The 114343-nt window shown below is 62.3% G+C and carries 106 protein-coding genes and 2 tRNA genes (1 of these 108 cut by a window edge); 76 read left to right on the top strand and 32 right to left on the bottom strand.

Annotation, left to right across the window (positions count from 1 at the left end; genetic code table 11):
• The 23 genes from RTP54_RS03015 to RTP54_RS03125 all read left to right on the top strand — a co-directional run.
• Positions 1-809, top strand: partial view of a flagellin gene (locus RTP54_RS03015; protein WP_312360867.1) — the 3' portion only. The gene continues 121 nt to the left of window position 1, outside the view; 809 of the gene's 930 nt are visible here — the last part of the coding sequence; its start codon lies beyond the left edge, outside the window; the stop codon is at positions 807-809.
• A gap of 261 nt (positions 810-1070) precedes the next feature.
• Positions 1071-1991, top strand: a complete 921-nt coding sequence (locus RTP54_RS03020) for a flagellin (RefSeq protein WP_312360869.1) — start codon at positions 1071-1073, stop codon at positions 1989-1991.
• A 263-nt stretch (positions 1992-2254) separates the two neighbouring features.
• On the top strand, positions 2255-3178 hold the full coding sequence (locus tag RTP54_RS03025) for a flagellin (RefSeq protein WP_312360871.1): 924 nt from the start codon (positions 2255-2257) through the stop codon (positions 3176-3178).
• Between the two features lie 376 nt (positions 3179-3554).
• Positions 3555-4520, top strand: a complete 966-nt coding sequence (locus tag RTP54_RS03030) for a flagellin (protein WP_112808891.1) — start codon at positions 3555-3557, stop codon at positions 4518-4520.
• A 446-nt stretch (positions 4521-4966) separates the two neighbouring features.
• On the top strand, positions 4967-5620 hold the full coding sequence (locus RTP54_RS03035) for a hypothetical protein (RefSeq protein WP_312363151.1): 654 nt from the start codon (positions 4967-4969) through the stop codon (positions 5618-5620).
• Entirely contained in the window at positions 5617-6849 is a 1233-nt protein-coding gene (locus tag RTP54_RS03040) for a MotB family protein (RefSeq protein WP_312360874.1), read from the top strand. Before RTP54_RS03035 ends, RTP54_RS03040 begins: the two co-directional genes overlap by 4 nt.
• Positions 6850-6854: 5 nt before the next feature.
• Positions 6855-8165 (top strand): chemotaxis protein MotC, encoded by a 1311-nt coding sequence (motC, locus tag RTP54_RS03045; RefSeq protein ID WP_312360876.1) that lies wholly within the window; start codon positions 6855-6857, stop codon positions 8163-8165.
• On the top strand, positions 8162-9625 hold the full coding sequence (locus RTP54_RS03050; RefSeq protein ID WP_312360878.1) for a flagellar hook-length control protein FliK: 1464 nt from the start codon (positions 8162-8164) through the stop codon (positions 9623-9625). Before motC ends, RTP54_RS03050 begins: the two co-directional genes overlap by 4 nt.
• On the top strand, positions 9576-10133 hold the full coding sequence (locus tag RTP54_RS03055) for a transglycosylase SLT domain-containing protein (protein WP_162704319.1): 558 nt from the start codon (positions 9576-9578) through the stop codon (positions 10131-10133). Before RTP54_RS03050 ends, RTP54_RS03055 begins: the two co-directional genes overlap by 50 nt.
• A 270-nt stretch (positions 10134-10403) precedes the next feature.
• Positions 10404-11075, top strand: a complete 672-nt coding sequence (gene rem, locus RTP54_RS03060) for a transcriptional activator Rem (RefSeq protein WP_025425938.1) — start codon at positions 10404-10406, stop codon at positions 11073-11075.
• A gap of 92 nt (positions 11076-11167) precedes the next feature.
• Positions 11168-12397 (top strand): flagellar hook protein FlgE, encoded by a 1230-nt coding sequence (locus RTP54_RS03065; RefSeq protein WP_312360879.1) that lies wholly within the window; start codon positions 11168-11170, stop codon positions 12395-12397.
• A 23-nt stretch (positions 12398-12420) separates the two neighbouring features.
• Positions 12421-13836, top strand: a complete 1416-nt coding sequence (gene flgK / locus RTP54_RS03070; protein WP_312360880.1) for a flagellar hook-associated protein FlgK — start codon at positions 12421-12423, stop codon at positions 13834-13836.
• A 2-nt stretch (positions 13837-13838) separates the two neighbouring features.
• Positions 13839-14891 (top strand): flagellar hook-associated family protein, encoded by a 1053-nt coding sequence (locus tag RTP54_RS03075; RefSeq protein WP_312360882.1) that lies wholly within the window; start codon positions 13839-13841, stop codon positions 14889-14891.
• Positions 14892-14926: 35 nt separating this feature from the next.
• A complete protein-coding gene (gene flaF / locus RTP54_RS03080) occupies positions 14927-15274 on the top strand; it encodes a flagellar biosynthesis regulator FlaF (protein WP_025425942.1) in 348 nt (115 codons plus the stop codon).
• Complete coding sequence (gene flbT, locus RTP54_RS03085; RefSeq protein ID WP_112808883.1) at positions 15271-15720, top strand: flagellar biosynthesis repressor FlbT; 450 nt, start codon at positions 15271-15273, stop codon at positions 15718-15720. Before flaF ends, flbT begins: the two co-directional genes overlap by 4 nt.
• Complete coding sequence (gene flgD, locus RTP54_RS03090; protein ID WP_112808882.1) at positions 15711-16121, top strand: flagellar hook assembly protein FlgD; 411 nt, start codon at positions 15711-15713, stop codon at positions 16119-16121. The genes flbT and flgD overlap by 10 nt, the downstream gene beginning before the upstream one ends.
• A gap of 7 nt (positions 16122-16128) precedes the next feature.
• Positions 16129-16395, top strand: coding sequence for a flagellar biosynthesis protein FliQ (gene fliQ / locus RTP54_RS03095; protein ID WP_025425945.1), 267 nt, complete (start codon positions 16129-16131; stop codon positions 16393-16395).
• Between the two features lie 113 nt (positions 16396-16508).
• The gene (gene flhA / locus RTP54_RS03100; RefSeq protein WP_112816868.1) at positions 16509-18596 is read left to right on the top strand and encodes a flagellar biosynthesis protein FlhA; all 2088 of its coding nucleotides are present in this window, start codon (positions 16509-16511) and stop codon (positions 18594-18596) included.
• Positions 18593-19345 (top strand): flagellar biosynthetic protein FliR, encoded by a 753-nt coding sequence (gene fliR / locus RTP54_RS03105; protein ID WP_112808880.1) that lies wholly within the window; start codon positions 18593-18595, stop codon positions 19343-19345. The genes flhA and fliR overlap by 4 nt, the downstream gene beginning before the upstream one ends.
• 5 nt (positions 19346-19350) lie before the next feature.
• Positions 19351-19764, top strand: a complete 414-nt coding sequence (locus RTP54_RS03110; RefSeq protein WP_112816867.1) for a hypothetical protein — start codon at positions 19351-19353, stop codon at positions 19762-19764.
• Positions 19765-19876: 112 nt separating this feature from the next.
• Entirely contained in the window at positions 19877-20428 is a 552-nt protein-coding gene (locus RTP54_RS03115) for a rod-binding protein (RefSeq protein WP_112808878.1), read from the top strand.
• Positions 20429-20443: 15 nt separating this feature from the next.
• On the top strand, positions 20444-20812 hold the full coding sequence (locus tag RTP54_RS03120; RefSeq protein ID WP_065795538.1) for a hypothetical protein: 369 nt from the start codon (positions 20444-20446) through the stop codon (positions 20810-20812).
• Positions 20812-21381, top strand: coding sequence for a hypothetical protein (locus RTP54_RS03125; protein WP_312360889.1), 570 nt, complete (start codon positions 20812-20814; stop codon positions 21379-21381). The genes RTP54_RS03120 and RTP54_RS03125 overlap by 1 nt, the downstream gene beginning before the upstream one ends.
• 7 nt (positions 21382-21388) lie before the next feature.
• Here RTP54_RS03125 and RTP54_RS03130 read toward each other — a convergent pair whose 3' ends face one another.
• Complete coding sequence (locus tag RTP54_RS03130) at positions 21389-22378, bottom strand: glycosyltransferase (RefSeq protein WP_312360890.1); 990 nt, start codon at positions 22376-22378, stop codon at positions 21389-21391.
• A 159-nt stretch (positions 22379-22537) separates the two neighbouring features.
• Between RTP54_RS03130 and RTP54_RS03135 the strand changes: the two genes are divergently transcribed.
• The 3 genes from RTP54_RS03135 to RTP54_RS03145 are packed head-to-tail and all read left to right on the top strand — an operon-like array spanning position 22538 to position 25472.
• Positions 22538-23767 carry a glycosyltransferase family 4 protein gene (locus RTP54_RS03135; protein ID WP_312360891.1) on the top strand — a complete coding sequence of 410 codons (1230 nt, stop codon included), beginning with the start codon at positions 22538-22540 and terminating at the stop codon, positions 23765-23767.
• A gap of 2 nt (positions 23768-23769) precedes the next feature.
• Positions 23770-24582 (top strand): WecB/TagA/CpsF family glycosyltransferase, encoded by an 813-nt coding sequence (locus RTP54_RS03140; protein WP_312360893.1) that lies wholly within the window; start codon positions 23770-23772, stop codon positions 24580-24582.
• Complete coding sequence (locus tag RTP54_RS03145) at positions 24579-25472, top strand: DUF6492 family protein (protein WP_312360895.1); 894 nt, start codon at positions 24579-24581, stop codon at positions 25470-25472. Before RTP54_RS03140 ends, RTP54_RS03145 begins: the two co-directional genes overlap by 4 nt.
• Positions 25473-25484: 12 nt before the next feature.
• Here the strand turns inward: RTP54_RS03145 and RTP54_RS03150 are convergent, their stop codons facing one another.
• Entirely contained in the window at positions 25485-26750 is a 1266-nt protein-coding gene (locus RTP54_RS03150; RefSeq protein ID WP_312360897.1) for a lipopolysaccharide biosynthesis protein, read from the bottom strand.
• A gap of 498 nt (positions 26751-27248) precedes the next feature.
• Here RTP54_RS03150 and RTP54_RS03155 point away from each other — a divergent pair, with 498 nt between their 5' ends.
• Both RTP54_RS03155 and folD read left to right on the top strand, forming a co-directional pair.
• Entirely contained in the window at positions 27249-28976 is a 1728-nt protein-coding gene (locus tag RTP54_RS03155; RefSeq protein WP_312360899.1) for a GNVR domain-containing protein, read from the top strand.
• Positions 28977-29173: 197 nt separating this feature from the next.
• Positions 29174-30073, top strand: a complete 900-nt coding sequence (gene folD / locus RTP54_RS03160; RefSeq protein ID WP_312360901.1) for a bifunctional methylenetetrahydrofolate dehydrogenase/methenyltetrahydrofolate cyclohydrolase FolD — start codon at positions 29174-29176, stop codon at positions 30071-30073.
• 50 nt (positions 30074-30123) lie between these two features.
• On the opposite strand, the gene RTP54_RS03165 is transcribed toward folD, so the two are convergent.
• A complete protein-coding gene (locus RTP54_RS03165) occupies positions 30124-31155 on the bottom strand; it encodes a substrate-binding domain-containing protein (RefSeq protein ID WP_112808871.1) in 1032 nt (343 codons plus the stop codon).
• A 290-nt stretch (positions 31156-31445) separates the two neighbouring features.
• Here RTP54_RS03165 and RTP54_RS03170 point away from each other — a divergent pair, with 290 nt between their 5' ends.
• The 7 genes from RTP54_RS03170 to RTP54_RS03200 all read left to right on the top strand — a co-directional run bounded on the left by RTP54_RS03170 (position 31446) and on the right by RTP54_RS03200 (position 39008).
• Positions 31446-32804: an ABC transporter substrate-binding protein gene (locus RTP54_RS03170; protein WP_112808870.1), complete on the top strand. Its 1359-nt coding sequence runs from the start codon at positions 31446-31448 to the stop codon at positions 32802-32804.
• A gap of 138 nt (positions 32805-32942) precedes the next feature.
• Positions 32943-33953: a carbohydrate ABC transporter permease gene (locus RTP54_RS03175; protein WP_112808869.1), complete on the top strand. Its 1011-nt coding sequence runs from the start codon at positions 32943-32945 to the stop codon at positions 33951-33953.
• Between the two features lies 1 nt (position 33954).
• Positions 33955-35103 (top strand): carbohydrate ABC transporter permease, encoded by a 1149-nt coding sequence (locus tag RTP54_RS03180; RefSeq protein ID WP_112808868.1) that lies wholly within the window; start codon positions 33955-33957, stop codon positions 35101-35103.
• A 29-nt stretch (positions 35104-35132) separates the two neighbouring features.
• Positions 35133-36785, top strand: coding sequence for an alpha-glucosidase family protein (locus RTP54_RS03185; protein WP_409517110.1), 1653 nt, complete (start codon positions 35133-35135; stop codon positions 36783-36785).
• 58 nt (positions 36786-36843) lie between these two features.
• Positions 36844-37932: a sn-glycerol-3-phosphate ABC transporter ATP-binding protein UgpC gene (locus RTP54_RS03190; RefSeq protein ID WP_312360909.1), complete on the top strand. Its 1089-nt coding sequence runs from the start codon at positions 36844-36846 to the stop codon at positions 37930-37932.
• A 129-nt stretch (positions 37933-38061) separates the two neighbouring features.
• Entirely contained in the window at positions 38062-38472 is a 411-nt protein-coding gene (locus tag RTP54_RS03195) for a hypothetical protein (RefSeq protein WP_112808865.1), read from the top strand.
• Between the two features lie 170 nt (positions 38473-38642).
• The gene (locus RTP54_RS03200; RefSeq protein WP_312360912.1) at positions 38643-39008 is read left to right on the top strand and encodes a GFA family protein; all 366 of its coding nucleotides are present in this window, start codon (positions 38643-38645) and stop codon (positions 39006-39008) included.
• An 83-nt stretch (positions 39009-39091) separates the two neighbouring features.
• Here RTP54_RS03200 and edd read toward each other — a convergent pair whose 3' ends face one another.
• The 5 genes from edd to RTP54_RS03225 all read right to left on the bottom strand — a co-directional run bounded on the left by edd (position 39092) and on the right by RTP54_RS03225 (position 46110).
• Positions 39092-40912 (bottom strand): phosphogluconate dehydratase, encoded by a 1821-nt coding sequence (gene edd / locus RTP54_RS03205; RefSeq protein ID WP_112808864.1) that lies wholly within the window; start codon positions 40910-40912, stop codon positions 39092-39094.
• Positions 40913-41089: 177 nt separating this feature from the next.
• Positions 41090-41788, bottom strand: coding sequence for a 6-phosphogluconolactonase (gene pgl, locus RTP54_RS03210; RefSeq protein WP_112808863.1), 699 nt, complete (start codon positions 41786-41788; stop codon positions 41090-41092).
• Positions 41789-41796: 8 nt separating this feature from the next.
• Positions 41797-43272, bottom strand: coding sequence for a glucose-6-phosphate dehydrogenase (zwf, locus tag RTP54_RS03215; protein WP_112808862.1), 1476 nt, complete (start codon positions 43270-43272; stop codon positions 41797-41799).
• Between the two features lie 98 nt (positions 43273-43370).
• Entirely contained in the window at positions 43371-44657 is a 1287-nt protein-coding gene (locus RTP54_RS03220; RefSeq protein ID WP_312360913.1) for an FAD-binding oxidoreductase, read from the bottom strand.
• 16 nt (positions 44658-44673) lie between these two features.
• Positions 44674-46110: a glutamine synthetase family protein gene (locus RTP54_RS03225; protein WP_112808860.1), complete on the bottom strand. Its 1437-nt coding sequence runs from the start codon at positions 46108-46110 to the stop codon at positions 44674-44676.
• Positions 46111-46234: 124 nt separating this feature from the next.
• Here RTP54_RS03225 and RTP54_RS03230 point away from each other — a divergent pair, with 124 nt between their 5' ends.
• The 4 genes from RTP54_RS03230 to RTP54_RS03245 all read left to right on the top strand — a co-directional run bounded on the left by RTP54_RS03230 (position 46235) and on the right by RTP54_RS03245 (position 51871).
• Positions 46235-47419: an NAD(P)/FAD-dependent oxidoreductase gene (locus tag RTP54_RS03230; RefSeq protein WP_312360916.1), complete on the top strand. Its 1185-nt coding sequence runs from the start codon at positions 46235-46237 to the stop codon at positions 47417-47419.
• 234 nt (positions 47420-47653) lie between these two features.
• Positions 47654-47800 (top strand): hypothetical protein, encoded by a 147-nt coding sequence (locus RTP54_RS03235; protein ID WP_312360917.1) that lies wholly within the window; start codon positions 47654-47656, stop codon positions 47798-47800.
• Between the two features lie 353 nt (positions 47801-48153).
• Positions 48154-50679, top strand: a complete 2526-nt coding sequence (locus RTP54_RS03240; protein WP_312360918.1) for a methyl-accepting chemotaxis protein — start codon at positions 48154-48156, stop codon at positions 50677-50679.
• Between the two features lie 322 nt (positions 50680-51001).
• A complete protein-coding gene (locus tag RTP54_RS03245; RefSeq protein ID WP_112808858.1) occupies positions 51002-51871 on the top strand; it encodes a LysR family transcriptional regulator in 870 nt (289 codons plus the stop codon).
• A gap of 5 nt (positions 51872-51876) precedes the next feature.
• On the opposite strand, the gene RTP54_RS03250 is transcribed toward RTP54_RS03245, so the two are convergent.
• The 3 genes from RTP54_RS03250 to aceA form a co-directional block, all read right to left on the bottom strand.
• Entirely contained in the window at positions 51877-52983 is a 1107-nt protein-coding gene (locus RTP54_RS03250; protein ID WP_312360921.1) for a helix-turn-helix transcriptional regulator, read from the bottom strand.
• A 264-nt stretch (positions 52984-53247) separates the two neighbouring features.
• A complete protein-coding gene (locus RTP54_RS03255; protein ID WP_025425977.1) occupies positions 53248-53487 on the bottom strand; it encodes a hypothetical protein in 240 nt (79 codons plus the stop codon).
• 82 nt (positions 53488-53569) lie between these two features.
• Positions 53570-54859: an isocitrate lyase gene (gene aceA, locus RTP54_RS03260; RefSeq protein WP_112816907.1), complete on the bottom strand. Its 1290-nt coding sequence runs from the start codon at positions 54857-54859 to the stop codon at positions 53570-53572.
• 229 nt (positions 54860-55088) lie between these two features.
• On the opposite strand from aceA, the gene RTP54_RS03265 reads away from it, so the two are divergent.
• Positions 55089-56498: a short-chain fatty acyl-CoA regulator family protein gene (locus RTP54_RS03265; RefSeq protein ID WP_312360923.1), complete on the top strand. Its 1410-nt coding sequence runs from the start codon at positions 55089-55091 to the stop codon at positions 56496-56498.
• A gap of 11 nt (positions 56499-56509) precedes the next feature.
• Here the strand turns inward: RTP54_RS03265 and RTP54_RS03270 are convergent, their stop codons facing one another.
• A complete protein-coding gene (locus RTP54_RS03270; RefSeq protein WP_312360925.1) occupies positions 56510-57463 on the bottom strand; it encodes a fatty acid desaturase family protein in 954 nt (317 codons plus the stop codon).
• Between the two features lie 338 nt (positions 57464-57801).
• Between RTP54_RS03270 and RTP54_RS03275 the strand changes: the two genes are divergently transcribed.
• The 4 genes from RTP54_RS03275 to RTP54_RS03290 all read left to right on the top strand — a co-directional run bounded on the left by RTP54_RS03275 (position 57802) and on the right by RTP54_RS03290 (position 61878).
• Positions 57802-58896 (top strand): polyamine ABC transporter substrate-binding protein, encoded by a 1095-nt coding sequence (locus RTP54_RS03275; RefSeq protein WP_112808853.1) that lies wholly within the window; start codon positions 57802-57804, stop codon positions 58894-58896.
• Between the two features lie 104 nt (positions 58897-59000).
• Positions 59001-60143 carry an ABC transporter ATP-binding protein gene (locus RTP54_RS03280; protein ID WP_162703465.1) on the top strand — a complete coding sequence of 381 codons (1143 nt, stop codon included), beginning with the start codon at positions 59001-59003 and terminating at the stop codon, positions 60141-60143.
• 4 nt (positions 60144-60147) lie between these two features.
• A complete protein-coding gene (locus RTP54_RS03285; protein WP_312360926.1) occupies positions 60148-61059 on the top strand; it encodes an ABC transporter permease subunit in 912 nt (303 codons plus the stop codon).
• A gap of 3 nt (positions 61060-61062) precedes the next feature.
• Positions 61063-61878, top strand: coding sequence for an ABC transporter permease (locus tag RTP54_RS03290; protein WP_112808850.1), 816 nt, complete (start codon positions 61063-61065; stop codon positions 61876-61878).
• Positions 61879-61929: 51 nt separating this feature from the next.
• Here RTP54_RS03290 and RTP54_RS03295 read toward each other — a convergent pair whose 3' ends face one another.
• Positions 61930-63753, bottom strand: coding sequence for an AsmA family protein (locus RTP54_RS03295; RefSeq protein ID WP_312360929.1), 1824 nt, complete (start codon positions 63751-63753; stop codon positions 61930-61932).
• Between the two features lie 176 nt (positions 63754-63929).
• Here RTP54_RS03295 and RTP54_RS03300 point away from each other — a divergent pair, with 176 nt between their 5' ends.
• Positions 63930-65882, top strand: a complete 1953-nt coding sequence (locus tag RTP54_RS03300; protein WP_312360930.1) for an acetoacetate--CoA ligase — start codon at positions 63930-63932, stop codon at positions 65880-65882.
• 267 nt (positions 65883-66149) lie between these two features.
• On the opposite strand, the gene RTP54_RS03305 is transcribed toward RTP54_RS03300, so the two are convergent.
• Both RTP54_RS03305 and RTP54_RS03310 read right to left on the bottom strand, forming a co-directional pair.
• Positions 66150-67832 (bottom strand): iron ABC transporter permease, encoded by a 1683-nt coding sequence (locus tag RTP54_RS03305; RefSeq protein WP_312360932.1) that lies wholly within the window; start codon positions 67830-67832, stop codon positions 66150-66152.
• A gap of 91 nt (positions 67833-67923) precedes the next feature.
• Complete coding sequence (locus RTP54_RS03310) at positions 67924-71652, bottom strand: PAS domain S-box protein (RefSeq protein ID WP_312360934.1); 3729 nt, start codon at positions 71650-71652, stop codon at positions 67924-67926.
• 230 nt (positions 71653-71882) lie between these two features.
• Between RTP54_RS03310 and RTP54_RS03315 the strand changes: the two genes are divergently transcribed.
• Positions 71883-72332: a phasin gene (locus tag RTP54_RS03315; RefSeq protein WP_112808848.1), complete on the top strand. Its 450-nt coding sequence runs from the start codon at positions 71883-71885 to the stop codon at positions 72330-72332.
• 148 nt (positions 72333-72480) lie between these two features.
• A tRNA-His gene (locus RTP54_RS03320) sits at positions 72481-72557 on the top strand.
• Positions 72558-72703: 146 nt separating this feature from the next.
• Here RTP54_RS03320 and RTP54_RS03325 read toward each other — a convergent pair.
• Together RTP54_RS03325 and RTP54_RS03330 are read right to left on the bottom strand one after the other, a co-directional pair.
• Complete coding sequence (locus RTP54_RS03325; RefSeq protein ID WP_312360939.1) at positions 72704-73675, bottom strand: hypothetical protein; 972 nt, start codon at positions 73673-73675, stop codon at positions 72704-72706.
• Positions 73676-73885: 210 nt separating this feature from the next.
• The gene (locus RTP54_RS03330; protein WP_112808846.1) at positions 73886-74767 is read right to left on the bottom strand and encodes a LysR family transcriptional regulator; all 882 of its coding nucleotides are present in this window, start codon (positions 74765-74767) and stop codon (positions 73886-73888) included.
• Positions 74768-74883: 116 nt separating this feature from the next.
• On the opposite strand from RTP54_RS03330, the gene RTP54_RS03335 reads away from it, so the two are divergent.
• The 3 genes from RTP54_RS03335 (at position 74884) to RTP54_RS03345 (ending at position 78862) form a co-directional block, all read left to right on the top strand.
• On the top strand, positions 74884-76380 hold the full coding sequence (locus RTP54_RS03335) for a CoA-acylating methylmalonate-semialdehyde dehydrogenase (RefSeq protein WP_112808845.1): 1497 nt from the start codon (positions 74884-74886) through the stop codon (positions 76378-76380).
• 354 nt (positions 76381-76734) lie between these two features.
• Positions 76735-77817 (top strand): YjgN family protein, encoded by a 1083-nt coding sequence (locus RTP54_RS03340; protein WP_312363154.1) that lies wholly within the window; start codon positions 76735-76737, stop codon positions 77815-77817.
• Positions 77807-78862 carry a M48 family metallopeptidase gene (locus RTP54_RS03345; protein ID WP_312360943.1) on the top strand — a complete coding sequence of 352 codons (1056 nt, stop codon included), beginning with the start codon at positions 77807-77809 and terminating at the stop codon, positions 78860-78862. Before RTP54_RS03340 ends, RTP54_RS03345 begins: the two co-directional genes overlap by 11 nt.
• 97 nt (positions 78863-78959) lie before the next feature.
• On the opposite strand, the gene RTP54_RS03350 is transcribed toward RTP54_RS03345, so the two are convergent.
• Positions 78960-79979, bottom strand: a complete 1020-nt coding sequence (locus RTP54_RS03350; RefSeq protein WP_409517111.1) for a Fe(3+) ABC transporter substrate-binding protein — start codon at positions 79977-79979, stop codon at positions 78960-78962.
• A gap of 214 nt (positions 79980-80193) precedes the next feature.
• On the opposite strand from RTP54_RS03350, the gene rirA reads away from it, so the two are divergent.
• Positions 80194-80658, top strand: coding sequence for an iron-responsive transcriptional regulator RirA (rirA, locus tag RTP54_RS03355; protein WP_112808842.1), 465 nt, complete (start codon positions 80194-80196; stop codon positions 80656-80658).
• Positions 80659-80736: 78 nt separating this feature from the next.
• Here rirA and RTP54_RS03360 read toward each other — a convergent pair whose 3' ends face one another.
• Entirely contained in the window at positions 80737-81126 is a 390-nt protein-coding gene (locus RTP54_RS03360; RefSeq protein WP_112808841.1) for a response regulator, read from the bottom strand.
• 142 nt (positions 81127-81268) lie between these two features.
• On the bottom strand, positions 81269-81982 hold the full coding sequence (locus tag RTP54_RS03365; RefSeq protein ID WP_162703459.1) for a helix-turn-helix transcriptional regulator: 714 nt from the start codon (positions 81980-81982) through the stop codon (positions 81269-81271).
• Between the two features lie 621 nt (positions 81983-82603).
• Here RTP54_RS03365 and RTP54_RS03370 point away from each other — a divergent pair.
• From RTP54_RS03370 to RTP54_RS03405, 8 genes are all read left to right on the top strand, one after another.
• A complete protein-coding gene (locus tag RTP54_RS03370) occupies positions 82604-84199 on the top strand; it encodes an ABC transporter substrate-binding protein (RefSeq protein WP_112808839.1) in 1596 nt (531 codons plus the stop codon).
• Positions 84200-84403: 204 nt separating this feature from the next.
• A complete protein-coding gene (locus tag RTP54_RS03375; protein WP_112808838.1) occupies positions 84404-85408 on the top strand; it encodes an ABC transporter permease subunit in 1005 nt (334 codons plus the stop codon).
• A 10-nt stretch (positions 85409-85418) separates the two neighbouring features.
• Positions 85419-86327 (top strand): ABC transporter permease subunit, encoded by a 909-nt coding sequence (locus tag RTP54_RS03380; RefSeq protein WP_034800846.1) that lies wholly within the window; start codon positions 85419-85421, stop codon positions 86325-86327.
• Between the two features lie 2 nt (positions 86328-86329).
• The gene (locus RTP54_RS03385; RefSeq protein WP_112808837.1) at positions 86330-87172 is read left to right on the top strand and encodes an ABC transporter ATP-binding protein; all 843 of its coding nucleotides are present in this window, start codon (positions 86330-86332) and stop codon (positions 87170-87172) included.
• Positions 87169-87999 (top strand): ABC transporter ATP-binding protein, encoded by an 831-nt coding sequence (locus tag RTP54_RS03390; protein WP_112808836.1) that lies wholly within the window; start codon positions 87169-87171, stop codon positions 87997-87999. The genes RTP54_RS03385 and RTP54_RS03390 overlap by 4 nt, the downstream gene beginning before the upstream one ends.
• A gap of 176 nt (positions 88000-88175) precedes the next feature.
• Positions 88176-88523, top strand: coding sequence for a RidA family protein (locus tag RTP54_RS03395; protein WP_025426006.1), 348 nt, complete (start codon positions 88176-88178; stop codon positions 88521-88523).
• Between the two features lie 168 nt (positions 88524-88691).
• Positions 88692-88862 (top strand): hypothetical protein, encoded by a 171-nt coding sequence (locus RTP54_RS03400; RefSeq protein ID WP_312360962.1) that lies wholly within the window; start codon positions 88692-88694, stop codon positions 88860-88862.
• Positions 88863-88912: 50 nt separating this feature from the next.
• Entirely contained in the window at positions 88913-90043 is a 1131-nt protein-coding gene (locus RTP54_RS03405; protein WP_162703524.1) for an AI-2E family transporter, read from the top strand.
• Positions 90044-90059: 16 nt separating this feature from the next.
• Here the strand turns inward: RTP54_RS03405 and RTP54_RS03410 are convergent, their stop codons facing one another.
• Entirely contained in the window at positions 90060-90860 is an 801-nt protein-coding gene (locus tag RTP54_RS03410; RefSeq protein WP_312360966.1) for a response regulator, read from the bottom strand.
• Between the two features lie 164 nt (positions 90861-91024).
• Between RTP54_RS03410 and RTP54_RS03415 the strand changes: the two genes are divergently transcribed.
• Positions 91025-91243 carry a NepR family anti-sigma factor gene (locus RTP54_RS03415; RefSeq protein ID WP_312360969.1) on the top strand — a complete coding sequence of 73 codons (219 nt, stop codon included), beginning with the start codon at positions 91025-91027 and terminating at the stop codon, positions 91241-91243.
• 60 nt (positions 91244-91303) lie between these two features.
• On the opposite strand, the gene RTP54_RS03420 is transcribed toward RTP54_RS03415, so the two are convergent.
• Complete coding sequence (locus RTP54_RS03420; RefSeq protein WP_112808832.1) at positions 91304-91552, bottom strand: YMGG-like glycine zipper-containing protein; 249 nt, start codon at positions 91550-91552, stop codon at positions 91304-91306.
• 453 nt (positions 91553-92005) lie between these two features.
• On the opposite strand from RTP54_RS03420, the gene RTP54_RS03425 reads away from it, so the two are divergent.
• Positions 92006-92329 carry a hypothetical protein gene (locus tag RTP54_RS03425; protein ID WP_112808831.1) on the top strand — a complete coding sequence of 108 codons (324 nt, stop codon included), beginning with the start codon at positions 92006-92008 and terminating at the stop codon, positions 92327-92329.
• Positions 92330-92456: 127 nt separating this feature from the next.
• Here the strand turns inward: RTP54_RS03425 and RTP54_RS03430 are convergent, their stop codons facing one another.
• Positions 92457-92651, bottom strand: a complete 195-nt coding sequence (locus RTP54_RS03430; RefSeq protein ID WP_312360976.1) for a hypothetical protein — start codon at positions 92649-92651, stop codon at positions 92457-92459.
• A gap of 229 nt (positions 92652-92880) precedes the next feature.
• Between RTP54_RS03430 and RTP54_RS03435 the strand changes: the two genes are divergently transcribed.
• The 3 genes from RTP54_RS03435 to RTP54_RS03445 all read left to right on the top strand — a co-directional run bounded on the left by RTP54_RS03435 (position 92881) and on the right by RTP54_RS03445 (position 95029).
• Entirely contained in the window at positions 92881-93045 is a 165-nt protein-coding gene (locus RTP54_RS03435; protein WP_037105882.1) for a DUF1328 domain-containing protein, read from the top strand.
• A gap of 166 nt (positions 93046-93211) precedes the next feature.
• Complete coding sequence (locus tag RTP54_RS03440) at positions 93212-93715, top strand: TIGR00645 family protein (protein ID WP_112809440.1); 504 nt, start codon at positions 93212-93214, stop codon at positions 93713-93715.
• Positions 93716-93775: 60 nt separating this feature from the next.
• Positions 93776-95029 carry an NAD(P)/FAD-dependent oxidoreductase gene (locus RTP54_RS03445; RefSeq protein WP_112808829.1) on the top strand — a complete coding sequence of 418 codons (1254 nt, stop codon included), beginning with the start codon at positions 93776-93778 and terminating at the stop codon, positions 95027-95029.
• Positions 95030-95103: 74 nt separating this feature from the next.
• Here the strand turns inward: RTP54_RS03445 and RTP54_RS03450 are convergent, their stop codons facing one another.
• Positions 95104-95850 (bottom strand): SDR family NAD(P)-dependent oxidoreductase, encoded by a 747-nt coding sequence (locus tag RTP54_RS03450; protein ID WP_312363155.1) that lies wholly within the window; start codon positions 95848-95850, stop codon positions 95104-95106.
• A gap of 97 nt (positions 95851-95947) precedes the next feature.
• Between RTP54_RS03450 and RTP54_RS03455 the strand changes: the two genes are divergently transcribed.
• Positions 95948-96571, top strand: a complete 624-nt coding sequence (locus RTP54_RS03455; RefSeq protein WP_112808827.1) for a TetR/AcrR family transcriptional regulator — start codon at positions 95948-95950, stop codon at positions 96569-96571.
• A 175-nt stretch (positions 96572-96746) separates the two neighbouring features.
• On the opposite strand, the gene RTP54_RS03460 is transcribed toward RTP54_RS03455, so the two are convergent.
• Positions 96747-97157, bottom strand: coding sequence for a hypothetical protein (locus RTP54_RS03460; protein ID WP_112808826.1), 411 nt, complete (start codon positions 97155-97157; stop codon positions 96747-96749).
• A gap of 227 nt (positions 97158-97384) precedes the next feature.
• Between RTP54_RS03460 and RTP54_RS03465 the strand changes: the two genes are divergently transcribed.
• Positions 97385-98524 carry a fumarylacetoacetate hydrolase family protein gene (locus RTP54_RS03465; protein ID WP_312360991.1) on the top strand — a complete coding sequence of 380 codons (1140 nt, stop codon included), beginning with the start codon at positions 97385-97387 and terminating at the stop codon, positions 98522-98524.
• A gap of 90 nt (positions 98525-98614) precedes the next feature.
• On the opposite strand, the gene RTP54_RS03470 is transcribed toward RTP54_RS03465, so the two are convergent.
• From RTP54_RS03470 to RTP54_RS03485, 4 genes are all read right to left on the bottom strand, one after another.
• Entirely contained in the window at positions 98615-98797 is a 183-nt protein-coding gene (locus tag RTP54_RS03470) for a YegP family protein (protein ID WP_025426020.1), read from the bottom strand.
• A gap of 194 nt (positions 98798-98991) precedes the next feature.
• On the bottom strand, positions 98992-99807 hold the full coding sequence (locus RTP54_RS03475; RefSeq protein ID WP_312360994.1) for a hypothetical protein: 816 nt from the start codon (positions 99805-99807) through the stop codon (positions 98992-98994).
• Between the two features lie 217 nt (positions 99808-100024).
• A tRNA-Gln gene (locus RTP54_RS03480) sits at positions 100025-100098 on the bottom strand.
• Positions 100089-100427 (bottom strand): hypothetical protein, encoded by a 339-nt coding sequence (locus RTP54_RS03485; protein WP_312360996.1) that lies wholly within the window; start codon positions 100425-100427, stop codon positions 100089-100091. Before RTP54_RS03485 ends, RTP54_RS03480 begins: the two co-directional genes overlap by 10 nt.
• Between RTP54_RS03485 and RTP54_RS03490 the strand changes: the two genes are divergently transcribed.
• From RTP54_RS03490 to RTP54_RS03505, 4 genes are all read left to right on the top strand, one after another.
• A complete protein-coding gene (locus RTP54_RS03490; protein ID WP_312360999.1) occupies positions 100428-101975 on the top strand; it encodes a Ppx/GppA phosphatase family protein in 1548 nt (515 codons plus the stop codon).
• 112 nt (positions 101976-102087) lie between these two features.
• Positions 102088-102825, top strand: a complete 738-nt coding sequence (locus tag RTP54_RS03495; RefSeq protein ID WP_112808817.1) for an RlmE family RNA methyltransferase — start codon at positions 102088-102090, stop codon at positions 102823-102825.
• 3 nt (positions 102826-102828) lie between these two features.
• Positions 102829-103212, top strand: a complete 384-nt coding sequence (locus tag RTP54_RS03500; RefSeq protein WP_312361003.1) for a VOC family protein — start codon at positions 102829-102831, stop codon at positions 103210-103212.
• 370 nt (positions 103213-103582) lie between these two features.
• A complete protein-coding gene (locus RTP54_RS03505; protein ID WP_409517112.1) occupies positions 103583-105265 on the top strand; it encodes a peptidoglycan D,D-transpeptidase FtsI family protein in 1683 nt (560 codons plus the stop codon).
• Between the two features lie 55 nt (positions 105266-105320).
• On the opposite strand, the gene RTP54_RS03510 is transcribed toward RTP54_RS03505, so the two are convergent.
• Positions 105321-106730 (bottom strand): DHA2 family efflux MFS transporter permease subunit, encoded by a 1410-nt coding sequence (locus tag RTP54_RS03510; protein ID WP_312361009.1) that lies wholly within the window; start codon positions 106728-106730, stop codon positions 105321-105323.
• A 131-nt stretch (positions 106731-106861) separates the two neighbouring features.
• Positions 106862-106990, bottom strand: a complete 129-nt coding sequence (locus tag RTP54_RS03515; RefSeq protein WP_312363265.1) for a hypothetical protein — start codon at positions 106988-106990, stop codon at positions 106862-106864.
• Between RTP54_RS03515 and RTP54_RS03520 the strand changes: the two genes are divergently transcribed.
• From RTP54_RS03520 to RTP54_RS03540, 5 genes are all read left to right on the top strand, one after another.
• Complete coding sequence (locus RTP54_RS03520; RefSeq protein WP_312363156.1) at positions 106929-107903, top strand: MBL fold metallo-hydrolase; 975 nt, start codon at positions 106929-106931, stop codon at positions 107901-107903. The two genes, RTP54_RS03515 and RTP54_RS03520, sit on opposite strands and share 62 nt — an antisense overlap.
• 193 nt (positions 107904-108096) lie before the next feature.
• Positions 108097-109599, top strand: coding sequence for an IMP dehydrogenase (guaB, locus tag RTP54_RS03525; RefSeq protein WP_112808814.1), 1503 nt, complete (start codon positions 108097-108099; stop codon positions 109597-109599).
• A 107-nt stretch (positions 109600-109706) separates the two neighbouring features.
• Positions 109707-110123, top strand: a complete 417-nt coding sequence (locus RTP54_RS03530; RefSeq protein WP_112816817.1) for an MAPEG family protein — start codon at positions 109707-109709, stop codon at positions 110121-110123.
• A 238-nt stretch (positions 110124-110361) separates the two neighbouring features.
• Positions 110362-111390 carry an alcohol dehydrogenase AdhP gene (gene adhP / locus RTP54_RS03535; RefSeq protein WP_077504248.1) on the top strand — a complete coding sequence of 343 codons (1029 nt, stop codon included), beginning with the start codon at positions 110362-110364 and terminating at the stop codon, positions 111388-111390.
• Positions 111391-111531: 141 nt separating this feature from the next.
• Positions 111532-112407 (top strand): dienelactone hydrolase family protein, encoded by an 876-nt coding sequence (locus RTP54_RS03540; RefSeq protein WP_312361016.1) that lies wholly within the window; start codon positions 111532-111534, stop codon positions 112405-112407.
• 114 nt (positions 112408-112521) lie between these two features.
• Here the strand turns inward: RTP54_RS03540 and RTP54_RS03545 are convergent, their stop codons facing one another.
• Positions 112522-113472: a LysR substrate-binding domain-containing protein gene (locus tag RTP54_RS03545; RefSeq protein WP_112809434.1), complete on the bottom strand. Its 951-nt coding sequence runs from the start codon at positions 113470-113472 to the stop codon at positions 112522-112524.
• A gap of 210 nt (positions 113473-113682) precedes the next feature.
• Here RTP54_RS03545 and RTP54_RS03550 point away from each other — a divergent pair, with 210 nt between their 5' ends.
• Positions 113683-113979, top strand: coding sequence for a DUF1127 domain-containing protein (locus RTP54_RS03550; RefSeq protein ID WP_112808811.1), 297 nt, complete (start codon positions 113683-113685; stop codon positions 113977-113979).
• The last annotated feature ends 364 nt before the right edge of the window (positions 113980-114343 follow it).

Consider the following 114343-nt stretch of genomic DNA (forward strand, 5'->3'; position numbering starts at 1 on the left):
CCGACAACGCTGCTTACTGGTCGATCGCGACGACCATGCGTTCGGACAACAAGGCCCTCGGCACGGTTCAGGACGCACTCGGCCTCGGCGCTGCCAAGACCGACGTTGCCTACACCGGCATCAAGGCTGCGATCTCGGTCGTCGACGAAATCAAGGCAAAGCTGGTTGCTGCCAGCGAGCCGGGCGTTGACAAGTCCAAGGTCCAGAAGGAAATCGACCAGCTTCAGGATCAGCTGAAGAGCGTCGTCAAGTCGGCATCGTTCTCCGGCGAAAACTGGCTCTACACCGCCTCTGGCGCGACTGCACCGGGCACGAAGTCGATCGTCGGTTCGTTCAACCGCGATGCTTCCGGCAATGTCAGCCTGACCACGCTCGACGTCGACACGACCAAGACCATGCTGATCGACGAAACCAGCACTTCGGGCACGAACGGCCTTCTGACTGCCGACATCAAGGACTCCGCTGGCTCGGCCATCACTGGCGTCAGCGTCCTGAACCTCGACATCAGCGGCACTGCCGTCACCTCGACGACGCTCTCCAACTACCTCTCGGGTGTTGACAGCGTTCTGAAGAGCATGACCAACGCTGCTGCCGACCTCGGCGCCGTCAACAAGCGCGTCGACCTGCAGAAGGACTTCGTCGACAACCTGATGGACTCGATCGAATCGGGCGTCGGCAAGCTGGTTGACGCTGACATGAACGAAGAGTCGACCCGCCTGAAGGCTCTGCAGACGCAGCAGCAGCTCGGCATCCAGGCTCTCTCGATCGCCAACAGCAGCTCGCAGAACATCCTGTCGCTGTTCCGTTAATCGGACCCGACACCGGCGACTTCGGTCCCGGATCGCAAATTGGAAAACCGCGCCTCGCTCGAGGCGCGGTTTTTCTTTTGTCGGAGACGGTATTGGCTCCGCCGCTTCAAGCTTCATTAACCATCTTGGTGTTTCCTGTCCTTATCGAAACGGCGGGTTAACCAACAAGATTAACGCGTTAGCAGGCATGATGCTGGCCGCCATTTCCCGGTAATCCCGGAATGTCCCTTTCAATCGATTTTCCCAAGGGGCACCCAGCCAATGACATCCATCATGACCAACAACGCGGCAATGGCCGCACTTTCCACGCTGCGTTCGATCAATTCCGCGATGGAAACGACGCAGGACCGGATCTCGTCCGGCTACCGCGTTGGCAACGCTTCCGACAACGCCGCCTACTGGTCGATCGCAACGACCATGCGTTCGGACAACAAGGCCCTCGGCACGGTTCAGGACGCACTCGGCCTCGGCGCTGCCAAGACCGACGTTGCCTACACCGGCATCAAGGCTGCGATCTCGGTCGTCGACGAAATCAAGGCAAAGCTGGTTGCTGCCAGCGAGCCGGGCGTTGACAAGTCCAAGGTCCAGAAGGAAATCGACCAGCTTCAGGATCAGCTGAAGAGCGTCGTCAAGTCGGCATCGTTCTCCGGCGAAAACTGGCTCTACACCGCCTCTGGCGCGACGCCTCCGGGCACGAAGTCGATCGTCGGTTCGTTCAACCGCGACGCTTCCGGCAATGTCAGCCTGACCACGCTCGACGTCGACACCACCAAGACCATGCTGATCGACGAGGCCAATGCCACCAATGGCCTGCTCACCGACTACCTCGTCGGCACGAACGGCACGGCCATCGGTACGGTCAGCATTCTGACCCTCGACATCAGCACTGGCGTCACCTCGACGACGCTTGCCAATTACCTTTCCGGCGTTGAAGACGTCCTGCAGAGCATGACCAACGCAGCTTCGGACCTCGGCGCCGTCAACAAGCGCGTCGATCTGCAGAAGGACTTCGTCGACAACCTGATGGACTCGATCGAATCGGGCGTCGGCAAGCTGGTTGACGCTGACATGAACGAAGAATCGACCCGCCTGAAGGCTCTGCAGACGCAGCAGCAGCTCGGCATCCAGGCGCTGACGATCGCCAACACGAACTCGCAGAATATCCTGTCGCTGTTCCGTTAACCGGACCCGACACCGGCGACTTCGGTCCCGGATCGAAGCATCAAAACCGCGTCTCGTCAGAGGCGCGGTTTTTTTCTTTAGTCCGAACTGATTTTTGGTATTTCCGCTTCAAACTTCATTAACCATCTTCGTGTTTTCTGTGGCCAACGAAACGGCGGGTTAACCAACAAGATTAACGCGTTAGCAGGCATGAAGCTGGCCGCCGTCTCCCGGTAATCCCGGAATGTCCCTTTCATCTCGCATTCCCAAGGGGCACTCAGCCAATGACGTCCATCATGACCAACAACGCGGCAATGGCCGCACTTTCCACGCTGCGTTCGATCAATTCCGCGATGGAAACGACGCAGGACCGGATCTCGTCCGGCTACCGCGTTGGCAACGCTTCCGACAACGCCGCCTACTGGTCGATCGCAACGACCATGCGTTCGGACAACAAGGCCCTCGGCACGGTTCAGGACGCACTCGGCCTCGGCGCTGCCAAGACCGACGTTGCCTACACCGGCATCAAGGCTGCGATCTCGGTCGTCGACGAAATCAAGGCAAAGCTGGTTGCTGCCAGCGAGCCGGGCGTTGACAAGTCCAAGGTCCAGAAGGAAATCGACCAGCTTCAGGATCAGCTGAAGAGCGTCGTCAAGTCGGCATCGTTCTCCGGCGAAAACTGGCTCTACACCGCCTCTGGCGCGACTGCACCGGGCACGAAGTCGATCGTCGGTTCGTTCAACCGCGATGCTTCCGGCAATGTCAGCCTGACCACGCTCGACGTCGACACGACCAAGACCATGCTGATTGACGAAAACGGCACCGGCGCCAATGGCCTGCTGACTGCCGATCTCAAGGACTCGGGCGGCACGGCGATCGCCGGTGTCAGCATCCTCAAGCTCGACATCAGCACCGGCGTCACCTCGACGACGCTCTCCAACTACCTCTCGGGCGTCGAAAACGTACTGCAGAGCATGACCAACGCGGCTTCGGACCTCGGTGCCGTCAACAAGCGTGTCGACCTGCAGAAGGACTTCGTCGACAACCTGATGGACTCGATCGAATCGGGCGTCGGCAAGCTGGTTGATGCGGACATGAACGAAGAGTCGACCCGCCTGAAGGCACTGCAGACACAGCAGCAGCTCGGCATCCAGGCGCTGACGATCGCCAACACCAACTCGCAGAACATCCTGTCGCTGTTCAAGTAAGCGGCTGGCGGGGCAGGGCGCCACGACCGCGCCCGGCCGCATCGGATCTTCACGAAACCGCGTCGCTCGAAAGGGCGGCGCGGTTTTTCCGTCGTCGGGGCATGGACGCCGCAGTTCCATCGCGCCGCCCAATCGCGCTTCAGGCCGACGCGCCCAAGCGGTAACGCTTGCTTCATGAATGTTTATTTTTGTTCACCTTGGTTACCGACTTATGAATGGCGTTAACCGTTTGTTAACCAAACAATCGTTACACCTTCGTTAAGAGCGAAGGGTCGCCCCCAGGGCAAAACAGGGGCGGTTCGCATGACGCTGGTCCCGTCGCTGCCGGTCACGCACTCCGGAATGTTCTCAGACAATCATTCGGGGCAAGTGACCAATGACCAGCATCATGACCAATACGGCCGCCATGGCCGCACTCCAGACGTTGCGCTCGATCAACACCAACATGGCCGAAGTGCAGGACCGGATCTCGTCCGGCTACCGCGTTCAGACCGCAGCAGACAACGCTGCCTACTGGTCGATCGCGACGACCATGCGCTCCGACAACGCCGCGCTGTCCACCGTCCAGGACGCGCTTGGTCTCGGTGCGGCAAAGGTCGATACCGCCTATGCAGCGATGAAGACGTCGATCGATGTCGTCACTGAAATCAAGACCAAGCTCGTGGCCGCCCGCGAGCCCGGCGTCGACAAGCTCAAGATCAACAAGGAAATCACCGAGCTGAAGAACCAGCTCATGTCGGCTGCCCAGTCGGCATCCTTCTCCAGCGAAAACTGGCTCTACAACACCAATTCCGCAGCCGTCGGAACGAAGTCGATCGTTGCCTCCTTCAACCGGGATGGCAACGGCAATGTGTCGATCACGACGCTCGACTTCGACACGTCGCAATCGATGCTGATCGACACCGGCAGTGCAGCGCGCGGCCTGCTGACGCGGGACTATGACGCTGACCAGCTGTTGCAGACCCCGACGGGCACCGCCGCACCATACCGCCTCATTGTCATCCCGCCGACCGGCACTGGCGGCACGGAAATCAAGCTGACGGCAACGACCACACCGGCCGAGATGGACGCGATGATCCGCGTCGTCGACAAGATCCTCGGTCAGCTGACCGACGCCGGTTCGACGCTCGGTGCCATCACCAAGCGTATCGACATGCAGGAAAGCTTTGTCGCTAACCTGATGGATACGATCGACAAGGGCGTCGGGCGTCTTGTCGATGCCGACATGAACGAGGAATCGACGCGGTTGAAGGCGCTGCAGACACAGCAGCAGCTGGGTATCCAGGCGCTGTCGATCGCCAACACCAACTCCGAAAATATCCTGCGCCTGTTCCAGCAGTAAGGTTTTCGAGCGGGCGGCGCTTCGACGCCGCCGGCCTGAAACGGTTCCTCCGCGACAGCGGCGGAAATCGGAACGGCTTGAATTCTGCCACGTCGTCGGTCACGGCACCCGGTGGAAACGGTTGGACCGCGCTATTTGCCCTGGCGCGGTCCAACACATTCATTTTCGCACAAGTTTGACCGAATAGCCTTCCCTCGCAGTCCTGTCGGATGACTGCCGGCCAATATGAGATTTGCGCCGCCGCCTGCACCGGTCCGTCGCTGGAAGGAAAATTCCCCTACGGCCGTTGTAAGTCCAAGAATGCAGGGTTCTTCGCTCCAGGCGAATGGACCCGAGGGAGACATTTCAGCAGTGTCACGATCATGGGAATTCTGCGCCGTCGGGCGGCGCCTGTCGGGCAGACGGGTAGCGCCTTCTATCGAGCTGCGCGCATCGAGGTTCCTGCCATGAGCGCCATGCTGTCCCGCTATCTCAAGGATTTCAGCGCGCCCAAGGTCGAGTTGTCGATGATGCCGCCGAAGTACTTTCCCGATCTCGATACCGACTACGCCGACAGCGACCGTCTCGCTCTGCGATCGGCTACGCCGCAGGTCGATGTCGAAGCCGAGCGCCGCGAGGCGTTTGAACAGGGTCGCGCCGAGGCAACCGCCGAGCTTGTCTTCGAACATGGCAATGAGATCGCCGATCTCCAGGCCGCTCACGCAGCTGAAATCCAGTCTCTGACGAGGCGCCTCGAAGAGGAGGCGGCAGGCCGCATGGCCGCGCAGTTCCAGGAAATGACGGAGCAACTGGCCGTTGCCCTCGGCGATCAGACCGCGCGCGTGCTTGCGCCTGTCATGGAAGAGGCGCTCGTCCAGCGCGCTGTCGCCGATATGGCAGAGATGATCCGCCAGGGAATTATCGCCGGCGAAGGCTGTGCGATCACCGTCAGGGGGCCGCTGCACCTGCTGGAAGCATTGAAAAGCAGCCTCGGCGACGACATGCCGGTGTTCCGCCACGTTGAAACCGACGACATCGATCTCGCCATCGAAATGGATGAGACGATCCTCGTTACAAGAATGGCGGCCTGGGCCGACACCGTCCGGAAGGTTCTGGCATGAGCGACGAAAGCCACCATAACGGCAAGAACGAAATCATCATCGTCAAACGCGTAAGCGGCGGTCACGAAGGCCACCACGGCGGCGGGTGGAAGATCGCCTATGCCGACTTCATGACCGCGATGATGGCCTTCTTCCTGGTCATGTGGCTGATCAATGCCGCCAACGAGGAAACCAAGGCGGCAATCGCCTCCTATTTCAATCCGGTACAGCTGACCGATCAGAAGCCCGCCGAACGTGGCCTGAAGGATCCGGCCAAGGATGCGCAGGGCGAGGAAACGCAGCAGCGGTCCAAGGTCGACGGCGAACAGGAAAAATCCGGCGGCTCCGCCAAGACGGGCGACCAGATGACGGCCACCTCGGGTGAGGAGACGAAATATTCCGACGCCGATTTCTTCGAGAATCCCTATTCGGTGCTCTCGGAAATCGCGCAGGAAGTCGGCCAGCAGGCCAATATCAGCGTCAAGGGCGATGGCGGTGCTGCGCAGTCCGGTCCGTCGACCGGTGCTGAAGGCGGCGAGGCCTATCGCGATCCTTTCGATCCCGACTTCTGGACCAAGCAGGTCGAAGTCAAGGATGCGGGCAATACCACCGAAAAGGATGTCGCCCTCGCGTCCAAGGCAGCCATGGGGAGCGGTGCCGCACTGGTGAAGAAGGCCGGTGAAGACCAGAAGGCTGTCGAAGAACAAGCTGCCAAAGCCGGGGCGACACCTGGCGATGCCGGTAAGACAGAAGCCGAAAAGGCCGAGCTTGCCAGCCAAGATCCGGCAGCGCAGGCAGAGGCGCTCAAGGCCGAGATCAAGAAGGAACTGGGCGGCGATACAGGCAAGCTGGCAGAGGGCCTCGTCGTGACGCCGGCCGAAGGCGGCCTGCTGGTCACGATCAGCGAACAGACGGATGCGCAGATGTTTGCCGTCGGCTCTGCCGTACCGCAGAAGGAACTCGTCACCGCCATGGAAAAGATCGGCCGGCTTCTGTCCGCGCGCCAGGGCGCCGTGGCCATTCGCGGCCACACGGATGGCCGACCGTTCAAGGACGGCACCTATGACAACTGGCGTCTGTCGGCCGCGCGCGCCCAGAGCGCCTACTACATGCTCGTGCGTGGTGGCCTGAAGGAGGATCGCGTCAGCCAGATCACCGGCTTTGCCGACCGGCGGCTGCAGATCCCCGACGACCCCTATGCGCCTGGCAACCGGCGTATCGAAATCCTGTTGCAGTCGGCAAAGGGCTGAAACCGATGCTGCTACGCCTCAGATCCGCCCTGATGCGGTCGGTGCTGGTCCTGCCGGTGATGGCAGGCATGGCGCATGCCAACGACCTTGAGGCGCTGGCACCTTTCAAGATGATCCGGTCGCTGCAATATGTGCAGGATTCGGTTGTGCTCGGCGATCACTCGGCGATCGAGATGCAACGTTTCATGCTCGGCGCGATCGACAAGCGCTTGCGAGCCGCCGATACCTCCGTCTTCGCCGATCCGCGCAACGTCGATGCGGCGCTCGTCTACGCCATGAGCGGTGGCAACCCGGAAACGCTCAATTACCTCGCCGACCGCGACGTGGCGGGCAATTTCGATACGCGCGTCACGGATGCGCTGCGCCAGTACCTGAGCGGCAAGGGCGGGTTGATCGTCGAGAGCCTGTCAAAAGCAGCGCCCGAGTACCGCAATTCCCGCGTCGGCCCCTATCTCTTCCTGATCCTGGGCAATGCGCTATCGCAGCAGGACCCGGTCGAGGCGATGAAATACTACGACTGGGCGCGGCTGACGGCGCCGGGAACGATCATAGAGGAGGCGGCGCTGCGTCGCTCGGTCTTCCTCGCGGTGCAGGCGAATTTGCCAGAAAAGGGCTTTCGCTACGCGCTGAACTACGCCCGGCGCTACCTGACGTCGCCCTATGCCAGCCAATTCGCCGACGTCTTTGTTGAACTGGCCGTTGGCCATTTCGACGAGGCGGCGCAGGAGCGGATTTCCGAGATCCTGACATTCATGGATGTGCCGCGCCAGCGCGAGGTTTATCTTCGCGTCGCCAGGCGTGCGGCCATCAGCGGCAAGCAGCCGCTGGCGAAGCTCGCCTCGGAAAGAGCAGAACAGCTGGCCGCCGATGGCGCCACCGAGCCGAGCGTGCTTGCCAATTTTTATGCCGGGCTTGCCGCGGTTCCGTCCTCGGACGTCTTCGCTGCGACCCGGAGCATTGCGGCGATCCCGGATGCCGAACTTTCGCCGCGGGACCGCGCGCTGCGCGACGCGGCCAGGGCAGTTGCAGATGCGGTCACCAGACCACCTGACGATGAAAGCCTCACGCAAGCGTTCTCCGATAGACCGATCAGACCAGCCACGCCGCCGGTAGAGGCCGAAGACGGGGAAACCGGCAGCGGCCTGAGCCCGTTCGGCGAACCGGCAGCCAAGGCCGGCGTCCGCGCTGCTGGCGAGACGAAACAAGCCAGCGTCGACACGGCCGACGCCTCCGACCCGGCCCATGACGGTTTCGTCGCCAAGGGCCGGTCGAAGGTCGAGGAGATCGACGCGTTGCTAAGGGGGGAAGGCCAATGAGAGCTCTTGACGAAAGCTTGCGCGCACCGCCTCCGCCTCAAGCGGGCAAGGCAGGCGCGCGCGCCGGCGGCAAGGAGCAGGCCCCTGGCGCATTCGAGGACGCTGTCGCAACCGCAGGGCGCCAGAAGGCGAACGGTCAGGGTGGACAGGGTTCGAGCGGCGAGAATGGCGATGCAGGCGCCGGCGAAAATTCGGGAGCTTCTGCCTTGATCGGAAACGGTGGCATCAAAGGCGGCGACGCGACGATCTCGATCTCCAAGTCTGCGCGCAATCGCGCGCCGGGTGATCTCGAGGATCCGTCGCTCGAAAACCATGAGGCAGGCAAGGAGCGGTTCTCGCTCGCCGAGCGCGAAAAGGACGCCAAGCGTCTTGCATCCAAAGCAGCGCTGGCGCTCGCGAATGCGCGAGCCTCCAACCAGGCCGGCGAAACGGACGACCTTGCGGGGCGCATCGCAGCGCTGACGCGCGAGATTGCCAAAACCAAAGCTGGCAATGCGCAGGGCGGTGACAGCAATGGCGAGGCAACAGACGTCGCTGCGTCCGATGGCAAGTCGTCGCCTAACGGCAGCGTGGACGACCTGCTGACGCTGCTTGGCGGCGACACCTTGCCGTCGCTGCATGCGGACGCGAAGGGCGCCGATGCCGGCAAGGCTGGCGTTCAGACGCTTGCCGAGCGCGCCGCGCAGGTTGCCGCCCATGGCGACATGGCCGAGGCGGCTGGCGCAAACGGCGAGGGCGCCGATGGCGCGCAGGAATCCGATCGATTGTTCCACTTTGCCCGTGCCGACGGCAAGGGCCAGGCAATCTCGATGAGCATCTCGAACGACGGTGAACGCGCGACGGTCGACGTCGCGCGGTCCTCGGCCAAGGCGGAAAATGTGACCGTGCTCGAAGCGCGCCGGTATCTCGGCATTGCGCTGAACACCAACGCCGCCAATGTCACGAGCGCGATCGCCGGCGACGCGGGCTTCGCCCAGTCGCTGCAGCCGAGCGCGGCACTCGGTCAACCCGATGCCTGGGCGCAGGCCGGCAAGACGCTGAACACGCTGAAGATCCAGCTGCATCCGATCGAGCTCGGCCTCGTCACCGCGACGTTGCGGCTGAAGGACGATGAGTTGCAGGTCGAGCTGAAGGTCGAAAACGGCGAAGCGTTCCGCCAGCTGCGTGACGACCAGGGCGAAATGGTCAGGGCGTTGCGGGCCCAGGGCTTCGCGGTCGATCAGATCAACGTGGTGTTCAATTCGGGCAGCGACAGCTCGAATGGTGGCAGCAGCACGCAGCAGCAGGCGCAGCCTGGCCAGCAGGGCCGTGAGCGTGCCGGAGACGGCGGCGGGCAGGGACGACAGCGCCAGGATGGCGATAGCCAGGCTTCAGGCTCAGAAAGGCGAGTTGGCAATGGCGGTACGGAAGATGCGGTTGCCGGTTCTGAGCGTTCTCGCACTGGCCACGTCTACATGTAGCGCCTTCGCCAGTGCCAGCACGGGCGTGTGCGAGCGCGAAATCATCTCGGCTGCATCGAAGTATGGCGTCCCCGCCGGGATCCTCTATTCGGTCGGCCTGACGGAAACCGGCCGCAAGGGATCGCTTCAACCCTATGCGATGAACATCGAGGGAAAGGCCTATTTCGGGGCCAGCACCGAGGACGTTCTCGTCCGATTTGCCAGCGCCCGGGCCGAGGGCGCCAAGCTCATCGATCTCGGTTGCATGCAGATCAATTACTACTTCCATGGCGATCAGTTCGCATCGCCGACGGAGATGCTTGACCCACGAAAGAATGTCGAATATGCCGCGCGCTTCCTGTCCAATCTTCGCGCGAAGCACGAGAGCTGGACCATGGCGGTTGCCCGGTATCATGCCGGCCCGAACAACGACCCGGCACAGAAGAAATATGTCTGTCGGGTGATCGCGAATCTGGTCGCGACCGGCTACGGCAAGTGGACGCCGAACGCCACGCAGTTCTGCCAATAAACAACCATTGATTGATTGACCGCGGGTCATTCCGCATTGTGGCGACAATGCGCGGAGAATGTGACGGCAAGTGGTTTTGTCGCATGCCGTTAACTTTTCCACATTATTTTAGTGCGGCACTGAGGCGTGAGCCACTAGATGTAGTGCAAATCGGACCGACATGGTTAATCAATTATTAATTCCACCCAGTAACTTCCTCTAGTTGTTCATGAATCCCTCGATTCGTACCTCTCAATCAGTGCGGTGCCATACTGATTCGGAGGCGGACGAATGATCGTAGTGGTTGATGATAGAGAACTCGTGAAAGACGGCTATACGTCGCTTTTCGGGCGTGAAGGAATTCCCTCGACGGGCTTTGATCCCAAGGAGTTCGGCGAGTGGGTAAATGCGGCTGCGGATTCGGATATCGACGCGGTCGAAGCGTTTCTGATCGGCCAGGGTGACAGCACCTTTGCGCTGCCGCGCGCGATCCGCGACCGGTCGATGGCGCCGGTCATCGCGGTCAGCGACACGCCTTCGCTGGAAAATACGCTGGCTCTGTTTGACTGCGGCGTCGACGACGTCGTGCGCAAGCCTGTTCACCCCCGGGAAATCCTGGCGCGGGTAGCGGCGATCCGCCGGCGCCTGAAGGCCATCAACAACTACACCGACATCGGTCCGATCCGCGTCTTTGCTGACGGCCGCGATCCCGAGATCAACGGCGACGTGTTTGCGCTTCCGCGCCGCGAGCGCCGCATCCTGGAATACCTGGTCTCGAACCGCGGTCGCAGGGTCTCCAAGTCTCAGATCTTCAACGCGATCTACGGCATTTTCGACGAAGACGTCGAGGAAAACGTCGTCGAGAGCCACATCAGCAAACTGCGCAAGAAACTGCGCAAGAAGCTCGGCTTCGACCCGATCGATTCCAAGCGTTTCCTTGGCTACTGCATCGACTGGAACTAAGGCGCGCTCGGGCGGGCGGATGCGGCACCTAAGACAGGTTCACGCAAGGCCCGCTTCCTAGTGTCGCTGCAACATGGAAATGAGGATCCGATATGAGTCTCTATGGCAGCATGAGAACGGGCGTCTCCGGTATGAACGCTCAGTCGAACCGTCTCGGCACTGTGGCTGAAAACATCGCCAATTCGAACACGACGGGCTACAAGCGCGCCTCGACGGAATTCTCTTCGATGATCCTGCCCTCGGGCGGCGGCAACTATAATTCCGGTGGCGTCGAGACCCAGGTGCGCTACAGCATCTCGCAGCAGGGCGGCACCAGCTACACCACGTCGGCAAGCGACCTCGCGATCAACGGCGGCGGTTTCTTCATCGTGCAGGGCAATGGCGGCGAGAACTTTCTGACGCGTGCCGGCTCCTTCGTTCCCGACAAGGACGGCAACCTCGTCAACACCGCCGGCTTCAAGCTGATGGGCTATGAGTACAAGGCCGGTGCCGACCCGACCGTGGTCGTCAATGGCTTCGACGGCCTGACGGAAGTCAAGCTCAAGGACGAGGGCTTGGTCGCGGCCGGTTCGACGAAGGGCGCAATGGAAGCCAATCTGCCTTCCGGCGCCGCGATAGGTGATGAGAAGCCGACCTCGTTGGTCGTCTATGACAGCCAGGGCAACACCCGCATCCTCGATTTCGTCTACAAGAAGACGGCTGCCAACACCTGGTCGCTGGAAGTGCGCGACCGGGCAAGCTACACACCGGGCCCGCCAGCCGTTGGCGTCATTGGTACGCAGAACTTGGCGTTCGACACTGCTGGCAAGCTGACGACGACGCCGACGAAGTTGACGACGACGCCGATCAACAACCTGCCGGGCACCGGCGCAAACCTTGGCGCCTTGACGATCGACTTCACCAAGACGACACAGCTCGGCGGTGAGTTCACCAGCACCGGCGGTGGCATCGACGGTTCGAAGCCGAGCAAGATGTCGGGCTTCGAGATCGACAAGGAAGGCATCGTCTACGTCAAGTACGGCGACGGCAACCTGGTCCCCAAGTTCCGCATCGCGCTTGCGACCGTCCAGAGTCCGGACAAGCTCCTTCCGCAGTCTGGCAACGTCTACTCGCAGGGCACGGATTCCGGCGTCATCGTCACCGGGTTTGCCGGCTCGGGTGCGTTCGGCAACATCCAGTCCAAGGCGCTGGAAAACTCCAACGTCGATATCGCCAACGAACTGACCTCAATGATCGAGGCGCAGCGCAACTACACGGCAAACTCCAAGGTGTTCCAGACCGCTTCGGACCTGCTTGAAGTTCTGGTCAACCTGAAACGGTAATTGAAAGAGATACGGTCCGCGTCATGTCGCTGTCCTCCGCAATATCCATCGCACAACAGGCCTTCAGCAACACGGCGCAGCAAACCGCAACCGTGTCGAAGAACATCGCGAACGCGGGCAACGCCGACTATTCCCGTCGGCTTGCCCTGCTCGGGAGCACGGCGAATGGCGCGCAGGTCGTATCCATCTACCGTGCCCAGAACGAGGCGCTGCTCAAGCAGAGCATCGCCGGCATGGGCGAAGCCTCCGGTCAGGCAAGACTGAGGGAAGGCCTGGAGCTGATGAAGTCGGCGCTCGGCGGCAACAGCTACGAGACGGCGCCTTCCAAGCTGCTGGCCGATTTCCGCAACAGCCTCCAGACCTTTGCCGCAACCCCCGGCAACAAGACGATCGCCGCGGCTGCGGTATCGGATGCCGGGGACCTGGCGGATTCGCTCAACAAGGCGTCGCGGTCCGTCCAGGACATGCGCGAAAATGCCGACAAGGAAATGGCGCTTGAAGTCGACAAGCTGAATGGCCTGCTGGCGGAATTCGAGAAGGCCAACAACGCCGTCAAGGCCGCCACGGCTCAGGGGTCCGATCCGAACGACGCGCTCGATCAGCGCGACAAGATCCTGAAGCAGGTTTCGGAGATCATCGGCATCTCGACGACCACGCGCGCCAACAACGACACGGTCATCTTCACCACGGATGGAACCGTTCTGTTCGAGACGCTCCCGCGCGCGGTCACTTTTGCGCCGCAAAACACCTATGACGCGGCGACCGTCGGCAACAAGATCTATGTCGACGGTGTGCCGATCGCGGCCGGAAGCGGCGCCGACACGACGGCCAAGGGCAAGCTCGCGGCGCTGGTGCAGCTGCGCGACGACGTCGGGCCGAAGTTCCAGTCGCAACTCGACGAGATCGCCCGTGGCCTGGTGACGATGTTCCAGGAAGGCGGCCAGACCGGCCTGTTTACCTGGGTACCGGGTGGCATTCCGCCTGTCGGTATCGTGAAAGGTCTGGCGTCGACAATCACGGTCGACGCACGTGCCAAGGCCGACCCCTTGATGCTGCGCGACGGTGGCTTCGACGGCACCTCGAATAACCCGACCGGCAGTGCCGGCTACACCACGCTGCTCGACGGCTTCATCAACAAGATGAGCGAGAACATGGCGTTCGACCCGGCGTCGGGTCTCGACAGCAGCAGCAACATCCTGAATTTCGCGACCAGTTCGGTCGGCTGGCTGGAGCAGTTCCGCAAGACGGCATCGACCGCCGACGACAACAAGTCGGCGCTCCTGACGCGCACGGCGGAAGCGCTGAGCAAGCAGACGGGCGTCAGCATCGACGAGGAATTGTCGCTGCTGCTCGATCTCGAACAATCCTACAAAGCATCGGCCAAGCTGGTCAGCACCGTGGACGCCATGATGGCGGCCCTTATGGAAGCTGTGAGGTAATCATGAAGACATCCTTCGTTTCAAACCTGGCGATTCAAACCGCCATGCGCCTGACGATCCAGCAGACTCAAGCCGAGTTGATGCGGCGGACCCAGGAAAGCACGACCGGCATCCACTACGACATCGGGCTCACGCTCGGCGCATCGACGGCGCGCTCGCTCAACCTGCAGCGCGAGATGGACCGTATGGCGTCGATGAAGGGCACCAACGCGGTCGTCACGCAGAGGCTTTCCGCCTCGCAGGGCGCGCTGGAGACGATGCAGAAGGCGGCCGAGAAGGTGCGCGACACGCTTGTCACCTACAAGGGCAACGACAGCGTCGACGCGATGAAGATCCTGAAGTCCGAAGTCAACGGCGCGCTGCAGATCTTCACGTCGGCGGCCAACACCTCCTTCAATGGCGAGTTCCTGTTTTCGGGCATCAACACCGACGTCAAGCCGCTGGCCGACTACAATTCCGTGCCGACGTCGGCGGCGAAAGCCGCCTTCGATATGGCGCTGAGCGACTACAAGACTGCAAACGGCATTACTGACATGAGCCAGTTCACGCCGACGCAGATGCAGGATTTCATCACGACCAAGCTCGAACCGATGTTCATGGGCGCGGATTGGGATACCAACTGGTCCGACGCGTCGAACCAGAACATGACGAGCCGCATCAGCGCCAGCGAAGTGATCGAAAGCTCGACCAATGCCAACACCAAGAGCTTCCGCATGTTCGCGCTTGCGAGCGTGATCTCGTCGGAACTCATGGACGAGAACGTCAATTCGCAGGTCCGCGCCACGCTCAACACTGCCGCCTTCGGCTACATGGAGCAGGCCATCGCTGGCCTCAATGGCGAACGCAGCTCGCTCGGCATCTCGGAATCGCGCGTCAAGAAGGCGACGACCTCGATCGAGGCGCAGGAAAAGCTCGTCAAGACGCACATCATTGATGTCAACGGCATCGACCAGGAAGAAAATGCGACACGCGTGAACCTGTTGAAGACCCAGCTCGATACATCCTACGCGCTGACGTCGAGACTGCAGCAGATGAGCTTGCTCAACTACCTCTGAGAAGAGGCGACCGGACAAACATGAAGGATGTCTGAATGTACCAATTTTCCTATGCCGAGATCATGGAGGATGGCGTTGCCGACTCCAAGAATCGAGAACGGCAGGTACTCGATCGCTCGATTGCGCTCCTTGAAGCGGCAAGACAGCAGAACGGGTACTCGAGAGAAGCCATCGAGGCGATCTATTTCACCCGCCGCGTCTGGATCCGCTTCATCGAGGATCTTCGCGCTCCGGAAAACCAGCTCAACGAAGAGCTGCGCGCCAATCTGATTTCGATCGCCATCTGGATTTTGAACGAGACGGAAAAGATCCGCAAACGCGAATCCTCCAACTTCCAGGGCATAATTGACATTACCACCATCATCAGGGATGGACTGAAATGAAGAGCACACTGCGTATCTCGCTGAAGTCGGGCGAAAGAATTTTTGTAAACGGCGCGGTGCTTCGCGTTGACCGCAAGGTCGCCGTGGAATTCCTGAATGACGTGACCTTCCTTCTGGAAAACCACGTGCTTCAGCCGGAAGATGCAACGACGCCGCTGAAGCAGCTCTACTTCATCGCCCAGATGATCCTGATCAACCCGGAAGGCGCCGAGCAGTCGACCGCCATGTTCCGCAAGTCGGTCGTCATGCTGCTCAACTGCTTCAAGAACGAAGAGATCCTGGCCGAGCTGAAGCGGGTCGACGGCCTGGTCACCAACGGCCGCGCCTTCGAGGCTCTGAAGGCGATCCGCGGGCTCTACGCCATCGAAGACCGCATTCTCAACACGCATGAAATCACGCCGGCCACGGTCGAGCAGATTCGCAAGGAGATCGCACCATGGCGGTAAGCGGCGTCAGCAACAAGGATTATTCCCCGATCGTCTCGGGCACCGATTCCGGCAACGACGCCAGCAAGGCATCGCTGAACTACGAAAGCTTCCTGAAGCTGCTCGTCGCCCAGATGAAGAATCAGGACCCGACGCAGCCGATGGACGCCACCCAGCAGATCGCCCAGCTTGCGACCTTCTCGCAGGTCGAACAGACGATCAAGACCAACAAGAACCTCGAGAGCCTGCTGCAGCGCACGTCGCTCAGCGAGGCCGACGCGGTGATCGGCAAGACTGTCACCAACGCCGACGGCACGATCACTGGCGTTGTCAAGGAAGTCAAACTATACTCTGACGGAATCATTGCAGTGCTTGATAACGGCAAGGAGCTCGTTATCGGCCCAGGCGTCAAGGTAAAGTGATACCCTTATGAATGAGGCGGATGCCCTCGATATTGTGCAGGCTGCGATCTGGACCGTGATCGTGGCCTCGGGGCCCGCCGTTCTCGCCGCGATGATCGTCGGCGTCGTCATCGCCTTCATCCAGGCGCTGACCCAGGTTCAGGAAATGACCCTGACCTTTGTTCCGAAGATCCTTGCAGTGATGATCACGGTCGCCGTGTCCGCGCCGTTCATCGGCGCCCAGATCTCGATCTTCACCGACATCGTCTTCTCCCGTATCCAGTCCGGCTTCTGACGGCGCAGTCGCGCTACCACCCTCGCGCAAGCTTGAGCCTCTATCTCCGATCTATAAGATTGGGGCAGCGCGTGTGAATGCTGCCCGACCTCTCATGAAGAGACGGAAGAGACATGGCACAGCAAGCAGCGTTGATCATCCCGAAAGTAGCACCAAAGGGCCGGGACGTCGGCTTTGCGCTCGGGATCGTGGCGATCCTCGCCATTCTTTTCCTGCCGATTCCACCCTTCCTGATCGATATGGGCCTGGCGTTCTCGATCGCATTTTCGGTGCTGATCCTGATGGTGGCGCTGTGGATCCAGCGGCCGCTCGAATTTTCGTCCTTTCCGACGATCCTTCTGATCTCGACCATGGTTCGCCTGGCGTTGAACATTGCAACGACGCGCGTCATCCTTTCCCATGGTCACGAAGGCCATGGCGCTGCCGGCGGCGTCATCTCCGGTTTCGCCAGCCTCGTCATGTCCGGCGACTTCGTCATCGGTCTGATCGTCTTCCTCATTCTGATCACGGTGAACTTCATCGTCATCACCAAGGGTGCGACGCGTATCGCCGAAGTGGGCGCGCGCTTCACCCTTGATGCCATCCCCGGCAAGCAGATGGCGATCGACGCCGACCTTTCGGCCGGCCTGATCGACGAGAAGGAGGCGCAGCATCGGCGCCGCGAACTGGAGCAGGAAAGCTCGTTCTTCGGCGCGATGGACGGTGCTTCGAAGTTCGTGCGTGGCGACGCGATCGCCGGCCTGATCATCACCGCGATCAACATCTTCGGCGGCATCATCATCGGCTATCTGCGCCATGACATGCCGATCGGCGAAGCGGCCGACGTCTTCGTCAAGCTTTCCGTCGGCGACGGCCTGGTTTCGCAGATCCCGGCGCTGATCGTTTCGCTTGCCGCCGGCCTGCTCGTGTCGCGCGGCGGCACGGCCGGCTCGACCGACCAGGCCGTGGTCGGTCAGCTCGGCGGATACCCGCGCGCCTTGATGGTCGCGTCAGGGCTGATCATCCTGCTCGCACTGGTTCCGGGCCTGCCATTCCTTCCGTTCGCCTTGCTCGGCGGCGGCATGGCCTTCCTGAGCTGGGTCATTCCGCGCCAGATCGCGGCCGAAAACGAGGCGCGCCGGGTGCAGGAAGCGGCCAGTGCCCAGCAGACCAAGGACGGCGAGGCGGACTCGGTCAAGTCGGTGCTGAAGACGGCGGAAATCGAACTGCTGCTCGGCAAGCAGGTCTCGACCCGCCTGCTCGGCGCCCACCAGGAACTGGCCTTCCGCGTCGGCAAGATGCGACGCAAGTTTGCCGGCCAGTACGGTCTCGTCATTCCCGAGATCAAGGTCTCGGACGACATCAGCATTCCCGACAAGGCCTACCATGTCCGTATCCACGGCACGACCATCGCCTCCAACACGGTGCGTGTCGGCGAAGTTCTGGTGGTCACCGGCGGTGGCCGCCGTCCGAGCGTGCCGGGCGACGAGATCCGCGAACCCGCCTTCGGCATGCCGGCGGTCTCCATTCTCGAGACCTTTACCGAAGACCTGAAGCGCGAAGGCTTCCATCCGATCGACAACGTCTCGGTGGTGCTGACGCACCTTTCCGAAGTGATCCGCAACAACCTTCCGCATCTTCTGTCCTACAAGGACGTGAAGGTGCTGATCGATCGGCTCGACCCCGAATACCGCAAGCTGGCGGACGAGATCTGCACGTCGCACATGTCCTATTCCGGCCTGCAGGCGGTGCTGAAGCTGCTGCTGGCGGAGCGGGTATCGATCCGCAACCTGCATCTGATCCTGGAAGCGGTGGCCGAACTTGCGCCGCACGTCCGCAAGACCGAGCAGATCGTCGAGCATGTTCGCGTGCGCATGTCGCAGCAGCTGTGCGGCGACCTTGCCGACAACGGCATCCTGCGCGTGCTGCGCCTCGGCAACAAGTGGGACATGGTGTTCCACCAGGCGCTGAAGCGTGACGCCAAGGGCGAGGTCGTCGAGTTCGATATCGACCCGCGCCATCTGGAAGAGTTCAGCGAGCAGGCGACGAAAGTTATCCGTGAACATCTCGATCGCGGCATGCCCTTCGTACTGGTAAGTTCGCCCGAATCCCGGTCTTATGTCCGCATGATCATCGAACGCCTTTTTGCCACTTTGCCCGTGCTCTCGCATGTCGAGCTTGCCAAGGGACTCGAGATCAAGATCATCGGCTCCATTTCATGATAACCGACCCCGAGGGCACGGTGCTCGCGCTGTTTGCGGCATTTTGCCGGATCGGGGCGTGCATCATGATCATGCCGGGGTTCTCGAGCGCGCGCGTTCCCATGCAGATCCGGCTGTTCATCGCAGTCGCCATCTCCATGGCGATCCTGCCGATCATGTGGCCCGAGATCTATCCGCAGGTCACTGGCAAGGGCCACACCTACATCTATCTGATTGCGGCCGAGACGGCCGTCGGCGCCGTCATCGGCCTCGTCGCCCGCTACTATGTGCTCGGCCTGCAATTCGCTGGAACCACGATCACGATGATGATGGGTTTCAGCCCGCCGCCCTCCTCGGATGTGATCGAGGATACGGCCGAAAACCAGATGACCAGCATGATCAGCTTTGCCGGGCTGATGGTCCTGTTCATGCTCGATTTCCACCACGTGATGTTCGAGGCGATCGTCCAGTCCTATCGGGTCATGCCGGTCGGCAGCGCCTTCGACCCGCAGGGCGTGCTGATCACGCTGACGGATTCGCTCGAGCAGACCTTCATGATCATGCTGAGACTGGCCAGCCCCTTCCTGATCTACGGCCTGCTGTTCAACGTCGCGATCGGCATGGTCAACAAGCTGGCGCCGCAGATCCCGATCTACTTCATTTCACAACCCTACCTGATCATGGGCGGCATGTTCCTGCTCTATCTCGGGATCGCGGCGATGCTGCGCCTGTTCGGCGACGGCTTTGCGCTCGTCATGCAGGGAGGATAGCCGGAATGAAGACGCGCTCGCAGAAGCTCAAGCGCCTGGTCGCCGTCCAGCGCCATCTCGAGCAGATGGCGGAAGCCGACTATGTCGAAATGGTGCGCCAGCGCGAGGTGCTGGCCGAGACGATCGACGTGGTGGTCGACGCCATGGGCTCGGGACATCCGATGCACCGCATGTTTTCCGGCCACTATTCCTCGCAAGTCGGCCGCCTGGTGCAGAAGGACCAGATGCTGCTCGGTATCCAGCAAACGCACGAAGCGCGCATGCTGAAGGAGCGGGCCAAGGCTGACCGGCTTGAGGAAAACATGAAGGAAGCCCGCCAGTCGGAAGACCGCGAAGAGGCTGACAATTCCATCTATGACCTGATCGATCAACACGTTGCCGGGCAAGCGCCAGCTTCCGGTAAGGTTGAAGGGCGATAGTGCAACATCCGCAACGTTACGCCCTTATGGTGCAACGTCCGGAGAAGATGTTGAACGCGCGATTGCGCCGGCCCGCCGGGTCGCGGCCACGCCGTTTTCGAGAGGATTTGTCATGGCTATCTCGCCACCGAGCGACCTGGTGATGGATGTCGTGCGTGCGGCCGATCCGGCCGAAGTGCAGGAAGCGCAGGCCCGGCTGAAGGCCAACCGCGCCGCTTTCCAGGCGACCAGCCTTGCCGAAAACGGCAACGGCTTTGCGGCTGCCGTCAACGTCCTCAACTCCTCGCAAGGGTCGAGCGGACTTGGCGACATCGACAATCGGGTCGAGAAGCAGAAGGTTCCCGAGACCTACCGCAAGTTCGAAGCGATGATCCTGCAGAACTTCGTGAAATCCATGTTGCCGAACGACAGCGAGAACGTCTTCGGCAAGGGCACATCCGGCGATATCTGGAAGAGCATGATGGCCGAGCAGATCGGCGACGTCATTTCCAAGAGCGGCGGCATCGGCATTGCTGACCAGCTGGCGGCAGGCGACGCGCGTGAACGCGTCACGGCCTCGCTCGACGGCAACAGCCGAAACCTGGCCGCAAGCCTCGTGCAGGAATACGAGCGCAAGACGCTCACCGGCTTTACGACCGAAGACGATAAAAACAAACAAGCTTAATTTGGGAGTTCATTTATGGAAGCTGTGGCATCCAACGACGTGCGGATCCAGAACGTGCTCGGCCGGCTGGAAATGATCATCGACAATGAGAACAGCCGCATCGGCGTCGATCCGGAGTTCGATATCAAGACATCGAACGCGCACAAGAGCCGTTGCCTCTACGAATTGACGATGCTGCACCGCGACACGCTGCCCGGCGAGTTTTCGCCGGCCTTCGCCTCGCAGACCCGCCACCTGCGCGACAAGCTCGAGATCAATTCGCAGAAGGTCGAAGCCCATCTCGACGCCGTGCGTTCGGTTGTCGATCTCCTGAAGGCCGCCGCCCAGGATGCTGACGCCGACGGCATCTATTCCGAAGCCCAGTTCCGCTATAGCGATTTCTAATGCTGAAGCTCGTTCTCACCGGGGTATGGGTCTGTGCCGTTACGCTCGGTTCCGTCTACTATTCGATGCAGAGCGCCTCGGCGCCCGTCGTCTCGGATGCGGAAGCGACGCGGCGCGCATCGGAGCAATTTGTCCCGGGAGAAATGATCACGGTCCCCGTCATCAAGGACGGGGCCGTCCAGGGTTACTTTCTGACCAAGTTGTCCTTCTCCGCGACCAAGGAAGGCATCAACAACCTGCCGGCGCCGCTGCGCCAGATGGTGACCGATCAGTTGTACGACCTGCTTGTCGGTTCGCGCTTCATCGATGTCGCCGATACCGGTACCTTCGACCTGCCGACGTTCAAATCGACGGTGAAGGACGGATTGAACAAGAAGCTTGGTGGCGAGGTGATCACCGAGGTCCTCGTCGAACAGCTCGAATATCTGACCAAGGACGACGTCAAGCGCGTTGCCACCGGCCAGAACGTGCCGCGCCAGAAGCCGGTTCCGATCGTCGACAAGAACGGCAATGTCGCCGGCGACAAACTGCCCGTAGGCGGCGTCAACGCGAGCAGCAGCAGCCACTGATCCGCGATCAGTTCTTTTCCGGATTGCGGTATTGCTCGTTGACCAGGCCCGCCTCTGCCATCAGCCGCCCGACAGCGACGTAGAAGTGGTAGAAGCCGGCCGAAAGCAGGCCGGTCTTTCTCCAGAGTTTGACACCGCGCGGCAACGAGGCTGCCAGCAGTGCAAGCGATTTCCCCAAGGTCCTTGCGCGTCCACCGAAGCTCGGGTCGCGCCGATGTTCGAGCATCGTCGAGATCGCGCCGTTTCGCAGGCTGCGCGCCCTGACCCAAGAGGCGCTGGTGCGCCGGCCCGGCACCGTTTCGGCGACCCACGCCTCCTTCGACCAGGCAAAGGTAAAGCCTTGCGCCTTGCATCGGCTGTAGAAATCCGCGTCTCCGCCGCCGATGAAGTTGAAGGCCGGATCGAGAAACGGGCGCGGCATCGCATCGAGAACCCGGCGCGTTACAAGCACATTGCCTGAGGAAAAGAGGATGGGCACGGGTCCGGTTGTCTCGTAGTGAGGCGTAAAGACCGGATGACGCTTCCATTTCTGCCCGCCGGCATCCTCGAACACCGGCAGCTGCGGACCGCCGACCATGTCGGCACCAGTCGCCTGTTGTGCCGCGACGAGGCAATCGAGCCATTCTGGGGCCGCGATCTCGTCGTCGTCGATGATCGCGATGGCCTGCAGGTTGGGGTAGGTTTCGAGCGCCATCGCAAAGCCGGCATTGTAGGCGTGGCAGTTTCCGCGCTGGTGGGCGATGATGACGAGCGAGTCTGAGGGGTGCCCGAGAAAGAAGTCCTTGGCGGCGGCGGCACCTGCAAGACCTTCGTTGTCGTTCTCGACGACAACGGTGGCAAAGGCGACGTCAGGCCTTTGGGAAACAATGGTTTTCAACGTCTTGATGAGGTGTTCGGGTCGACGGAAAGTCGGCATGACGACGACAAGCTCGATGTCACCGGCGTCTTCCAACTCGGTTCGGAAAGAGATGGAAATATCCTGGCCGATCGACGTCATCATAAAACCTGTGCAAGCGGATCGCTGCGGCCCACTAAACCAAATCTTCCTAAACAGATGCTGAACCGGTAAAACGACTTTTGAATGAAGAGTTTAAGCCGTCCTTCACCGCACCCTGTTAAAGATGGCTTTAATGCTCCATCCATGACGTGTGGCACAATGCATCTGATCCTGGTTTCCTCGCTCGTTCCCGTCGAAAATCCCGCTTCCGGGTTCGATATCGCAAACCGCGCGCTGCTTGACGGTCTCGTCGCGCTCGGTCATCGGGTCAGCGTTGTCGGATTCCTGCAGCCTGGCCGCGCGCCAGCGCCGGGTTGCCAGATGCACCTCCTTGGCGAGCTCGAGGTGACCAATGCCAAGGTTGGCCGCCTGCAGAAGTCGCGCTGGCTCGCGACTGCCCTTCTCAACAGGACATCCGTGTCATCCGCCAAGATGCTCGGCGTATCGGCCAGCCGGATCCAGTCGATCCTGGACGGTCTCGCTCCCTTCGATGGCGTGGTGCTCAATTCGGTGCAACTGCCTGCCGCCTTCGCGCAGGTCTTCCGGCGCTATCCTTCGATCTACGTCGCGCACAATGTCGAAGCAAATTCCGCACTGGAGAACGCCGAGCGCGCCAGAGGGGCGTTCGAGCGCTATCTGTTCAGGAGAGAGGCCTATTACCTCGAACGCTACGAGCAGCAATTGGCGCAGGACGCGGTGGCCCTGTGGACGTTTGCCGAGGCGGATCGTCTCGGTTTCGGTCGGGCGGTCGATGATCGGGCTTTCGTGCTGCCGCTGGTTACCGGTTGGGCCGCACCGACATGCCCCGTTGTCGCGCGTGAGCACGACCTTGGACTGATCGGCACGTGGAGCTGGCGGCCGAACAGGCTCGGGCTGGATTGGTTTCTGGACGAGGTCGTGGCGCATCTGCCGACGGACATGTCGATCGCGGTTGCCGGGCAACTCGAGGGAACGCCGGCTGTTTCGCACCCGGGTCTCCGCTTCGTCGGCCGGGTGCCGGATGCGCGTGCGTTCGTGGCAGCGAGCGGCGTGGTGCCTTTGATCAGCCGCGGCGGCACCGGCGTGCAGCTGAAAAGCATCGAGACGTTTGAACTCGGCATGCCCTCAGTCGCCACCAGCGCTTCGCTGCGCGGCATCGACGCGGCCCCGGACAATTGCGTGACGACCGATGATCCGCGGGAGTTCGCGCGTCGGCTCGCTGAAAAGGTGGACCGCGTTCGGGCAGGCTCGTCGCAGCGCGCTGACGGGACCCTGTTCCACCAGGCCCAGAAGAGCCGGATGATGCAGGTGATACGCGATGTGTTGCCCGCTCTCGCCTCTGATGGTGTGGGCGGCAGAACGGCGCGCGGTTCTCAGCCTCGCTGGACTGTTCACGACGGAGGGCGCTGACGATGGCTGTCGCCGCCGCAAACAACATTGCGCTGTCCCAGCGGATGATCCTCGGTGTTCCCGTGGCCGATCCCGGTTGGGCGAGTGCGTTCGAATTTGCCAGCGAAGCGGCATGCAGCCCGGCCGGCCAGGTCAGGATCGCCTTTCTGAACGCCAACAACGCCAACCTGATGATGGAAGATGCGGAGTACCAGGAGGTGTTGCGCCGGCAGGTCGTGTTTCCCGACGGCCATGGCGTCGACATCGCCTCCTATGTGTTCCACGGCGACATGTTTCCGGCCAACCTGAACGGCACCGATTTCGTTCCGGGCCTCTTGACCTATATCGAGCGTCCGCTGCGGGTCGCGATGATCGGCGCGCGACCGGAGGTGCTGGCACGCGCAGCCGAGAACCTGGGCCAACATGCGCCCTGGCACGAATTCCTGCCCATATCGCACGGCTTCTTCGATCGGAGCCGCTCCGGGGAGATCCTTGCGGCGGTGCGGGCTTGCCGGGCCGACATTCTCATCGTTGCCATGGGAAGTCCGATGCAGGAGAAATGGGTCGATGCCCATGTCGGCGCGCAGGATGCCCGACTGGTTATCACCGTCGGCGCGCTGTTCGATTTCGTCGCCCACGCCATTCCGCGCGCGCCAAAGCTTGTGCGCAGGCTCCGGCTCGAGTGGCTTTACCGGCTCTTCCTAGAGCCGAAGCGCCTGTGGCGGCGCTATATCGTCGGTAATCCCTTGTTCTTGTTTCATGTCGCCCGTCATAAGCTGTCGGGCAAAGCTCGCAAGAGCGTCGGCAAGGCCAGTCTCGGAGCGCGAAAGTATTGACCCGTCCTTCCACGCGAACCGCAGTCGTTACTGCGTCCTATGCCAACGACTTCGAACGCTGTCGCCTGATGTGCGAGAGCATGGATCGCCGGCTGCAGGGCGATTGGATGCATTATCTGCTGGTCGCCGACTTCGACGTCACGCTGTTCCGGCAGCTCGAGGGCGCGCGCAGGCAGGTCGTGAGCGAACGCGATCTCTTGCCCCGGTGGCTGCATCCCGTTTCCGACCCCTTTTCAGGCGGGCGCCGGAAAATCTGGTTGACCCCGTTCGGCCTGCCGTTGCGCGGCTGGCATGTGCAGCAGCTCCGTCGTCTGTCGCTTGCGCGGCATATAGATGAAGCGGCGATGTTCGCAGTCGATTCCGACGTGGTTTTTCTGCGTGATTTCGACCCGGCAACGCTTTGGCGCGACGGGAGCCTGACGCTCTATCGCAAGGATGCGGCGATCGACGCGAACATGCGCTCGAACCACCTGGCCTGGCTTGCGCATTCCGACCGTCTTCTCGGTATCGGCCCTTATGCACTGCCGGCCAACGATTACATCAACACCTTGATCGCCTGGCGCAGCGACACTTGCCGCAAGCTGATCGAGCATGTCGAGGCGCTCAGCGGACGCAACTGGGTGCGCGCCGTCACCGCGTCTCGCGCCTTCTCTGAATGCACGATCTACGGCCGCTTCGTCGACGAGGTGCTGGGTGGACAGGGACACGTGCCGTCGCCCAACGCGCTTTGCCATGTGCTCTGGTTCGACGACAGCTATCGGCAGGGGATCGCCGGCCTGAGGGACTTCCTTCATGACCTGGCGCCGCACCAGATCGGCATCGGCGTGCAGTCGTTCGTGGGTCACGATCTGGAAGATATTCGCAAGGCGGTCGTGGAGCTCGCCGCCTGAGCTCCACCAGGCTCAGATGACCCGGTTAGCCGGCTTGGCGAGCGCGGTGTAGGTCAGGCCGAAGGACAAGAGATAGAGCGCCAGGAAAATCAGGTTGAGGGCCGGCGCCCAGGCCGCGACATCGGTGGTCTGCGTCAAAAGCAGCGAAAGCAGCCCGGCTTTTACCACGCCCGCGACCAGCAGATTGGCCATGCGGCGAACCGTGCGTCCGGTCGCGTAGAGCAGCTCCGAATGATATTCGACCAGGTTGCGGAACGAGGGTACCAGCAGGATTGTCGCTACGATCGGTGCGGCGGCCGACACGTTGTGGCCAAGACCGTTCGGGAAAATGGTGAGATAGATCGCCATGGCGGCGATCGCCGCGAATGAGGCGGCCGCCACCGCGAACTCGATCGACAGGCGCACTGGCCAGCGCGCGATCGCATCCGGCGTGCGCATGATCCGCTGGACGAGCAGCGTGTTGAACGAGCGCACGGGCAGGGCGGTGAGGTCGGCGAGCCGCATCAGGATGGCGTAGATGCCGGAGACGGCCGGCCCACCGATCGCCAGCACGACGATCTTGTCGAATTCGGACTGCACGTAGAACAGGATTTCGGCGCCAGCGACCGAAACCGAATCCGCCCAGCGACGCACATAGAGACGCGGTTGCCAGCGAAGGCGCACCCGCGGGTAGAACAGGGCGAGCGCGACCAGAAGGCTGATGGCGTTGGCGGCAAGATAGAACTGCGACCAGGCGGCAAGCGTCGTTGCCTCAGACAGTGCAAAGAGCAGGGCGGCAACCGTGCGGATGGCGGTGGCGATGACGACGAGCAGGGCGCCGCGACCGAAGCGGCCAAGGCCGTTGAGAACGATGACCGCGGTTTCGAGGCCGCGCCAGCATATGATCTCCGCAACCATCAAGGCCGCAAAGGTCCCGGCCGACATGTCGCGCGCGAAAAGCGCAAGGTAAGTGCCGGTACAGATGAGCGCGATCACAGGCAGTGAAAGCAGCGCGCCGACGAGAAAGCCGGCGCTATAGGTGCCGACGAGCAGCGGCTTGACTGTCGCCACACGGTAGAGTGGCGACATGAAGCCGAAGGCCAGCGCCCTCGATATCATGATGCCGGCGGCCGACGCGGTGGCAAAGAGACCGAAATCGGAGATGGCAAGCGTATTGGCGATCGCGATGAAATAGGCGAGCGACAGGATGAGGCGCCCCGCCGAGCCCCCCGTCATGGAGAGGTAGGCGTGGATAAGCGCCTGATGGCGAAGATAAAGCGCTTTGATGCGATGCAACAAGGTCGAGCTTCCAATAGTCCTTCTCGTCATATGCGGGAATGTTTAATAAGGCGTGAGATCGACAAGTTGCAGGGCGGTTTCTTTCGTCAAAATTAACCATTTGTTTTCCCTGTTTCCTTAGGTTGAATTCACTATTCGGAATTCGCCATCTCGGCACCCGCGGGATAAGTCATGTTCAACGTCGACGACGAAAAACGCCCGGTTCCGCGTGCATCGTTGCTCGATATCGCAGCAGCGAGTTCGCGAGACCCGAAGCCAGCGCAGAGGCCGGACGCCGCGCCAGGCGGATCCCCGGGCGTGTCGTTGCTCAACCGCTATGCCGCGGCAGACGAAGCCGCCGAGAAACCGCGCGCTGACGGGCGCCCGCTGTCACAGCCACGGACACAAGCATCGGCGACATCTCAATCGCCGCGATCCCGCACCGAGACGCAATCGTCTCTGGGTGGCGCCACATCCCGGCCGCAGCCGAAGCGCGGTATTCGCGGCGCAGGCGCCAAGATGGCGCGATGGCTTGATGGCGGCGATGCGTCCGGCAACGACGGTGGAAATACGCTGCCGCCACCCGGCGACCGGCCGCTCATAGACCTTAAGGCGGTGCTTCGCTCTGTCTGGCAGCTTCGCTACGTCATTGCCGCCACGACGGTTCTCGGCGCAGTCGCGGGTGTTGCGATCGCGCTTTCGACACCCAGCGTCTACCTTTCCGAGAGCCGGCTCTATATCGACCCGCGGGAAGTTCGGCTGACCGATTCCGATCTCTCCAAGCAATCGCTGGCGACGGAAGGCATCCTTGCCCTTGTCGACAGTCAGCTTGAAGTGCTGCGCTCGCGTACCGTTATGGAGAAGGTCGCCCGTGATCTCGACCTCAGGAACGATGCCGAGTTTTCGGGCACAGGTGCTGCCGACGGCGAGGTGCCGCCCCGCACGCTGCAGAAGCTCAGCGACGCCATCCGCGTCTGGCGCGATCCCAAGACGTTCATTGCCATCGTCGAGGCAGAAAGCCGAAGCCCGGAGAGATCCGCCGAGATCGTGAACCATCTGGTCGAAACGTTTCTCGGCGAGGAGACGGCCGCACAATCGGGCTTCTTCCAGAAGACGACCGCGGCACTCGACCAGCGTATCGGCGAGCTCAAGTCCGAGCTCGATACTCTGGAAAAGGCGATCGAGGAGTATAAGGCGCGCAACGACATCGTTGGGGCAGGCGGCGAACTGATCGCGGACAAGCAATTGCTCAGCCTCAGCGACCAGGTTGCAGCCGCTCGCAATCGCATTGCCGAAGCCAAGGCCAAGGCCGAGGTTTCCGGACGGGTCCGGATTGACGACGTTTTGACCGGTGCCTTTCCCGAGGAGGTCGGTTCGATAGCGCTTGCCGAACTGCGCAAGCAGTATGCGGCGACCCGCGCGCAGTTGAGCTCGCTCGACGCAAGCCTTGGCCCCCGTCATCCCCAGCGCATTGCCGTCGTGCAGTCGCTCGATTCCTCCCGCGCCGAGATTGCCAATGAGCTGCGGCGTATTGCTGCCGCCTCACAAACAGATCTCGAACGCGCCGAGCGCGCCGAACAGGACCTCGTCCGCCAGTTTGCGGCGCAGAAAGCGCGCCAGATCAATTCGTCCGGTGAAATGGTCGAGCTGCGCGAGCTGGAGAGAAATGCGGCTGCGACCCGCGAAATCTACGAATCCTTCCTGAAGCGCGCCAGCGAAACGCGCGAGGAAGAAAAGCTGACGACCAAGAACATCCGTGTCGTCTCACGGGCCGAGCCCGCATTGTTGCCGAAGGGGCCGTCGCGCAAGATCATCGTCGTCGGCGCAACAATCGCCGGTTTCCTCGCCGGTCTTGGTCTCGGCATCCTGCTCGGGGTCTACCGCAGCCTGAACGGCCTGTTTGCCGCACCAAGAGGCGTACCCCCGGAGACCGTCGATCCCGATCCGCCCGCGCCGGGTACGGACCCGGATCCTGGTCCGTTGGCGCGCACGCGCAACGAGCAGGATCAGCCGATCCGCGAGGCAGACCTGCCGCCGCCCTTTTCGCCGGCAGCGCATCACGCGCAGTCTTTGACTGCCGCCTATCTCGCCTCGCGTGCGCTTGTAACGCCTGCCGCGCCGCCCATGCGTCCGTCCCGGGATGTCGAGCCGGAGGATGACGCCGGTGTTGCCAAGGTTCAGGGCGATCTTCGCGCCCTGAGATCCCGGGTCGAAAGCTATTCCCGCCAGAAAGTCGCTCGCGGCTGAGCCTCGGTCGCGCCTTCCCGTTCGCGGTGACATTGCAGCGATGAGAGGAAATGTCGCGGCGCGCAGCGCAAGCGCGCATCTGGCGGTCGCTACCCCTTGCATTTATGCGTTTGGGACAGCATAGGGCGCTTTGAGGCAATCGCCTTTCCCGAGGCGAACTAGAGTGTGCCCGCGAACAGGAAGCCAGGAGGAACGCCGTGACGACTGTGATAGATGGCAAGCAGGTCGCCGCTTCGGTTATCGAGGCCGTGAAATCCGCGACACAAGCGCTCGAAGCGGATGCAGGCGTGCGACCCGGTCTCGCGGTGGTGATCGTCGGCAACGATCCGGCAAGCCATGCCTATGTCGCCTCCAAGAGCAGGATGGCCAAGGAGTGCGGCTTCCAGTCGATCCAGCATACTCTGCCTGAGGACACGACGCAGGAGGATCTGGCGGCGCTCGTTGCCAAGCTCAATGCGGACGCCACGATCCACGGCATTCTCGTGCAGCTGCCGCTGCCCAAACCTCTGAATTCAGAGCCGATCATTCAGTCGATCCTGCCGGAAAAGGACGTGGACGGCCTGCATGTGGTCAACGCCGGCAAGCTGGCGACCGGTGATCTCGAAGGCGGCCTCGTCTCGTGCACGCCGGCAGGCGCGATGGTGTTCGTGCGCCAGACCCATGGCGACGATCTTTCGGGGCTCAACGCCGTGGTCGTCGGTCGCTCCAATCTGTTCGGCAAGCCGATGGCGGCCCTGCTGCTTGCCGCCAATGCCACGGTGACGACGGCGCATTCGCGCACGAAAGACCTGCCGGCAGTCTGCCGCAATGCCGATATTCTGGTCGCGGCCGTCGGCCAGCCCGAGATGGTCAAGGCTGACTGGGTCAAGCCCGGCGCGACCGTCATCGATGTCGGGATCAACCGCGTGCCCGCACCGGAAAAGGGCGAGGGAAAATCCAAGCTCGTCGGCGATGTCGCCTTTGGCGAGGTGGAGAAGGTCGCGGGCGTGATTACGCCCGTGCCGGGCGGCGTCGGCCCGATGACGATCGCCATGCTAATGGCAAACACGGTCATTGCCGCCTATCGCAAGGCAGGCCGCAAGCCGCCGCGCTTCTGATCGCCAAGGGATAGTCGAAGCCCTGACGCGCCGCCTTTGCGGCGCGTTTTTCATTTTTGCGGAGCGGGGCCGGTCGACGCGCGCACGATCAGTTCGGCGCGCCACAGTTCCTGGTCGGGATAGTCGCCGCTCTTCAGGATGCTGGCGATCAGCCTTGTCGCGATGCGCCCGCCGGCCGCCCTCAGCGAGGAGCGCGTCGTCGTCAGCGGCACGCTGAAATTCTCCGGCTTCAGCATCGGCAGCACATCGTCATGGGCGATCAGCGAGATATCGCGGCCGATCGCCAGCCCTGCCTGGTTGATGGCGCGCACGGCCCCGAGCGCAAGCACCGTGCTCGAGCAGAGAACGGCGGTCGGAGCATCGGGCTGCTGAAGAAAGCGCTGCATGCTGCGATAACCGTGTTCGTCGGTCATCAGCGAGTGATGGACGAGTGCTTCATCGAGGTTCAGCCCGTGCTCGGCCAATGCCCGGGCCATGCCTTTCCGACGGCGGATGGAAAAACTCAGATAGTCCGGGCCGTTGATCAATGCGATCCGGCGGTGACCGAGCTGGATCAGCAGTCGTGCCGCGTCGTAGAATGCGGCCGTGTTGTCGATATCGAGGAATGGATAGTCCCGTGCCTCGCCGATCGAGCGCCCATGCACGACAAAGGGCATGGAGAGCGATTTCAGCATGGCGATGCGCGGATCGTTGGCGCGCATATAGGCAAGAAACAGCGCATCGACATTGCCGCTGGCGGCCAGCCGCTGGAAGGTTGCCTCTTCGTCCTCCGGTGCGCTCGGATTGAGCACGAAATGAAAGTCGTGTTTGACCGCTTCCTCGCCCAGCCCCGCCAGGAACTCGCCGAAATGCACGTCGGAGTCGATGCCGGCGGCGATCGGCATGACCATGCCGATCGAGTACGCCTTGCCGGTCGCAAGCCGTTGGGCCGCCCGGTTCGGCCGATAGCCGGTTTCGCGCACCGCCTGCAGCACGCGCTGGCGGGTTTCGGCGTTGACTTCCGGATAGCCGTTCAGCGCCCGGCTGACTGTCGTCTGCGACAGGCCGAGAAGTTCCGCGAGCTGCTTGAGATTGACCGCCATGGTCAATTTTCCTCCCAAAGCGCTTTGGATATCCGTATGATTTTTATGGTTTCATCCAGCGCCCTCGATTTCTGTAACACTCGTTTTTCATCATACAAAGCAGAATTCGGTGGCTTCGCGCTGCAAAAAGTTGCCGCAAAGCAAAATAATGTCGGATGGAGGCCGGTGGACTGAAAGCTCTTGACTCCTGGAGTGTCGCAATGGTTTGTTAGCAAACTCAAAGCGCTTTGAATTTTGCGCGTTGATGATCTGCCCGGTGGGATCCGGGTTCATCTTGGGAGGAGAGCACCGTGAAAAGATCATTTCTGTTGAGCGTGGCCGCGCTGGCGCTGTTTGCGGGCGCTGCCGGCGCTGCGGATCTGAAGTTCAAGCCTGGTGAAGATGCGAAATTCAACTGGGCGAGTTTCGAAGAGTTCAAGAAGGGCCATGATCTCAAGGGCCAGACGCTGACGATATTCGGCCCCTGGCGCGGCGAGGACGAGGCGCTGTTCAAGAGCGTCTATGCCTATTTCGTCGAGGCGACCGGCGTCGAGATCAAGTATTCGTCCTCGGAAAACTACGAGCAGCAGATCGTCATCGACACCCAGGCCGGTAGCCCGTCGGACGTTTCCATCCTGCCGCAGCCGGGCCTGATCGGCGACCTCGCTTCCAAGGGCTATCTGACGCCGCTCGGCGACGACACCCAGAAGTGGCTGCTCGACAACTATGCCGCCGGCCAGTCCTGGGTCGACCTTTCGACCTACAAGGGCAAGGACGGCAATGCCGCCCTTTACGCCTTCCCCTACAAGATCGACGTGAAGTCGCTGGTCTGGTACTCGCCCGAAAACTTCGAGGACGCCGGCTACGAAGTGCCCAAGACCATGGAAGAGCTGAAAGCGCTGACCGAGAAGATCGCTGCCGACGGCCAGAAGCCCTGGTGCATCGGCCTCGGCTCGGGTGGCGCTACCGGCTGGCCAGCCACCGACTGGGTCGAGGACATGATGCTGCGCACGCAGCCGGCCGACGTCTATGACAAGTGGGTCAAGAACGAGATCCCTTTCAATGATGCCGCCGTCGTCGGCGCGATCGACGAATTCGGCTGGTTTGCCAAGAACGACAAGTTCGTCGATGGCGGCGCGGCAGCCGTTGCGTCCACCGACTTCCGCGACAGCCCGAAGGGCCTCTTTGCCTCGCCGCCGAAGTGCTACCTGCACCACCAGGCGTCGTTCATTCCGTCCTTCTTCCCCGAGGGCACGGTGATCGGCGAGGACGCCGACTTCTTCTACATGCCACCCTATGAGAGCAAGAAGGACCTCGGCAATCCGGTGCTCGGCGCCGGCACGCTGGCGATGATCACCAAGGACACCCCTGCCGCACGCGCCTTCATCGAGTTCCTGAAGACGCCGATCGCGCATGAAGTCTGGATGGCGCAGACGAGCTTCCTGACGCCCTACAAGAGCGTCAACGTCGATGCCTATGGCAACCCGCCGCTGAAGAAGCAGGGCGAGATCTTGCTCAACGCCACGACGTTCCGCTTCGACGGTTCGGACCTGATGCCCGGCAAGATCGGCGCCGGCGCGTTCTGGACCGGCATGGTCGATTTCGTCGGCGGCAAGTCGGCGACCGACGTTGCAGACAGCGTCCAGAAGGCCTGGGACGCCATCAAGTAAGAACCGGACGGCGGGCGGCAATTGCGCCGCCCGCCCTGTCCTCCGGGTCCATCGAACGCTCGGGCGGCTGGACCCCAACGAGAACGGCGACAATCGCCATGCCCTGCGCGAAACGCGCACTTGGGGGAGGGACATGTCATGCAACAGCTCGTCTTTGCGGTAGGCACGATGGTAGCCGGGGTGCTCGGCTGTGCGGCCTATTTCTGGGGAACCAGCTTCATCCTCGATCTGATCTTCCCGTCGAAGGGCAGATCCGGTGTCGAAGCGTCGCGCAATCTGCGTATCACCAATGCCATCCGGCCATGGCTGTTTCTCGCCCCCGCGCTGTTCGCGCTGACCATCTATCTCATCTACCCCGTAATCATGTCGGTCTGGTTCAGTGTGCACGATCGCGCCGGACAAAACTTCGTGGGTGCCAGCAACTACGTCTGGATGCTGAACGATGGCGAGTTTCGCCAGTCGATCTTCAACAATTTCCTCTGGCTGCTGGTGGTGCCGGCGCTCGCGACCTTCTTCGGGCTTGTCATCGCGGCCCTGACCGATCGCATCTGGTGGGGCAATATCGCCAAGACCCTGATCTTCATGCCGATGGCGATCTCCTTCGTCGGCGCTGCCGTCATCTGGAAATTCATCTACGACTATCGCGCTGAGGGCACGGAACAGATCGGTCTCCTGAACGCCATCGTCGTTGCCTTCGGCGGCGAGCCGCAGGCCTGGATCACGCTGCCCTTCTGGAACAACTTCTTCCTGATGGCGATCCTCGTCTGGATCCAGACCGGCTTTGCCATGGTCATCCTCTCGGCCGCGCTGCGCGGCATCCCGGAAGAGACGGTCGAGGCCGCCGTGATCGATGGCGCCAATGGCTGGCAGATCTTCTTCAAGATCATGGTCCCGCAGATCTGGGGCACGATCGCTGTGGTCTGGACGACCATCACCATCCTCGTCCTCAAGGTCTTCGACATCGTTCTGGCGATGACCAACGGGCAATGGCAGAGCCAGGTGCTCGCCAACTTGATGTTCGACTGGATGTTCCGCGGTGGTGGCGACTTCGGGCGCGGCGCTGCGATCGCCGTCGTCATCATGGTGCTGGTCATCCCGATCATGGTCTGGAACATCCGCAACGCGGCCAAAGAAATGAAGGGGCACTGAGATGAACCCGGCGACCCGCTCCCCTCTCACCTGGGCCGTTCACCTGTCGGTCCTGCTCCTGGTCGCGCTCTGGACCCTGCCGACGGCCGGCCTGTTGATCTCGTCGCTGCGCGACAAGGATCAACTGGCCGTCTCCGGCTGGTGGACGGCTCTCTCGACCTCGACCCAGAACATCGTCGCCCGTGCGCCGGGCGCCGACAGCCAGGTCGAGCGTGACGGAAAGTTCGTGATCTCGGGCGACGTGCTTGCCGGCACGGCCGCCGGCGAAGTGTCCGCTTTCGGCTTTTCGAGCCAGAAGCCGACCGCGTTCAAGCCCGGCGAAACCGCGGAACTGAACGATGGCGAAAAGCTGACGGTGCAGGCCGATGGCAGCTTCGAGATCGTTTCCGACACCAAGATGGAAGGCTCGCGCGGCCAGCGCATCTTCTTCACCGCCGCCGTGCCGCCGCGCTTCACCTTCGACAACTACGTCGAGGTGCTGAGCGCCGAAGGCATCGGCGCATCCTTCATCAATTCACTGACGGTCGCCATTCCCTCGACGATCATCCCGATCCTGATTGCCGCCTTCGCTGCCTATGCGCTCGCCTGGATGCCGTTTCCGGGCCGCGCGATCCTGATCGCCGTCGTCGTCGGCCTGCTCGTCGTGCCGCTGCAGATGTCGCTGATCCCGCTGTTGAAGCTTTACAACGGCGTAGGCGCCTTCTTCGGCGTGCCGGCCAAGACCTATGTCGGCATCTGGCTTGCGCATACCGGCTTCGGCCTGCCGCTGGCGATCTATCTCTTGCGCAACTACATGGCCGGCCTGCCGCGCGAGATCATGGAATCCGCGCGTGTCGACGGCGCCAGCGACTTCGACATCTTCGTCAAGATCATCCTGCCCTTGTCGTTTCCGGCGCTGGCGTCCTTTGCGATCTTCCAGTTCCTGTGGACCTGGAACGACCTGCTTGTCGCCATCGTCTTCCTCGGTGCCGGCCAGGACGAGTTGGTGCTCACAGGCCGGCTGGTCAATCTGCTCGGATCTCGCGGCGGCAATTGGGAAATCCTGACGGCCTCCGCCTTCATCACCATCGTCGTTCCCCTGATCGTCTTCTTCAGCCTGCAGCGCTACCTCGTGCGCGGCCTGCTGGCGGGATCGGTCAAGGGCGGCTGATCTCTAAGGGACTTCTGAACGCAATGAGCATGACTGAAATGAGCAGATCCACACTTGAGGCCGACAAGGACTGGTGGCGCGGCGCGGTGATCTATCAGATCTATCCGCGCTCCTACCAGGATTCCAACGGCGACGGCATCGGCGACCTGAAGGGCATCACCGCCCGGTTGCCGCATGTCGCTTCGCTCGGCGCCGACGCCATCTGGATCTCGCCCTTTTTCACGTCGCCGATGAAGGATTTCGGCTACGACGTTTCCAACTATACCGACGTTGACGGCATCTTCGGCAATCTCACCGATTTCGACGCGCTGATCGCCGAGGCCCATCGCCTTGGCATCCGGGTGATGATCGACCTCGTGCTATCGCACACTTCGGACCAGCACCCCTGGTTCGTGGAAAGCCGTGCCAGCCGGAAGAATGCCAAGGCGGACTGGTATGTATGGGCGGACTCCAAGCCCGATGGCACGCCGCCGAACAACTGGCTGTCGATCTTCGGCGGCTCGGCCTGGGCCTGGGATCCGACGCGGCTGCAGTACTACCTGCACAACTTCCTGACCTCGCAGCCGGATCTCAACCTGCACAATCCTGAAGTCCAGGAGGCGCTGTTGGGCGTCGAGCGCTTCTGGCTCGAGCGCGGCGTCGACGGATTCCGCCTCGACACCATCAACTTCTATTTCCACGACAAGCAGCTGCGAGACAATCCGGCGCTGGCGCCCGAGCGCCGCAACGCCCAGACCGCACCGGCGGTCAACCCGTACAACTATCAGGAACATCTCTACGACAAGAACCAGCCGGAAAACCTGGCGTTCCTGAAGCGTTTTCGCGCCGTCATGGACGAGTTCCCGGCGATTGCCGCCGTCGGCGAAGTCGGCGACAGCCAGCGTGGCCTCGAGATTGCCGGCGAGTACACCTCCGACGGCGACAAGATGCACATGTGCTACGCCTTCGAGTTCCTGGCGCCCGACCCGCTGACGCCCGCAGGTGTCGCCGAGGTGCTGCATAACTTCCAGAAAGCTGCGCCCGAGGGCTGGGCCTGCTGGGCCTTTTCCAACCACGACGTCGTGCGCCATGTCAGTCGCTGGGGCGATGGTGTCGCCGACCGCGATGCCCATGCCAAGCTGCTCGCCAGCCTGTTGATGTCGCTGCGCGGTTCCGTCTGCATCTACCAGGGTGAGGAGCTGGCGCTTGGAGAAGCCGATCTCGCCTACGAAGACTTGAAGGATCCCTACGGCATTCAGTTCTGGCCGGATTTCAAGGGCCGCGACGGCTGCCGAACCCCGATGGTCTGGGACAGCACGGCTGCAAATGGCGGCTTTGGCGATGCCAAACCCTGGCTGCCGGTGCCGGCCGAACACCTTAAGCGGGCAGTCTCCGCCCAGAAAGGCGATGAAGCCTCCGTGCTGGAGCACTACCGTCGCTTCCTGCAGTTTCGCAAGGCGCATCCGGCCCTTGCAAAGGGCGAGATCGAGTTTCGCAGCACCGATGCGCCGGCGCTTTCCTTCGTGCGCAGCCACGGCAACGAGAAGCTCTTCTGCGCCTTCAACATGAGCGCTGACGCCGCCAGGGTCGATTTGCCTGGAGAGCCGGTGGAGGTTCTCGAAGGACATGGCTTTCCGGCCGAGATCGCAGGCGACAAGGTCAATCTTCCGGCCTGGAGCGCATTCTTCGCGCGCCTGGTGTGAGATCGCGACAGATAAGTCTAAGAAAACGAGAGATAAGAGAGACGAAGGGGAGGGTGCGATGAGAGGTCTGACGCTTAAAGATATCCGCAAGTCCTACGGTGCGGTCGATGTCATTCACGGCATCAATCTCGACATCAAGCAGGGCGAGTTCATCGTGTTCGTCGGACCGTCCGGTTGCGGCAAGTCGACATTGCTGCGCATGATCGCCGGGCTGGAGGAGATCACCGGCGGCGACATGTTCATCGACGGCGAACGTGTCAACGACGTGCCGCCCTCCAAGCGCGGCATCGCCATGGTGTTTCAGTCCTATGCGCTTTATCCGCATATGACCGTTTACGACAACATGGCCTTCGGCATGCGCATCGCCAAGGAGAGCAAGGAGGAGATCGACCGGCGCGTCCGCGCGGCCGCCGATATCCTGCAGCTGACCAAGTATCTCGATCGTCTGCCCAAGGCGCTTTCCGGCGGCCAGCGCCAGCGCGTGGCGATCGGGCGGGCGATCTGCCGCGATCCCAAGGTCTTTCTGTTTGACGAGCCGCTGTCGAACCTCGACGCCGCATTGCGCGTTGCCACCCGCATCGAGATCGCCAGGCTCAACGAACAGATGGCCGATACGACGATGATCTATGTCACTCACGACCAGGTCGAGGCGATGACGCTTGCCGACCGGATCGTCGTACTGTCGGCAGGTCATATCGAGCAGGTCGGCCCGCCGCTCGAGCTTTACGAGCGGCCCGCCAACCTGTTCGTCGCCCGCTTCATCGGCTCACCGGCGATGAACGTCATCCCCGCGACGATCACGGCGACAGGCCCGCAGACGACGGTGAAGCTTGCCGGGGGCAAGTCGGTGACGCTCGACATCGCCACCAACGCATCGGAAAACGGCAAGACGGCAAGCTTCGGCGTGCGCCCGGAAGACCTGCAGACTGCGAGCGGCGAGGACTTCCTTTTCGAGGGCACGGTGTCGATCGTCGAGGCGCTGGGCGAAGTGACGCTGCTCTACATCGAAGGGCTTGTCGAAAAGGAGCCGATTATCGCCAAGATCCCGGGCATCCTGCCCATTCACCGCGGCGAAAAGGTGCGGTTTACCGCCGACAAGAACAAGCTGCATCTGTTCGACGCTGGCGGCAAGAGCTACCGCGCCTGAACCACCCGTGGTTTTCCCCATCGACCCGTCCGATTTTCGGACGGGTTTTTTCATTCCGCGCCCTCGATCTACCCTCTGTTAAATTTCTTCCTCTAGCCTGAATACAGGGGATATTTAGGGGCCTTTTGAATGACGACCGCGGTGCCGATGCTGCAGCAGCACTTCCTGAACAAGGAAGAATCTTTCATGTACGATCGCGAGACCACCTTCCCGATGGAGGACACGCGAAACGAGGCGCGCATCGAATATACTGAAAAAGGCATGACGCAGCTAAGCTCGCGCCGCTGCGAGATCATCAAGCTGTCGAAAAGCGGTGCCGTGCTCGGCATCCTGACGAAGTACCAGCTGCCGCAGAATTTCTACCTCGACATTCCGAGTGCCCGCATCCAGATGATCGGCTGTCTGGTCAAGCGTGTTCACGCCAACAACATCATCGAGGCGCGCTTCCTGCGGCTTCTGACCGACCGCGATCTCAACCGCATCTTCGTCTACAGCACGCATCCGAACCATCGCAACCGCACGCTCGACATCTATCGCTGAGCGCCCGCCATGGTCGCGGCCACCTGCCGGCCCGGCTGGTGCGGGCGGCTGGACGACTCGCCTCTCGCACAGCCTGCGTATAGGAGGCTGATCGCGGCGTGTCATGCTTGACTTCGGGCTCGCGCCTGGATTGCGTGTCCCATCCGCGCGACCCACGAGGCAAGCCAGAGATGACACGGCCATACCGTCTTTCATGCCACTGCGGCGATATCGGCATCGAAGTCGATGAGGAACTCAAGGACTTGGTCGAGTGCAATTGCTCGACGTGCCGACGCACCGGTTTTCTGCACTGGAAAGTCGATGCGAGCAGAATCCGGCTGATCACCGGGAAGAGGCGCCTCACCACCTATGTCTGGCGCGGCATCACCGAAGGGCATCATTTCTGCCCGACCTGCAGCGTCGCCATCATGCGCAGCGGCTACCCGAACGACCGCGTCTCGCTCAATGCGCGCTGTATCGAGGATATCGACGTCTTCACGCTCGATGTCAGGCGCTACGACGGCCGAAACGACATGTATCCGGGACCGTTGAAGTAGCGGGCACTCGGGCACGGGAGGGACACTACCGACGCGTGGCGTCGGCAGTGTCTGGACCCTCGGCGCTTGACGCCGAGTTACGTTCAGTTGAACAGCACGCTTGCGCCGTGGTCGGCAGAGCCGGCAATGGCGCGGAACGGCGCGAACAATTCGCGCCCCATTCCGAACTCGTTGTCCGAGAGATCGGCATGGGCGGGAACGCGGGTCTTGAGCGCGATATCCTCGACCAGCACCTCGATCGTGCCGGCAACCGCATCGATGCGCACGATGTCGCCTTCCTGGATACGGGCGATCGGGCCGCCGTCCTTGGCTTCCGGCGTCACGTGAATGGCGGCGGGCACCTTGCCCGAGGCGCCGGACATGCGACCGTCGGTGAGGATCGCCACGCGCTGGCCGCGGTCCTGCAGGATGCCGAGTACGGTCGTCAGCTTGTGCAGCTCCGGCATGCCGTTCGCCTTCGGCCCCTGGAAGCGCACGACGGCGACGAAATCGCCTTCGAGCTTGCCGGCCTTGAAGGCGGCGTTCAGTTCGCTCTGGTCGTGGAAGATTTTTGCCGGCGCTTCGATGACGTGGCGGTCCGGCTTGACGGCGGAGATCTTGATCACCGCCTTGCCGAGATTGCCAGTCAGCATCTTGAGGCCGCCCGAGTGCTGGAACGGCTGGTCGATGGTGGAAAGCACCTTCGGATCGGCGCTCTCTGCGGGCGTCGGCACCCGCTCGACACCGCCGTCGGCTCCAAGCCGCACATCGATCTTGTAGGCGTCGAGACCCTGGCCGACGACAGTGCGCACATCGTCATGCAGCAGGCCGCCGCGCAGCAACTGGCTGATCAGGAAGCCCATGCCGCCGGCGGCATGGAAGTGGTTCACGTCGGCAAGGCCGTTGGGATAGACGCGTGCCAGCAGCGGCACGATGTCGGAAAGCTCGGAAATATCCTGCCAGGTCAGCACGATGCCGGCTGCGCGGGCCATCGCGACGATATGCATGGTGTGATTGGTCGAGCCGCCGGTCGCATGCAGGCCGACGACGCCGTTGACGATCGAACGCTCGTCGATCATTTCGCCAGCCGGTGTGAATTCGTTGCCCATGGCGGTGATCGCCAGCGCCCGCTTGGTTGCTTCCTTGGTCAAGGCGTCGCGCAGCGGCGTGCCCGGATTGATGAAGGAGGCGCCGGGCAGGTGGAAACCCATGATCTCCATCAGCATCTGGTTGGAGTTGGCCGTGCCGTAGAAGGTGCAGGTGCCGGGGCCATGATAGGACTTGGATTCGGCTTCGAGCAGTTCCTCGCGGCCAACCTTGCCTTCGGCGAAGAGCTGGCGCACGCGCGCCTTCTCGTCGTTCGGCAGACCCGTCGTCATCGGTCCGGCCGGCACGAAGACTGCGGGCAGATGACCGAAGGTCAGCGCCGCGATGACGAGGCCCGGCACGATCTTGTCGCAGACGCCGAGATAGACGGTGGAATCGAACATGTTGTGCGACAGGCCGACGCCGGCGGCCATGGCGATCAGGTCGCGGGAAAACAGCGAAAGCTCCATGCCGGGCTGGCCCTGGGTGACGCCGTCGCACATGGCGGGCACGCCGCCGGCGACCTGGGCGACGCCGCCTGCCTCGCGCGCCGCGTCGCGGATCAGCGCCGGATAGGTCTCGAACGGCTGGTGGGCCGACAGCATGTCGTTATAGGAGGTGATGATGCCGAGGTTAGGAACGCGGTCGCCCGCGAGCGCCACCTTCTCGGCGGGGGAACAGACGGCAAATCCGTGCGCAAGGTTGCCGCAGCCGAGAACGCTGCGATGCGGGCCACTCGAGGCGGCGCGGCGCACGCGGTCGAGATAGGGCTCGCGGTGCGGCTTCGAGCGCTCGACAATGCGGGCGGTGATTGCGGCAATGCGGGAATCGGCGGACATGGCAAATCCTGTTCCGGAGCGCGCGCGCTCCTCATCTTCATCCTGTCATCGATCCGGAGCGTCGCCTGCCTGGGAGAACGTGCAGGCCACGCCCCGGTATGAGATTTTTCAACACCTTCGCATTCCGGTGGGGCGCCACCGGTTGAAAGTGCCCTGAACCGGCCGGAAATCCGGCCGTTACGGCGCCCAGTATATCTGCAGCGGCGAGGCTGCGCGGCGCAGCATGGTGCGGATCGGCATCTCGGCCTCGTCGCCTTGACCTTCAGCCTTCGCCAGCACGACTTTCTTGCCTTCGCCCTCGATGTGCAGAACCAGCAGTCTCGCATCGTTGAGGCTCGAGAAGGTAAAGGTCAGCCGCGGCTCGCCGGCGCCTTCCGCTTCCATGGTGATGACGCCGCGCGGCGTCGCCGCGTCGATTGCCTTGGAAAGCTGCGTTCCGCCCGGGAAGAACGAGGCCGTATGGCCATCCGTTCCCATGCCAAGCACGACGACGTCGAAGGGTGCGCCGATCTTCGCCGTCTCCTTGCTCGCAAGCACGGCTGCATCTTCCGCCGAAGCGGCGGCGTGGTAAAGCGGCAGGAAGTGCGCCCTGGCGGCTGGACCCTGCAGCAGGTTGGCCGTGACCAGCGCGTGGTTGGACCGGTCGCTTTCAGGCGGAACGAAACGTTCGTCCACCAGCGTGACCGTAACCTTGTCCCACGCGATGTCCTTCCTGGCGAGCGCCTGGAAAAAGGCCTTCGGGGTAGAGCCGCCGGAGACGGCGATGCTGGCGGTTCCGCGCGCGGCGATGCCGGCGGCAAGGGCTGCGCTGACGGCGTCGGCCAGGCCCTCGGCGAGGGCTGCGCCAGTGTCGAATGTGTGAAGCGTCGTGCTCATCGCCTTACCTATATTGCATCGTGCCAGGTGCGGCCGTCGCGCTCGATCAGCGCGATCGACTGGCTCGGACCCCAGGTGCCGGCTGTGTAGCCTTGGACCTGCTGTCCGGTCTCTTCCCAGGCCTTGAGGATCGGATCGACCCACTTCCACGCAGCCTCGACTTCGTCGCGGCGCACGAACAGCGTCTGGTTGTTGCGCACCACGTCGAACAGCAGCCGCTCATAGGCATCGGCGTTGCGCACGTCGAATTCCTCGGCAAAGCTCATGTCGAGCGAGACATTGCGAAGGCGCATGCCGCCCGGACCAGGGTCCTTGATCATCAGCGACTGCTTGACGCCTTCGTTCGGCTGCAGGCGGATGACGAGCTGGTTGGCGGAAATACGGCCGGCGCTGTTGTCGAAGATCGAGTGCGGGATCTGCTTGAAGGTGATGACGATTTCCGACATGCGGCCGGCAAGCCGCTTGCCGGTGCGGATGTAGAACGGCACGCCGGCCCAGCGCCAGTTGCTGACTTCGGCCTTGATCGCGACGAAGGTTTCGGTGTTCGAAACGCCGCCTTCAAGCTCTTCGAGGTAGCCCTTGACGGGGCCGCCGGCAGAAGCGCCTGCACGATACTGACCGCGCACCGTCACCTGCTCGACATTGGAGGCGTTGACCGGCTTCAGCGCGCGCAGAACCTTGAGCTTTTCGTCGCGCACGGCCTCCGCGTCCATCGAGGTCGGCGCTTCCATCGCCACGAAGCAGACGAGCTGCAGGATGTGGTTCTGCACCATGTCGCGCAGCGCACCTGCCTTGTCGTAGTAGCCGGCGCGGTTTTCCAGGCCGACTGCTTCTGACACCGTGATCTGCACATGGTCGATATGGGCGGAGTTCCATAGCGGCTCGTAGAGCGCGTTGGCAAAGCGCAGCGCCATCAGGTTCTGCACCGTCTCCTTGCCGAGATAGTGGTCGATGCGGAAGATCTGCTCTTCGCGGAAAACCTTGCCGATCGTGTCGTTGAGTTCGGTCGCCGACGCGAGGTCCCGTCCGATCGGCTTTTCGACGACGATGCGCGTGGTCTTGGTGATCAGCTTGTGGTCGCGGATCTTCTCCGAGATGTCGCCGAAGATTGCGGGTCCGACGGCGAGGTAAAAGGCGCGAATGCGGTCTTTGCCTTCTTCCAGGATCTTCTTCAGCGTGTCCCAGCCCTGATCGGACTTGGCATCGACCGAAACGTAAAAGAGGCGGGCGGTGAACTTCGCCACTTCCGCTTCGTTGTACTCGGCCGGCTTGAGGTGTTCTTTCAGCGCGTCGGCGGCAAACTTGCGATATTCCTCGTGCGTCAAGGCGGCACGCGAAGCGCCGATGATGCGGGTCGGCTCGGTAATCTGGCCTTCCATCTGGCGGTGATAGAGCGCTGGCAGCAGCTTGCGCTCGGCGAGATCGCCGGTGCCCCCGAACACGACATAGTCAAACGGTTCGACGGGAATGATCTGGCTGCTCATGGGATAATCTCGATCTTGTTCAGGTCAGGGCCACATATAATCTAATCGATTTAAAGGCGCTAGGGTGCGACGCAATAAAATGGCCGCAAATGCGCTTCCTAGAGCTTGTCGCGAAGCGCGTACCAGCTGAGCGCCAGGAACAGAAGCGGCGAACGCAAGCGTGCTCCACCGGGAAAAGCCGGTATTTTCAAGGCTTTCAGCAGGTCGAGTTCGGTTGCTTTGCCCAGCGCCAGGTCAGCATAGAGCTTGCCGCAATAGTTCGAAAGCATGACCCCGTGGCCGGAATAGCCGCCGATCGAGGTGACGCCCGGCATGACCTCGCGACAGAAGGGCGTGCGCGGCATGGTGATGCCGACGGAGCCGCCCCAGCCATGGATGATCTCGACATTGCCGAGTTCCGGATAGATCTCCGAGATCTGCCGGCGGATATGGGTGGAAATGTCGCGCGGATTGTCGGCGGTATAGGCCTCGCGCCCGCCGAAGAGCAGCCGCCCGTCCTTGGACTTGCGAAAATAGCGCACGACGAAGCGCGAATCGTCGACCGATTCGCCACCGGGCAGCACGTTCGGATGGGCAGAGAGGACCTCGGTCGCACCGATGAACGAGCGGATCGGCATCACATGGCTGGCGCTGATCGGCTCGAGATTGCCGATATAGGCGTTGCAGGCGACGAGCACCCGGTCTGCAGTGATCGTGCCGCGATCGGTGGTAATGACGATCGCGGCCGCGTTGCGGTCGATCTTCAGCGCCTTCGTCTGCTCGAACAGATTGGCACCGGAAAGCGCCGCCTGCCGGGCGAGCCCCACCAGCAGCTTCAAGGGATGGATATGGCCAGTGCCGGCGTCGCGGATGCCGAAGTGATAGCGCGACGATCCGAGCCGGCTTGCCGTCTCCTCCCGCTCCATGAACGAGAGGTGCTTATAACCGAATCGTGTCGCCATCGCCTCGACGTGGTCGCGGTAGTCCTTCTCCAGGCTCTTCTTGTGACCGACCGAAAGCTGCCCCGGCATGAACTCGATATCGATCGCATGTTCGGCGGCGAAATCGAGCACGTAGCGCTTGGCGTTTTCGGCCATGTCGAACAGGGCTTGCGCCCGCTCGTGGCCGAGCGTTTCCTCGGTTTCGTCGGCCCAGGCGCGCTGGCCGGTGCCGAACTGGCCGCCATTGCGCCCCGACGCCCCGTCGCCGAAGCGGCAGGCGTCGATGAGGGTGACGTCGACGCCCTGGCGGGCAAGATTGAAGGCTGCCTGAAGCCCGGTATAGCCGCCACCGATGATGGCGACGTCTGCCTTGCGCGATCCCGCCATCTGCGGGAATTCGGGTCGATCCGGAACGGTTGCCTCATACCAGGAGTAACCGGGCGAGATCGGGCTTTGCCAGGGCATCGGTCGGCCTCTCAGGTCAGACGTTCAGCAGCAGGAACTCGCGCTCCCACGGGCTGATCACCTGCATGAAGGTTTCGAATTCGCCGCGTTTCACGCCCGCATAGATGGCGATGAATTCCGGGCTCAGCACCTCGGCAAGCGAGGGGGCGGATTCGAGCAGGGCAACGGCTTCGAGCAGCCCGCGCGGCAGGTCGATCTCGCCTTCGTTGGCGGTGTCTTCCGTGGGCGCCGAAGGTTCGCGGCCCTCGATGATCCCGAGATACCCGCAGGCAAGCGAGGCTGCGAGCGCGAGATACGGATTGGCGTCCGAACTCGGCAGCCGGTTCTCGATCCGTCGCGCCACAGGCTCGGATACCGGAATGCGGAACGCGGTCGTGCGATTGTCGTAGCCCCAGGCCGTGTTCACCGGCGCCGACATGTCGGGCGTCAGCCGGCGGAAGGAATTTACGTAGGGTGCCATCATCACCAGCGTGCGCGGCACGTAATGCTGCATGCCGCCGATGAAGTTGAAGAACTCCTTGGAGGCGGAACCATCCGGGTTGGAGAACAGGTTTCGCCCGGTGTTGATCTCGATCACCGACTGGTGGATGTGCATGGCCGAACCCGGCTGGCCCTGCATCGGCTTGGCCATGAAGGTGGCGTAGATGCCGTGCTTCAGCGCCGCCTCGCGGATCGTGCGCTTGAACAGGAACACCTGGTCGGCAAGCTCGATCGGATCGCCGTGACGAAGGTTGATCTCGAGCTGCGCCGGTCCTTCCTCGTGGATCAGCGTGTCGATCTCCAGACCCTGCTTCTCGGAGAAGTGATAGATGTCGTCGATCAGTTCGTCGAACTCGTTGATGCCGGCGATCGAATAACCCTGGCCGCCGAGGATCGAGCGGCCGGAGCGGCCCTTCGGCGGATGCAGCGGATAGTCGGGATCGTCATTGGTGGCGACGAGGTAGAACTCGATTTCGGGGGCGACAACCGGCTTCCAGCCCTTCTGGCGGTAGAGCTCGACCACGCGCTTCAGGACGTTGCGCGGCGTATAGCTGATCTGCTCGCCTTCGGAGCCGACGATGTCGCAGATCACCTGCGCCGTCGGATCGGTTTCCCAGGGCACGACCGAAAGCGTCGAAAGGTCGGGCACGAGCTTGATGTCGCTGTCGCGCGAATCGTAGCGGAACTGGCCGGTCTCGTCAGGATACTCGCCCGAGATCGTATGGCGGTAGACGGCCGATGGCAGCGCCAGCGAGGTATTGGATGTGAACTTGGAGGTCGGCATCATCTTGCCGCGGGGAACGCCGGCAAGGTCGGGCGTGATGCATTCGATGTCTTCGATCCCGCGGATCTTCAGCCAGTCCGTTGCTTCCTTCCAGGTCTTGACGCCTCGGAGGGAATGCAGGGCGGCGGGTATTTTCGAGGTTTTGCTGATTTTCGTTGTTTGTTGGGCAGCACTTCTCTTGGAGGGCATAAATCACCGGTTTTGGCTTCGGATGGCGCATCATAACCGGAGATTGCCAATTGGCTAGTGCGGGACGATTGACTTTCGTCGGCGCGAGCGGAATGGAATGCGCTGAAGAGCTCAAAGGTGTTTCGTGGCAGAAAAAAGGGATGTAGTGATCATTGGCGCCGGTGCTGCCGGCATGATGTGCGCCATCGAGGCCGGCAAGCGTGGCCGGCGCGTGCTCGTCATCGACCATGCCAGAGCCCCGGGCGAAAAGATCCGCATCTCCGGCGGCGGCCGCTGCAACTTCACCAATATCCATGCCGGGCCGAAGAATTTCCTGTCCGCCAATCCGCATTTCTGCAAGTCGGCGCTTGCGCGCTACGGCGCGCGCGATTTCCTGGCGCTGGTCGAAAGACACGGCATTGCCTGGCACGAGAAGACGCTCGGGCAATTGTTCTGCGATCATTCGGCCAAGGACATCATCAGGATGCTGCTGACCGAAATGCGCGAGGCCGGGGTCGAGCTGCGACTGGAGACGGCGATCGAGAGCGTCGAGCGCCATGGCGACGGCTACCGGGTGATGACAGCCGACGGACCGGTGGACGCGCAGTCGCTGGTGGTCGCGAGCGGCGGCAAATCGATCCCGAAGATGGGCGCGACGGGGCTTGCCTATAAGATCGCCGAGCAGTTCGGACTGGCGCTGGTCGAGACACGCCCTGGGCTCGTGCCGCTGACACTCGATCCGGCCCAGCTCGAGACGATCGGCGAACTGGCGGGTGTCGCCGCCGACGCCGAGGCGCGGTCCGGCAAGACGGCGTTTCGCGAAGCGGTGCTGATCACGCATCGCGGCCTGAGCGGTCCGGCGATCCTGCAGATATCGTCCTATTGGCGCGAAGGGCAGGATATCGTCTTGAGGCTGATGCCCGATATCGACATCGCCTCGATCCTGAAAGCAGCGCGCCGCAGCAACGGCAAGCAGGCCGTTCAGACGGTGCTCGCCGATATCCTGCCACGGCGGCTTGCGCAGTTCTTTGCCGATGGCGCCAAGTTGACCGGAAAGCAGCTCGCCGATCTCTCCGACAAGACGATCGAGGCGCTGTCGGCCACGATCCAGGCCTGGACGATCAAGCCGGCCGGCTCGGAAGGATATCGCACGGCCGAGGTGACGCTTGGCGGCGTCGATACCGGCGGTCTCGATTCCAAGACGATGCAGGCAAAGGCCGTTCCCGGGCTCTATTTCATCGGAGAATGCGTCGATGTGACTGGCTGGCTCGGTGGTTACAATTTCCAATGGGCCTGGGCCTCGGGCTTTGCCGCCGGGCAGGACGTCTGACCCTCCCGCTTTTGCGGCGGGTCGCTTCAGCCATTGTTAACGGATATGCCCGAACCTCGTCTTATGTCGGCACAGCCGGCGCTCGGTCAGAATGGAATTGTTCCGCGAACGGAAATCACACTGTTTCCATTTTTAGGGCTTTTCTCTGCCACAGCATGGCTGCAATATGATGACGACTGGCAAGCCGGTGTAACCGGGCCGATTGTTGCCGGTCAGTGAGAAGGACAGGATGTCATGAACCAGCCACGCCGTCGTCCCCGCGCTATCGCCATTGCTCGCACCGACGAGAGCCGCGCACAGAGAGTGATGCTGACCCGCATCGCCTTGGTCGCGTTCTTTGCCGTTGCCGCCCTCGCGACGCTTCCGGCCCTCTGGCACTGACACCGCCGCTCGGCCGCTTGCCGGCAGAAGCACCGGCGCGCCATGCGCGTGCGAGCGCCCTCGAAAATTCGTAGGCGAGTGCTGCACGCTTATACAATTTTTAATCGTTCAAATTGAATATTGCGACGAAGTGAGTTCCGTCAGGACTTCGCTACCGGGGAGGTGGCGCGGTCCCGCAATGATTGCTGACGGACTGGCGGTGTGCACCGCATGATTTTTCAGAAAAACATCAGCCTGTTTGCGCATCGGGTGGCTCTCGATCGTTTCGTCCTTTTGGCAGTTACGCCCAGAGGCGAGACATGTTTCGAGCCGCCGGGGGAGGCGAATGCGAGCTGCGAGCCAAGGTGTTTTCCATGTTCATTGACAGAATTCTTGCCCGTTTCAAGATCCAGACGAAGGTGCTGTTCTTCATTCTGCCCTTCGTCGTCAGCATCTGTGCCGTCGGCATTACCGGCCTTTATGCGTCCGGCCTGCTGCAGGGGCGGATGGAGATTTCCAACAGCGTCCTGCAGACGCTGAGCGGGTTCAAGGACGTCTATGCGGGGATGAACAACTTCCTGCACTCGACCACCGAGGAAACGCGCGACGCCCTCCAGGGCAAGATCGCTGCGCAGAAGGAAATTCTCGCCGATACCGCCGCTCAGGTTGCCGGCCAGAACGGCCAGGACGAGCTGACGGCCGCGATTGCCGCAACAAACGATATCGAAGCACGCATCGACGGTCTCTGGAAGCTGCATGTCGGCGAGCAGGAGATGCGCGCCGCGATGATGACGAACCTCGATGCGCTGCTGGTCGAACGGGCCAAGATCAACGACGAGTCGAACCGGCTGCAATATGCCGTGCGCAAGAACGAGAACGCCGCCAAGACCATGCTGCGCGAAGCCGAAAAGCTGATGCGCGCCTCGCGCTTCTTCAACGAGTTCGGCACCGAAGTCAGCAAGGCGACGACGATCGAGGAGAAGCTCAAGGTCGTCAAGGAACGGTTCCCGATGATCGGCCGCACCGAGCGCGACATCTTCCGGCTGCTGCCGAAGGACGAGAAGTCGCTGACCGAGACGATCACGTCGGCATCGAGCGAGATCGGTTCGCTCCTGAAAGCACCTGCCGGTCCTGAAACGCTTGCCGGCATATCCAAGCATGTCGACCGTTTCCGTACCGCCAGCTTCCGCCTCGAGGCCGCTTCCGTGGGCAAGATGCGGGATGCCACCCGGATCTTCGCCGAGCTCGATCAGCTGATCGTCAGCACCGAATCCGTTCTGACCGCGACGCGCCGGCTTTCCTCGTCGATCACCGACATCCAGATTTCCGCAGCCACCTTCATGGGCGTGACGGTCGAAGGCAACCGTCAGAAGCTGCTCGACAAGTTCCTGGCGGTTCAGCAGAACATGGCGACGCTGCGCGGCGTGGCGAGCGAAGGCGCATCCTTCGATGCCATTGCCGATACGCTGATGCCGATCATCACCGTGATGAAGAAGGACGCCGCCACGCTGGTCGAGATCACCGTCAAGCGGACAGCCGATTTCGATGCCGCCGGCCAGTCGATCAACCAGATCTGGAGCGATCTCACCGGCTTTGCCGAACAGCAGAAGGTCGCCGCCGGCACCGAGCGCCAGGAAGCCAACCAGATTTCGGTTGCCGCCACCGTTGCAGGCGTCGTCATTGCACTGCTCGCCGGCATCGCGCTCACACTGACGCTGAAGAAGCCGATCGGCCAGATCACCGCCGCCATGCGTCGCCTGGCAGACGGCCGCCTCGACACCTCGATTGACGGCGACAGCCGTCAGGATGAGATCGGTGACATGGCCCGCGCACTTGGCGTCTTCAAGGAAAATGCGCTCTCCAAGGTGCGCATCGAGGCCGAAAGCGAAGAACAGCGCGCCCGTGCCGATGTCGAGCGTAGCCGCAACGATGCCGAAAAGCGCGAACTCGATCGCCAGATCGACCTTGCCGTCAGCGAGCTTGCCGCCGGCCTCGGCCGTCTGGCCCAGGGCGACCTGTCGCGCCAGATCGACATCCCGTTCCATGGCCGTCTCGAGCAGCTGCGCACCGACTTCAACGGCTCGCTGATCCGGCTGCAGGACACGCTGGCGCAGATCCGCGGCAACGCGCAGGCGATCCAGCAGAGCGGCGCCGACATGCACCACGCCGCCGACTCGCTGTCGAAGCGGACCGAAGCTCAGGCCGCTTCGCTCGAGGAGACGGCTGCGGCGGTCGACCAGATCACCGTGACGGTCCGCTCGTCGGCCGAGCGCGCGAACGACGCGAATGTAGCGGTGACCCAGACGAAGAAGAGCGCCGACAGCTCGGCAACCGTCGTCACCAATGCGATCGCCGCCATGGGCCGCATCGAGGAGGCCTCGCGCCAGATCGAACAGATCATCGAGGTCATCGACGACATCGCCTTCCAGACCAACCTTCTGGCGCTGAACGCCGGCATCGAGGCGGCGCGCGCCGGTGAAGCCGGCAAGGGTTTTGCCGTCGTCGCACAGGAGGTGCGCGAACTGGCGCAGCGATCGGCGGAAGCGGCCCGCGAGATCAAGGGTCTCATCAACAAGTCGACGGACGAGGTCAATTCCGGCTCGCTGCTGGTCAAGGAAACCGGCGCGGTGCTGGCATCTATCAGTGCCCAGATCGTCACGGTCAGCCAGCACGTGGAAATGATCGCAACCGCAAGCCGCGATCAGGCCGTCGCCCTCAACGAGGTCAACGGATCGGTCAACCAGATGGATCAGATGACCCAGCAGAACGCCTCGATGGTGGAAGAGGCAACGGCAACGAGCCTCGCCCTTTCCAACCAGGCCGACACGCTGATGATGCTGGTCGAGCAGTTCCGGTTGGAGCCGGAGGCGGCCGATATGCAGGCTTACCGCGCGGCCTGAGCCGCTTCGGCGCTGTCATCTCTAACACCGCACCGCGCAGCCCAACGGTTGCGCGGTGCATTTCGTCTGACCTGATGGCTCGGCTGGCTCAACACTCCTGCGTGCCGCAAGCGCGGCCGCGAAACGGCGAAACGTTCGCCGCCACAAGCCCGGGGGCTTCGGGTCGAAATGCTCGTCCCAGCGGCGGGATTTCATGATCAGATCTGCCATATAGGCTGCTGCAAGCGTTTCCATGGTGATGCTCCTCATCAGGCGGCATCCTCTCTTTTATGCAGCCAAATCTGTTTTACATACGCAAGATATCGGCCTATGTTTTTCAATGATGAAAGACATGGATTGGGACATATACCGCTGCTTCCTGAGTGTGGCGCGCAGCGGCGGGTTGACCGGCGCGGCGCAGGCGCTTGGGTCCAGCCCGGCGACCGTCGGCCGGCGCATGCTTGAAATCGAGGAGCGCACCGGCCGCACCCTGTTCGTGCGCAGCCAGACCGGCTATCTCTTGACCGGTGACGGGCAACTGCTGTTCGAGCAACTCGTGGAGATGGAGGCGGCTGCGCGCCGTGTCGAGAGCTGGCGTCGGGAAGGCGAGGGCGCCGTCGTGCGTATCGCCGCCGGAACCTGGGTCGCCTGGCTCCTTGCCGAGAACTTTCCCGCCCTCTGCAGCGAGCGCGACGGCTTCAGCCTGGCGATCACCATCGGCGAAACCCGTGCCAACCTTGCCTACCGCGAGAGCGATATCGGTATCCGCGCCTTCGAGCCGCAGGAAAGTTACCTGGCCGCCCGGCCTGTCGGTGAGGTGGCCTATGCCGCCTATCGGCAGAAGAATGCGCAGCCCGCTGCCAACGCGCGCTGGGTCGCGGTCAGCGAGGAAGAGGCGATTTCGGCCTATCTGCGCTGGCCCCATGAGCAGGCGCCGGGGCGCATTGTCGCGACAGTAACCCGGCCGCGCTCATTGCTCGACCTCGCCCGGGCGGGTGCCGGCTGCGCCGTGCTTCCCTGTTTTGTCGGAGATCTCGATCCGCTGCTGGAGCGCGCGGGCGAAGAAATCCCGACGCTGCTTCACCGGCAATGGATCGTCATGAACAATGAGGACCGCCATCGATCGGAAATCCGCACGGTGGTCGATCGCATGACCAGATTGCTCAAAAGCCACGCCGACATCTTCGCAGGCAAGCGCCCGCGCCGCAGCTGAAACGGTCAACGCATCAACAGGCTGACGAGTGCTGCCTGCGAGTTCACCTCTGTCTTGTTGTAGATGCTCTTCAACTGCGTGCGGATGGTCTCGTAGCTGACGCCATTCGCCTGCGCCATCTCCCGAAGCGACAGTCCCGCGGCAAGCCCGGACGCGATGCGGACCTCGGCCGGTGTCAGGCCGTGCATGTCCTTCAGATGTTCACGTCGTTCCTCCGGCAGGAGCGACGTTGCCGGTTCGATCAGGATGGCCACCGTCGGCCCGTTGAGCAATTCGACGAAGACGTCGGAACGCAGGCGCACCAGCGTGATCCGATAGGCGGCACCGTCCGATCCCCTGAGGAGCGAGACGTGCGGTTCCGACTTCGTTCCGATCCGCAGCGACAACAGCTCGAGCGCCGCTGCCGTGTCGGCGCCCCGCAACGCGACCCGTCCACCGGGCGAAACCCGGACGGGCGCGTCGCCCGACACCATGCGCTCCGCGCTCCTGTTCATCGAACGGACGCGCAGATTGTCGGTGACATAGATCACGCCGACGCCGACGCTATCGAGCAGATCGCGGCTTTCGCCGTGTCCGCCCGCCATGCCGTCGCGCTTGCGCAGAAGGTCGAACGCCCGCTTCAGGTGCGGCGCCAGAGCGGTGTATTGCTCGGCGGCCTGCTGGTTGAGGTCCGCATCCGTTGACGAGGTGCAGGTCGACAGCATGAAGGTGCGTGTCGCGCTCCTGATGATCGTCACGCCGACGCTGGTCTCGCATCCGGTCTTGCGCTTCAGCCAGTCATTGTAGAATTCGGATCTGATCAGTTCGCCGCGCGGAACGATCTGTTCGCCAACCAGGCCCTGTCCGGTGGCGACGAACATCGCCCTGGGAAGCCACGGGTTGACGGCGGCGAAATGGGCGTTGAACTGCTCGATATCCTCGGCCTCAAACCCGGAGACGGTCGGGACATAGCTGTTGGGGGCCGCGAGATCATGGTAGTGCAGCGCAGATCGGCCATTCGGCAGCGCGCTTGCCAACCGATCGAGAAAATCCTGCCAGCTGCATTCACCCAGCGCCGCGCCATAGACGAGGTCGGTGAGTTCATCCGTTTTCGCATTGCCCGGCTGAAACATGCGTGCCCCGCTTGCGATAGTCGGCGCTAATATAGGCAGGGGCTCATGCCGGATGCAACTTGAAATAGGGTGTTCGGCAAGGGCGAGGCGCGTAAGGAAAATGGCCGGCATGACTGCCGGCCATTTTCTTTTGGCGGTACCTGTTTTGCTATGCCCGTCGCAACCGGTTTGCGGCAACGACCGGTGCCGCAGCGTGCGCTGCGCTAACCGGACAGATCGCCGACAGCAACGCGAGTTGCGCGGCCACAGTCGCAAGCATGATCATCATGCCCGTCCCTGGGTGACGATGACAGGGATCAGCAGGTCGCCCCAGTTGCCCTCGCCGCCATGATGGCGGGCCGAGCGCACCAGCTCGACCGAGACGCCCGCGTCGACGGCTTTCATGACCGCCTGGTTGAGGCGGTGCAGATCGTTGGCAACCATGCGGATTGCGGCCTGTTGGTCCGGGGTCATGGCCGAAGACTGTTCCTCGGCCCGTTCCTTGACGCGTGTCTGAACTGTCATTGGAGTTCTCCTTGGTGTCGGCGGTTTCTCATCGATTGCTTGGGGAGCGCGGCGGGCAGGGATTGCCACGCTCCCCGGCTCGTTACTCGGCGGCAGGGCGAAACTGGTCGTGCTCGGTCGATTCCTTCATGGCCGTGGTCGACGACTGGCCCCCGGTGATGGCAAGCGACACCGCGTCGAAGTAGCCGGTGCCGACTTCGCGCTGGTGCTTGGTGGCGGTATAGCCGTTGACCTCGGCGGCGAACTCCGCCTCCTGCAGCTCCGAATAGGCGGCCATCTGTCGGGCCTTGTAGCCGCGGGCGAGCTCGAACATGCCGAAGTTCAGCTGGTGGAAGCCGGCAAGCGTGATGAACTGGAACTTGTAGCCCATCGCACCCAGTTCGCGCTGGAACTTGGCGATCGTCGCGTCGTCGAGGTTTTTCTTCCAGTTGAACGACGGCGAGCAATTGTAGGCGAGCAGCTTGCCTGGATGCGCCTTGTGCACGCCCTCTGCGAACTTGCGGGCCTGCTCGAGGTCCGGCTTGGAGGTTTCGCACCAGATCAGGTCGCAATGCGGCGCGTAGGCGATGGCGCGCGCGATGCACGGCTCGATACCGTTCTTCACCTGATAGAAGCCTTCGACCGTGCGTCCGGCGTCGTAATCCACGAAAGGGCGATCGCGCTCGTCGATATCGGACGTCAGAAGCTTGGCGGCTTCCGCATCGGTGCGAGCAATCACCAGCGTCGGCGTGCCCATGACGTCGGCTGCAAGCCGCGCGGCGTTGAGGTTGCGGATATGGGCCGCCGTCGGGATCAGAACCTTGCCGCCGAGATGGCCGCATTTCTTTTCGGATGCGAGCTGGTCCTCATAGTGAACGCCGGCAGCACCCGCCTCGATGAAGGCCTTCATGATCTCGAAGGCGTTGAGCGGGCCGCCGAAGCCGGCTTCCGCGTCGGCAACGATCGGCGCGAACCAGGTGTCGACCGAAAGGCCCTTGCCTTCCGAGGTCTCGATCTGGTCGGCGCGCTGGAGCGTGCGGTTGATGCGCTTGGCCAGTTCCGGCGCGGCATTTGCCGGATAGAGCGACTGGTCGGGATACATCGCCGATGCAGTATTGGCGTCGGCGGCGACCTGCCAGCCGGAGAGATAGATAGCCTTCAGGCCGGCGCGGACCATCTGCATGGCCTGATTGCCGGAGAGCGCGCCGAGCGCGTTCACGAAGTCTTCCTCATGAATGAGCTTCCACAAGCGGTTGGCGCCCATTTCGGCCAGCGAATGGCGGATTTCGACCGAGCCACGCAGCCGCTTCACGGTTTCGGCGGTGTAGGGGCGTTCGATGCCGTCGAAGCGGCCTTGCTGGGCACTGGGAACGAGCTTGTAAAAATCAGTCATTACTTCCTCCTGCTGGAACTCATTCGCCATTCGACTTTTGTCTTACGGCGATCTCTATCTCCGAGTTGATGTGACAGTTTTTACATTGCGTTGCGCAATAGAGCCATGGAATTCAAAGAATTTGCGCTTTCAAAAGGGTTATCTTGTCTTGTCTTTGACAGTGGCGGACAGTAAATTTGTAAATTATGTAAATCCTCAAATGGGCTCGGGATTGTAAAGGTAGTGACAAATGGCTGAGAACAAGATCTTTGCCGGCCCGCGCGTCCGCCGCATCCGCAACGGGTTGTCGCTGACGCAGACGGCGATGGCGGAGGCGCTCGGCATCTCGCCGTCCTACCTCAATCTGATCGAGCGCAACCAGCGGCCGCTGACCGTCCAGCTGCTGCTAAAGCTCGCGTCTGTCTACAAGGTGGACCTGGAGGAGTTGCAGGCCGAGACCGGCGGAGGGCTGGCGCAACTGCGCGAGGTCTTTGCCGATCCGCTGCTGGCGGCGGAACTGCCTGGGGATCAGGAGCTGATCGAAGTGGCCGAGGCCGCGCCCAATGCGGCTGGCGGCGTCGTCAAGCTCTACCGCGCCTATCGCGAGCAGGCGGCGCGGCTGAAGGACCTCGCCGATCTTCTGGCGGGCCAGGGGCATATGGAGGCGCTGTCGGGAACGCGCCTGCCGATGGACGAGGTGCGCGAGACGCTCGAAGCCAGGCCCAATCATTTCGCCCGCATCGAGAGCGTGGCCGAAGCCTTTCACGAGGCGCTGTCGCCGGGCGACGATCTGGTCGGCGCGCTGAAGGCCTGGCTGAAGAAGGAGCATGGTCTTGTCGTGCGCAATCTGCCCGTGCACGCCATGCCCAATCTGCGCCGCCGTTTCGATCGCCATTCCATGCGGCTTTTCATTTCCGAGCGCCTGTCGCCCTATGACCAGCTGCGCGAAATCGCCATGGAGGTCGCCTCGATCGCCTGCCACGAGGCGATCGTCCAGGAGCTTGAGACGCTGCGGCTATCGACCGCCGAGGCGCGCCGCATCGGCCGCTTCGAGCTTGCCCGTTACGCTGCCCACGCCCTGATGATGCCCTATGCGGCGTTTCACGCGGCGGCCCTCAAGGCGCGGTACGACATCGACGTGCTTCGCGCGCGCTTCCGGGTGTCGTTCGAGCAGGTGGCAAACCGGCTGACCATGCTGCAGCGGCCGGGCGCGACGGGCGTTGCGTTCTTCCTGATGGAGATCGACAATGCCGGCCATCGCCTGCGTCGTTCGGGGGCGGCAGGTTTCCCGCAGGCAAGGTTTGGCGGCGGCTGTCCCAAGCTCAATATCCACGCCGCATTCTCGGTGCCGGGCCAGATCCTGGTCGACCGGGTGGAGACGACCGAAGGGCTGACGTTCCTCACGGTGTCGCGCACGCTCGACGGACCGCAGGCCGCGTTCGACGAGCGGGTCCGGCGCACGGCGCTGTTGATCGGCTGCGAGGCATCCTCCGCCGACGAGGTGGTCTATGGCGCGACGCGCGCAGGGGCCGTTGCCATCGGGGCTGCCTGTCGTCTCTGCGAGCGCCAGGGCTGTCTTGCGCGCGCCGAGCCGCCTGTCACGCGTCCGCTCGGCCTCGACGAGATGGCGACCGGCCTCAGTGTCTTCGATTTCCAGTAGCCGCGGGACGCTCAGTAGCTGACCGGATGCTGGCTGGGCAGCAGCGGCGCACTGGGGGAAAAGCACTCCGCCGGCAACCCGGTCGTATAGCCGCGTGTGATGTGCGCCCTGTCGGCATAGGCCTTGTTGCGCATCAGGATCGCGTGCAGTTCGGGCAGGTTGTAAAACGGTACGCCGGGATAGAGATGATGCTCGAGATGGTAGTTGATGTTGTGCGGGGCGAAGAACAGCTTTTCCCAGGCGTGTGGGTAGACCGTGCGTGAACTGGTGAGTTCGTCCGTATAGTCCATGCTGCCGAAATGTTCCGCCACGCTGCGCACGTAAAGGAAAAGGCAGAAGACGGTGAAGAACGGCACCAGCCAGTAGAGCGCGAATTCGCGCCAGATGCCGGCGAGGGTGATGATGGCCGCGGCGGCGACGTAGAACCCCAGCCGCAGCAGCTTGTAGCCGCGCGTCGATCGGTCGTTCTTCGACATGCGCTTGGCCATGTGCACCATGTCGCGGATCGAGTTGACCGCGACGAGATAGCCGAGCAACTGCACAAGGCCGCGCGCCACCTTCTGCGGAAAGGTGAACTGCGCCATGCCGCGCTTGGCGGTCCAGTCCGGGTCGTCGTCGGTATTGGCATGCTGGTGATGCGCCAGGTGGTTCTGGCGGTAACCGTCGACGGTCGCCAGCATCGGCCAGGCAAGCAGCAGATCGCTCATCCAGTCGCTGAGCCTGCGAGCCTTGATGATGCGGTAGTGTGCGGCCTCGTGCACGAGGCAACCGAGCGCATGCATGCGGCCCGCGATCACCAGGACAGACAAGAGATAGACGAAGGCATTGCCGGCATATTCGCTCACGGCGATGGCGGCCACGATGATCGCCCAATCGGCAGCGATTGCGGCAAGCGACTTCCATGGCTGGAGGATGGAGAGGCGCTTCAGTTCCCTCGGATCGATCCTGCGGTTCCGCTCACTCATGACACTGCCCAGACCCAGATACACAACCACAGGAAAAATCGCATGCCCTCTATGGTTAATCAATCGTAAACGAGCATGCGCAGGGACCGGTTGCCGTCATGGTTAACGTCCGTCGCCTCCAGCCGATCGATGCGCGCAATTGCGCCTGCTGCCATAAGTGCCCGATTTTCCTTGGCTTGCTAAAACGAGGGTCACGGAAGAGGTCTGCCTGCTTCCGGCACGAAACCCCTTGAGGTTGTCGAGAAACATGCCTAACCTCGCCCCCGGGCGATCCAGAATGGGCCTGGATCCGTGTCACGGGTCGGCCTTGCCCGGTCCGATAATAACGAGGGAACTGCATGTCCAAATTCATCGTTACAACCATGGCGACGGTCATGTTGGCCGGGTCGACCATGCTCGCTTCGGCGCAGGAGCGCGTGGTCAACGTCTATAATTGGTCGGATTACATCGACAGCAGCATTCTGGAAGACTTCACCAAGGAAACCGGCATCAAGGTCGTCTACGACGTCTTCGATTCCAACGAAATTCTCGAAACCAAGTTGCTCGCGGGCGGTTCGGGCTATGACGTCGTCGTGCCGACGGCGACCTTCCTGCAGCGGCAGATCGCAGCCGGCGTGTTCCAGAAGCTGGACAAGTCCAAGCTTCCCAACCTTTCCAACATGTGGGACGTGATCACCGAACGCACGGCCAAGTACGATCCCGGCAACGAATACGCTATCGACTATATGTGGGGCACCACTGGCATCGGCTACAATGTCGACAAGATGAAGGCGATCCTCGGCACCGACGAGAAGCCCAATTGGGACGTCATCTTCAAGCCGGAACTGGCCGCCAAGTTCAAGGATTGCGGCATTCACGTGCTCGATTCCCCGACGGATGTGATGCCGTCGGCGCTCGCCTATCTCGGTCTCAATCCTGATAGCCACGAGGCGGCGGATCTGGAAAAGGCGGCCGAGCTGCTTGCCAGCGTTCGCCCCAATATCCGCAAGTTCCACTCGTCGGAATACATCAACGCGCTTGCCAACGGCGACATCTGCCTGGCCGTCGGCTTCTCGGGCGACGTCTTCCAGGCGCGCGACCGCGCCGCCGAAGCCAAGGCCGGGGTCACCGTCGATTATGCGATCCCCTCGCAGGGCGCGCAGATGTGGTTCGACATGCTCGCCATTCCGGCGGATGCTCCGCACGTCGCCGAGGCGCATGAGTTCCTCAATTACATGATGAAGCCGGAAGTCGTCGCCAAGGCGTCGAACTATGTCTTCTACGCCAACGGCAACAAGGCTTCGCAGCAGTTCCTCGACAAGGCGGTCCTCGACGACACCGCCATTTACCCGTCGGATGAGGTGATGCAGAAACTGTTCACCGTCACGCCCTTCCAGGCCAAGGAGCAGCGGGTGCTGACCCGGCTCTGGACAAAGGTCGTCACCGGCCAGTAAGAGCGAAACGAATTGCCCGGACCGCAAGATCCGGGCAATTTTCTTTGTAGGGGGCACCGGGGAAAACGAGAGTGCCCATCGGCTGTATCATTCGGGGATAGATGATGAAGTCACTCGGCAGTATCAGGCGCTCTTTCGCCCCCTGGGCGGATCCAGCTTCCAAGCCATTCATTTCCGTCAGGAACGTCACCAAGCGGTTCGGCGATTTTACCGCCGTCGACGATCTTTCGCTCGACATCTACACGCGTGAGTTCTTCGCGCTGCTGGGCGCATCGGGCTGCGGAAAGTCGACGCTCCTGCGCATGCTTGCCGGCTTTGAGCAGCCGACCTCGGGCGAGATCATCCTCGATGGTCAGAGCCTCGCCGGCATCCCGCCCTACAGGCGGCCCGTCAACATGATGTTCCAGTCCTACGCGCTGTTTCCGCATATGACCGTGGAGACCAACATCGCCTTCGGCCTCAAGCAGGACGGTATGCCGAAGGCGGATATCGCCGAGCGCGTCGGCCAGATGCTCAAGCTGGTGAAGCTCGAGAAATTTGCCAAGCGCAAGCCGCACCAGCTTTCCGGTGGCCAGCGCCAGCGTGTCGCGCTGGCGCGCTCGCTTGCCAAGCGGCCGAAGGTGCTTCTGCTCGACGAGCCGCTCGGCGCGCTCGACAAGAAGCTGCGCGAGGAAACCCAGTTCGAACTGATGGACCTGCAGCAGGAGCTCGGCCTGACTTTCGTCGTCGTCACGCACGACCAGGAAGAGGCGATGACCATGGCCGACCGTATCGCCGTCATGAGCCACGGCAAGGTCGTGCAGGTGGCGACACCGGCGGAAATCTACGAGGCGCCCAATTCGCGCTTCGTCGCCGACTTCATCGGCGATGTGAACATTTTCGATGGAACGGTTTCAGCCGCGGAAAACGGCTATCTCAGGATCGAGACCGGAAACGGCTTCCCGGTCCGCATGGCATCGCCCGACAGGCCAGCCGTCGGCGCCAAGGCCGCCGTCGCCATTCGCCCGGAGAAGATCCGCGTCAGCCGGCAAGCGCCGGCCCATGCGCCGGTCAACGCGGTCGAAGGTGAGATCTGGGATATCGGCTATCTCGGCGACATGACCGTCTTCCACATCCGGTTGAAGGACGGCCGGGTCGTCAAGGCGTCGTCGCTGAACGCAGTGCGCGCCGTCGAGGATCCCTTCGGTTACGACCAGCAGGTGTGGATCTCGTTCGGCGAAGACGCCGGCGTCGTCTTGAAGGATTGAAGCCATGGCGAGAGTCGCATCAGCCCTCTTCAGCCGCCTGGTCATCATCATTCCCTATGCCTGGCTGCTGTTCTTCTTCCTGATCCCGTTCTTCATCGTCTTCCGCATCTCGCTGTCGCAGACCGCGGTGGCGATGCCGCCCTATACGCCGGTCTTCGATCTCTTCGGCGGCCTTTCCGGCATCATGGATAAGGCGCGGGAGTTCTCGCTCGACAACTATGTCTGGCTGACCGAGGACGTTCTCTATTTCAACGCCTATGTTTCGAGCGTCATCATCGCCGGCATTTCCACGATCCTGACGTTGATGATCGCCTATCCGGTTGCCTACGGCATGGCGAAGGCGCCGAAATCGATCCGCCCGACGCTGCTGATGCTGGTGATCCTGCCGTTCTGGACCAGTTTCCTGATCCGCGTCTACGCGTGGATCGCGATCCTGAAGCCGGAAGGATTGCTCAACCAGTTTCTGATGAGCATCAATGTCATCGACCAGCCGCTGATCATCCTCAATACCAACTGGGCGATCTATATCGGCATCGTCTATTCCTACCTGCCGTTCATGGTGCTGCCGATCTACTCCTCCCTGGAGAAGATGGACCACACGCTGACGGAAGCTGCGCTCGATCTCGGCTGCACGCCGTTCTCGGCATTCTGGCAGGTGACGTTTCCGCTGTCCCTGGCCGGCGTCGTTGCCGGCTGCCTGCTCGTCTTCATTCCGGCCGTCGGCGAGTTCGTCATTCCAGATCTGCTCGGCGGTTCCGAAACGCTGATGATCGGCAAGACGCTCTGGAACGAGTTCAACGCCAACCGTGACTGGCCGGTCTCTTCGGCGGTTGCCACGATCCTGCTTCTGATCCTCGTGATCCCGATCGTGTTCTTCCAGAACGCGCAGGCCAAAGCCGACAGCGAGGGGAGGTAGGTCATGGGCAACTGGTCGCGTTTCAACATCGCCTCGATCGTGCTCGGCTTCGGATTTCTCTATCTGCCGATCGTGCTCCTGGTGGTCTTCTCCTTCAACGAATCGAAGCTCGTCACCGTCTGGGCCGGGTTTTCGACCAAGTGGTACACGCAGCTTTGGCATAACCAGGCACTGCTCGATGCCGCCTGGGTCACCATTCGTGTCGCGCTGATTTCGGCCACGTGCGCAACGGTGCTCGGAACGCTCGCGGCACTCGCATTGGTGCGCTACACGCGCTTTCGCGGGCGCATGCTGTTTTCCGGAATGGTCTATGCGCCGCTGGTCATGCCCGAGGTGATCACCGGCCTTTCGCTGCTCCTGCTGTTCGTCGCGATCGGGCTCGATCGTGGCTTCTGGACGATCACGCTGGCGCACATCACCTTCACCATGTGCTTCGTTGCCGTCGTCGTTCAGTCGCGGCTCCTGAGCTTCGATCAATCGATCGAAGAGGCCGCACAGGATCTGGGGGCGACCCCGGTCAGGACCTTCTTTGCGATCACCCTGCCGGTAATAGCACCGGCGGTGTTTTCCGGCTGGGTCCTGGCATTCACGCTGTCGCTGGACGATCTCGTGATCTCGAGCTTCACAACCGGGCCAGGTGCGACCACGCTGCCGATGAAGATCTACAGCCAGGTCCGGCTCGGCGTGACGCCGGAAATCAACGCGATCTGCACGATCCTGATCGGCATCGTCGCGATCGGCGTCATCGTCGCCTCCGTCGTTACCAAGCAGCGCGAGGCCCAGCGCGAGAAGGACGAGCGCGCCGCCTTTGCGCAATGAAACGTTCGATGGTTTGAAGACAGGCGGCCGGTGCGATCAGCACCGGCCGTTTCAGTTTGGCTCGCCAAGTACCGAAAGCGGCGAGATCACCGCATTCGGCCAGGAGCCGCCGACGAAGAAGCGCAACCGCTGCGCAGCATTGACTGTATCGGTAAAGGTGCCGGCGAGCGCCAGGCTGCCGCTGCGATAGGGGATGACGCCGTTGACGGACAGGCTGCCGGTCGGTCCGGTGAAGGTCGCGCGGTTCAACCGTGCGGACCCGTCGCTGAAGCGCGCCTCGATATCGGCGCGCTGGAAATCGAACGTGCCGCTGCCTGCCTGCGAAAGGGAGAAGAACTCGCCCTTGCGCACCAGCTCCGAAAAGGCATTGGCATCGAATTGCGAAAGCTTGCCGTTGGCAAGCGACAGGGTCAGGCGGCCGGATGCATCGGCTGCCTTGGGCGTCCAGAACGGCTGGTCGGTGGAAAGGTCGAGATTGACGCTGCCGCGTCCCGACGGCACCGGGCCGCTGAAGCCGAAATCGGCAACCGCCGCGGCAAGGTCCGCGTCCTTGAGAACCAGTTCCAGCTTGCCGCCACGGGCCAGGCCGGCGTCCGCCAGCACCAGTCGGCCGCTGAGCCTGCCGCTCGCATAGGTGCTGTCACCGATATCGAGCGATGCACGGCCGTGATCGACCATGACGCCGGCGGCGACATCGGTGAGCTTCAGTGGGCCGATGGCCGCTTCCTGCGTCGACAGACGCACGTCGACACGCCAGGTGCGAGAAAAGGCGTCCGTTATATCCTTCGCGAGTTCTTCGGGATCGACCGGAAGCTTGGCGAACAGCGGCTGCAGTCCGTTGAGGTCGATCCTGTCAAAGGCAAGCGTACCTTCGATACGCGGTGTATCGTCGGCCGGAACGGAAACGTCGAGCACACCGGTTGCCGTGGCGGCGCCAAGCGACATGTGAAGGTCGTTCAGCTTCAGCGTCTGTTCGCCCGTGGTGACATTGGCACTGAGATTGAAACTGCTCTCAGGCAACTCGCCATGCGAAGCGCCCTCGAACCAGGCGGCAAGCGCCGGCAACGATGCGCTGGAGACCTGCAGCCGTCCCGAGGCAAACGGCTTCGTCGAAAGGTTGCCGATACCGTCGAAGGAAAAATTGAGCGGGGCCGAGGTCAGCGATGTTTTCAGCGTCGCGTTGCGGCCCGCAAGCAGCGTCAGCGGCTCGTCGCAGGCAAGCGACCAGTTCACGGTCTGGCCGCCGATCACGCTCGACAGTTGCGCGTTCAGCCGCCCGGCAAACGATGGCCATTTCACGGTGCCGGAAATGCCTGGAAATTCTTGCGCATAGTTTGTCGACCGGTCGAAGACCTGCAGGCGCCCATTTTCGATGGTGATGTCGCCGAAGGGCGTGTCGTCGCCGACCGTGGCAGGTTCGTGCGGCGTGAGCCAGCGCGGCCGCTCCCAGTTCAGCGCCCCGTCGACGCCGCGCTCCAGCGTCACAACCGGCTCGATCAGGCGGATGTCTTCGAGCGCCGGTTCGCCACGAAGGGCCGAGATCAGGCTGAACGCAGCTGTAATGCTACCGATGCGGGCGAGCGTGCGCGGGTTGCCATCGGTCGTCTCGATGGTTGTACCAGACAAGGTCAGCGTCGGGTTCGGCCAGAAGCGGATGTCCGGCTCGCCGGTGATCCGGCTCTTGCCGCCCGACCAGGCATCGAGCATGCGCTCCATCGTCGGCCGCACGTCGGTGGTCGAGATCACCAGCGGCAGCGCCGCATTGTATGCGACGGCAAGCACGATGCCGACGGCTGCCGGCCAGAGGAAATGGCGGCGGCGAAGCCGCAACCAGGGGCGTGACTCACCGACCATTTGTAGGATTTTTCGTGTCATTTCCGCCCGGCTGCCCATCGCTTGGGATCACGCAGCTTGGATAGGCTTTCGGCATGCATAAATCAAATGCAGCCGACATGGAAATGTCGCCGATGCGACGTCCGCGCCGGTTCTCCTGCTGTTTATTTTGCGTTGCAGCATGGTATAGAGGGCGTGGAGTAGGAGTGGAGGAAAGCATGCAGTCTGAGCAACCTTTGTGGGTTCCCGGTCCGGAGATTCTGGCGCACAGCCCGATGGCGCAATTCATCGCCTGGTGCAGCGAACGCTTCGGCAGGGACTTTGCCGATTATGACGCGTTTCACGCCTGGTCGGTTGCCGAGCGTGGTGATTTCTGGACGGCGGTCTGGGAGCACTGCGAGGTCATAGGCGAGCGCGGCGAGACGGCTCTCGTCAATGGCGATCGCATGCTCGAGGCACGGTTTTTCCCCGAAGCGTCGCTGAATTTCGCCGAGAACCTCCTGCGCCGTGCCGGCAGCGATGATGCGCTGATCTTCCGCGGCGAGGACAAGGTCGACTATCGGCTGTCCTGGGACGACCTGCGCGCTCTTGTCTCCAAGCTGCAGCAGGCGTTGAAGGCGCGCGGGATCGGCAAGGGCGACCGCGTCGCTGCCATGATGCCCAATATGCCCGAGACGATCGCCCTGATGCTCGCAACGGCTTCGATCGGTGCGATCTGGTCGTCCTGTTCTCCCGATTTCGGCGAGCAGGGCGTGCTCGACCGCTTCGGCCAGATCGGCCCCAAGCTTTTCATCGCCTGCGACGGTTACTGGTACAACGGCAAGCGCCAGGACGTCGATGCCAAGGTTCGCGCGGTTTCCGCCGCTCTCGGCGTTCCCGCGCTCATCGTCCCCTATGCGGGCGAGGCGAGGGCGTTGGCTGGCTCGATCGCCGGCGGCGTGACCCTCGAGGATTTCATCGCGCCGTTTTCGGCCGGGACGCTCGCATTCGAACGACTGCCCTTTGGTCACCCGCTCTATGTGCTGTTTTCCTCCGGCACCACGGGTGTGCCCAAGTGCATCGTTCATTCCGCCGGCGGTACGCTGCTGCAGCATTTGAAGGAGCATCGCTTCCATTGCGGGCTCGGCGACGGCGAAAAACTCTTCTATTTCACCACCTGCGGCTGGATGATGTGGAACTGGCTCGCGTCCGGCCTTGCGGTCGGCGCGACGCTCTGCCTGTTCGACGGCTCGCCGTTCTATCCTGACGGCAATGTGCTGTTCGACTACGCGGCGGACGAGGAATTTGCGGTCTTCGGCACCTCGGCAAAATATATCGACGCCGTGCGCAAGGGCGGGTTCGAGCCGGCAAGGACCCACGACCTTTCGCATCTGCGGCTGTTGACGTCGACCGGTTCTCCCTTGTCGCCGGAAGGCTTCTCCTTCGTCTACGAGGGCATCAAGTCGGACGTCCAGCTCGCTTCGATATCGGGTGGCACCGACATCGTCTCCTGCTTCGTGCTCGGCAATCCGCTGAAGCCTGTGTGGCGCGGCGAGATCCAGGGGCCGGGCCTCGGGCTGGCGATGGATCTCTGGGATGACGAGGGGCGCTCCGTGCGCGGCGAAAAAGGCGAGCTCGTCTGCACGAAGGCGTTTCCCTCGATGCCGGTGATGTTCTGGAACGACCCCGATGGCGCGAAGTATCGCGCCGCCTATTTCGAGCGCTTCGACAATGTCTGGTGCCATGGCGATTTTGCCGAATGGACGTCGCATGACGGCATCATCATCCATGGCCGCTCCGACGCCACGCTCAATCCCGGCGGCGTGCGCATCGGCACCGCCGAGATCTACAACCAGGTCGAGCAGATGGAAGAGGTCACGGAGGCGCTTTGCATCGGCCAGGATTTCGACGATGACGTGCGCGTCGTTCTGTTCGTGCGCCTGGCTTCCGGCGTCTCGCTGGACGAGCCGCTCGAAAAGGCGATCCGGAGCCGCATCCGCACCGGCGCGTCACCCCGCCACGTGCCGGCGAAGATCATCGCCGTTGCCGACATTCCGCGCACGAAGTCCGGCAAGATCGTCGAGCTGGCGGTCCGTGACGTCGTGCATGGGCGTCCGGTGAAGAACAAGGAGGCGCTCGCCAACCCGGAAGCGCTCGATCTTTTCGCTGGCCTCGATGCCCTCAAAAATTGAGGGACGTTAACTTGTTCGCGCTTTCGGAATTAACCAAGGCTTCAGACTTGCTGATAAATCCCTAAGATTGTCGGTATTGCCGGTAAGGTCTTGTTAAGGATTGAAGGCGCATGGTCGGGTCAACTTGAGGCCGGCCGATGAGTGGTCGGCGCCTGGCAGAGATGCCGCCGCAGACATGATGTCATTACTTCTCGAGCATTTGTTGGTTTAGCATTCGACTATCGAGGTGGCCTCCCAGCCACCTCTTTTTTTGCCTTGACGGCAAGGTCAGGGACGGCGCTCCATCGATCGCGACACCAGGATCACCGGGATCATGCCGGCAAAGATGATGATCATGGCCGCCACCGAGGCATCCTCGACCTTCGCGCGCGACGCGTCTTCATAGACGAGCGTTGCCAGCGTGTTGAAGTTGAACGGCCGCAGCATGATCGTCGCCGACAGTTCCTTCATGGTCTCGATGAAGACGAGCAGGGCCGCGGTCAGCACTGCCGGGCGCATCATCGGCAGAAGCACGGTGCGCAGCGTCTGTCCGCCGGTGCGGCCAAGTGCTCTGGCGGCCATGTCGAGGTGCGGCGACAGCTTCTGGAAGCCCGCTTCCAGCGTGCCTTCGGCCATGGTCAGAAACCGCACGGTGCAGGCGTAGATGATGGCAAAGCCCGTTCCGGTCATCAGCAGCCCGGTCGAGATGCCAAACGTGCTGCGGAAGCCGGCGTCGACCCAATTGTCGAGGGCCGCGAGAGGAAAGAGCACGCCGATGGCGAGCACCGTGCCGGGCACGCCATAGCCGAAGGAGGCGAGGCGGCCGGCCGCGTCGGTAAAGCGCGATCGTCCGGTGCGCGCCGCATAGGCGAGCGTGAAGCCGAGCAGCACCGCAACCAGGGCAGTGGAACCGGAAACCAGGATGCTGTGGAAGAGTGCGTTGAGCAGCCTTGGCTCGACGAATTGATCGAGCCGCTTCAACGCATAGTTGCCCAGGATGACAACCGGCACGGCAAAGCCGGAGAGAACCGGCAGCAGGCATGCAATTGTTGCCGCCCACTTGCGCCAACCGGAAAGCGAAAGCCTGCTGGCATCGTGCACGGCCGACGTCGTCTTCTGGCTGGAGAAGCGTTGCCTGCGCCGCGCCGCGCGCTCGATCATCATCAGGCCGATGACGAAGACGAGCATGATGCAGGCGATCTGGGCGGCGCCGGCAAGACTGCCGCGGTTGAGCCAGGTGTCGAAGATGGAGAAGGTCAGCGTCTGGACGCCGAGGAATTCGACCGCGCCGATGTCGTTCAGGGTCTCCATCGCCACCAGGGTCAGGCCGATCATGATCGCCGGGCGCGCCATCGGGATCTGGATGCGGAAGAACACTTTCAAAGGCCCGGCGCCGAGCGTGCGGGCGACGTCGGCGGCAGCGCGCCCCTGCATCAGGAACATCGAACGGCAGGCGAGATAGATATACGGGTAGAGCACCGAGCTCAGCACCAGCACAGCGCCGCCGAGCGAACGGATGTCGGGAAACCAGTAATCGCGGCTGGTCTTGAAGCCGAAGACGACGCGGATCAGCCCCTGTACCGGGCCGGTGAAGGTGAACAGCTCACCGAAGGCATAGGCGGCAAGATAGGCGGGGATGGCGAGCGGCAGCACCAGCGCTGCCGACAGGAACCGGCGCAGCGGAAATTCGCAGCTTGCCACCAGCCAGGCCGTGACGATGCCGACGACGGCGGTGGCGGCGCCGGTGAACGTGATCAGCAGCAGCGTGCGGATGGTGGCGCGCGGAATGACGTTCTGCATCAGATGCGGCCAATCGGCACCGCCGCCCGAAACGGCAAGCCAGGTGATCGCCAGGATCGGCATCAGCACGATCAGGGAGGCGCCACCGGCCCACACCGCAAGCAGCGGGTGGGAAAGACCGGTTCTCGCGCCGGCGCGGCGCCGTTTGAGGCTTTGTGACGTGGACTGCAATCGATCGGATCCGGAGAAACGGCAGGAAATGGCCGTGGGGATGCCAGCAAACTGGCGTCCCCAAGTCAACATTTCCTTACAGCATCCGGCCTTAGTTCGCCAAGACGCGTTGTGAGGGGAAGGAGATTTCCACCAGCGTGCCTTCGTTCGGCGCCGAGGTGATGGCGAACTGGGCGCGATTGGCTTCGGCCATGGCCTTGGTCAAAGGCAGGCCGAGGCCGGTTCCGTCGCCGCGCTTGCGGCCGCCTGTCGTCACCTGCCGGAACGGCTTCATCGCCTGGTCGAGCTCGACGCGGGTCATGCCGACGCCGGTATCGCGAATGCGCAGGATGACGCTGCCGTTGGGCTCATAGGAGGTCGACACGACGATCTGCCCGCCCGACGGCGTGAAGCGAATGGCGTTCGCCAGGATGTTGAGCGCGATCTGCTTGATCGAGCGGCTGTCGGCGACCACGCTCGGCACGGCTGCCGACAGCGAGGTGCGGATGATGACGCGCTGGCTGTTGGCCTGCGGCTGCACCAGCGACACCGCCTCGGAAACCGCATCGTTGATTTCGACCGAGCCGAAATCGAGATCCATCTCACCCGCTTCGATCTTGGAAATGTCGAGCAGATCGTTGACGATGTCGAGCACATGGCGGCCCGAACGGCCGATGTCGCCGGCATATTCGATATAGCGCGGATGGCCGACCGGGCCGAAATGCTCGCTCGCCATCATGTCGGAAAAGCCGATGATGGCGTTGAGCGGCGTGCGGATTTCGTGGCTCACGCGTGCCAGGAACTCGGTCTTGTGGGCATTGGCCGTCTCGGCAGCGCGCTTGGCGTTGCGCAACTCTTCCTCAGTCCGCTTCCACTGGGTGATATCACGGATCACGGCGCAATAGCCGTTGGAGGCCGACAGTCGGCCGATGGTCATGAACAACGGCAGGAAGCCGCCAGCGGCCTCCCGGCCGATCACTTCGCGGCCGTCGTTGAGCACGCTGGCAACGCCGTGACCTGAAAGGCCCTGGAGATAGTCGATGACGGCCTTCTGGCTCTCATGGGCAAAGAGAGCCGCAAACGGTTTGCCGCGGATTTCGCTCTCATCGTAATTGAAGAGCGCGCTGGCCGAGCGATTGACCGAGCGGATATCGCCGTCATGCCCGAGGATGACGACGCCATCGGTCGCAGTCTCGAGGATCGAGCGCAACTCGTCGATTTCGGTCTTGAGCTTGCCGACCTCTTCGACGGGAACGACAGGCTGGACGGTTTCGGCCGGCGTGGCTTGGCTGTCTTGCGGCTGCAAGGCTTCGGTCGAAGCCAGCGCCAGCATCAGAGCGCTCTTGCCGTCCCAGCGGATCGAATGCAGGTGAGCCGTCACCGGGACGAGCTGTCCGGTCTTGCGGATCAGCGTCATCGTGCCATCCGGCTCCGCGTCGCCGATTTCCTCATCGTTTGCAAACAGCGCGTCGATGCCGCCTTCCTGCTCGAAATCGTCGAGCGTGTCGTAGCCGGTGAGCCTGAGGAACTCCGGATTGGCATGCAGGAGGTCGTCGCCGAGATGGATGAGCAGGCCGACGGGCAGGCTGTCGAGGATTTCGCCGCTGAAGCCCACGCTCGCGATCGCCGCCGGATCGATGGCGGCATCGGCCAGGTCGTCGGCGCGGGGTTCGGCTGCAGTCACGTCGCCCTGTGTCTCGAGTGCGAGCTCAGGTTCGGGTTCCATCGATGTGGCTGCAGCGGCATCGATGGATGTCCCGTCGACGGTTTCGACATGCCGCTCTTCGGTGTCCGTCTCCACTGCGTCAGTTGGAGCCTCGCGCGAAACCGCGTCCTGCGCCTCCGGCTGCGTCCCGACATTCTCGCCGAGCTGCCGGGCGATTTCGCGAAACGCCGCCTGCTCGCCACGGGTCAGCGCGCCCGATCCGGCTGGGCGGTGTTGTTCGAGCTCGATGATCTTGTCGGAAGCCCGTCGGCCCGGCGTCTCGACGATGCGAAGCGCCGGACGCTCGCCGAGGAAGGGATCAGGCTGGTCGGCTGCGTCCGTTGCGCCCGGTTGCGGCGCGTCGGCGAAAAGCGACAGAACGTCTGTCGCGCGTGCGCTGACGCTCGGGGTCTCGTCGGTCGGGCTTTCAGCCGTCTCATCATCTGCGATTGCCGGTTGGTCGAAGACGGTGCTGGCCGTGCCCTCGTTTTCAACCGCATCCAGGGTGCGATCGAGCGAAAGACCGTTGGCATCTTCATCGTCGACGGCGTCGGCAACGCGAACGATGCCGAAGCCGCGGAATCCGTCGAACTCGCGCGAGCGCGAATAGGTCGGCAGGGCTGCGAGGTCGACGGGCACCTTGAGGTGGGTGCCCTCCACCGGCCAGAAGATCGTCTTGCCCGACCAGGTGTCACGGCGGTGCAGAAGCGTGTTGATCTTGTTGTCGGGGTCGAGGCCATAGCGGGCGGAAAGCGAGGCGAAGCTGACGCCGATCACGTCGGCGGCCTTCGGCCCGACGGCCGAGGCGAACTCCTCGGATATTTCGCTGAACTTGCCTTCCGCGTCGATCTTCCAGACGAAGCGTACCGCCCGTCCGCCGGGCGCAAAGGCGAAGCCGGGTTGTGCGTCCGCCATTTCGTGCTCAGCAGCCGGATCCGCCGATACCGGATCGGCCGCCCGCGCCGCCTCGACGGTCGACGGTTGCTCGCCGGTCTCCGCCGCTACATCAACCGTTGTTTCCTCGATTGCCGCTTCCACCGGCGTCGCGGCATCGGTGTCGAGATCCTCTGATGGGCTTTCGACTTCGCTCGCGGCAGTGACGTCGACTGTCTCTGCGCTTGGCAACGGCTCCTTGTCTTCCAGCGCGGCGCCGCGATGTTCAGCGGCCCCGACGGCTGTTTCGCCGGTGGCCGTCTCCGCTGGAGCCAGCATATCCGTGTCGGTCGTCGGGCCCAGCGCGTGTTCGCCGGTCACGGTCGCGACGGAGATATCATCGGTTTCGGCCAGGGACGCTACGCTGTCTTCGTCTTGCGCGGCAGTCCCGGCATCCGTCGTGACCAGCGCGTCGGGAGCCGATTGCGCATCGGCCGTCTCGACCGCATCGGGCGCGACGTCGGCGTTGTCGGCGTCGGCAACGACTGCCGGGGTTGTAACAGAAGGGGCCGATGCCTCGTCCGGATCGAGATTGCCGAGGATCGTTTCCACCGCAAACAGCAGATGAAGCGCCGGCGCGTCGGCGATCTTGCCGATGGCGGCGGGCAGGTGTCCCTTGGCCGTGGCGACGGGGCGCTTGATCAGCCAGTCGTGGTCGCGGGCGACAGCCAGCACGAGCTGGCGGCGGGTCTCGTCGGACATGCCGAGATTGGCAAAACCCGGCGACTGCGCAACGAACGCGCCGTCGGCATCAAGCACGGCCATGTGCGTGTCCGGGCCGTCGAGCCCGGCGATCATGCGCGCGGCGCGTTCCTCTGTCGAAAGCGGCTTTCCGGAGTGAGGCGCGGTAAAGAGCACGCCGAGTTCGTCCGGCCGGACCCGGATCAGTTCCACGGCCGTGTTGAGCGCCAGGCTTCGAAAGCCCGAGGCAACGCGCATCAGGATCTGGCGGCGGTCGCCGACAGACACGAGCTGCGTTGCCGCCGCCTTCAGCTGGCGCGCGGAAAGGTCGTTGGGGTTGGGGCCCTGCTCGATGAAATCGTAGATGGAGCCGAAGCCGAAGAAGGCGGCACCCTGATCGTTTGCCCAGAGAACGCGGCTGAGATCGCGCGAAAACAGGATCGCCGCATCGCCGCGCGCAAAATGCTCGCGCACCCGCTCATGCACGGCGATGTCGATGAAGGGGTACTGTCTTGCGGGCATGGACGGGCCTATTGACGGGTCGCGGGTACGTTAACACTCTATTAATACCCGCCGACGCGCCGGGGGTCCAGCAATCCCGGGCGCTCGCGCACCCCTTTCACGGCAAAGGGTTAACGCTGGTGAATTTGTGCACTGCACAATTTTATTGCAATGCACAAAGAGATCGATTATATAAGGTGCATCAATCAACGGCGCCTCAAATGAGGGCCCTGACACCAAGGAGCGCTTTCATGGCTACCAAGAAGATCGACGACGCATTTTCCTTCTCCTCTTTCGACCCGGCCAAGGTTGCCGACAGCTTCCGCGACTTCGCGGAAAAGGGCGCCGCTCAGTCGAAGGACGCCTATTCCAAGATGAAGACCGCGGCCGAGGAAGCAAGCAAGACCGTCGAAGCGACGCTTGAAAGCGCCCAGACCGGCAGCGTCGAGCTCGGCCTCAAGGCCATCGATGCGCTGCGCACCAATGCCGAAAACTCGCTGTCGCACATGGAAGCGCTGCTCGGTGTGAAGTCGCTGTCCGAATTCGTCGAGCTGCAGACCTCGTTCTTCCGCAAGCAGGCCGAACTTGCCGTCGAGCAGACCAAGTCGATGCAGGAAGCAACCAAGAAGGTTGCCGAGAATGTTGCAAAGCCGGGCAAGGACGCCGCCGAAAAGGCGATCTCGTCTTTCAAGAAGGCCTGATCCGCGCCGGCCCCTGGCCGCGCTGGGTTTGAATGGGACCGGGTGGCTTGCCATCCGGTCTTTTTGCAGGATAATCTCAAGTTTAGGCTTGCAATGCGACGGAAGTCTCCGTATGTGAGCCGCCAAGCGACTGATGTCGCTTGTTTGTGCGGTTGTAGCTCAGTTGGTTAGAGCGCAGGTTTGTGGCACCTGAGGTCGGAGGTTCGAGACCCCCCAACCGTACCATTCTTCTTCCAGTCATCTATTTATTCTAGGGCGCTTTGTTGCATCCCTTGCGCTGTCTGAACGAGCGCGGCCCGAACTGGCATTATCTGCGCCGCGGGCCGGCTTATATCGCGTTCCCGGGCTCGGTCCGTGGTGCTCGTGTTGGGTCAGTCGCCAAAGCTGACAAATTTCAGCGTTGCGTTGCTGTTCATCTTGTATCCGATGACACGGCATCCGTTCTTGTCCCGGACAGGAGCGGCGCCCCTGAGAACAAGCGTGTGCCAGCCTTGCTGATGGCCGCTTACGTGATATGGCGCAGGCTCGCATCCCTTCTTGAAAACATAGGCAGTTCCTTCTATCGGCGCGTTGTTATCGTAGGGGTCCCACGGAGTGCTGGCCTTAAAGAGCAGCATCCCTGGTTTGACAGTGCCCGATATCCCCTTCTTGGGTCGTTCGTAGACGATTTCGCCTGAGCTGGGCGATATACGGACATCGGAACCGTTGTGATCAAACAGGCTGCGCATGTCGACAAGGTCAGACGCCTCGTTCGATGAGACCGACAGGGGCCGAGCAGCATCCTCCGGTGTGTTGCTTTCGCCGTACTCGTGAGGGACGACGCTGGTCTTGTCCTTGATCCAAGGAGCGGCATCAGCGAAAAGTTGCCTATTGTCGTCGCACACCTTCCAAAGCCTGTACTCACCCATATGGTGCCGCTGAATTGGAAAGCAGACGCCAGGCCCCGTGAGTTCAACGTCTGGCATTTCGCCTGATTGGCGGGAATGGAAGACGAAATCAAGAGTAGCATCTCCGATGACCAGGGCTTCCCAGTTCCCCTTCGCCTTGGACAACAGATACATGTTCTTGGCCACGCTGCCGTAACAGCCAGTGACCCCGTTCCCCAGCTCCGCAGGGTAGCTTTCCACGATCAACTCGTTGACGTCGTCGCCATTTACATCTCGCTGCGCGACGTCATAGGTGATTTTTGTGCCGCTCGCCGTCACGCATTCTTCGATGTAGTTTTTCTCTCGCGTCGAAACGACTTGTATGGCCCGGTCAATATCGGCTTGCGGCCAGCCAGTCGCATTCGCCGATACTGCGCAAGACATGAAAATGATCGACGCGGTAAGAATTGACTTCATGAAAGCGTGCCCCTTTGGATTGCCTAAGGGGATTAAGGCATGAACATTGAGCTCGCGTTCACAATCCATATGCAAGTTTAACGAGCTTTCAGCATTGTTCGCAGCGCCTGCGTTGAAGGCGCCGGCCTATACGCAAATTACTACAGGTAGCCACCGGCCAATTGGCCGTTGAGCAACGGAAGTCTGGCCGGCAAGCAAGCGCACTTCCATTCAAGCAAACATCTGATGCTCTGCCGCAACCAGTTCCTGCAGAAACGCAACGACCGTGCGCACCCGCACCAGGTCGCGGGCGCTTTCGTGATAGGTGGTCCAGTAGGCTCGGGTGATCGTCGTTTCCGTCAGGATGCGTTCAAGCTCGGGCGTATGCCGGGCGATGTAGTTGTGCAGGATACCGATGCCGGCGCTGGAGCGGACCGCCTCCGTCTGGCCGGTGGCGCTGGAAATTTCGAAGGAGGCATCCCAGCTGCGCATGATCTCGGCGGAAAAATTGAGCGACGGCGTGAAGATCAGGTCCTCGACATAGCCGATGCGGCGATGGTGCTTGAGGTCGTCGATCGTTTGCGGCGTGCCGTGCTGCGCCAGATAGGCCGAAGAGGCGTAGAGCCCGAGCGTGTAGTCGGTGAGTTTGGAGGAGACGAGGCGCCCCTGTTCCGGCCGCTCGATGGTGATCGCGATATCGGCTTCGCGCTGCGACAGCGAGAAGGAGCGGGGCACCGGCACGAGTTGCAGCTTCAGCTCCGGATAGCGCGCCGTCAGCCGACCGAGGCGAGGTGCGAGGAAGGAAACGCCGAAACCGTCGGGTGCGCCGATGCGCACGGTGCCGGCAATCGCCGTGTCGATGCGACCGATCTGCGACTGTGCGGCGAGCATCTCCGTTTCCATGCGTTCGGCTGCCGCCAGAAAGATCTCGCCCTCGGCCGTCAGTTCGCAGCCGTTCGGCCGGCGCACCAACAGCCGCGTCTTCAGCGTCTCCTCAAGCGCCGTCACCCGACGGCTGAGCGTGGCATGATTGAGGCCGAGCCGCTTGGAGGCGGCAAGGATCTGCCCGGTGCGTGCCACCGCCAGGAACATTCTGACATCGTCCCAATTCATGGTCCTGATCTCCTAGGGCTTCAATCTGTGCACAACGGTTGCTGAATATCGGAAATTGCTTTGTTCAAATCGTAGTGCGATCATGCCGCCACAATCAAGATCAGGAGGAGACATCCATGTACGAACTCGGTCATTTCATCGATGGCAAGCGCGTCGCCGGCACCAGCGGCCGCACGAGCAACATCTTCAACCCGGCAACGGGCGAAGTGCAGGGCACCGTGGCGCTGGCAAGCGACGCGGAGCTTGCCGCTGCCGTCGCCAGCGCGAAGGCCGCGCAGCCGAAGTGGGCCGCCACCAACCCGCAGCGCCGCGCCCGCGTCTTCATGAAGTTCGTCGAACTCCTGAACGCCCACATGAACGAGCTTGCCGAGATCCTGTCGCGCGAGCATGGCAAGACGATCGAAGACGCCAAGGGCGACCTCGTTCGTGGCCTGGAAGTCTGCGAATTCGTCATCGGCATTCCGCACCTGCAGAAGAGCGAGTTTACCGAAGGTGCCGGCCCCGGCATCGACATGTATTCGATCCGCCAGGCCGTCGGCATCGGCGCCGGCATCACGCCGTTCAACTTCCCCGCCATGATCCCGATGTGGATGTTCGCCCCGGCGATCGCCTGCGGCAACGCTTTCATCCTGAAGCCTTCAGAGCGTGACCCGTCCGTTCCGATCCGTCTTGCCGAACTGATGATCGAAGCGGGCCTGCCGGCCGGCATCCTCAACGTCGTCAACGGCGACAAGGGCGCGGTCGACGCGATCCTGACCAACCCCGACATTTCCGCCGTCTCCTTCGTCGGCTCGACGCCGATCGCCCGCTACGTTTATGGCACGGCCGCCATGAACGGCAAGCGCGCGCAATGCTTCGGCGGCGCCAAAAACCACATGATCATCATGCCTGACGCCGACCTCGACCAGGCCGCAAACGCGCTGATGGGTGCAGGCTACGGCTCGGCCGGCGAGCGCTGCATGGCGATCTCGGTTGCCGTTCCCGTCGGCGAAGACACCGCCGACCGCCTGATCGCCAAGCTGACGCCGATGGTCGAAAGCCTGCGCATCGGCCCCTACACCGACGAGAAGGCCGACATGGGCCCCGTCGTCACCAAGGAAGCCCAGGCGCGCATCAAGAGCCTGATCGACAGCGGTGTCGAGGCAGGCGCCAAGCTCGTCGTCGACGGCCGCGACTTCAAGCTCCAGGGCTATGAGGATGGCTACTTCGTCGGCGGTTGCCTGTTCGACCACGTCACCCCCGACATGGACATCTACAAGACCGAGATCTTCGGACCGGTTCTTTCGGTGGTTCGCGCCAAGAACTACGAGGAAGCCCTCGACCTGCCGATGAAGCACGAATACGGCAACGGCGTCGCGATCTACACCCGCGACGGCGATGCCGCCCGTGACTTCGCCTCGCGCATCAACATCGGCATGGTCGGCGTCAACGTTCCGATCCCGGTTCCGCTCGCCTATCACTCCTTCGGCGGCTGGAAGTCCTCGTCCTTCGGCGACCTCAACCAGCACGGCACGGACTCCATCAAGTTCTGGACCAAGACCAAGACGATCACCGAGCGTTGGCCGTCGGGTATCAAGGACGGTGCCGAATTCGTCATGCCGACGATGAAGTAAAACGGGATAAAGATCCTCCCGCCTTGAGGGCCTCCTACGGGAGGCCCTTTTTGTTGCCTACATGTCGTTGCGTTCGCCACCGTATGAACGAAGCACTTTTCTGTTGCGCGTTATGTTGCACTGCAACTAATTTGATATGCCTCGTGTGGCGGTGAATTGATTCTCGCCCTGATCGAATATTGCAGCCAGTTCGACCGTTCTTTTGCATGAAAGGCTCATCCGGGGGGATAGCCACAGTTCTCTGGGTTCAGGAATGACACTGTACTGTCGTATCGCGGCGCCAGCCTTCTAGGCGGCGGCCGCACATAATTTCATTGAGAGAGGTTTATCATGGTCGTGGCTGAAACCGCGTCGATGCAAGGGGCGCTGACGCAGAGCGCACCGGACAATTTTCACCGCCTGTCGTTTACCGGCAGCGGCAAGGAATATTTTGGCATCTGGATCGTCAATGTGCTTTTGACGATCATTACGCTCGGCATCTATTCCGCCTGGGCAAAGGTCCGTCGCAATCGCTATTTCTACGGCAACACGGTGCTGCTCGGGCGCGGCTTCGAATATCATGCCAACGGCAAGCAGATCCTGATCGGTCGGGTGATCGTTTTCGCCTACCTGATCTTCTACAACGTCATGCTGAACGTCGTGCCGATCGCCGGCGTCATTCTTGCGCTTCTGCTGGTGGTCTTCGTGCCCTGGCTGGTCGTCCGGGGCCTGCGCTTTAGCGCCCGCGTCACGAGCTATCGCAATGTCCGCTTCGATTTCGTCGGCGGCGTCGGTGGCGCATTCCTCGCCTTCATCGTCGGCCCGGTCATCGCGGCCCTGACGCTCGGCATCCTCGTACCGCTCGCCAGCCGCTGGTCCTACCGCTACATCGGCAGCAACCTGCGTTACGGGCAGCGGGCGTTTGCTACCGATCCCTCGCTCGGCGCGATCTACAAGTCGTGGTTCCTGTCGGCAGCGATCATCATCGCGGGCCTTGCAATCATAGCCTTTGTCGGTTTCCTCAATCTGGCCGTGATCATGGCGCTGTTCGATGGTTCCGTGGAACCGATGGCCGGCATGCAGCTGTCGATGATCGGGCTGTTCGTCCTCGGCTACATTGCGTTCTTCGCGATCTTCGGGGTCGCAGCCCTGTTCTACCGCGCCGGCGTTCGCAACGTTGCCTGGTCGGCAACGACCTTCGACGGCAAGCACCAGCTGACGAGCGACCTGTCACGAGGCCGCTACGCATGGATCGCGATCACCAACCTGATCGTCACCATCATCACGCTGGGCCTGATGCGTCCCTGGGCCGCGGTGCGCATGGCGCGCTACGTCAATGAACACACGGGCGTGCATTTCGAAGGCAATGTCGGCGAAATGTTCGACAGGATCGCCCAGGAAGGTTCGGCCGTCGGTGCGGAGTTCATGGAGTTCGAAGGTTTCGACTTTGGCTTCTGACGGGACGGACATCGCCGTTGGCGAGTGGCATCCGGCCGGCTCCAGCCGGTCGGTACACGCGCGGCTCATCGAGGATAACGATGGCCTCAAGGCGCTCGATCAGGCCGGCTGCGAACTCGCAGCCGGCGTTTTTGCCGCCGTCGATTTTTCTCCGCGCGTCGGGGCCATCCCGCGCCGCGCGGAATTCCCCGACGGGTCGCTGTTCGAGACGACCGACAACGACGCGATCGATCGGTTTCTCAAGGGCAAGGGAAAGACCAATTTTATCCATGAATGGGAGCGGTTTCGCCCGCGGCTGATCGCGTTTGTCCTGGCAACGGTGCTCTGCGGCGTGATGATCTATCGCTACGCCGTGCCGGCGCTGGTCGAAGTCGCTGTGCTGGTGACGCCGCCGATCGTGCCGAAGATCATGTCGGCAAGTACGCTTGAGACCATGGACCGCACCGTGCTCGACACGACGGCGCTGGCCACCGAGCGCCAGCAAAAGATCCGCGACGGGTTTGCCACGATCGCGCGGCTCTCCAATGGTGGCGAGGGCGGATACACGCTGAACTTCCGCAAGGGTGGCGCGATCGGGCCCAACGCGTTCGCGCTCCCCGACGGTACGCTGATCGTCACCGACGAACTGGTCGAGCTTGCCGGCGACGATACCGAAATGATCGTCGGCGTGCTGGCGCACGAGATCGGTCATGTCGAGCTCGAGCACAGCCTGCGACAGATCTATCGTGCCGCCGGTGTAACGGGTCTCATCATGATGATCGGTGGCGACATCGGGTCGGGTGTCGAAGACATTCTGGTGCAGGGCGCCGGCCTTCTCACGCTCTCCTATTCGCGGGCGGCGGAAGCGGAGGCCGATCGGCACTCGGTCGAGCTGATGGTGAAGGCGGAGCGCGATCCGACGGCGATCGCGCGGTTCTTCGACCTGCTCGAAAAAGAGCTTGGCGACGGTGCCGACACCAGCATCCTTTCGACCCATCCCGGCACGCCGGAACGGCGCAAGGCAATCCTCGATTATGCCGGCGCATTGCGGGCACGGGGCCGATAAGGACATCCCATCGAGCGCCTCCGGACAGGCGGCAGACCACAAAACGAAAGCGGCGGGCACAAGGCCCGCCGCTTCCATTTCAGGCTACTGCTGAAAATCAGTCCTGCGGACCGTCGTTGTAGCCGACCTTGTCGACCAGTTCGGAGGCCTTCTTGCGGTTGGCGGCGATATCGGCCAGCGGCAGTTCATCCGGCTTGATCGTGCCGAAGGACTTTACGACGTCAGACGGCTCGGCGCCCGGCAGAACCGGATATTCGAACACCTGCTCGGCGTAGATCTTCTGGGCTTCGCCTTCCGACAGGAATTCCATCAGTTTCAGCGCGTTGTCCTTGTTCGGGGAATTCTTGGCGAGTGCCATGCCCGAGATGTTGACGTGCGTGCCGCGGTCCTTGGCGTTCGGGAAGAGAACTTTGATGGCGGCTGCCCATTCCTTCTGCTCCGGCTCCTTCTCGTTGGTCATCATCAGACCGACGTAATAGGTGTTGCCGAGCGCCAGATCGCACTCGCCGGCGAGGATCGCCTTGGCCTGGTCGCGGTCGCCGCCGTCCGGCTTCTTGGCCAGGTTGTTCTTCAGGCCGGTCAGCCACTTTTCGGTCTCGGCCTCGCCCTTGTGGGCGATCATCGAGGCGAACAGGCCGATGTTGTAGGAATGCTGGCCATCGCGGGTGCAGATCTTGCCCTTCCACTTGGGGTCGGCAAGTTCCTCATAGGTGATGTCGTTCTCGGTCACGCGATCCTTGGAGGCGTAGACAACGCGGCCGCGGGTCGTCAGGCCGAACCAGTTGCCTTCAGGATCGCGGAAATGCGCCGGGATATCCTTGTTGATCGTCTCGTTGACGACAGGCTGCGTCACGCCAGCGTCCTTGGCTTCGGTGAGGCGGCTGATGTCGACGGTCAGGATCACGTCCGCCGGCGAGTTGGCGCCCTCGGCCTGGATACGCTCGACAAGGCCCTTGTCGAGGAAGAGCACATTGGTCGTGATCCCGGTTTCCTTGGTGAAGGCATCGAGCAGCGGCTTGATTAGGTCAGGCTGACGATAGGAATAGATGTTGACCTCGCCATCGGCCCAGGCGGCGGTAGACGCAAACAGGCCGGCAGTGAGAGACAATATACCCATGGCGGCTCTCGAGACGGACATGGCTTCCTCCATTTTTTTGGTTTGAGCTAAGTAAACAAAATCGCTCATCTTTTTGATCCGCAGCTCATCAACAGTCAACCGGGTAACGGTTAACGATCAAGCAGATGTGACTTTTTTGCTTTTTTGGAATTGTTCCAAACTACGATCCGTCCTATATGAAGGTTCGATAAACCTCTCGATTCCGGAGCGAATTATGCGACTGACGAAGCAAACGAACTACGCAGTTCGCATGTTGATGTACTGCGCCGCAAACGGCGAGAAACTGAGCCGCGTTCCTGAAATTGCCAAGGCCTACGGTGTCTCCGAACTGTTTCTGTTCAAGATTCTCCAGCCGCTAACGCGCGCTGGCCTGGTCGAGACCGTGCGTGGTCGCAATGGCGGCGTGCGCCTGCCCAAGCCGGCTTCGGCCATTACCCTGTTCGACGTCGTCAAGGTGACGGAAGACAGCTTCGCCATGGCCGAGTGCTTCGAGGCCGGTGAAATCGATTGCCCGCTGGTCGACAGCTGCGGCCTCAACGCCGCGCTGCGCAAGGCGCTGAACGCGTTCTTCGAAGTGCTGCAGGGCTACACCATCGACGATCTGGTCAAGGCCCGTCCGCAGATCAACTTCCTGCTCGGCCTCGAAGAGACCAAGCGCCCGCAGACGACTGCGGCCTGATTGATCTCTACGGCGCCGCGTACCAGACGCCCGGCGCCGTCACGCCTCAAGTCCGCTGCCCAAAGCGGCCGCCGGCGTTCAGTTCGGCGCCAGATACTCCCGCAGAATGAACTCGATTGCCGTCGGATCGATCTCCGATTTGTCGATGCGGAAATCCGCGCCGTAGTCTTCCAGGTTCTGGAAATAGGGCTCCACCAGCGATCCGGAGATCACGCCGATCGGGCCGATGAAGCCCTGGTGGCGCAGCAGCGGCACCGTTTCGCGAAAATCGCGCTGCGGCTGAAGTCGATTGTCCATCAACACCATCGAGACCGGCTCGCCTGAACGCAGGAACGCGAGCGCGCCTTCGATCGTCTGGCAATAATGCAGTTCGATCTCGATCGTGCTGACCTTCTTGATCAGGGCGCGCAGAATGAGGTTCTCCGCGGGGTCGTCGTCAACGAGCAGGATATGGGCCTTTTGTGTCATGATCGTCCATGTACCTGAGTGACCGGAAGCCATTGTGCTGTGCGCGTCTGTCGTCGGCAAGCGGGTAGGGTGGCGTGTCTGCATCGTTTCAGCTCTTTCGCGCGGCGCAGTTGTCCAGTGCCAAGCGCCGCGCCGATCGACGTTACTGAATGATCTGCTCGCGTATCGCCTTGGCCACCATCTGCGTTCGATTGACCACATCCAGCTTCTTCAGGATCGTTGCCGTATGCGAGTTCACCGTGTGTTCGGAGACCGATACGATCAGCGCGATCTCGCTTGCCGTCTTTCCGTGCGAGATCCATTTGAGGATCTCCGTTTCGCGCGGGGTGAGGCCCATGCCGGCCTTGTTGGAGAGCGCGATACGATAGAAATAGTCGAAGGCGCAGATGGCGTCATAGGCGAGCTCGAAGTGCTCGGAACGGCCGATGTCGTTGCCGTCGCCCAGGAACAGCACGGCGTAGCGGGCGCCCGTTGCGGCCGCGTGGACCGGCACGCTCAGGAGAAGCTCGAAGCCGAGCTGGACGAGCAGGTTCTGCCCGTTGACGCAGCCGGGATCGCCGGATCGCCAGACGGAGGAAATGACCGAGGTGTGCAGGGTCTTGTAGAACAGGGAATCGCCGAAGCGGTGGCGCTTGTCGTATTCCTCGGCAAGGCCCGAGGGCAGGTCATGCAGAACCAGGCGGGTGGACAGCATGCATGCGTCGTTCTCGTTGCCGAGCTGCAGGATGCCGAAATGGTTGAAGCCGAACCGCAGTGCCATCGTGTGAAAGATGCGGAAGAAGTCGACGCGGTTGAGCGCCTTCTCCAGATCGTCGCGCAGATCGTAGCGCCTGTGGTTTTCCAGCAAACTTGCCACGAATGCGCTACCCCTTTTTCGCGAGGCGGCAATTTACCCGCAAGACCGGCTCAATCAACCGCATGAAGCCGGCATCGAAATTGCGGATGGGCATCATCACGCCAGTCTCTCCACGGCGGTGCCGCCGGATCGAAAGCGCCGCGAGGCGGATGCCGCCCCCTCCCAAGGACGTTTTGGCACGTCGTTTGTCTCCCCCGAGATTTTGTCCAGGTTCTATTGCACGATCAGACAGCGGATTTCTACCCAACGATCTTGGGATTGACCGTTTGTTGCAATTTCTTCGAATCGGCGATGCCGTGCAGCGAGGATGCACGCAGGGCGGGTGGCGCTGCCGCCTGCGCGTTCCGATGGCCGGCGCCACGTCGTCAGATGGGCCGGTCGAGGATGTCGCCAGCCGGTCGGGCAGGGGCCAAGAAAGCACCTGGAAATCTCAGGTCATTCTAAAACAGTGGACAGATCTCCGGCTCAGCCGTGGGTGGAATTTTTCGCATAGACAAATTTGTTCGGCGACTTATTGCAATGCGACGCCAAATGTCGTTCCATCCGGCCTTGACCGGGGGGCAATCGTCATTCCGCGTCAGGAAAACACGAGAACAAAAACAAATCTGGGAAGCAAAGCTCATGAAAAAGCTCACTACTCTCTTTGCAGCGACGGCGCTTGCCACGCTGATGGCCGGCTCTGCCTGGTCGAAGACGTTCGTCTATTGCTCGGAAGGTTCGCCTGAGGGTTTTGACCCGGGCCTGTACACCGCCGGCACGACGTTCGACGCGGCTGCGCACACGGTCTACAACCGCCTGCTCGAGTTCAAGAAGGGCACGACCGAAGTTGAGCCGGGCCTCGCCGAGAGCTGGACGATTTCCGATGACGGCCTGGAGTACACCTTCAAGCTGCGTCCGGGCGTCAAGTTCCAGACGACCGAGTTCTTCACGCCGAGCCGTGACCTCACCGCAGACGACGTGGTTTTCTCGTATGAGCGCCAGCTGAAGGCTGACAACCCCTGGAACAAGTACATCGCTGGTACTTCCTGGGAATATGCCGCCGGCATGGGCTTCCCGGAAGTCATCAAGTCGGTCGAGAAGGTTGACGACCTGACGGTCAAGTTCACCCTGACGCGCAAGGAAGCGCCGTTCCTCGCCAACATCGCGATGCCGTTCGCTTCGATCCTGTCGAAGGAATACGCCGACAAGCTGCAGGCTGACGGCAAGATGGAACAGATGAACCAGATGCCGCTCGGCACCGGTCCGTTCGCTTTCGTCGCCTACCAGCAGGACGCTGTCATCCGCTACAAGGCAAACCCGGACTATTGGGGTGGCAAGCAGAAGATCGACGACCTCGTCTTCGCAATCACCTCGGACGCTTCGGTTCGCTACCAGAAGCTGCAGGCCGGCGAATGCCACCTGATGCCGTTCCCGAACGCTGCCGACGTTGCAAAGATGAAGGCTGACCCGAACCTGAAGGTCATGGAACAGGCCGGTCTCAACGTCTCGTACCTCGCCTACAACACGACCCAGGCTCCGTTCGACAAGCCGGAAGTGCGCAAGGCGCTGAACAAGGCGATCAACAAGCAGGCAATCGTCGACGCCGTCTTCCAGGGCGCAGCCCAGCCTGCCGTCAACCCGATCCCGCCGACAATGTGGTCCTACAACGACAAGCTCGAAGACGACACCTACGAGCCGGAAGTCGCCAAGAAGATGCTTGAAGACGCAGGCGTCAAGGACCTGTCGATGAAGCTCTGGGCAATGCCGGTTTCGCGTCCGTACATGCTGAACGCCCGTCGTGCGGCTGAACTGATGCAGTCGGACTTCGCCAAGGTCGGCGTCAAGGTCGAGATCGTGTCCTACGAATGGGCCGAATACCTCGACAAGTCGAAGGCCAAGGATCGTGACGGTGCCGTCATTCTCGGCTGGACTGGCGACAACGGCGACCCGGACAACTTCCTCGACACGCTGCTCGGCTGCAACGCTGTCGGCGGCAACAACCGCGCGCAGTGGTGCAACCAGGAATTCGACGCCCTCGTGAAGAAGGCGAAGGAAACCTCCGATCCGGCAGAGCGCACCAAGCTCTACGAAGAAGCTCAGGTCGTCTTCAAGCGCGAAGCGCCGTGGGCAACGATCGACCACTCTCTCTCGGTCGTGCCGATGCGCAAGAACGTTGAGGGCTTCGTTCAGAGCCCGCTCGGCGATTTTGCCTTCGACGGCGTGGACATCACCGAGTAATTTAGTTAACTGATCCTTAAGGGGGCGTTTGCCAAGAGCAAGCGCCCCTCTTTGCATCCACTATAGCGACCCGAGCTCCAGCTGGAGCGCACAAGGTCGCTGTGGCATTTCGACTTACCGTGTGCTTCGCCGTCAAGGTGGGAAGGCATGCGGTGGTGCCAGCGGCGGGATACAATGCCGCGGCAACATGGCGCGGGGTTTAACATGTTCCGATTTCTCTTGGGGCGACTGGCTGTCCTGATACCGACGTTCATCGGTGTCTCCATCATCGCCTTTTCCTTCATTCGCTTGCTGCCGGGCGATCCGGTGGGTCTGCTTTCGGGCGAGCGTGTCATGTCGCCGGAGCGACATGCCGAAATTTCGCATGCGCTTGGTTTCGACCGGCCGATCGTCGTCCAGTACCTCGATTATCTCTGGGGCGTGCTCCACGGTGATTTCGGTACGTCGATCGTCACCAAGAAACCGGTCCTCGACCAGTTCTTCGATCTGTTCCCGGCAACCGTCGAGCTTTCGCTTTGCGCGATCTTGTTTGCGATCATCCTCGGCATTCCCGCCGGCGTGATCGCGGCGATCAAGCGCGGTTCCGCCGTCGATCAGGCGATGATGGGCACGGCGCTCGTCGGCTTCTCCATGCCGATCTTCTGGTGGGGCCTGCTCCTGATCATGCTGGTCTCCGGCATGCTGCAGTGGACGCCGGTCTCGGGCCGCATCTCGCTGATGTACTTCTTCCCGCCGGTCACCGGTTTCATGCTGATCGACTCGCTGTTGTCCGGCCAGGCCGGCGCCTTCAAGTCGGCGGTCAGTCACCTGATCCTGCCGACGATCGTGCTCGGGACCATCCCGCTCGCGGTCATCGCGCGCCAGACGCGCTCGGCGATGCTCGAGGTTCTCTCCGAAGATTACGTGCGCACGGCGCGCGCCAAGGGCCTTTCGACCTTCCGGGTCGTCGGCGTCCATGCGCTGCGCAATGCCATGATCCCGGTGATCACCACGATCGGCCTGCAGGTGGGCGTCATGCTCGCCGGCGCGATCCTGACCGAAACGATCTTCTCCTGGCCGGGTATCGGCAAGTGGATGGTGGATTCGGTTTCGCGTCGCGATTACGCCGTCATCCAGGGCGGCCTCCTGGTCATCGCGGCCGTGATCATGCTGGTCAACCTCATCGTCGACCTGCTCTACGGTCTCATCAATCCGCGCATCCGGCATTAAGGAGGGCGTCATGTCTCAAGCTGCTGCAACAAGCACCGTTTCGACCGATCCGTCCCGCCGGGCGCGACTGGCCGAGTTCTGGTATTATTTCTCCGAGAACCGTGGCGCCGTCATCGGCCTCGTGTTCTTCGTCTTCCTCGTTCTGCTCGCGGTCTTTGCGCCGTGGGTCGCCCCGCACGACCCGGTGGCGCAGTACCGCGATGCGGTTCTGGTCCCGCCGGTCTGGCAGGAGGGTGGACGCGCCGGCTTCTTGCTCGGCACGGACGCCGTCGGCCGCGACATGCTGTCCCGGCTGATCTACGGCACCCGCTTCTCGCTGTTCGTCGGCGTCATCGTCACGACGCTGTCGCTCGTCGGCGGCATCGCGCTCGGCGTCATCGCCGGCTACTTCCGTGGCTGGGTCGATACCGTCATCATGCGCGTGATGGACATCATCCTTGCCTTCCCGTCGCTGCTGCTCGCGTTGGTGCTCGTGGCCGTTCTCGGCCCGGGCCTCGTCAACGCCATGATCGCCATCGCGCTCGTCTTCCAGCCGCACTTCGTGCGCCTGACCCGTGCGGCCGTCATGAGCGAAAAGACCCGTGACTATGTCGTTGCCGCCAAGGTTGCCGGCGCCGGCCACGGTCGTCTGATGTTCAAGACGATCCTGCCGAACTGCATGGCACCGCTGATCGTCCAGGCGACGCTCTCCTTCTCGAGCGCCATCCTCGACGCCGCCGCGCTCGGCTTCCTCGGCATGGGCGCCCAGCCGCCGACACCGGAATGGGGCACGATGCTCGCCGAAGCGCGCGAGTTCATCAGCAGCCACTGGTGGGTGGTCACGCTGCCTGGCATCGCGATCCTGATCACGGTGCTGGCGATCAACCTGATGGGTGACGGCCTGCGCGATGCGCTCGATCCCAAGCTGAAGAGGTCCTGATCATGGCGCTTCTCGAAATCGAAAACCTGGTCGTCGAATTCCAGACGGCCTCCGGTCCCTTCCGCGCCGTCAACGGCGTGTCGATGAAGGTCCATGAAGGCGAAGTTCTCGCCATCGTCGGTGAATCCGGATCGGGCAAGTCCGTGTCGATGCTGGCTGCCATGGGTCTTCTGCCCTGGACGGCGAAGGTAACGGCCGACAAGCTCGCCTTCAACGGTCGCGACCTGCTCGGCATGTCGGCGAACGAGCGGCGCAAGATCATCGGCAAGGATATCTCGATGATCTTCCAGGAGCCGGTCGCAAGCCTCAATCCGTGCTTCACGGTCGGCTTCCAGATCGAGGAGGTGCTGCGCATTCACCTCGGTCTCGACAAGGCCGGTCGCCGCAAGCGGGCGATCGAACTGTTCGAAGCGGTCGGCATTCCCGATCCGGCCGAGCGGCTCGGCCACTATCCGCACCAGATGTCGGGCGGCCAGTGCCAGCGCGTGATGATCGCGATCGCGATTGCCTGCAATCCGAAGCTCCTGATCGCCGACGAGCCGACCACCGCGCTCGACGTGACGATCCAGAAGCAGATCCTCGACCTCTTGATGAAGCTTCAGGCCGAGCACAACATGGGCCTGATCATGATCACGCACAATATGGGCGTGGTTGCGGAAACCGCCGACCGCGTGGTCGTGCAGTACAAGGGCCGCAAGATGGAAGAGGCCGACGTGCTGACGCTCTTCGAAAACCCGAAGAGCAACTACACGCGGGCACTTCTGGCAGCCCTTCCTGACAACGCCACCGGCGACCGTCTGCCGACGATCTCCGAACTCTTCGTCGATGAAGGAGCGGTCCAATGAGCGTGATCCTCGAAGCGCGCAACCTGGTGCGCGACTACCACATTCCCGGGGGCCTGATCAAAAAGGCAAAGACCGTTCACGCCCTGAAGGGCGTGAGCTTCAGCGTGGAAGAAGGCAAGACGCTCGCAATCGTTGGCGAGAGCGGCTGTGGCAAGTCGACGCTTGGACGTATCCTCACCCTGATCGATCCAGCGACCGCAGGCGATCTGCTGATCGAAGGCAAGAAGATCGACATTTCCAAGGGCGACATGACGCCGGAGATGCGCCGCAAGGTTCAGATCGTTTTCCAGAACCCCTACGGCTCGCTCAACCCGCGCCAGAAGATCGGCGACATCCTGATGGAGCCGCTGGTCATCAACACCGACACGCCGGCCGACGAGCGTCGCGACCGGGCAATGGCGATGTTGAAGAAGGTCGGCCTCACCGATCTGCACTTCAACCGCTATCCGCACATGTTCTCCGGCGGCCAGCGCCAGCGTATCGCCATTGCGCGTGCGCTGATGCTTAACCCGAAGCTGCTGGTGCTGGACGAGCCGGTATCGGCGCTCGACCTTTCGGTCCAGGCTCAGGTATTGAACCTGCTCGCCGATCTGCAGGACGAGCTCAAGCTGACCTACGTCTTCATCAGCCACGACCTCTCGGTCGTGCGCTACATCGCTGACGACGTGATGGTGATGTATTTCGGCGAAGCGGTCGAGTACGGCAGCCGCGACGAAGTCTTTGCCGACCCGAAGCACAGCTATACCAAGACGCTGTTTGCCGCGACGCCGCGTGCGGATGTGGAGAGCATCAAGGCACGGCTGGCGAAGAAGAAGCAGGCGGCCTGAGCGCTTTCGGGCCGTCCGACAAAAGCGAGGCCGGGGAAAGAACTCTCCGGCTTCTTGGCCTTGACGGGGCGATGGTGTAGAGCTTTCGCGCCGCCATTCACTTCTCGCCTTTCGGCGGCGGGCAGCCGCTTTTCGGCCGAACCGTCCGTGTTCGGCCCAACTTCAGGAACACGATCATGGAAATCAAGCGTTTCGAAACCGGCCCCCGGATGAGCCAGGCCGTGGTTTACAACAACACCGTCTACCTCGCCGGCCAGGTCGGCAATGCCGGTGACGATGTCGTGACCCAGACGAAGCAGGCGCTTGCCGAAGTCGACCGTCTTCTGGCGCTCGCCGGCACCGACAAGACCCGCATTCTCTCGGCTACCATCTGGCTCGCCGACATGGCGGACTTCCCGAAGATGAACTCTGTCTGGGACGCCTGGGCGCCGCAGGGCAACACCCCGGCTCGCGCCACCGGTGAAGCAAAGCTCGCAACCCCGGAATACCTCGTCGAAGTCATCGTCGTCGCAGCCGCCGCCTAAGGCAGGCTTATCCGCCAATCAAATGCGATTGATGGACTATGCATTTCAGCCGCCGTGCCCTGCGCATGGCGGCTTTTCTTTTGCCGATCCGCCAACCTCCCCGTGCCTCAGGAACCAACAGCTGGCCGCCGCGTTTACCTGAGGTTCCATCAAAATGGGAGGCAATCGATGCTCTATTGGCTACCGCGCGCCTGCGCGCTCGCATTCGCAGGCCTGTTGATCGGGTTCGGGTTGGTGCCCCACACGGCCACCGGTGTGGCGCACACGCTGCTGGTGATCGCGCTTGGCCTCGCGCTCTTGTCGCTGACCCTTCATGTGTTCCCGCCCGAGCGGCACTGATCGACGCGAACGGCAACAGGGGCCGGGCGAAACAACGACGAGGAATGGCATTGGATACGTCAGGTCATACGGCTGCCTACTACAAGCTGAAACGTATCGCCGAGGAGGAAAGGGCCTCTGTCGAAGCGGTTCCGCCTGCCGTGCCCAAACGGGACGGCATCGACCTGATGGTCGCCTGGAGCATCATTGGACTGTTCGTCATTGCAGGTTCCGCCGCCATCTCCTCGATGGAGACGATCCTGATGCCGATCACGCTTGCCGTCGTCGTCGGCATCGTGCTCGGTCGCGCGGCCGACAGCCTGGCAAGGTTCGGCCTGCCGCCCGTGATGGGCGGATTGTTGCTGGCGCTGGTCTTCGTGCTTGGCCTGGCATCTGTGGTCAGCGCTCTGCTCGGGCCGATGACGGAATTGGCCCAGAAGGCGCCTGCCATGGCAGAGGGCGTGATCGAGCGCGTCATGCCGTTCATCGAGCGCTTCGAATGGCTGCGGCTGGCGCTTGCCAAGGGCATCGGCGGTGACGCGCTTGCCGACACTGTCATGAAAAATGCAGGGCCGGTTCTGGGCGCCGTTGCCGGCGGGCTGACCCCCGCCCTTGTCCAGACCTTGATATTCCTTGCAGCGCTCGGGCTGTTTCTGTTGGGCCGCCTGCATCTGCGCAAGACCGCCATTCTAGCCTTCACCAGTCGCGAACGGCGCCTGAGCACGATCCGGATCATGAATGCGATCGAGACCGCGCTCGCACAGTATTTCTCGATTGCCAGCCTGATCTATCTCGCCCTCGGCGTCGTCACGATGATCATCGCGCTGGTGGGTGGGCTCGCCGTACCACCGCTCTGGGGGCTGTTTGCCTTCGTCTCCAGTTTCATCCCCTATCTCGGGGTGACGATGATGACGCTGGCGCTGCTCGTGGGCGGGCTGATGACGCACGAGGCAATCCTGCTGGCGCTGGCGCCGGCGGCCGCGTTCTTCGTTGTCCACCTCGTCATGGAAAACCTTGTCATACCGTCGATCCTGGGCAACAGGCTCGAGGTCAATCCATTCCTCGTCTTCGTCGCCATCATCTTCTGGACGTGGATGTGGGGCGCGGTCGGCGCCATGCTGGCGCTGCCGCTGTCGCTGATCGCCATGACGATTTTCGAAGAGGTGCGCGAGCAGCCGCCGGAACGGCAGCTGCCGGCGTGACCTGTCGTCCCGCTTCTTACCTGCGCGTCGAGGAGCGGGCGTGCTCGTCGAAGAATAGCGCCTGGCTGATCAGCGCCTTGACCATGTCCGGATTGAACGGCTTGGTGACGAGGAAGGCGGGCTCGGGCCGCTTGCCGGTCAGCAGGCGCTCTGGAAAGGCTGTGATAAAGATCACTGGCACGGCCGCATCCTTCAGGATCTCGTTCACCGCGTCGATACCGGAGCTGCCATCGGCGAGCTGAATGTCGGCAAGCACCATCTTCGGCGCCGTCTTGCGGTAGAGATCGAGCGCTTCCTTGTGGGTGCGGGCGATGCCGGTCACGCGATGGCCGAGGCTGGTGACCATATCCTCGATGTCGAGCGCGATCAGCGGTTCATCCTCGATGATCAGCACTTCGGTTGCGACCTGGCGCGAAATGTCTTCCGAAGCGGCCGTCAGCAGCTTGGAAAAGCCCGCCTGGCTCTGGCCCATGATCTCGGCGGCATCGGCGATCGAGAAGCCCTCGACCGAGACGAGAAGGAAGGCCTGGCGGGCGGCCGGCGCAATCAGCGACAGATTGGCGGCAGCCTGCTGCTCCCAGGCAAAGGGAGAAACATTGCCGGTCCGGTCGACGGTGACCTTCTCGAACAGGGTGCAGAAAAGTTTGTAGAGGGAGATCCGATCGTTGGAACTCTCCGGAAAAAGGCTGATGTCCTCGATCAACGCTTCCAGAACCGCGGCCACGTAACCGTCACCGGCAGCCTGCGAGCCGGTGACGGCGCGGGAGTAACGGCGCAGAAAGGGAAGATGTGGTGCAATACGCGTCGAAAGTGACATCAAGTACTTCCTTGGGTCTGATGTGATTCGCTTGTTTTCTGAGGACAACGAGGATCCCGCAAAAGACGTGAATGTTTTGAACACGTTTTTCAGCCTATGGGAAGCTGGTTGCGGCGATGTGTGTTCGGCTGCGTGGAGCGCCGTCTGGCTTGGGGATTGTGGGAATGAAAGATCCTGTGGACGAGCGTGGCGTGGGGGATGAGGAGCGCCGAAAGGCGGCCGAAGCGTCCGATCCGAACGGATTGATCGGTTCGAAGCTGAAGGCGCTCTATCGCGCGCTCGAGCAGGAACCGGTGCCCGACCTTTTCATCGATCTTCTGCAAAAACTGGACGAGGCTGAGTCGCTCTCCCATCCCGAGGACAAGGTTCGCAGCAAACCCTAGGCGCAGGAAATCGGGAAACGGGCCGAAGCCCGTTCCCTTCCATGTCTCGCTTTTGTCGCCTTAGCAGGCGGCTTCGTAGCGGCGGCCGTAGCGGTCGCGATAGATGCAGCGGCCAGGTTCGTTGGCGTTGCCGATCAGCGCGCCGGCCACACCGCCGACCGCAGCACCCACTGCAGCACCTCTGACATTGCCCGTCGCCAGGCCGCCGATGACGGCGCCGCTGCCCGCGCCGATCGCCGCGCCCTTTTCCGTTTGCGTGCAGGCCGCGAGCGGGAGGACCAGGCTTGCTATGATCAGTATTTTCTTCATGACGCGTTCCTATCCGAGGTTTGCTTGGTTGAGCATTGAAGGATGCATTCGGCCGAGACCGGTTGCGGGGCACTGAGGACGAACAGAGTGACGATAATGAGGTCGCGCGCCAAAACCTGTAGCCATGACGGGTTCCAGCCCTGATCCGGGCTTCTGGACGATCTTGATGATCCCTGGACGTCTCGCAACGGGCGGATCTGCACCGCTCATCAGCGTCTCCCTTGTGGTATCGCCGCGGGCGCGGCGCTTGTTATTGCACTGGAAACGACGATCACGCCGATTTGTTCCATCGTGGGCATTGTTCTTGGAACATGTCGTTTCGCGCGAGGTTGCGAGACCGTTCTGCTTTTCGCGACCGTGTGAGACGACACTGAAAATTTCGAGCCGCCCCATGGAACCTCGGGCCGTCCATAACCGTTTGCTCATGAAGTTTTTGATGGAAGGAGCATGCGTATGGAACATATCGCTGCCATCATGGTCCTCGTCGGGTGCCTGCAGGGCGATGCCGCCTGCCGCGAAGTGCCGACGCCCGTCGTCGGCTTCGAGACCGTCGAGGAATGCCAGGAACTGCTTTCGCCCTCGATCGAAGAGGTCGGCAAGGCCTTCAAGGGCGCCTACGGCAAATGCGCCGAAGTCGATCCGGCTCTGTTCGTCGAGGATGCCACCATCGAATGGCGCATCACGCCTGCGCGTCAGCTCGAGGTCAAGGTGATTGCCGACGACGGCAGCTACGCCGTTGCAGCGCGCGCCAATGACACGCCGAAGCTGAGCAATTGAACATGAGCGCATCCGACGCGGTGGCCAGCACCGCGCCTACCAACGACATGCAAACGCCGCTGCGGTGATGTGCCGCTGCGGCGTTTGCATGTCGTTGTCGTTCTGTCGTGGAGCAACGCCGGCCCAACTAATTTTCCGACTTCGGTTCGGTTTTTTTCAGTTTTTCGAGAAGTGTGTTCAGGTCGTTGCTCGGTTTTTCCAGGTTGGGTGCGTAGAGATCGCGCATCGTCCTGCCGATGTGAAGATTAGCGTCCGGCAATTCAGCTTTTCGGCGCGCTGTTTCCGCTGCGGACTTCCAGATATGTGACATTGGCATCTTCATGTCGAACCTGCTTTATTCCTTGAGGGAACAACGTAGGACTATCTCGAAGGTTCCTGGCGAATTTGGTCCCGCCTGTGTCAAATCGGCACTGTTTTGGCTCGCTTGGTTAACAGATGGTTTCGATGCCGCGGCTGGGAGCTGAAGATTTCGTCCTCGCATACGCGTCCACCGGAACAAAATAGCGGGTCGCTGCGTTTCATCTCCAGCGACGAACACAAGGAGATATCCTATGCTTTACTACGCTCTCGTCTTTCTGGTAGTGGCCATCATTGCCGGTGTACTTGGTTTCGGCGGTATTGCTGGTGCCTCTGCCGGCATCGCACAGATCCTGTTCTTCCTGTTCCTTGCCTTCCTGGTGATTTCGCTGGTCGCAGGTCTGATGCGTAGAACGTGATCGGGCGGAAATCCGCTCCCTGGGCATGAACAAAGGGACGAATGTCGCAAGACTTCGTCCCTTTCGCATGTCCGGTTCCCTCCCGCGACATCCCTTGCCCTCGCTGAAGCGCTTGGCTATTCATGCCGAAACGGATCTGCCGCGCAGCAAAGGAATGCGAACTGCAATGAAATCGCTGGAACTCCTCGTAGAGCGGATCATCCTGTCCAGTCGCTGGCTGCTGGTCATCTTCTATCTCGGGCTCGTTGTGGCTTTGGGCCTTTACGGCATCTCGTTCATGTACAAGCTCGCGAAGATCGCCAGCATGGTCTTCGTCTACGATGATGCCCAGATGATCCTGGCGATGCTCGCGCTGATCGATGCGGCGCTGGTGGCAAGCCTGATCGTCATGGTCATGATTTCGGGGTACGAGAATTTCGTCAGCCGCTTCGACGAGGGAGATGCCGAGGTTTCCTTCCTTGGCAAACTCGACGCAGGCAGCCTGAAGATCAAGGTCGCCTCGTCGATCGTCGCGATTTCGTCGATCCATCTTTTGCAGATCTTCCTCAACACGCAACAATATACTGACCAGCAACTGATGTGGGCAACGATCATGCATCTCGCCTTCGTGGTTTCGGCGGTCCTGCTCGGTTATCTCGAGCGGATCATGGTGGGGCTGAAGAAGAAGTAGCTTTGGCCGGGCGGCAATCGCGTCGCAGCTGGTCTTGAACGAGGAGCGGGGCAGCGGGATATGAAGACTGACGTAGTGGTTCTCGGCGCCGGCATCGTCGGCATTTCGACCGCCATCCATCTGGCGCGGCGCGGCAAGTCGGTGGTGCTGCTCGATCGCCGCGGTGCCGGCGAGGAAACATCCTATGGCAATGCCGGCCTGATCCAGCGCGAAGGCGTCTTCCCCTACGGCTTCCCGCACGATTTCGGCGCGCTGTTCCGCTACGCGCTCAACAACACGATCGACGCGCACTACCATATCAGGGCCTTGCCCGGGCTGGTGCCGTTTCTGGCGCGATACTGGTGGCATTCGGGCTTCACCCAACACCAGCGCATCGCCCAGATGTATGCGCCGCTGATCGAACACTCGATCGTCGAGCATGAAGATCTCATCAATGCGTCCGGCGCCGGTGACCTGATCCGCAAGGACGGCTGGATGAAGGTGTTTCGCACCGAGAAGGAGCGCGACGCCGCCTACAAGGACGCCGAGAAGCTGTCGGCCGGTTTCGGCGTCAATCACCAGAAGCTCTCCACAAGCGAATTGAAGGTGATCGAACCTTCGATCAAGGCCGATCTCGTCGGCGGCCTGCGTTGGAGCGACCCCTGGTCGATCCGCGATCCGCACAGCCTCAACAAGGCCTATCTGAGCTACTTCCAGTCGCTCGGCGGCCGTCTTGTCTCCGGCGACGCCGCGACGGTGGAGCATATCCTCGAAGGCCCGGGCTGGCGGGTGGCAACGCCCGAAGGGCCGCTGGAGGCGAATGACGTGGTCGTCGCGCTTGGCCCTTGGGCCGATACCGTGACCCGAAAGCTCGGCTACCACTTCCCGCTCGCCGTCAAACGTGGCTATCACATGCATTACGGCATGCAGGAGGGCGCACAGCTCAACAATTGGGTGCTCGACGCGGAGAAGGGCTATTTCCTGGCGCCGATGCAGCGTGGCATCCGCCTGACGACGGGGGCCGAATTTGCCTGGCGCGATGCGCCGAAGACGCCGGTCCAGCTTACCCGCGCAGAGCGCGTGGCGCGTGAATTCTTCCCGCTGGCGGAGCGCCGCGACGAAGAGCCCTGGATGGGCGCGCGCCCCTGCACGCCCGACATGATGCCGATCATCGGCAAGGCGCCGCGCCACCAGGGCCTCTGGTTCGCCTTCGGCCATGCCCATCATGGCATGACGCTTGGGCCTGTCACCGGCCGCGCGCTCGCCGAGGCAATGACCGGTGAAAAGACGGTGATCGACATCGCTCCCTATCGCCCCGGGCGCTTCTTTTCCTGAACGATCGTCCGATCGTCGAAAGAGGCCGGAAGCATCACTCCCGGCCTTTTTCGTATTCATCCGGCGCGGCGGTGTCAGGCGTTCGTGCCGCCGTCGATGGTGAACTCGGCGCCGGTAACCCCGCGCGCGTCGGGCCCCGCGAGCCAGGCGACAAGAGCTGCCACCTCGTCGGCATCGTTGAAACGGGGGATCGCCATCAGCCCACGCTGCGGATCCGCATGCGCGCCGTCCTGCGGGTTCATGTCGGTGTTGGTCGAGCCCGGATGGACGATGTTGACGGTGATGCCCTTCGGCCCCAGGTCGCGCGCGACCGCCTTGGTGAAGCCGACGAGCGCCGATTTGCTCAGCGCATAGAGGCTGATGCCGGGAAAGGGAACGCGCTGTGCCAGATTGCTGCCGACCGAAATGACGCGACCGCCCTCCGGCATGTGCCTGGCAGCAGCGCTCGTGGCGAGAACGACCGCTTTCACGTTGATGTCGATGGTGCGGTCGAAAGCCTGCGCGGTCACGTCGGTGATCGCCGCTTCCTCGTAGATGCCGGCATTGTTGACGAGAACGTCGATGCGGCCATGGCGTTCGACCACCGTATTGACGGCTGCCTCCAGCGCGTCGACGTCGCGATTGTCGGCGTGAACCGCGAGCGCCTTGCCTCCGGCCCGCTCAATCTCGGCAACCAGTGCATCGGCCTTTGCCTGCGACTGGCCAAAGGTCACGGCCACGATGGCACCTTCGCTCGCCAGGCGCCTGGCGATCGCCGCACCGATGCCGCGTCCGCCGCCTGTTACCAATGCGACCCTGTTCTTTAAGTTCGACACATGCAGCTCCATATTTGTAGTGATCGATACATATAAAGATGTGCGCTTGCTTGTCGCTGTCAAGTGAATTATGTATCGATTGGTACAAAAAGGAATTCGCACTATGTCCAGCCGCGGTCGGCCCCGCACCTTTTCGCGCGATGACGCGCTCAGAAGCGCGATGGAAATCTTCTGGGACAAGGGCTTCGACAACACCTCGCTTGCTGACCTCACCCGGGTGATGGGGCTGAACCCGCCCAGCCTGTATGCGGCTTTCGGCAGTAAGGCGAAACTCTTCCTGGAAGCGGTCGATCTCTATGGTCGCACCGATGGTGCCGGCATCTGGGAGTTTCTCGACGAAGCACCGACGGCGAAGGAAGCGATCCATGATCTGTTGAAGCGGTCGGCGAAAAATTTCACGCAATGGGACGAACCCCGCGGCTGCATGGTCGTGCTTTCGGCGCCGCAGATGGAGGGTGGCGATGCCGCGGTATGCGACGGCCTCAAGGTTCGGCGGCTGGAAAAACAGGGCGCCCTGGAGCGCCGCCTCGCGCGTGGGGTAGCCGAAGGCGATCTACCTCCGACAGTCGACTGCGAGGCGATTGCCGCCTACGTCACGTCGATCCAGCATGGAATGTCGATTCACGCCCGTGACGGGGCGCCGCGCCATGTGTTGCTTGCGATTGCCGACTGCTGTGCGGCAGGGTGGGATGGCATGGTCGCGACGATGAGAAAGGCTCAAGGATGATCGGCTGCTAAGCCGCACCGATCGCAAAACCGACCGGCCCGATCGACCGAGGCCGCATTCGCTATGTGCCGTCTCCAAGCGAACTTTCCGATCCGTTTTGCGTCAGCACTAGACACGCAAGCAACCTCTGCCGGAAGGGCGCTTCCGGCAGAGGCAAAGGATGGGAACGTATCTGCTACTGCACCGGTGCCGGCTGTGTCGTTCCGTTTGTCGCCGGCGGGGTGGTGCCCTGCTGAGGCGCCGTTTCCGGAGCGGTCATCGTCCCGCCTGACGGTGCGGTGCCAGACGGTGCCGTCGTGGTGTCGGCTGGTGCCGTCGTGGTTGTATCGGCTGCTGGCGGCGTCGCGGTCTCGCCCGTGGTCGACTGTCCGGTCGCAGCAGGCGGCGTCGCCGTCTGGCTGTCGCGGTTCAGTTCTGCCGGAAGCCAGGCGATCAAGGCGAGGACCAGACCGGCGAGCAGGATGATGAACAGCGGCCAGCTGCTTCGCCCGGAGCGAACCGGTGCCGGATCTGTCGGCAGAGGTGTCGGCTGGCCGGTGACCGGGTCGACAAGTGGCTTCTCCTTGAATTCTTCACGTTGGTTCATCGCGTTTACATCCTTTCTGAGCGTCCTGGAGCCGAGCGATAGGGCTATGGCCCGTGGCGGGTTGTTGACCGCGCCTTCAAACCGGGCCGGCTCGACTGGACGCGCTCTCACCACAAAACGCACGACGACTTGCAATGTTCCGACGGGTGCAACCGGTACAGATCACGCGCGCTTTACAGTCCGCTGTTTTCGCTGCAAGAAAGTCGTCTGTTTGAGGGGTGGCGATCATGGTGCATGCGGCATACCGGGATGGAACCTTCGTTGGACGCGTCTGGCGCTCCGACATCGACGGGCCGGCGCTTGTGACCGTCAGGGACGGGGCAATCGTCGACATCACCTCGAAGCTGGCGCCCACCATGCGCGACCTGCTTGAACTGCCCGACCCGATCGCCCATGTTCGCGCACTTGAGGGCGAATGGCTGGCCACGCTCGCGGATCTCGGCCCGGGGCAGGGCGGAAGCGCCGGCGTTCGCCTGCTTGCTCCCTGCGATCTTCAGGCGGTGAAGGCCTGCGGCGTCACCTTCGCGCGCTCGATGATCGAGCGTGTCATCGAGGAGCGCGCCGCCGGCGATGCCGCCCGCGCGGAAGCGATCCGCGGCCGGGTCACCGCCGTGATCGGCGACAGCCTCAGAAACCTGAAGGCCGGCTCGCCTGAAGCCGCCCGCATCAAGGCGGCGCTGATCGAGGAGGGCGTGTGGTCGCAATATCTGGAGGTCGGCATCGGCCCCGATGCCGAGGTGTTCACCAAGGCTCAGGTGCTGTCCTCGGTCGGTTCCTTCGCCGATGTCGGCCTGCATCCGATCTCGCGCTGGAACAATCCGGAGCCGGAAATCGTGCTTGCCGCCACCTCGGACGGTCGCGTCAAGGGGGCAGCACTCGGCAATGACGTAAACCTTCGCGATGTCGAGGGCCGCTCCGCGCTCTTGCTCGGCAAGGCGAAGGACAACAATGCCTCCTGCGCCATCGGGCCCTTCATCCGGCTGTTCGACGAAACCTATACGATCGACAATGTGCGCAAGGCCGAACTCGAGCTCTTGGTCGAAGGCGCCGATGGATATCGGTTGAAGGGCGCCAGCAGCATGGCCGAGATCAGCCGCGATCCGCTCGATCTCGTGGCCCAGACGATCGGGCCAAACCACCAGTATCCCGATGGGTTGATGCTGTTCATGGGAACGCTGTTTGCCCCGGTCGAAGACCGCGACGAGAAGGGGCAGGGCTTCACCCACAAGATCGGCGACGTGGTGACGATCTCCAATGCCGAACTCGGCAGCCTTACGAACACCGTGCGGCTGTCGTTGGATTGCCCGCCCTGGACGTTCGGCACCGCTGCGCTGATGCGCAATCTTGCCAGGCGCGGCCTGCTCTGAGCCGCGCAAGCGCTCCATGCTCTGTGCATGGAAACTGAATTTCGAGCCACGGCCCGCCGATTGCGATCGGCGGGCCGTGGTTTGAAGCCATCAAGCCTGGCTGTTGTCTTCGACGGGCGCGTTCGGTCCGTTCTTTTTGATCGAATCGATGGCGTTCTGAGCGCTGGCTTTGCTCGAATAGCCCTCGGTCGAGAACATCACTTCGCTGTTGTACTTGAAGCGAACCCGATACTCGCCGGCCTTGTCCTTGTAGATCTCGAATTTATGAGCCATGAGCCCTCCCTCAGGTAATCGTGAATCACGCAAGACCTAGCGTGTCAGTTGCAAACGGCGTTGACAAGATGCCTGCTTGCTTCAAGCAAATCCGCACGTGGCCTCGACCGACCCCGATCGACACACGTTTGATCGGATGTTGTCGGGGCGCGCTTCGCTCGGCTTCATCGGGCGGGCGCCGACCTGTGTTTCGGTCAGAATGAGCGGCTGGTGTTCGACCAGACCGGGCCCAGGCGTTCCTCTTCCTTGATGCTGTTCGACCCGTAGGAGAACCTGAGGCCGCCGAAGATGGTGCTGCTGTCGCCCGACACGGATGAACCGAAGGCGGAAATCTCCTCGTCGGCATATTTGTAGCCGCCGAACAATGTGACGGGGAAGGATTCCGGTCGATAGTTGGCCGTCAGCTTCAGGCTGCGGATATCGTAGTCGATGCCGCTGTCGGTGATGCGGTCGAGCGCACCGTCGAGGTCGAAGCGCATGTTGTCGGTCGCATAGACGCGGGCGCCAAGTGCCGCCATGTAATGGTCGGCGCCAAACCCTTCCCATCGCGCCTGACCGTAGCCGGCGGCACCGTGGAGGGTCCACGTGTCCTGAAAGTATGCGCCTTCGATGCCGCCCATATAGTCGTTCATATGGCTGTCGAAGCCGGCGTCGAGACGCGCCGCCTGGGCGAATGCGCCAACGGCATAGAGGCTGTCGCGATAATAGGCATGCAAGGTGCCGTTGTAGCTGTTCGTGCTCGCGTCCTGTATCGAGGCGCGGGTGTAGCCGAGGTCGGCCTGCAGATTGAGGCCCGTGCCCGCGTCGAAATTGACGGTGCCACGCAGCGCCCACGCATCCGCATCGACATCGCCGGGCGCATCGACGACGCTGCCATAGGCCCCTTCGATATAGCCCGTCACGCCCGAAGACGCTTGCTCTACCGGCACTTCATAGGCGTCGCCCGTGCCGACCAGCGGCCTGTCGATATCGGCAGCCGCCGCGAGCGTCGCGCTCGACATAAGAAACAAGAAAAAGCCGCCCGTCCGAACCATCTGCACACCCCGCTGGAAACCCTACCGAAGCGTAAGCAAACATCGTTAATACAATCTGAAGGCGAAGCGATCTGCCGCAAGGCCCATGGCCACGGGCCGAGCGTCTGCCAAATCGCAGAAGATGTGCACGCCGGAAACACAATGGAAATCGCGACGAGCGGATGCGGACGATGTTGTTGTGAGAAAAGAAGTTTGGCTGGGGAACCTGGATTCGAACCAGGACTAACGGAGTCAGAGTCCGTGGGTCTACCGTTAACCTATTCCCCAAAGCCGCCGTCGGGGTGAAGCCCGTCGGGTTGGTTGGCGGGCTTATAAACAAATCGGCGGCCGATGCAAATACCTTTTGCAAAAAAAATCGCGAATGGATGAAAGATCGTCGCTGCGGCGGCGAGGGGAGCGGACAGCCGGATGCTGAACGCGTTGGTTTTAAGGGCCACGGGCCGCAAGCGTCTGTCTGTCCATCCCGTTGTGCACAAGCCGGTTTTCAAAAAAAGTTTGGCGAATGACGGCGGCACTGGTACAGTCGCCCCAACGAAAAATCGAGAAAGCGCCTTGAGCGGCCGATAAGGCTTTGCGCGGCGCAATGGTTGAGACACGTGAAAGACCCCGATCACGGCGAAAAGCCGTCCGAATCCGGGGCGTCGGCAGCAGGCCGCAGCGATGGGCACAAGGTGGTCCCGCGCAACGGCAAGGGCAAGCGGAAACGGCGCAAGTCGTCTGCTTCGCCGTCTGCAATTGCCAGCCAGCCCGGCAGTGCCGGTGTGGCAGGGCGTCCCGCAGGACCAGACGATGCGGAACCGGCGCGCAAGCGCAAGCGGCGGCGTCGTTCGAAATCCGCAAAACAGCAGGCTCAGGCCGCACCCGCAGCTGCGGGTGGTCGTGACGTGCAACTTGTCGACCCGGCAATCGGCGACAGGAAAGGGCACAAGCGCAACAAGAAGGCACGCCATCGCCGTAGCATCCAGGGGCGGCCACTCACGTCGGGTGAACGCCAGCAGGCACAGGCGCGCCCGAGCGAAGGCACCGCTGCGCCGCGATCCGGAGCGCTGCAGGCAGGCGGGCAGGCTGCCCAGCGTGCCGACCAGCCGCGCGCACCTTTCGTTGCCGCAAGCGAGCCGCCTGCGCCGCTTTATGCGGCCTTGGATCTCGGCACCAACAACTGCCGCCTGCTGATCGCCCAGCCGACCCGTCCCGGCCAATTCCGCGTGGTCGATGCCTTTTCGCGCATCGTCAGGCTTGGAGAGGGGCTGGGGGCGAGCGGCAGGCTGTCGGACGACGCGATGGACCGCGCCGTCGAGGCGCTGAAGGTCTGCGCCACCAAGCTCGGCGGGCGGACGATCCGCCGCCGCCGGCTGATCGCCACCGAAGCGGCTCGCGCCGCCGAAAACGGCGAGACCTTCCTTGAGCGTGTCGCAAGCGAAACCGGCCTCGAACTCGAGATCATCAACCGCGAGACCGAGGCGCGGCTGGCCGTGTCCGGCTGCTCGTCGCTGGTCGACCGCGAGACGCGATCCGTGGTCCTCTTCGACATCGGCGGGGGATCCTCGGAGATCGCGGTCATCCGCATCGGTGACAACAGGTCGAACAGGCTTGCCAACCATATCACTCACTGGACCTCGCTGCCGGTCGGCGTCGTCACGCTGTCCGAGCGCCACGGCGGCCAGCATGTGACGCCGGCGAGCTTTGAGGCAATGGTCCGGGAAGTCGAGGGCATGCTGGCGCGCTTCGACAGTCCGCCCGTCGAGGCGCTGGCAACGGGCCTCGCCGGCAGCGGCTTCCACCTGATCGGCACGTCGGGCACGGTGACGACGCTTGCCGGTGTGCACCTCGATCTGCCGCGCTACGACCGCCGCCGTGTCGATGGCCTGTGGCTGTCTGACGACGAGGTTTCCGCCATGCAGGCGCGGCTCCTGTCCTGGGATTTCGACGCGCGGGCGGCAAATCCCTGCATCGGTCCTGATCGGGCCGATCTGGTGCTGGCGGGCTGCGCCATCCTCGAAGCGATCCGTCGCCGCTGGCCGTCGACACGCATGCGCGTTGCCGATCGCGGGCTGCGCGAGGGCCTGCTTACCGACATGATGGCCGACGATGGCGCCTGGCGGCGCTCGCGTCCGCGCAGGCACCAGCGCGGCCCAACCACATAATTCCTTCAATCGGACAACGATTTAGGCAATTGTGCGATAACATCTGCAGATCCGGCAGGCCCGGCGCGTCCGAAAAGATGCGCGGCCGTCGCCGCCACGAAGGATAAGACACATGACGAAACCTCCTGTTGGCGGCAACCGCAGCGGCCGAAAGCTCGGCCAGAAGGTCAAGAAGGGAAAGCTCAAGGCTTCGTCCCGCCGCTGGATCGAGCGCCACATCAACGATCCCTATGTCCAGCGCGCACAGCTCGAGGGCTACCGCGCGCGCGCGGCCTTCAAGCTTTTGGAGATCGATGAGAAGCACAAGATCCTCAACGGCGCCCGCCGCATCATCGACCTTGGGGCAGCACCCGGCAGCTGGTCGCAGATTGCCGCCAAGGTGACCAATTCGACCGATACCGATCCGCGCGTCGCCGCGATCGACTTCCTGGAAATGGACCCCTTGCCGGGCGTGCGTATCCTGCAGATGGACTTCCTCGATCCACAGGCGCCGGACAAGCTGATGGAGGCGATCGGCGGCACGCCTGATCTCGTGATCTCCGACATGGCGGCCCCGACGACCGGGCATCGCCAGACGGACCATTTCCGTACCATGCACCTTTGCGAGGTGGCGGCGCATTTTGCCGTCGACGTTCTGGCCGAGGGCGGGCATTTCCTCGCCAAAACCTTCCAGGGCGGCACCGAGCGCGATCTGCTCAACATGCTCAAGCAGAATTTCCGCCAGGTCATTCACATCAAGCCGGCGTCCTCGCGCGCCGAATCGGTGGAAATGTTTCTGCTGGCCAAGGGCTTCAAGGGACGCCGTGCGACGGACGTTGACGAGCCCGTGGAAGACGAAGCGGCTGATTGAGCCATGCTGCTCTACGTCACGGTCGGCACCAACGATCTCGCGGGCGCGGCTGCGTTTTACGACCCGGTGCTGGCGACGCTCGGATACCGCCGGCAGCGGCAGGACGAGACGGAAATCGGCTATGGCGCGGATGGCGATATCAGGTGCCGGTTCTGGGTGGTGACACCCTACAATCGCAAGCCGGCAACTTTCGGCAACGGCGCGACGATTGCCTTTGTCGCCGAAACGCGGGCGGCCGTCGATGCCTTTCATGCGGCTGCCCTTGCCCATGGCGGCACCGACGAAGGCGCGCCGGGCCTGCGCCCGTTCCATGCCCATTTCTATGGCGCCTGGGTGCGCGATCTTGACGGCAACAAGCTGTCGGCAGTCTGCGAGCGCCCCGCGTAACGTCCGGAGACGACGTTATTTTTCGCTTTTATTTCAAAGTCTTCACCGTGCGTCGGTGGCCGGAAAACCGTATGCTTGACCGCCATCGCGAGGCGGCCGGATGGCACGCCCCCCAAAAGCCGGGGCGACGTGGTTAAGACCGCGTTAACAAATTCAGTGCAACTCTGATTGGGCCATCATGTCCATTAGGACTATCTAAGATTTTATTTCCCGCCGTGTGCGCGCTGCCGGTCTCCCACTGGCGGATGGATGAATTTGCGCTCGGCTGGCCTGCATGTGGAATGCCCGTATGACGATGATTTCTCTTGCCGTGCGGCTCAGGAGCCGCGCTCATTTTTCCGTGGAGAGGAATGGTGGCGGCAAACCTGGAATGATCAAGGGCACCGGTGCACGCCGCCGCAACCAGGCAAGGCAGCGGCTTGGTATCCTGATTGCAGGGTTCTCAGTCCTCTTCCTGGTGGTCGGCGGGCGCCTCGTCCAGTACGGTCTGGCGTCGCCGGAAGATACGGCATCGATCGGCGCCGCCCACGTCGTCGCCTCCCGGCCCGATATCGTCGACCGCAACGGCCACCTGCTGGCGACGGACCTCAACACGATGTCGCTCTACGCCGAGCCGCGAAGGATCGTCGACGCCGACGAAGTCGTTGAAAGACTTGCGACCGTCATCCCCAACCTCGACTGGCGCGACACCCACAGGAAGCTCAAATCCGGTTCCGCCTTCCAGTGGCTGAAGCGGCAACTGACCCCGCGCCAGCAGGCGGATATCCTGGCGCTCGGCATTCCCGGGATCGGCTTCAGGCCGGAAAAGCGCCGCTTCTATCCGGGCGGTGCCACGGCCGCCCACATCCTCGGGCATGTGAACGTCGACAATCAGGGCCTGGCGGGCATGGAGCGATATCTCGACCAGCAGGGGCTCGCCGATCTGCGTGCCGCCGGCCTGACCACCAACGCGTCTCTCGAGCCGGTGCGGCTGTCGATCGACCTCAGGGTACAGAACATCGTGCGCGACGTGATTGCCAATGCGGTGACCGCCTATGAGGCGGAGGCCGCGGGGGCGATCATTCTGGATGCCGAGACCGGAGAGGTCCTCGCCATGGCGTCGGTGCCTGACTACGATCCGAACGAGCCCTCCCGGCTGTTGTCCGACGGCAGCGTCGACAAGGAGTACGAGAAGGGCTGGTTCAACCGGATGAGCAACGCCACGTTCGAGATGGGCTCGACATTCAAGAGCTTCACCCTGGCGATGGGGCTGGATGCGGGCAAGGTCAACCTCAACTCCGTCGTCGATGCCTCGCGCCCGATCCGCATGGGCGGCTTCACCATCAAGGATTTCAAGGGCAAGAACCGCCCGCTGTCGATCCCGGAGGTGTTCCAGTTCTCGTCGAACATCGGCACCGCCGCCGTCGCCGACATGGTCGGCATCGAAAGCCACCAGCAATTCCTGACGAAGCTGGGCCTCTTGTCAAAAATGACGACCGAGATGCCCGGCGTGGCGACGCCGACACAGCCGCGCACGTGGAAGAAAATCAACTCGGTGACGATTTCATTCGGCCATGGCATTGCGACGACGCCGTTGCAGACCGCGGTTGCGGCAGCAGCTCTGATGAATGGCGGTCACCTTGTTCCGCCGACGTTTCTGCCCCGCTCGCACGAAGATACCAAGCTGGTTTCCGAGCGCGTGATCAGGGAAACGACAAGCGCCGACATGCGCTTCCTCTACAATTGGAACGGGGTCAAGGGCTCGGGTCGTCGCGCGCAGGTCGAGGGCTTCCACGTCGGCGGCAAGACCGGAACCGCCGACAAGGTCATCAACGGCCGCTATGCCAAGGACATCAATTTCAATTCCTTCCTGGGGGCGTTTCCGATGGACAAGCCCAAATACATCGTGCTGTCGATCATCGATGCGCCGAGAACCGGCGAGAACGGTGGTCGCACGGCCGCCGCCAATGCGGCCCCGATCGTCAAGGCCATCATCGGTCGCGCGGCACCTCTGCTCGGCGTCGAGCCCCGCTTCGGTGACGTGGGCGCCGAACATGTCGTCGCGGACTTCTGAGAAGGCTTCCTGACCGCCGAGAGACGGTCAGGGGCGGGCGTCGTCCATCCAGCGGCTACTTGCCAGCCGTCGTCTCGATTTCGCGCGTGGGCAGCCTGTGTCCGGAAACGGATGCGCCGGCATTCTTCGCCATCGTCAGGAAGGGGATCGCTGCCAGAAGGTTGGCAACCGCGATGATCATGAAGGCGGTGTGGAAGTTATCGAGCTGCAGCGGCTCGCCGCTGATCGACGTCTCGACTTCGAGGATCGCACCGGCAACGGCAACCCCGAGCGCCAGGCTGATCTGTTGCAACACAGCGCTCATCGATGTCGCCTTGCTGGCATCGGCATCGTCGATATCGGCAAAGGACAGCGCATTGACGCTGGTGAAGAAGAACGAGCGCGCAAATCCGGCGATCAGCAGAATGGTGATCATGACGAGATAGGGCGTTGCCGGCGTGAAGAAGCCGTTGGCAAACGTGGTGATCGCGGCAAGGATGGCGGCGATGATCAGCGTCGTGCGGAAACCTGCAAGCACCAGCACGCGGCGAGCGTAGAACTTGGTGGTGATGGCGCCGACCGCGCCGATGAAGGTGATCATGCCGGACTGGAACGGGTTGAGGCCGAAGCCGACCTGCAGCATCAGCGGCATCAGGAAGGGCACGGCGCCGACGGAAATGCGAAACACCGTGCCGCCGATCTGTGCCGCGCGAAACGCGTTGTCCTTGAACAGCTTGAGGTCGAGGATCGGGTGCGGATGGCGCCTGGCGTGGGCGATGTAGAGCAGCGTGGCGATCACGCCTGTTATCACCGAGCCGATGCCGATGATCGGCGGCAGCGCCGGAAGGCTGATGACCGACAGGCCGAAGACGACGCCGGATGCGGCAATGCCGCCAAGCAGGAAGCCGACGATGTCGACCGGCGGCGGATTGCGCGGCTCCATCGCCGGCAGGTAGATGCCCGACAGGATATAGCCGGCGATGCCGACCGGCACGTTGATCAGGAAGATCCAGTGCCAGGAGAAATAGGTGGTGATAAAGCCGCCGAGCGGCGGCCCTGCAAGCGGTCCGACCAGCGCCGGAATGGTCAGGAGCGCCATGGCCGACACGAGCTCGCTGCGTGGCGCGCTGCGCACCAGCACCAGGCGGGCGACAGGCGTCATCATCGCGCCGCCCATGCCCTGCAGGAAGCGCGACAGCACGAAGGCGAGCAGGCTGTTGGAGATGGCGCACAGGATCGAGCCGGCGATAAAGACGAGGATCGCCGCGCGAAAGATCTTCTTGGCGCCGAAACGATCGGCCATCCAGCCGCTCAAGGGAATGAAGATCGCCAGCGACACCATGTAGGCGGTGAGCGCCAGCTTGAGCGTAATCGGCCCGACGCCGATGTCGCGGGCAATGGCCGGCAGCGACGTGGAAATGACGGTGGAATCCATCTGCTCCATGAAGAGCGCGACGGCAAGGATCATCGGGACGATACGGTTCATGCGATTGTGCCTTGGAGGTGGGCGGCGTCAGCCTGGGTTCCAAGCTAGCGCTTCCGATGGCTTTGTCGGGACCAAACCGACGATTGCAGATCAAAAGCCTGTGATCCCGCCTGTCCATTGCTGTCAAGACGCTAGTTCTGGCCGGGTGATGGAACGAAGCTGCGAATTCGGGAGAAAATGATGACGAACGACATGTCGATGAAGCGCCGCACCTTGATGACTGCGGGAACAATGGGTGTATTGGCGGCACCTTCAATCATGACCGGGTTTGCGATGGCCCAGGAAAAAACGGACAGTCAGAGCATGCGTCAAGCACTACCGCCAATCCGGGCGCTGAAACTCGGCGCATTCAAGGTCGTTGTCATCTGCGACGGCACGCGCGTTTCGGCCAAGCCGCACGAGACCTATGGCACCGACCAGCCGGAGCAGGCGGTGGCCGAGTTGCTGGCGCAGAATTTCCTGCCGGCCGATGCGCTCGTCAACAGCTACTCGCCGGTGCTTGTCGATACCGGTAGCGAGGTGATCCTGTTCGACACCGGCCTTGGCGAGGGTGGTCGCGAGGCCGGATCTGGCCGCCTCCTCGATGGTCTTCGCGCCGCCGGCTACACGCCGGAGGGCGTGTCGACAGTCGTGCTCACCCATATGCATGGTGATCATATCGGCGGTTTGGTGGAAGGCGGCAAGCCGACCTTCGCCAATGCCCGCTATGTCATCGGCGAGACGGAGTACGCTTTCTGGAAAGATCCGGCCCGGGTCGGTACGCCGGCGGAGAACGGCCACAAGGGCGTTCTGGAAAAGGTGGTGCCGCTTGCCGAAAAGGCCACCTTCATCGGCGACGGCGCTGAGGTTGCACCGGGCATTTCGGCGGTCGCCGCCTTCGGCCATTCGCCCGGCCACATGGTATTTCGCCTTCAATCTGATGGTAAGGCAATGATGCTGACGGCCGATACCGCCAATCACTACGTGCTGTCGCTGCAGCGGCCGGACTGGGAGGTGCGCTTCGACATGGACAAGGCCGCCGCGGCCGCCTCACGCCGCAAGATCTTCGACATGATCGCAAGCGAGCGGCTGCCCTTTGTCGGCTACCACATGCCGTTTCCCGCCGTCGGTTTCGTGGAGAAGAGGGATCTGGGTTACCGCTTCGTGCCGGCCAGCTACCAGCTCGATATCTGAGTTTTCGACAGCTGGAATGTTGCTCCGCAACAACAACAGGTGGAGCCCGGGATATTTCCCGGGCTTTGCTATTTGCATCCTGACATATCCGTGTTACGAGCCCTCGCCAACTTCCAAGACAAGCTTTGAAGTCACCCGGTGGGCAAATCGCAGCCCGTTTCCCGGGGATTTTCGTTATTGAAGGGAATTGGCCATGGCGCGTATCATCGAAACGGCAACCGGTCTGGAGGCTCTGACCTTCGACGACGTTCTGCTCCAGCCCGGGCATTCCGAAGTCATGCCGGGACAGACGAACATCGCGACCCGCATCGCGCAGGATATCGACCTCAATCTCCCGATCCTCTCCTCGGCCATGGATACCGTGACCGAAGGCCGCCTGGCGATCGCCATGGCGCAGGCCGGCGGCATCGGCGTCATCCACCGCAACCTGACGCCGATCGAGCAGGCCGAAGAGGTCCGCCAGGTCAAGAAGTTCGAAAGCGGCATGGTCGTCAACCCGGTGACCATCGGCCCCGACGGCACGCTCGCCGACGCGCTCGGCCTGATGAAGATGCACGGCATTTCCGGCATCCCGGTCGTCGAGAACGGCGGCAATGGCGGCCAGAAGCAGGGTCGCCTCGTCGGCATTCTCACCAACCGCGACGTGCGCTTCGCGTCTGACCCGAACCAGAAGATCTACGAGCTGATGACGCGTGAAAACCTCATCACCGTCAAGGAAAGCGTCGACCAGCAGGAAGCCAAGCGCCTCCTGCACATGCACCGCATCGAAAAGCTGCTCGTCGTCGACGGCGACGGCCGTTGCGTCGGTCTCATCACCGTCAAGGACATCGAGAAGTCGCAGCTGAACCCCAACGCCTCCAAGGATGCGCAGGGTCGCCTTCGCGCCGCCGCCGCCATCTCCGTCGGCGATGACGGCTTCGAGCGTGCCGAGCGTCTGATCGATGCCGGCGTCGACCTCATCGTCGTCGATACCGCGCACGGCCATTCGCAGCGCGTTCTCGATGCGGTCACCCGCGTCAAGACGCTGTCGAATTCGGTGCGCATCATGGCGGGCAACGTCGCTACCGCTGACGGCACCAGGGCGTTGATCGACGCCGGCGCCGACGCGGTCAAGGTCGGTATCGGTCCGGGCTCGATCTGCACCACGCGCATCGTCGCCGGCGTCGGCGTGCCGCAGCTCGCCGCGATCATGGCGGCCGTCGAGGCTGCTCAGGCATCCGGTATCCCGGTTATCGCCGATGGTGGCATCAAGTTCTCCGGCGACCTTGCCAAGGCGATCGCCGCCGGCGCATCCGCCGTCATGGTCGGTTCGCTGCTGGCCGGCACCGACGAAAGCCCGGGCGAAGTGTTCCTCTACCAGGGCCGCTCGTTCAAGGCCTATCGCGGCATGGGCTCGGTCGGCGCGATGGCGCGCGGCTCGGCCGACCGCTACTTCCAGGCTGAAGTGCGCGACACGCTGAAGCTCGTTCCGGAAGGCATCGAGGGCCAGGTTCCCTACAAGGGCCCCGTCTCGGGCGTACTGCATCAGCTTGCCGGCGGCCTGAAGGCGTCGATGGGCTATGTCGGCGGTGCGACGATCAAGGACTACCAGGAGCGCGCCACCTTCGTGCGTATCTCCGGCGCAGGCCTGCGCGAAAGCCACGCGCACGATGTCACGATCACGCGCGAGAGCCCGAACTATCCGGGTTCGCACTGAGCATCGTATCAGGGGCGCCGTCGGGCGCCCCTGTTTCGTCCTGATAGGGCGCGCCGCCCGGCGCCGCTGTCTTTCCTGAGTTGATTGTTTCGAGTGGGGTAAGAGCGATGACTGGCTTCGAGATCTTCTGGCCGCTGGTGGCGCATGTGCTGCTCGTATTCGTTCTCTACGCCCTGCTGTCCTTCCGTCGCGTCGGCCTTGTGCGCGCTGGCAAGGTGCAGGTCTCGCAGTTTCGCGAAAACCGCGACGAGCCGACGGAAAGCCTGGTCGTTCGCAACAGCATCGCCAACCAGTTCGAATTGCCGGTGCTGTTCCACATCTGCTGCGTGCTGCTCTACATCACCGAGGCCGACAACATCGTCTCGCTGTTGCTCGCCTGGTTGTTCGTTGCCTCGCGCTATCTGCACGCGTTCGTCCACGTCACCAGCAACCGCATCCGCTACCGCCGGCCGCTTTTCATGGCAGGGGTCGCTGCCCTCGGCGGCATGTGGATCTGGCTGGCACTCTGGATGGCCAATAGCTGACGCCTCGCCAGGTCCTGCGCCTGCCCGTCGGCCCCGTCGCTCGCGACTGTACGGCCGCACCCGTGTCGCTCCGGCACGACTGGCGCAGATCCGCGACACTTTCGGGGCCGATCTTCGCGCCTTGACGCGCATCAAAGACCCGTCACTACTTTGCGGATAGTCTGGCTGTTGTTAGCGTAACACCGTCGTTGGCGCCTTCGCGCCCATCGACGTCGCACAGACAGCATCGGAGATCGAGATGACCGCAACGATGAAGGCCGCCGTGGTGCGCGAATTCCGCAAGCCGCTCGTGATCGAGGAAATGCCGATACCGGAGCCGGGCCCCGGCCAGGTGCTGATCAAGTTTCAGGCGACCGGCGTCTGCCACACCGACCTGCACGCGGTGAATGGCGACTGGCCGGTCAAGCCCAATCCGCCGTTCATTCCGGGCCACGAGGGCGTCGGCTATGTCGCCAAGCTCGGCGCCGGCGTCAAGCGGCTGAAAGAGGGCGACCGCGTCGGCGTGCCATGGCTGCACACCGCCTGCGGCGGCTGCACGCCGTGCCGCACCGGCTGGGAAACGCTGTGCGGCAGCCAGCAGAACACCGGCTATTCGGTCAACGGCACCTTTGCCGAATATGGCCTGGCCGATCCGGATTACGTCGGCCGTCTGCCGGACAAGCTCGAATTCGGCCCTGCAGCTCCCATCCTTTGCGCCGGGGTCACGGTCTACAAGGGCCTGAAGGAAACCGAGGTGCGTCCCGGCGAATGGGCGCTGATCTCGGGCATCGGCGGCCTTGGCCATATGGCGGTCCAATATGCCAAGGCCATGGGCATGCATGTCGCCGCCGTCGACATCTTTCCCGACAAGCTGGCGCTGGCGCGAAAGCTCGGCGCCGACCTCGTCGTCGATGCGCGCGACAAGGACGCAGTCGAACAGGTGCAGAAGGCTACCGGCGGCGTGCATGGCGCGCTTGTGACTGCGGTTGCCCCCAAGGCTATGGAGCAGGCCTTCAACATGCTGCGCTCCAAGGGAACGATGGCGCTGGTCGGCCTGCCGCCGGGTCAGATGTGCGTGCCGATCTTCGACACGGTCCTCAAGCGCATCACCATTCGCGGTTCGATCGTCGGAACCCGGCAGGATCTCGAGGAATCCCTGGAGTTCGCCGGCGAGGGCAAGGTCGCCTCCCACTTCACCTGGGACAAGATCGAAAACATCAACGCCATCTTCCAGCGCATGGAGGAAGGCAAGATCGACGGCCGCATCGTGCTCGATCTTAACAGCTGATCCTGATTACGCCGGGCGTGATCCATGCCTGGCGTCTGCGGTAACGCAAGTTTGTATATCCGGAGCCGTCCGCTGACCTATTCTGTCGCGGGCGGTTTTCCGTTGGACTGCCGCAGAGGAGAAACGCCGAAGGAGGCCGTCATGAACAAACCTGTCATCACGCAGGCAATGATCGACGCTTACGACGAGTACACGCATCTCAGCCTGGACCGCCGCCGCTTCATGGAAACGCTGACGGGGCTTGCCGGTTCGGCGGCCGCCGCCGCAACCATCGTGCCGCTGCTTGCCGCCAGCAGCGCCAAGGCCGAGATGGTCGCCGACAGCGACAATCGCATCGTCGGCGAGGACGTTTCCTATCCCGGCGCCGATGGCGACATGAAGGGCTATCTGGTGCGTCCGGCCAACATGACGGGGAAGCTGCCCGCCGTCATCGTCATCCATGAGAACCGCGGCCTCAACCCGCATATTCGCGATGTCGCCCGTCGCATGGCGCTGGAGGGCTTCATCGCGCTCGCGCCTGATTTCCTGTCGCCATCGGGTGGGACGCCCGCCGACGAGGACAAGGCGCGCGAGATGATCGGTGCTCTCGATGCAGCTGAAACCAACGCGGATGCCGTGGCAACGGTTGCCTTTCTGGAAGAACACGCGCAGTCGACCGGCAAGGTCGGTGCCATCGGCTTTTGCTGGGGTGGCGGGCTGGTCAACAGGCTGGCGGTCAATTCGCCCGATCTCAAGGCAGGGGTCGCCTATTACGGTGCGCAGGCCAAGGCTGAAGACGTGCCGAAGATCAAGGCAGCCCTGCTTCTGCACTATGCCGGCCTCGACGAGCGCATCAACGCCGGCATCGACGCCTATCGCAAGGCGCTGACCGACAATGGCAAGGATGCGACGATTTACGTCTATGACGGCGTCAACCACGCCTTCAACAACGATACGTCAGCCGCCCGTTACGACAAGGCTGCGGCGGACCTTGCCTGGAGCCGTACCGTGGCGTTCCTGAAGGCAAAGCTCGCCTGAGCGGCGCGGACGGGTAGGGGCGAGCCGGCTTCTGCCTCCGTCCCCGGCATCGCAAAAAAAGAAAAGCCGCGCGTCCCCTCGGATGCGCGGCCGTCCTTGTGCGTGCCGAGGGGCTTACCAGCCCGGAAGCATGTGGCTCTGCCGCAGGCGCGGATAGCGCGGGAAACCCTTGATATCGCCCTCGATGTCGTCGTTGACCGTGATCGGCGTAATGTTGTCGAGGCAGGCAGTGATGTGGTTGGTGATCGCGTTCGACAGCGACGGCGAGAGGCCCGGCCGCTTCATGATGCCGATCTGCACCGGCGCCAGCGCCGGAAAACCGTCTGCCAGCGTCAGCACCTTCATGCCGGGGCGAAGGGCGGATTCCGGCAGGACCGAAACCGCCATGCCGGCCAGCACGGCCGCTGCGACGACGGTCGAGGACCAACTGGTAAACAGGATCTGGTATTCCTTGCCGGTCGCGTCGAGCGCCGCGCAGGCCGCCTGCCGCCACTGGCAGTCGCGCCGTCCCACGGCCAGGGGGATCGGTGCGTTTTCCGGCAGCGGATGGTTGATCGAACTGACCCAACAGAGCGGCTCGGTGCGCACCACGTCCGAGGCGCGCGCGCGCGGATTGTGCGTGACCAGCGCGATGTCGAGATCGCCCTTGGCCATCTTCTCCGCCAGGTCCACCGATGGCTCGCATATGATGTAGAGCTCGACGTTCGGATGCGTCTTGGCGAAGCGCACGATGATCTCGGGCATGTAGCGGTCGGCGTAGTCATCAGGCGTGCCGATGCGCAGCGTTCCCTCGAGCCGGTTGTCGTCGAAGGAGGCCATCGCCTCGTTGTTGAGCCGGATCATCCGGCGGGCGAAGTTGAGCAGCCGGTCGCCCTCGACGGTCAGGCGGTTGCCGCGCCCGTCTTTCATGAACAGTGGCTTGCCGATGCGTTCTTCCAGCCGCCGCATCTGCATCGATACGGCCGATTGCGTCTTGAAAACCCGGTCGGCGGCCTTGGTGAAGCTGCCCGTGTCGGCGATCGCGACAAAGGTTTGCAGCTGATCGATATCAAGTGGTGCGGACATGGCCGTGATACACCCATAAAATTGTTTGATGAATATCATTAAAAACATTCGTTGGACTGATCAATAAGGATTTGCGATCTATCAGGGGCAAATTTCATCGATCCCCGGCCGCTCTTCTGGCGCGGCTCACCCCAAGTTCCCTGGCCCACCCCTGCGCATGACCTCGCGCGGGGGACGGGTCTCTTCGTGCCTGAAAAAAGGAGTACCGTCATGCGCACGACCGACCACGTCCTCGATCTCGACCTCGTTGCAGGAAAGCAGTTCACTGCGACCCGCGCCGCTGGCGTTATCGGCGTGATGACGGCTGCGTGGCGCCTGTTTAGAAACCGATGCGAAATCGCGCGTCTGAATGAGCTGGACGACCGCCATCTGCTCGACATGGGGCTGAGGCGCGAAGATGTGCGCGAGGCCATCACCTCGCCGTTCTTCGACAATCCCGGCAGCTATCTGACGCGCGCATCGCGAAACCGCGTGAACCTCTTCTACAAGGGGATCCGCCACGACTAGCGCATTGGCCGGAGAATTGCGTTGCGGTTGTCCGGCGGCAATTGCGCAAAACAAGACTGTCAGGGCGTTCTGTAGCTCCGCTTGAAAACAGAAACGCTCTGATGCCCCATGGTGCATCCCGCCGCTTGAGATGCGCCTGTCGAGCATGATCCGCGCAAGCTGCCGCCAACGCGGATCATGCTCCGAGTTTCGAAAGTTTCGGTGCTGACGCCTGTTGCGCGCCCAAACGTTCCCCGCAGGGTAGAGCCAATAGACCCTGCCGCTTGGCCCGGTACATGAACCAAGACATGTACCGGGCCTTTTTCTTGCCAGCAGGCAATCGGCGTAGGGGGCAACGTCGTTTCAGACCCTGATGACCGGGTCT

Origin of the sequence: Ensifer sp., assembly GCF_031989085.1 — a bacterium.
Classification (GTDB): Bacteria; Pseudomonadota; Alphaproteobacteria; order Rhizobiales; family Rhizobiaceae; genus Ensifer.

Bases quoted from the DNA above. Each gene is read 5' to 3' on its own strand.
- RTP54_RS03020 (WP_312360869.1), top strand. From the start codon at position 1,071: ATGACATCCATCATGACCAACAACGCGGCAATGGCCGCACTTTCCACG.
- RTP54_RS03025 (WP_312360871.1), top strand. From the start codon at position 2,255: ATGACGTCCATCATGACCAACAACGCGGCAATGGCCGCACTTTCCACG.
- RTP54_RS03030 (WP_112808891.1), top strand. From the start codon at position 3,555: ATGACCAGCATCATGACCAATACGGCCGCCATGGCCGCACTCCAGACG.
- RTP54_RS03035 (WP_312363151.1), top strand. From the start codon at position 4,967: ATGAGCGCCATGCTGTCCCGCTATCTCAAGGATTTCAGCGCGCCCAAG.
- RTP54_RS03040 (WP_312360874.1), top strand. From the start codon at position 5,617: ATGAGCGACGAAAGCCACCATAACGGCAAGAACGAAATCATCATCGTC.
- motC (WP_312360876.1), top strand. From the start codon at position 6,855: ATGCTGCTACGCCTCAGATCCGCCCTGATGCGGTCGGTGCTGGTCCTG.
- RTP54_RS03050 (WP_312360878.1), top strand. From the start codon at position 8,162: ATGAGAGCTCTTGACGAAAGCTTGCGCGCACCGCCTCCGCCTCAAGCG.
- RTP54_RS03055 (WP_162704319.1), top strand. From the start codon at position 9,576: ATGCGGTTGCCGGTTCTGAGCGTTCTCGCACTGGCCACGTCTACATGT.
- rem (WP_025425938.1), top strand. From the start codon at position 10,404: ATGATCGTAGTGGTTGATGATAGAGAACTCGTGAAAGACGGCTATACG.
- RTP54_RS03065 (WP_312360879.1), top strand. From the start codon at position 11,168: ATGAGTCTCTATGGCAGCATGAGAACGGGCGTCTCCGGTATGAACGCT.
- flgK (WP_312360880.1), top strand. From the start codon at position 12,421: ATGTCGCTGTCCTCCGCAATATCCATCGCACAACAGGCCTTCAGCAAC.
- RTP54_RS03075 (WP_312360882.1), top strand. From the start codon at position 13,839: ATGAAGACATCCTTCGTTTCAAACCTGGCGATTCAAACCGCCATGCGC.
- flaF (WP_025425942.1), top strand. From the start codon at position 14,927: ATGTACCAATTTTCCTATGCCGAGATCATGGAGGATGGCGTTGCCGAC.
- flbT (WP_112808883.1), top strand. From the start codon at position 15,271: ATGAAGAGCACACTGCGTATCTCGCTGAAGTCGGGCGAAAGAATTTTT.
- flgD (WP_112808882.1), top strand. From the start codon at position 15,711: ATGGCGGTAAGCGGCGTCAGCAACAAGGATTATTCCCCGATCGTCTCG.
- fliQ (WP_025425945.1), top strand. From the start codon at position 16,129: ATGAATGAGGCGGATGCCCTCGATATTGTGCAGGCTGCGATCTGGACC.
- flhA (WP_112816868.1), top strand. From the start codon at position 16,509: ATGGCACAGCAAGCAGCGTTGATCATCCCGAAAGTAGCACCAAAGGGC.
- fliR (WP_112808880.1), top strand. From the start codon at position 18,593: ATGATAACCGACCCCGAGGGCACGGTGCTCGCGCTGTTTGCGGCATTT.
- RTP54_RS03110 (WP_112816867.1), top strand. From the start codon at position 19,351: ATGAAGACGCGCTCGCAGAAGCTCAAGCGCCTGGTCGCCGTCCAGCGC.
- RTP54_RS03115 (WP_112808878.1), top strand. From the start codon at position 19,877: ATGGCTATCTCGCCACCGAGCGACCTGGTGATGGATGTCGTGCGTGCG.
- RTP54_RS03120 (WP_065795538.1), top strand. From the start codon at position 20,444: ATGGAAGCTGTGGCATCCAACGACGTGCGGATCCAGAACGTGCTCGGC.
- RTP54_RS03125 (WP_312360889.1), top strand. From the start codon at position 20,812: ATGCTGAAGCTCGTTCTCACCGGGGTATGGGTCTGTGCCGTTACGCTC.
- RTP54_RS03130 (WP_312360890.1), bottom strand. From the start codon at position 22,378: ATGACGTCGATCGGCCAGGATATTTCCATCTCTTTCCGAACCGAGTTG.
- RTP54_RS03135 (WP_312360891.1), top strand. From the start codon at position 22,538: ATGCATCTGATCCTGGTTTCCTCGCTCGTTCCCGTCGAAAATCCCGCT.
- RTP54_RS03140 (WP_312360893.1), top strand. From the start codon at position 23,770: ATGGCTGTCGCCGCCGCAAACAACATTGCGCTGTCCCAGCGGATGATC.
- RTP54_RS03155 (WP_312360899.1), top strand. From the start codon at position 27,249: ATGGCGCGATGGCTTGATGGCGGCGATGCGTCCGGCAACGACGGTGGA.
- RTP54_RS03165 (WP_112808871.1), bottom strand. From the start codon at position 31,155: ATGGCGGTCAATCTCAAGCAGCTCGCGGAACTTCTCGGCCTGTCGCAG.
- RTP54_RS03175 (WP_112808869.1), top strand. From the start codon at position 32,943: ATGCAACAGCTCGTCTTTGCGGTAGGCACGATGGTAGCCGGGGTGCTC.
- RTP54_RS03180 (WP_112808868.1), top strand. From the start codon at position 33,955: ATGAACCCGGCGACCCGCTCCCCTCTCACCTGGGCCGTTCACCTGTCG.
- RTP54_RS03185 (WP_409517110.1), top strand. From the start codon at position 35,133: ATGACTGAAATGAGCAGATCCACACTTGAGGCCGACAAGGACTGGTGG.
- RTP54_RS03190 (WP_312360909.1), top strand. From the start codon at position 36,844: ATGAGAGGTCTGACGCTTAAAGATATCCGCAAGTCCTACGGTGCGGTC.
- RTP54_RS03195 (WP_112808865.1), top strand. From the start codon at position 38,062: ATGACGACCGCGGTGCCGATGCTGCAGCAGCACTTCCTGAACAAGGAA.
- RTP54_RS03200 (WP_312360912.1), top strand. From the start codon at position 38,643: ATGACACGGCCATACCGTCTTTCATGCCACTGCGGCGATATCGGCATC.
- edd (WP_112808864.1), bottom strand. From the start codon at position 40,912: ATGTCCGCCGATTCCCGCATTGCCGCAATCACCGCCCGCATTGTCGAG.
- pgl (WP_112808863.1), bottom strand. From the start codon at position 41,788: ATGAGCACGACGCTTCACACATTCGACACTGGCGCAGCCCTCGCCGAG.
- zwf (WP_112808862.1), bottom strand. From the start codon at position 43,272: ATGAGCAGCCAGATCATTCCCGTCGAACCGTTTGACTATGTCGTGTTC.
- RTP54_RS03220 (WP_312360913.1), bottom strand. From the start codon at position 44,657: ATGCCCTGGCAAAGCCCGATCTCGCCCGGTTACTCCTGGTATGAGGCA.
- RTP54_RS03225 (WP_112808860.1), bottom strand. From the start codon at position 46,110: ATGCCCTCCAAGAGAAGTGCTGCCCAACAAACAACGAAAATCAGCAAA.
- RTP54_RS03235 (WP_312360917.1), top strand. From the start codon at position 47,654: ATGAACCAGCCACGCCGTCGTCCCCGCGCTATCGCCATTGCTCGCACC.
- RTP54_RS03240 (WP_312360918.1), top strand. From the start codon at position 48,154: ATGTTCATTGACAGAATTCTTGCCCGTTTCAAGATCCAGACGAAGGTG.
- RTP54_RS03245 (WP_112808858.1), top strand. From the start codon at position 51,002: ATGAAAGACATGGATTGGGACATATACCGCTGCTTCCTGAGTGTGGCG.
- RTP54_RS03250 (WP_312360921.1), bottom strand. From the start codon at position 52,983: ATGTTTCAGCCGGGCAATGCGAAAACGGATGAACTCACCGACCTCGTC.
- RTP54_RS03255 (WP_025425977.1), bottom strand. From the start codon at position 53,487: ATGACAGTTCAGACACGCGTCAAGGAACGGGCCGAGGAACAGTCTTCG.
- aceA (WP_112816907.1), bottom strand. From the start codon at position 54,859: ATGACTGATTTTTACAAGCTCGTTCCCAGTGCCCAGCAAGGCCGCTTC.
- RTP54_RS03265 (WP_312360923.1), top strand. From the start codon at position 55,089: ATGGCTGAGAACAAGATCTTTGCCGGCCCGCGCGTCCGCCGCATCCGC.
- RTP54_RS03270 (WP_312360925.1), bottom strand. From the start codon at position 57,463: ATGAGTGAGCGGAACCGCAGGATCGATCCGAGGGAACTGAAGCGCCTC.
- RTP54_RS03275 (WP_112808853.1), top strand. From the start codon at position 57,802: ATGTCCAAATTCATCGTTACAACCATGGCGACGGTCATGTTGGCCGGG.
- RTP54_RS03280 (WP_162703465.1), top strand. From the start codon at position 59,001: ATGAAGTCACTCGGCAGTATCAGGCGCTCTTTCGCCCCCTGGGCGGAT.
- RTP54_RS03285 (WP_312360926.1), top strand. From the start codon at position 60,148: ATGGCGAGAGTCGCATCAGCCCTCTTCAGCCGCCTGGTCATCATCATT.
- RTP54_RS03290 (WP_112808850.1), top strand. From the start codon at position 61,063: ATGGGCAACTGGTCGCGTTTCAACATCGCCTCGATCGTGCTCGGCTTC.
- RTP54_RS03295 (WP_312360929.1), bottom strand. From the start codon at position 63,753: ATGACACGAAAAATCCTACAAATGGTCGGTGAGTCACGCCCCTGGTTG.
- RTP54_RS03300 (WP_312360930.1), top strand. From the start codon at position 63,930: ATGCAGTCTGAGCAACCTTTGTGGGTTCCCGGTCCGGAGATTCTGGCG.
- RTP54_RS03310 (WP_312360934.1), bottom strand. From the start codon at position 71,652: ATGCCCGCAAGACAGTACCCCTTCATCGACATCGCCGTGCATGAGCGG.
- RTP54_RS03315 (WP_112808848.1), top strand. From the start codon at position 71,883: ATGGCTACCAAGAAGATCGACGACGCATTTTCCTTCTCCTCTTTCGAC.
- RTP54_RS03325 (WP_312360939.1), bottom strand. From the start codon at position 73,675: ATGAAGTCAATTCTTACCGCGTCGATCATTTTCATGTCTTGCGCAGTA.
- RTP54_RS03330 (WP_112808846.1), bottom strand. From the start codon at position 74,767: ATGAATTGGGACGATGTCAGAATGTTCCTGGCGGTGGCACGCACCGGG.
- RTP54_RS03335 (WP_112808845.1), top strand. From the start codon at position 74,884: ATGTACGAACTCGGTCATTTCATCGATGGCAAGCGCGTCGCCGGCACC.
- RTP54_RS03340 (WP_312363154.1), top strand. From the start codon at position 76,735: ATGCAAGGGGCGCTGACGCAGAGCGCACCGGACAATTTTCACCGCCTG.
- RTP54_RS03350 (WP_409517111.1), bottom strand. From the start codon at position 79,979: ATGGGTATATTGTCTCTCACTGCCGGCCTGTTTGCGTCTACCGCCGCC.
- rirA (WP_112808842.1), top strand. From the start codon at position 80,194: ATGCGACTGACGAAGCAAACGAACTACGCAGTTCGCATGTTGATGTAC.
- RTP54_RS03360 (WP_112808841.1), bottom strand. From the start codon at position 81,126: ATGACACAAAAGGCCCATATCCTGCTCGTTGACGACGACCCCGCGGAG.
- RTP54_RS03370 (WP_112808839.1), top strand. From the start codon at position 82,604: ATGAAAAAGCTCACTACTCTCTTTGCAGCGACGGCGCTTGCCACGCTG.
- RTP54_RS03375 (WP_112808838.1), top strand. From the start codon at position 84,404: ATGTTCCGATTTCTCTTGGGGCGACTGGCTGTCCTGATACCGACGTTC.
- RTP54_RS03380 (WP_034800846.1), top strand. From the start codon at position 85,419: ATGTCTCAAGCTGCTGCAACAAGCACCGTTTCGACCGATCCGTCCCGC.
- RTP54_RS03385 (WP_112808837.1), top strand. From the start codon at position 86,330: ATGGCGCTTCTCGAAATCGAAAACCTGGTCGTCGAATTCCAGACGGCC.
- RTP54_RS03390 (WP_112808836.1), top strand. From the start codon at position 87,169: ATGAGCGTGATCCTCGAAGCGCGCAACCTGGTGCGCGACTACCACATT.
- RTP54_RS03395 (WP_025426006.1), top strand. From the start codon at position 88,176: ATGGAAATCAAGCGTTTCGAAACCGGCCCCCGGATGAGCCAGGCCGTG.
- RTP54_RS03400 (WP_312360962.1), top strand. From the start codon at position 88,692: ATGCTCTATTGGCTACCGCGCGCCTGCGCGCTCGCATTCGCAGGCCTG.
- RTP54_RS03410 (WP_312360966.1), bottom strand. From the start codon at position 90,860: ATGTCACTTTCGACGCGTATTGCACCACATCTTCCCTTTCTGCGCCGT.
- RTP54_RS03415 (WP_312360969.1), top strand. From the start codon at position 91,025: ATGAAAGATCCTGTGGACGAGCGTGGCGTGGGGGATGAGGAGCGCCGA.
- RTP54_RS03420 (WP_112808832.1), bottom strand. From the start codon at position 91,552: ATGAAGAAAATACTGATCATAGCAAGCCTGGTCCTCCCGCTCGCGGCC.
- RTP54_RS03425 (WP_112808831.1), top strand. From the start codon at position 92,006: ATGGAACATATCGCTGCCATCATGGTCCTCGTCGGGTGCCTGCAGGGC.
- RTP54_RS03430 (WP_312360976.1), bottom strand. From the start codon at position 92,651: ATGAAGATGCCAATGTCACATATCTGGAAGTCCGCAGCGGAAACAGCG.
- RTP54_RS03435 (WP_037105882.1), top strand. From the start codon at position 92,881: ATGCTTTACTACGCTCTCGTCTTTCTGGTAGTGGCCATCATTGCCGGT.
- RTP54_RS03440 (WP_112809440.1), top strand. From the start codon at position 93,212: ATGAAATCGCTGGAACTCCTCGTAGAGCGGATCATCCTGTCCAGTCGC.
- RTP54_RS03445 (WP_112808829.1), top strand. From the start codon at position 93,776: ATGAAGACTGACGTAGTGGTTCTCGGCGCCGGCATCGTCGGCATTTCG.
- RTP54_RS03455 (WP_112808827.1), top strand. From the start codon at position 95,948: ATGTCCAGCCGCGGTCGGCCCCGCACCTTTTCGCGCGATGACGCGCTC.
- RTP54_RS03460 (WP_112808826.1), bottom strand. From the start codon at position 97,157: ATGAACCAACGTGAAGAATTCAAGGAGAAGCCACTTGTCGACCCGGTC.
- RTP54_RS03465 (WP_312360991.1), top strand. From the start codon at position 97,385: ATGGTGCATGCGGCATACCGGGATGGAACCTTCGTTGGACGCGTCTGG.
- RTP54_RS03470 (WP_025426020.1), bottom strand. From the start codon at position 98,797: ATGGCTCATAAATTCGAGATCTACAAGGACAAGGCCGGCGAGTATCGG.
- RTP54_RS03495 (WP_112808817.1), top strand. From the start codon at position 102,088: ATGACGAAACCTCCTGTTGGCGGCAACCGCAGCGGCCGAAAGCTCGGC.
- RTP54_RS03500 (WP_312361003.1), top strand. From the start codon at position 102,829: ATGCTGCTCTACGTCACGGTCGGCACCAACGATCTCGCGGGCGCGGCT.
- RTP54_RS03505 (WP_409517112.1), top strand. From the start codon at position 103,583: ATGATCAAGGGCACCGGTGCACGCCGCCGCAACCAGGCAAGGCAGCGG.
- RTP54_RS03510 (WP_312361009.1), bottom strand. From the start codon at position 106,730: ATGAACCGTATCGTCCCGATGATCCTTGCCGTCGCGCTCTTCATGGAG.
- RTP54_RS03520 (WP_312363156.1), top strand. From the start codon at position 106,929: ATGAAGCGCCGCACCTTGATGACTGCGGGAACAATGGGTGTATTGGCG.
- RTP54_RS03515 (WP_312363265.1), bottom strand. From the start codon at position 106,990: ATGATTGAAGGTGCCGCCAATACACCCATTGTTCCCGCAGTCATCAAG.
- guaB (WP_112808814.1), top strand. From the start codon at position 108,097: ATGGCGCGTATCATCGAAACGGCAACCGGTCTGGAGGCTCTGACCTTC.
- RTP54_RS03530 (WP_112816817.1), top strand. From the start codon at position 109,707: ATGACTGGCTTCGAGATCTTCTGGCCGCTGGTGGCGCATGTGCTGCTC.
- adhP (WP_077504248.1), top strand. From the start codon at position 110,362: ATGACCGCAACGATGAAGGCCGCCGTGGTGCGCGAATTCCGCAAGCCG.
- RTP54_RS03540 (WP_312361016.1), top strand. From the start codon at position 111,532: ATGAACAAACCTGTCATCACGCAGGCAATGATCGACGCTTACGACGAG.
- RTP54_RS03545 (WP_112809434.1), bottom strand. From the start codon at position 113,472: ATGTCCGCACCACTTGATATCGATCAGCTGCAAACCTTTGTCGCGATC.
- RTP54_RS03550 (WP_112808811.1), top strand. From the start codon at position 113,683: ATGCGCACGACCGACCACGTCCTCGATCTCGACCTCGTTGCAGGAAAG.